Origin of the sequence: Ideonella sp. BN130291 (assembly GCF_036231905.1) — a bacterium.
Classification (GTDB): domain Bacteria; phylum Pseudomonadota; class Gammaproteobacteria; order Burkholderiales; family Burkholderiaceae_C; genus CAMLIZ01.
Map to the genome: position 1 here is coordinate 1 of NZ_JAZARE010000010.1, position 115,343 is coordinate 115,343.

Annotated in this window: 86 protein-coding genes and 3 tRNA genes (1 of these 89 running past the window's edge); 45 read left to right on the forward strand and 44 right to left on the reverse strand. The window is 68.4% G+C overall.

Translation table 11 applies throughout. From position 1 onward, the window contains the following. Positions 1–468: 468 nt before the first annotated feature. The 9 genes from VPH43_RS20375 to rimP form a co-directional block, all read right to left on the reverse strand. Positions 469–1,575, reverse strand: coding sequence for an enoyl-CoA hydratase/isomerase family protein (locus tag VPH43_RS20375; RefSeq protein ID WP_328579592.1), 1,107 nt, complete (start codon positions 1,573–1,575; stop codon positions 469–471). Further along, complete coding sequence (locus tag VPH43_RS20380; protein ID WP_328579593.1) at positions 1,572–2,483, reverse strand: DMT family transporter; 912 nt, start codon at positions 2,481–2,483, stop codon at positions 1,572–1,574. The genes VPH43_RS20375 and VPH43_RS20380 overlap by 4 nt, the downstream gene beginning before the upstream one ends. After that, a complete protein-coding gene (locus VPH43_RS20385) occupies positions 2,480–3,565 on the reverse strand; it encodes a glycosyltransferase family 9 protein (protein WP_328579594.1) in 1,086 nt (361 codons plus the stop codon). Before VPH43_RS20385 ends, VPH43_RS20380 begins: the two co-directional genes overlap by 4 nt. A gap of 6 nt (positions 3,566–3,571) precedes the next feature. Further along, positions 3,572–5,389, reverse strand: a complete 1,818-nt coding sequence (typA, locus tag VPH43_RS20390; RefSeq protein ID WP_328579595.1) for a translational GTPase TypA — start codon at positions 5,387–5,389, stop codon at positions 3,572–3,574. Next, positions 5,386–6,330 (reverse strand): tRNA pseudouridine(55) synthase TruB, encoded by a 945-nt coding sequence (gene truB / locus VPH43_RS20395; protein ID WP_328579596.1) that lies wholly within the window; start codon positions 6,328–6,330, stop codon positions 5,386–5,388. Before truB ends, typA begins: the two co-directional genes overlap by 4 nt. 3 nt (positions 6,331–6,333) lie before the next feature. After that, a complete protein-coding gene (gene rbfA, locus VPH43_RS20400; RefSeq protein WP_328579597.1) occupies positions 6,334–6,708 on the reverse strand; it encodes a 30S ribosome-binding factor RbfA in 375 nt (124 codons plus the stop codon). A gap of 76 nt (positions 6,709–6,784) precedes the next feature. Next, complete coding sequence (infB, locus tag VPH43_RS20405) at positions 6,785–9,652, reverse strand: translation initiation factor IF-2 (RefSeq protein WP_328579598.1); 2,868 nt, start codon at positions 9,650–9,652, stop codon at positions 6,785–6,787. Between the two features lie 58 nt (positions 9,653–9,710). Then, the gene (gene nusA / locus VPH43_RS20410; RefSeq protein ID WP_328579599.1) at positions 9,711–11,189 is read right to left on the reverse strand and encodes a transcription termination factor NusA; all 1,479 of its coding nucleotides are present in this window, start codon (positions 11,187–11,189) and stop codon (positions 9,711–9,713) included. Then, a complete protein-coding gene (gene rimP / locus VPH43_RS20415) occupies positions 11,186–11,743 on the reverse strand; it encodes a ribosome maturation factor RimP (RefSeq protein ID WP_328579600.1) in 558 nt (185 codons plus the stop codon). Before rimP ends, nusA begins: the two co-directional genes overlap by 4 nt. A gap of 185 nt (positions 11,744–11,928) precedes the next feature. Between rimP and fabI the strand changes: the two genes are divergently transcribed. Continuing rightward, positions 11,929–12,723, forward strand: coding sequence for an enoyl-ACP reductase FabI (fabI, locus tag VPH43_RS20420; protein WP_328579601.1), 795 nt, complete (start codon positions 11,929–11,931; stop codon positions 12,721–12,723). An 85-nt stretch (positions 12,724–12,808) separates the two neighbouring features. Here fabI and VPH43_RS20425 read toward each other — a convergent pair whose 3' ends face one another. Further along, positions 12,809–15,901, reverse strand: a complete 3,093-nt coding sequence (locus VPH43_RS20425; RefSeq protein WP_328579602.1) for an alpha-1,6-glucosidase domain-containing protein — start codon at positions 15,899–15,901, stop codon at positions 12,809–12,811. Between the two features lie 30 nt (positions 15,902–15,931). After that, on the reverse strand, positions 15,932–18,586 hold the full coding sequence (locus VPH43_RS20430) for an alpha-1,6-glucosidase domain-containing protein (protein ID WP_328579603.1): 2,655 nt from the start codon (positions 18,584–18,586) through the stop codon (positions 15,932–15,934). A gap of 278 nt (positions 18,587–18,864) precedes the next feature. On the opposite strand from VPH43_RS20430, the gene VPH43_RS20435 reads away from it, so the two are divergent. From VPH43_RS20435 to VPH43_RS20445, 3 genes are read left to right on the forward strand one after another with little or no spacing between them, the layout of a single operon-like run. Beyond that, complete coding sequence (locus VPH43_RS20435; RefSeq protein ID WP_328579604.1) at positions 18,865–20,451, forward strand: alpha-amylase family glycosyl hydrolase; 1,587 nt, start codon at positions 18,865–18,867, stop codon at positions 20,449–20,451. Then, positions 20,448–21,575, forward strand: a complete 1,128-nt coding sequence (locus tag VPH43_RS20440) for a hypothetical protein (RefSeq protein ID WP_328579605.1) — start codon at positions 20,448–20,450, stop codon at positions 21,573–21,575. The genes VPH43_RS20435 and VPH43_RS20440 overlap by 4 nt, the downstream gene beginning before the upstream one ends. Beyond that, a complete protein-coding gene (locus VPH43_RS20445; RefSeq protein WP_328579606.1) occupies positions 21,572–23,425 on the forward strand; it encodes a glycoside hydrolase family 13 protein in 1,854 nt (617 codons plus the stop codon). Before VPH43_RS20440 ends, VPH43_RS20445 begins: the two co-directional genes overlap by 4 nt. A 15-nt stretch (positions 23,426–23,440) precedes the next feature. Here the strand turns inward: VPH43_RS20445 and malQ are convergent, their stop codons facing one another. After that, a complete protein-coding gene (gene malQ, locus VPH43_RS20450) occupies positions 23,441–24,958 on the reverse strand; it encodes a 4-alpha-glucanotransferase (RefSeq protein WP_328579607.1) in 1,518 nt (505 codons plus the stop codon). Positions 24,959–25,186: 228 nt separating this feature from the next. Between malQ and VPH43_RS20455 the strand changes: the two genes are divergently transcribed. The 5 genes from VPH43_RS20455 to VPH43_RS20475 are packed head-to-tail and all read left to right on the forward strand — an operon-like array spanning position 25,187 to position 32,383. Beyond that, on the forward strand, positions 25,187–26,302 hold the full coding sequence (locus tag VPH43_RS20455; protein ID WP_328579608.1) for an ABC transporter ATP-binding protein: 1,116 nt from the start codon (positions 25,187–25,189) through the stop codon (positions 26,300–26,302). Then, entirely contained in the window at positions 26,302–27,480 is a 1,179-nt protein-coding gene (gene malE, locus VPH43_RS20460; RefSeq protein ID WP_328579609.1) for a maltose/maltodextrin ABC transporter substrate-binding protein MalE, read from the forward strand. Before VPH43_RS20455 ends, malE begins: the two co-directional genes overlap by 1 nt. After that, positions 27,477–29,048, forward strand: a complete 1,572-nt coding sequence (malF, locus tag VPH43_RS20465) for a maltose ABC transporter permease MalF (RefSeq protein WP_328579610.1) — start codon at positions 27,477–27,479, stop codon at positions 29,046–29,048. Before malE ends, malF begins: the two co-directional genes overlap by 4 nt. 12 nt (positions 29,049–29,060) lie before the next feature. After that, the gene (gene malG / locus VPH43_RS20470) at positions 29,061–29,951 is read left to right on the forward strand and encodes a maltose ABC transporter permease MalG (RefSeq protein WP_328579611.1); all 891 of its coding nucleotides are present in this window, start codon (positions 29,061–29,063) and stop codon (positions 29,949–29,951) included. Between the two features lie 5 nt (positions 29,952–29,956). After that, on the forward strand, positions 29,957–32,383 hold the full coding sequence (locus tag VPH43_RS20475; protein WP_328579612.1) for an alpha-amylase family glycosyl hydrolase: 2,427 nt from the start codon (positions 29,957–29,959) through the stop codon (positions 32,381–32,383). Between the two features lie 43 nt (positions 32,384–32,426). Here VPH43_RS20475 and VPH43_RS20480 read toward each other — a convergent pair whose 3' ends face one another. The 3 genes from VPH43_RS20480 to glk all read right to left on the reverse strand — a co-directional run bounded on the left by VPH43_RS20480 (position 32,427) and on the right by glk (position 38,156). Further along, entirely contained in the window at positions 32,427–33,935 is a 1,509-nt protein-coding gene (locus VPH43_RS20480) for a tryptophan halogenase family protein (RefSeq protein ID WP_328579613.1), read from the reverse strand. Between the two features lie 125 nt (positions 33,936–34,060). Beyond that, positions 34,061–36,931, reverse strand: a complete 2,871-nt coding sequence (locus VPH43_RS20485) for a TonB-dependent receptor (RefSeq protein ID WP_328579614.1) — start codon at positions 36,929–36,931, stop codon at positions 34,061–34,063. Positions 36,932–37,187: 256 nt separating this feature from the next. After that, positions 37,188–38,156 (reverse strand): glucokinase, encoded by a 969-nt coding sequence (gene glk / locus VPH43_RS20490; RefSeq protein WP_328579615.1) that lies wholly within the window; start codon positions 38,154–38,156, stop codon positions 37,188–37,190. A gap of 253 nt (positions 38,157–38,409) precedes the next feature. Between glk and VPH43_RS20495 the strand changes: the two genes are divergently transcribed. After that, positions 38,410–40,293, forward strand: a complete 1,884-nt coding sequence (locus VPH43_RS20495) for a glucokinase (RefSeq protein ID WP_328579616.1) — start codon at positions 38,410–38,412, stop codon at positions 40,291–40,293. A gap of 18 nt (positions 40,294–40,311) precedes the next feature. Here the strand turns inward: VPH43_RS20495 and VPH43_RS20500 are convergent, their stop codons facing one another. Continuing rightward, on the reverse strand, positions 40,312–42,573 hold the full coding sequence (locus VPH43_RS20500) for an arginine/lysine/ornithine decarboxylase (protein ID WP_328579617.1): 2,262 nt from the start codon (positions 42,571–42,573) through the stop codon (positions 40,312–40,314). A gap of 124 nt (positions 42,574–42,697) precedes the next feature. Between VPH43_RS20500 and VPH43_RS20505 the strand changes: the two genes are divergently transcribed. The 4 genes from VPH43_RS20505 (at position 42,698) to VPH43_RS20520 (ending at position 45,405) form a co-directional block, all read left to right on the forward strand. Then, the gene (locus tag VPH43_RS20505) at positions 42,698–43,138 is read left to right on the forward strand and encodes an NfeD family protein (RefSeq protein ID WP_328579618.1); all 441 of its coding nucleotides are present in this window, start codon (positions 42,698–42,700) and stop codon (positions 43,136–43,138) included. Between the two features lie 8 nt (positions 43,139–43,146). Further along, positions 43,147–44,079 carry an SPFH domain-containing protein gene (locus VPH43_RS20510; RefSeq protein ID WP_328579619.1) on the forward strand — a complete coding sequence of 311 codons (933 nt, stop codon included), beginning with the start codon at positions 43,147–43,149 and terminating at the stop codon, positions 44,077–44,079. Between the two features lie 38 nt (positions 44,080–44,117). Beyond that, positions 44,118–44,208: transfer RNA gene (locus tag VPH43_RS20515), tRNA-Ser, on the forward strand. Between the two features lie 675 nt (positions 44,209–44,883). Further along, the gene (locus VPH43_RS20520; RefSeq protein ID WP_328579620.1) at positions 44,884–45,405 is read left to right on the forward strand and encodes a DUF3606 domain-containing protein; all 522 of its coding nucleotides are present in this window, start codon (positions 44,884–44,886) and stop codon (positions 45,403–45,405) included. 53 nt (positions 45,406–45,458) lie between these two features. On the opposite strand, the gene VPH43_RS20525 is transcribed toward VPH43_RS20520, so the two are convergent. Continuing rightward, a complete protein-coding gene (locus VPH43_RS20525; protein ID WP_328579621.1) occupies positions 45,459–47,390 on the reverse strand; it encodes an ATP-dependent metallopeptidase FtsH/Yme1/Tma family protein in 1,932 nt (643 codons plus the stop codon). 226 nt (positions 47,391–47,616) lie between these two features. On the opposite strand from VPH43_RS20525, the gene VPH43_RS20530 reads away from it, so the two are divergent. Both VPH43_RS20530 and malZ read left to right on the forward strand, forming a co-directional pair. Then, the gene (locus VPH43_RS20530) at positions 47,617–48,228 is read left to right on the forward strand and encodes a TetR/AcrR family transcriptional regulator (protein ID WP_328579622.1); all 612 of its coding nucleotides are present in this window, start codon (positions 47,617–47,619) and stop codon (positions 48,226–48,228) included. 42 nt (positions 48,229–48,270) lie between these two features. Continuing rightward, the gene (gene malZ / locus VPH43_RS20535; protein ID WP_328579623.1) at positions 48,271–50,055 is read left to right on the forward strand and encodes a maltodextrin glucosidase; all 1,785 of its coding nucleotides are present in this window, start codon (positions 48,271–48,273) and stop codon (positions 50,053–50,055) included. Between the two features lie 49 nt (positions 50,056–50,104). On the opposite strand, the gene VPH43_RS20540 is transcribed toward malZ, so the two are convergent. The 4 genes from VPH43_RS20540 to VPH43_RS20555 form a co-directional block, all read right to left on the reverse strand. Then, on the reverse strand, positions 50,105–51,235 hold the full coding sequence (locus VPH43_RS20540; protein ID WP_328579624.1) for a branched-chain amino acid ABC transporter substrate-binding protein: 1,131 nt from the start codon (positions 51,233–51,235) through the stop codon (positions 50,105–50,107). Between the two features lie 191 nt (positions 51,236–51,426). After that, the gene (locus VPH43_RS20545; RefSeq protein WP_328579625.1) at positions 51,427–51,777 is read right to left on the reverse strand and encodes a hypothetical protein; all 351 of its coding nucleotides are present in this window, start codon (positions 51,775–51,777) and stop codon (positions 51,427–51,429) included. Continuing rightward, a complete protein-coding gene (locus VPH43_RS20550) occupies positions 51,774–52,214 on the reverse strand; it encodes a DNA polymerase III subunit chi (protein WP_328579626.1) in 441 nt (146 codons plus the stop codon). The genes VPH43_RS20545 and VPH43_RS20550 overlap by 4 nt, the downstream gene beginning before the upstream one ends. Before the next feature lie 36 nt (positions 52,215–52,250). Beyond that, entirely contained in the window at positions 52,251–53,708 is a 1,458-nt protein-coding gene (locus tag VPH43_RS20555) for a leucyl aminopeptidase (RefSeq protein WP_328579627.1), read from the reverse strand. A gap of 73 nt (positions 53,709–53,781) precedes the next feature. On the opposite strand from VPH43_RS20555, the gene lptF reads away from it, so the two are divergent. Genes lptF through VPH43_RS20580 form a run of 5 tightly spaced genes read left to right on the forward strand, consistent with a single transcriptional unit; the run spans position 53,782 to position 58,541 of the window. Continuing rightward, positions 53,782–54,882 (forward strand): LPS export ABC transporter permease LptF, encoded by a 1,101-nt coding sequence (gene lptF / locus VPH43_RS20560; RefSeq protein WP_328579628.1) that lies wholly within the window; start codon positions 53,782–53,784, stop codon positions 54,880–54,882. Continuing rightward, the gene (gene lptG / locus VPH43_RS20565; protein ID WP_328579629.1) at positions 54,879–55,988 is read left to right on the forward strand and encodes an LPS export ABC transporter permease LptG; all 1,110 of its coding nucleotides are present in this window, start codon (positions 54,879–54,881) and stop codon (positions 55,986–55,988) included. The genes lptF and lptG overlap by 4 nt, the downstream gene beginning before the upstream one ends. Continuing rightward, positions 55,985–56,362, forward strand: coding sequence for a sirohydrochlorin chelatase (locus VPH43_RS20570; RefSeq protein WP_328579630.1), 378 nt, complete (start codon positions 55,985–55,987; stop codon positions 56,360–56,362). The genes lptG and VPH43_RS20570 overlap by 4 nt, the downstream gene beginning before the upstream one ends. Continuing rightward, the gene (locus tag VPH43_RS20575) at positions 56,359–57,306 is read left to right on the forward strand and encodes a CysB family HTH-type transcriptional regulator (RefSeq protein ID WP_328579631.1); all 948 of its coding nucleotides are present in this window, start codon (positions 56,359–56,361) and stop codon (positions 57,304–57,306) included. Before VPH43_RS20570 ends, VPH43_RS20575 begins: the two co-directional genes overlap by 4 nt. After that, complete coding sequence (locus tag VPH43_RS20580) at positions 57,306–58,541, forward strand: pyridoxal phosphate-dependent aminotransferase (protein ID WP_328579632.1); 1,236 nt, start codon at positions 57,306–57,308, stop codon at positions 58,539–58,541. The genes VPH43_RS20575 and VPH43_RS20580 overlap by 1 nt, the downstream gene beginning before the upstream one ends. A gap of 2 nt (positions 58,542–58,543) precedes the next feature. On the opposite strand, the gene VPH43_RS20585 is transcribed toward VPH43_RS20580, so the two are convergent. Next, positions 58,544–59,572 carry a hypothetical protein gene (locus tag VPH43_RS20585; protein ID WP_328579633.1) on the reverse strand — a complete coding sequence of 343 codons (1,029 nt, stop codon included), beginning with the start codon at positions 59,570–59,572 and terminating at the stop codon, positions 58,544–58,546. A 175-nt stretch (positions 59,573–59,747) separates the two neighbouring features. Between VPH43_RS20585 and VPH43_RS20590 the strand changes: the two genes are divergently transcribed. Both VPH43_RS20590 and VPH43_RS20595 read left to right on the forward strand, forming a co-directional pair. Continuing rightward, positions 59,748–60,512, forward strand: coding sequence for an oxepin-CoA hydrolase, alternative type (locus VPH43_RS20590; protein ID WP_328579634.1), 765 nt, complete (start codon positions 59,748–59,750; stop codon positions 60,510–60,512). A 50-nt stretch (positions 60,513–60,562) separates the two neighbouring features. After that, positions 60,563–61,234, forward strand: a complete 672-nt coding sequence (locus VPH43_RS20595) for a histidine phosphatase family protein (protein WP_328579804.1) — start codon at positions 60,563–60,565, stop codon at positions 61,232–61,234. On the opposite strand, the gene VPH43_RS20600 is transcribed toward VPH43_RS20595, so the two are convergent. Continuing rightward, entirely contained in the window at positions 61,222–61,980 is a 759-nt protein-coding gene (locus VPH43_RS20600) for a class II aldolase/adducin family protein (protein ID WP_328579635.1), read from the reverse strand. The two genes, VPH43_RS20595 and VPH43_RS20600, sit on opposite strands and share 13 nt — an antisense overlap. A gap of 86 nt (positions 61,981–62,066) precedes the next feature. Between VPH43_RS20600 and VPH43_RS20605 the strand changes: the two genes are divergently transcribed. From VPH43_RS20605 to VPH43_RS20615, 3 genes are read left to right on the forward strand one after another with little or no spacing between them, the layout of a single operon-like run. Further along, positions 62,067–62,771: a Crp/Fnr family transcriptional regulator gene (locus VPH43_RS20605; protein ID WP_328579636.1), complete on the forward strand. Its 705-nt coding sequence runs from the start codon at positions 62,067–62,069 to the stop codon at positions 62,769–62,771. A gap of 44 nt (positions 62,772–62,815) precedes the next feature. Next, positions 62,816–63,901, forward strand: a complete 1,086-nt coding sequence (locus VPH43_RS20610; protein ID WP_328579637.1) for a phosphotransferase — start codon at positions 62,816–62,818, stop codon at positions 63,899–63,901. A 19-nt stretch (positions 63,902–63,920) separates the two neighbouring features. Further along, positions 63,921–65,135 carry an acyl-CoA dehydrogenase family protein gene (locus tag VPH43_RS20615; protein ID WP_328579638.1) on the forward strand — a complete coding sequence of 405 codons (1,215 nt, stop codon included), beginning with the start codon at positions 63,921–63,923 and terminating at the stop codon, positions 65,133–65,135. A 29-nt stretch (positions 65,136–65,164) separates the two neighbouring features. Here VPH43_RS20615 and VPH43_RS20620 read toward each other — a convergent pair whose 3' ends face one another. Then, positions 65,165–65,890 (reverse strand): hypothetical protein, encoded by a 726-nt coding sequence (locus tag VPH43_RS20620; RefSeq protein ID WP_328579639.1) that lies wholly within the window; start codon positions 65,888–65,890, stop codon positions 65,165–65,167. Positions 65,891–65,952: 62 nt separating this feature from the next. Here VPH43_RS20620 and VPH43_RS20625 point away from each other — a divergent pair, with 62 nt between their 5' ends. From VPH43_RS20625 to VPH43_RS20640, 4 genes are all read left to right on the forward strand, one after another. Continuing rightward, positions 65,953–66,645 (forward strand): glutathione S-transferase N-terminal domain-containing protein, encoded by a 693-nt coding sequence (locus VPH43_RS20625; RefSeq protein WP_328579640.1) that lies wholly within the window; start codon positions 65,953–65,955, stop codon positions 66,643–66,645. Positions 66,646–66,659: 14 nt separating this feature from the next. Continuing rightward, positions 66,660–66,736, forward strand: a tRNA-Arg gene (locus VPH43_RS20630). Positions 66,737–66,796: 60 nt separating this feature from the next. After that, positions 66,797–68,716: a PAS domain-containing hybrid sensor histidine kinase/response regulator gene (locus VPH43_RS20635; protein WP_328579641.1), complete on the forward strand. Its 1,920-nt coding sequence runs from the start codon at positions 66,797–66,799 to the stop codon at positions 68,714–68,716. Between the two features lie 138 nt (positions 68,717–68,854). After that, positions 68,855–69,898 (forward strand): FkbM family methyltransferase, encoded by a 1,044-nt coding sequence (locus VPH43_RS20640; protein WP_328579642.1) that lies wholly within the window; start codon positions 68,855–68,857, stop codon positions 69,896–69,898. 249 nt (positions 69,899–70,147) lie between these two features. Here VPH43_RS20640 and VPH43_RS20645 read toward each other — a convergent pair. The 4 genes from VPH43_RS20645 to VPH43_RS20660 form a co-directional block, all read right to left on the reverse strand. After that, a tRNA-Pro gene (locus tag VPH43_RS20645) sits at positions 70,148–70,224 on the reverse strand. Between the two features lie 22 nt (positions 70,225–70,246). Then, positions 70,247–70,774 carry a hypothetical protein gene (locus tag VPH43_RS20650; RefSeq protein WP_328579643.1) on the reverse strand — a complete coding sequence of 176 codons (528 nt, stop codon included), beginning with the start codon at positions 70,772–70,774 and terminating at the stop codon, positions 70,247–70,249. An 11-nt stretch (positions 70,775–70,785) separates the two neighbouring features. Next, positions 70,786–71,280, reverse strand: coding sequence for a ribonuclease E activity regulator RraA (gene rraA, locus VPH43_RS20655; RefSeq protein WP_328579644.1), 495 nt, complete (start codon positions 71,278–71,280; stop codon positions 70,786–70,788). Continuing rightward, positions 71,281–71,766 (reverse strand): Lrp/AsnC family transcriptional regulator, encoded by a 486-nt coding sequence (locus VPH43_RS20660; RefSeq protein ID WP_328579645.1) that lies wholly within the window; start codon positions 71,764–71,766, stop codon positions 71,281–71,283. A 107-nt stretch (positions 71,767–71,873) separates the two neighbouring features. Between VPH43_RS20660 and yedA the strand changes: the two genes are divergently transcribed. Together yedA and VPH43_RS20670 are read left to right on the forward strand one after the other, a co-directional pair. Continuing rightward, the gene (gene yedA / locus VPH43_RS20665) at positions 71,874–72,779 is read left to right on the forward strand and encodes a drug/metabolite exporter YedA (protein WP_328579646.1); all 906 of its coding nucleotides are present in this window, start codon (positions 71,874–71,876) and stop codon (positions 72,777–72,779) included. Positions 72,780–72,820: 41 nt separating this feature from the next. Next, positions 72,821–73,813, forward strand: a complete 993-nt coding sequence (locus VPH43_RS20670; RefSeq protein ID WP_328579647.1) for an MBL fold metallo-hydrolase — start codon at positions 72,821–72,823, stop codon at positions 73,811–73,813. A gap of 7 nt (positions 73,814–73,820) precedes the next feature. On the opposite strand, the gene VPH43_RS20675 is transcribed toward VPH43_RS20670, so the two are convergent. Further along, a complete protein-coding gene (locus tag VPH43_RS20675; protein ID WP_328579648.1) occupies positions 73,821–75,545 on the reverse strand; it encodes a thiamine pyrophosphate-binding protein in 1,725 nt (574 codons plus the stop codon). Further along, positions 75,542–76,795: an MFS transporter gene (locus tag VPH43_RS20680; RefSeq protein ID WP_328579649.1), complete on the reverse strand. Its 1,254-nt coding sequence runs from the start codon at positions 76,793–76,795 to the stop codon at positions 75,542–75,544. Before VPH43_RS20680 ends, VPH43_RS20675 begins: the two co-directional genes overlap by 4 nt. A gap of 92 nt (positions 76,796–76,887) precedes the next feature. Between VPH43_RS20680 and VPH43_RS20685 the strand changes: the two genes are divergently transcribed. From VPH43_RS20685 to nadC, 4 genes are all read left to right on the forward strand, one after another. After that, entirely contained in the window at positions 76,888–77,748 is an 861-nt protein-coding gene (locus VPH43_RS20685; RefSeq protein ID WP_328579650.1) for an AraC family transcriptional regulator, read from the forward strand. A gap of 96 nt (positions 77,749–77,844) precedes the next feature. Continuing rightward, positions 77,845–79,038, forward strand: coding sequence for a hypothetical protein (locus VPH43_RS20690; RefSeq protein ID WP_328579651.1), 1,194 nt, complete (start codon positions 77,845–77,847; stop codon positions 79,036–79,038). A 115-nt stretch (positions 79,039–79,153) separates the two neighbouring features. Further along, a complete protein-coding gene (nadA, locus tag VPH43_RS20695; RefSeq protein WP_328579652.1) occupies positions 79,154–80,266 on the forward strand; it encodes a quinolinate synthase NadA in 1,113 nt (370 codons plus the stop codon). Positions 80,267–80,276: 10 nt separating this feature from the next. After that, positions 80,277–81,143 (forward strand): carboxylating nicotinate-nucleotide diphosphorylase, encoded by an 867-nt coding sequence (gene nadC / locus VPH43_RS20700; RefSeq protein ID WP_328579653.1) that lies wholly within the window; start codon positions 80,277–80,279, stop codon positions 81,141–81,143. On the opposite strand, the gene VPH43_RS20705 is transcribed toward nadC, so the two are convergent. Beyond that, positions 81,113–81,622: a GNAT family N-acetyltransferase gene (locus VPH43_RS20705; protein ID WP_328579654.1), complete on the reverse strand. Its 510-nt coding sequence runs from the start codon at positions 81,620–81,622 to the stop codon at positions 81,113–81,115. The two genes, nadC and VPH43_RS20705, sit on opposite strands and share 31 nt — an antisense overlap. 66 nt (positions 81,623–81,688) lie before the next feature. Here VPH43_RS20705 and VPH43_RS20710 point away from each other — a divergent pair, with 66 nt between their 5' ends. Further along, positions 81,689–81,979, forward strand: a complete 291-nt coding sequence (locus tag VPH43_RS20710; protein ID WP_328579655.1) for a late competence development ComFB family protein — start codon at positions 81,689–81,691, stop codon at positions 81,977–81,979. Between the two features lie 16 nt (positions 81,980–81,995). On the opposite strand, the gene nadB is transcribed toward VPH43_RS20710, so the two are convergent. The 5 genes from nadB to moaE form a co-directional block, all read right to left on the reverse strand. Then, positions 81,996–83,621, reverse strand: coding sequence for an L-aspartate oxidase (gene nadB / locus VPH43_RS20715; RefSeq protein WP_328579656.1), 1,626 nt, complete (start codon positions 83,619–83,621; stop codon positions 81,996–81,998). 49 nt (positions 83,622–83,670) lie between these two features. Then, positions 83,671–86,259: an ATP-dependent chaperone ClpB gene (gene clpB / locus VPH43_RS20720; RefSeq protein WP_328579657.1), complete on the reverse strand. Its 2,589-nt coding sequence runs from the start codon at positions 86,257–86,259 to the stop codon at positions 83,671–83,673. Between the two features lie 99 nt (positions 86,260–86,358). Then, the gene (locus VPH43_RS20725; protein ID WP_328579805.1) at positions 86,359–86,829 is read right to left on the reverse strand and encodes a flavin reductase family protein; all 471 of its coding nucleotides are present in this window, start codon (positions 86,827–86,829) and stop codon (positions 86,359–86,361) included. Between the two features lie 20 nt (positions 86,830–86,849). After that, a complete protein-coding gene (locus VPH43_RS20730; protein WP_328579658.1) occupies positions 86,850–87,248 on the reverse strand; it encodes a CrcB family protein in 399 nt (132 codons plus the stop codon). Continuing rightward, complete coding sequence (gene moaE / locus VPH43_RS20735; protein WP_442909319.1) at positions 87,248–87,742, reverse strand: molybdopterin synthase catalytic subunit MoaE; 495 nt, start codon at positions 87,740–87,742, stop codon at positions 87,248–87,250. Before moaE ends, VPH43_RS20730 begins: the two co-directional genes overlap by 1 nt. A 226-nt stretch (positions 87,743–87,968) precedes the next feature. Here moaE and VPH43_RS20740 point away from each other — a divergent pair, with 226 nt between their 5' ends. From VPH43_RS20740 to VPH43_RS20750, 3 genes are read left to right on the forward strand one after another with little or no spacing between them, the layout of a single operon-like run. After that, a complete protein-coding gene (locus tag VPH43_RS20740) occupies positions 87,969–100,520 on the forward strand; it encodes a non-ribosomal peptide synthetase/type I polyketide synthase (protein WP_328579659.1) in 12,552 nt (4,183 codons plus the stop codon). Positions 100,521–100,530: 10 nt separating this feature from the next. After that, positions 100,531–101,337, forward strand: a complete 807-nt coding sequence (locus VPH43_RS20745) for a serine aminopeptidase domain-containing protein (protein ID WP_328579660.1) — start codon at positions 100,531–100,533, stop codon at positions 101,335–101,337. Beyond that, positions 101,334–102,185 (forward strand): serine aminopeptidase domain-containing protein, encoded by an 852-nt coding sequence (locus tag VPH43_RS20750; protein WP_328579661.1) that lies wholly within the window; start codon positions 101,334–101,336, stop codon positions 102,183–102,185. Before VPH43_RS20745 ends, VPH43_RS20750 begins: the two co-directional genes overlap by 4 nt. A 3-nt stretch (positions 102,186–102,188) precedes the next feature. Here VPH43_RS20750 and VPH43_RS20755 read toward each other — a convergent pair whose 3' ends face one another. Further along, entirely contained in the window at positions 102,189–104,012 is a 1,824-nt protein-coding gene (locus tag VPH43_RS20755) for a CocE/NonD family hydrolase (RefSeq protein ID WP_328579662.1), read from the reverse strand. A gap of 187 nt (positions 104,013–104,199) precedes the next feature. On the opposite strand from VPH43_RS20755, the gene VPH43_RS20760 reads away from it, so the two are divergent. Both VPH43_RS20760 and dapA read left to right on the forward strand, forming a co-directional pair. Further along, entirely contained in the window at positions 104,200–104,946 is a 747-nt protein-coding gene (locus tag VPH43_RS20760; RefSeq protein ID WP_328579663.1) for a 4'-phosphopantetheinyl transferase family protein, read from the forward strand. Between the two features lie 245 nt (positions 104,947–105,191). Next, complete coding sequence (gene dapA / locus VPH43_RS20765; protein WP_328579664.1) at positions 105,192–106,067, forward strand: 4-hydroxy-tetrahydrodipicolinate synthase; 876 nt, start codon at positions 105,192–105,194, stop codon at positions 106,065–106,067. Between the two features lie 10 nt (positions 106,068–106,077). On the opposite strand, the gene VPH43_RS20770 is transcribed toward dapA, so the two are convergent. The 6 genes from VPH43_RS20770 to VPH43_RS20795 form a co-directional block, all read right to left on the reverse strand. After that, positions 106,078–106,329, reverse strand: a complete 252-nt coding sequence (locus VPH43_RS20770; RefSeq protein WP_328579665.1) for a MoaD/ThiS family protein — start codon at positions 106,327–106,329, stop codon at positions 106,078–106,080. Then, on the reverse strand, positions 106,326–107,585 hold the full coding sequence (locus tag VPH43_RS20775; protein ID WP_328579666.1) for a molybdopterin molybdotransferase MoeA: 1,260 nt from the start codon (positions 107,583–107,585) through the stop codon (positions 106,326–106,328). Before VPH43_RS20775 ends, VPH43_RS20770 begins: the two co-directional genes overlap by 4 nt. Further along, positions 107,566–108,090, reverse strand: coding sequence for a molybdopterin-guanine dinucleotide biosynthesis protein B (gene mobB, locus VPH43_RS20780; protein ID WP_328579667.1), 525 nt, complete (start codon positions 108,088–108,090; stop codon positions 107,566–107,568). Before mobB ends, VPH43_RS20775 begins: the two co-directional genes overlap by 20 nt. Before the next feature lie 10 nt (positions 108,091–108,100). After that, positions 108,101–109,507 carry a threonine synthase gene (gene thrC / locus VPH43_RS20785; RefSeq protein WP_328579668.1) on the reverse strand — a complete coding sequence of 469 codons (1,407 nt, stop codon included), beginning with the start codon at positions 109,505–109,507 and terminating at the stop codon, positions 108,101–108,103. A gap of 88 nt (positions 109,508–109,595) precedes the next feature. Then, positions 109,596–110,912 carry a homoserine dehydrogenase gene (locus VPH43_RS20790; protein WP_328579669.1) on the reverse strand — a complete coding sequence of 439 codons (1,317 nt, stop codon included), beginning with the start codon at positions 110,910–110,912 and terminating at the stop codon, positions 109,596–109,598. A gap of 13 nt (positions 110,913–110,925) precedes the next feature. Next, complete coding sequence (locus VPH43_RS20795) at positions 110,926–112,152, reverse strand: pyridoxal phosphate-dependent aminotransferase (RefSeq protein ID WP_328579670.1); 1,227 nt, start codon at positions 112,150–112,152, stop codon at positions 110,926–110,928. A 36-nt stretch (positions 112,153–112,188) separates the two neighbouring features. On the opposite strand from VPH43_RS20795, the gene VPH43_RS20800 reads away from it, so the two are divergent. From VPH43_RS20800 to VPH43_RS20810, 3 genes are all read left to right on the forward strand, one after another. Next, positions 112,189–112,626: an Mth938-like domain-containing protein gene (locus tag VPH43_RS20800; RefSeq protein ID WP_328579671.1), complete on the forward strand. Its 438-nt coding sequence runs from the start codon at positions 112,189–112,191 to the stop codon at positions 112,624–112,626. Between the two features lie 98 nt (positions 112,627–112,724). After that, on the forward strand, positions 112,725–113,201 hold the full coding sequence (locus tag VPH43_RS20805) for a peroxiredoxin (protein WP_328579672.1): 477 nt from the start codon (positions 112,725–112,727) through the stop codon (positions 113,199–113,201). Positions 113,202–113,449: 248 nt separating this feature from the next. Next, positions 113,450–115,108, forward strand: a complete 1,659-nt coding sequence (locus VPH43_RS20810) for a PhoH family protein (protein WP_328579673.1) — start codon at positions 113,450–113,452, stop codon at positions 115,106–115,108. Between the two features lie 70 nt (positions 115,109–115,178). Here VPH43_RS20810 and VPH43_RS20815 read toward each other — a convergent pair whose 3' ends face one another. Continuing rightward, positions 115,179–115,343 carry the 3' end of a M3 family metallopeptidase gene (locus tag VPH43_RS20815; RefSeq protein ID WP_328579674.1) on the reverse strand. It continues 1,863 nt past the right edge of the window, so 165 of the gene's 2,028 nt are visible here — the last part of the coding sequence; its start codon lies off the right edge, out of view; its stop codon occupies positions 115,179–115,181.

Below are 115,343 nucleotides of genomic sequence, written 5' to 3' on the forward strand. Positions count from 1 at the left end.
CCAGCGTTCAATCTGAGCCAGGATCAAACTCTTCAGTTCGATCTTGATAAATTACTCAAAGAATTGAAGTGAACTTCACTTCTATGAGCGTTTAAGGTCCATCAGACCTCGAGAAACCTTTCGGTTCCTCTTGGCCTCTCGCCCTCAAACGCCCACGCTTATCGGCTGTATGTTTTTAAAGAACGTTTGCTTTTTCAAGCGTTTCGCTGATTTCGTATTTCGTTATCAGCGAAGCCCTCGATTATGGCTGAATTCGAAGCATGTTGTCAAAACCCCTTCGAATTACTCGGCTTCTTTGCTTTGCAGTTGCTTGGCATCGATTCCGGCCGTTGCCTTGCGGCTCGAGCGCCCTGCTCGTCGAGCAAGATCTAGGACTATAGCAGAGCGCCATCGCGCTTTGCAAGCGCCGCAGCGCAGATGAAGCAGTGCGGCACATCAGCCCGCACCGGGTGACCCGCCGCCTCGCAGTCAGAGGTGACGCAATGGATGCGCGTGCACTGGCCACGGGCTTTCAAAGAAAGCGGCCACTTGCACCTCGGTCACATCCTCGATGCGCGCCGGATTCCAGCGAGGCTGGTGGTCTTTGTCGATGGCCAGCGCGCGTATGCCCTCCACGGTCTCGCTGGCAGTGCCGGGACGCAGATGGAAGCAGCGGCGCACGAGGCCGCGTTCCAGCCGCAACGCATTGCCCAGGTCCATCTGCCGCGCCCGGCGCAGTTGCTCCAGCGTCACCGCCATCATCAAGGGTGACCGCCGGGCCAGGGTGTCCAGCGTCTCGCGGGCAAACTCGCCCGTGTCACTGCGCAAGGAGTCGGCAATCGCCTGCAGGCTCGCCGCGCCGAAGTGCCGATCGATCGAGGCCCGCTGCACGCTCAGGCTGGGTGCCGGAACTGGCTCGGTGCGGGCGCGGACCGCCGCCATCGCTTGTTCACCGCTTTCCACTGGCTGATCCAGCAGCGACTCCACCAGCGCGGGCAACCGATCCGCAGGCACGAATTCGTCGGCCAAGCCAAACGCGATGGCATCTGCGGCGCCGATCGCATGGCCGGTCAGCGCCAGGTATTCGCCCACATGGCCCGGGCAGCGGGAGAGGAACCAGCCCCCTCCCACGTCAGGAAACAGGCCAATGTTGGTTTCCGGCATGGCCAGGCGCGAGTGCTCGGTGACCACACGCACCGCCGCGCCCTGGCTGATGCCCATGCCGCCGCCCATCACCACGCCGTCCATCAGGGCGATGTAGGGCTTGGGGTAATGGTGGATCAGGTGGTTGAGCGCGTATTCCTCGGTGAAGAAGTCCTCGAGCGTCGGGTCGCCGGCCAGTGCCGCCTGGTGGAAAAAGCGAATGTCACCGCCGGCGCAGAAAGCCGCCGGTTTGCCCTGCCGGCCCGCACCGCGCACCAGCACGGCCACGACCTGCGGGTCGTCGGCCCAGGCCAGCAGCACCGCGGTGAGATCGCGGATCATCGCCAGCGAGAGCGCGTTCAGCGCGGGCGCGCGGTTGAGCGTGAGCACGCCCAGGCCGCTGTGCAGTTCGGCCAGTACCTGGCCCTCGGAAACCAGAGAAGGAATGCTCACGTGGGGTCCTTCGCGAGAAGATCAGGAGCGGCCCGGCGCTGGAGCCCGAGCATCTCGTTGGCGACCAGCGCGCCCAGCACCAGTGTGCCGCCACCGAGCACCGCGGCCGAGGGCCGCTCGCCAGCGCCCAGCCAGGCCCACAGCACGCCGAACAGCACCTCCAGCAGCGCCAGCAACGCGACTTCCGGCGCGCTCAGCACACGCGCTACGGTCACCACGATCAGGCAGGGGATGGCCAGTTGCACCACGCCCAGCAAGGCGAGCAGGCTCAGATCGTGCACCGAGGCAGCAAACGGCAGCGCCAAGGGCAAGGTGACCGCCGCCGAAATGACAGCCCCGATGAGCACCGCCGGCATCAGGTCCTGCGGGGGTGCGCCCGCCCGGTTGCTGTGCTGGATCATGGTCCAGTTGATGGCCGAGGCCAGCGGCACGCCGAAGGCCACCGCGGTGCCGAGCAAGTGGCGGGGATCGGCGCCACTCACTTCCTGGGCGTACATCCATCCAATGCCCGCAGCGGCCACCACGATGGCCCACCAGGTGCGCGGTGCGAGCCGGTGGCCCAGCGCCACGCGGGCCATCAGTGCCGTGAGCAGGGGCGCGAGCGCCATGGTGACCAGCACGTTGGCCACGGTCGTGAGCGTGATCGCCACCATGAAGGCCGTGTACATCACACTCCAGCACACACCGGACACCCACAAGGTACGCCCGCCTCGACGCACCGACCGCCACAGCGCTGCAGGCCCGCGCAGCACTGCCAGCAGCACCAGCAGAGCGAGCGCGTTGAAGGCACTGCGCCAGAAGGTCACCTCGAAGCTGCGCGCGGCCTCCAGTTGACGGGTGACCACGCCGGCGATGCTCCACATGAGCGTCACCGCGATCATCGTGAAGACCGCACGGCGATGCGTCATGGCTGCTCCGTGCTGTGGCCGCGCGGCGGCAAAGACCGCCAGGCCGCGAGCACGTCCTCGGCTTCGATATCCAGTACCTTGCGGCCCGGCGTGGGGGCCTGCGGGCCCAGGGCAATGACGGTCGAACCGGGTGCGCGCGGCTTCCAGCGGCCCCAGCCGAACTGGCCGAACATCACCACGCAGGGGCAGTCCATGGCCGCGGCCACGTGGGCCGGGCCGGTGTCCACCGACACCATGCTGTGCGCCCGCGCCGCCACGGCCACCAGCCGCTCCAGCGGCAGATCGCGTGCGCCGTTCAGGACACGCGGGCCTGCACCGGCCGCCTCGATGATCTCCTGCACCAAGCCATGTTCACGCGCCGTCCCACAGACCAGCACGCTCGCCTCCGGCCGGTGCGCCAGGATGCCGCGGATCACCGCCGCCCAGCGTTCTGCCGGCCAGTGCTTTTGATGCTGGTTGGTCGCGATGCGGCCGCGTTTGTAGGTCTTCTTGTGGCCCGGCTGCACCAGCACCAGCGGCCGATCGGCCAGCCCGCGTGCCTGCAGCCAGCGCTCGGCATCCGCCGCCCAGGCATCGGGCAACGGCAAGGTGGGCTGGGCCGCCACGCTCGAGATGTCGGCTTGCGGACCGGGCATGGCAGGCGCATCGAGCTGGGCCACTTGCAGCCACCAGTCGACCCAATGGATGCCATCGCCCGGCCAGTGCGCCCAGGCGCGCACCAGCTGGCCTTCCGGCACTCCAGCGCGGGCCACCAGGCGAGCCGCATGTTGATCGCGCTCGCACAGGTACACCGGCCCGCGGTGGCCGCGCAAGGTCCGGACGGCCTGCCACTGGGACGGCGTCAGCCAGTACGGCGCCCGGCGGCTGCTCACCAAGTGGATGCGGTCCACCGCAGGGTGGCTCCCCAGCAGCACCGGCGTCCAGGGGCCTGAGGTCAGCAACTGCACCGGCCGGCCATAGCGCTGCTTCAGCGCATTGAGCAAGGGCGTGAGCAGCACCGCGTCACCCAGCGCCGGGAACCGCACCACCATCGGTGCGGTGTCGTCGCGATCGTCAGGGACTGGTGGCTGCCCGTCGACCATGCTGCGTCAGGCGGCTTCGCGCTGGGCCCGCTTGCGGTCGTGTTCCTTCAGGAAGCGCTTGCGGATGCGGATCGACTTGGGCGTGATCTCCACCAGCTCATCGTCCGCAATGAACTCCACCGCGTATTCGAGGCTGAGGATGATGGGCGGCGTGATCTTGATCGCGTCTTCCTTGCCGGACACGCGGAAGTTGGTCAGCTGCTTGCCGCGCACCGCGTTGACGACCAGGTCGTTGTCACGGCTGTGGATGCCGATGATCATGCCTTCGTACAAGGGGTCGCCCGCCTTCACGAACATGCGGCCGCGATCGTCCAGCTTGCCGAGCGAATAGGTCACCGCCTCGCCGTCGTCCTGGCTGATCAGCACACCGTTCTTGCGGCCCTCGATCTCGCCCTTGTAGGGCTCGTAGCCGTCGAAGATGTTGCTGATGAGGCCGGTGCCGCGGGTCAGGTTGAGGAATTCGTTCTGGAAGCCGATCAGGCCGCGCGCCGGGATGCGGTATTCCAGGCGTACGCGGCCCATACCGTCCGGCTCCATGTTCACCAGCTCGGCCTTGCGCTCGCCCAGCGCCTGCATCACGGCGCCCTGGTGCTGGTCTTCCACGTCAGCGGTCACCAGCTCGATAGGCTCATGGCGTTCGCCATTGACCTCGCGGAACACCACGCGCGGCTTGGACACGGCCAGCTCATAACCTTCGCGGCGCATGTTCTCCAGCAGGATGGTGAGGTGGAGTTCGCCCCGGCCCGACACTTCGAACACGCCGTCCTCGTCGGTCTCCTTGACCTTCAGCGCCACGTTGCTCTGCAGCTCGCGGTCCAGCCGGTCGCGGATCTGGCGGCTGGTGACGAACTTGCCTTCGCGGCCGGCCAGCGGCGAGTTGTTGACGCAGAAGTTCATGGTCAGCGTCGGCTCGTCCACCTTCAGCATCGGCAGAGGCACCGGGTTCTCCAGGTCGGTCAGCGTCACGCCGATGCCGATGTCCTCGATACCGTTGATCAGCACGATGTCGCCGGGGCCGGCCAGCTCCGACTGCTTGCGCTCCAGGCCCTCGAACGTGAGCACCTGGTTCACGCGCGCCTTGAAGGGCGTGCTGTCGGGGCCGGAGTACACCAGCACGTCCTGCATCGGCTTCAAGGTGCCCTGGTTCACCCGGCCGATGCCGATGCGGCCGACGTAGGTGGAATAGTCCAGCGAGCAGATCTGCAGCTGCAGCGGGTCGGTGGGGCTGCCTTCGTGAGCGGGCACATGCTGCAGCACCGCGTCGAACAGCGGTGCCAGGTCGGTGCCGGTTTCGCCCTTGGTGAGCGTGGCCCAGCCGTTCAGGCCGGAGGCGAAGATCACCGGGAAATCGAGCTGCTCTTCGGTGGCGCCCAGCTTGTCGAACAGGTCGAAGGTGGCGTTGATCACGTAGTCCGGGCGCGCGCCCGGGCGGTCCACCTTGTTCACCACCACGATCGGCTTCAGGCCCAGGGCCAGCGCCTTCTTGGTGACGAAGCGGGTCTGCGGCATCGGGCCTTCCACCGCGTCCACCAGCAGCAGCACGCTGTCGACCATGGACAACACGCGCTCCACTTCGCCGCCGAAGTCGGCGTGTCCGGGGGTGTCGACGATGTTGACGTGCGTGCCCTTCCACTCCACCGCGCAGTTCTTGGCCAGGATGGTGATGCCGCGCTCGCGCTCGAGGTCGTTGCTGTCCATCACGCGCTCGGCCACCTTCTCGTTCTGGCGGAAGGTGCCGCTCTGGCGCAGCAGCTGGTCCACCAGCGTGGTCTTGCCATGGTCCACGTGGGCAATGATGGCGATGTTGCGGATCTGCTTGTTCATGGTTGCGTACTCAAAAGGCCTTGTACTTCGACAGGGCTCAACAGGCGGTCGGCGATGAGCTCGCCGGCCGTGACATGGGCGCTGCCGAGGAAGGCTCGCGGCTCGGGGCCGTACACACGCACGGCCGGTTGGTCGGTGAGCGCAACGCGGCGGCGCAGACCGGAGAGGAAACGACCCGCGTCGTCGTCGTTCAATCGCACCTGCGGCCAGTCGGCCAGCAGGGCGTCGGCAGGTTGCAGCAGCGCATCGCGCGCGGCTTCGTCCATGAGTTGCAAGGCGTCCAGGGTCACCGCATCGGCCACGCTGAGGCCACCGCTTGCCGTGCGGCGCAGGGCGCTCAAGTGCGCACCGCAGCCGAGCGCTTCGCCGATGTCCTCGGCCAGCGTGCGGATGTAGGTGCCCTTGCTGCAGCGCACGTCGATCGTGAGCTGATCAGCCTGCCAGTCCACGACGGCCAGCGAATGGATCGTCACGCGGCGCGCCTGACGCTCGACCTCGATGCCGGCCCGGGCGTATTCATACAGCGCCTTGCCGTCTTTCTTGAGCGCCGAGTGCATCGGCGGCACCTGGTCGACGGTGCCGGTGAAGCGCAGGCAGGCCGCGTCGATCTGCGCGCGCGTCAGGCCGACGACCGACCGCTCCCGTAGCAGTTCACCCTCGGCGTCTGCGGTGGTGGTCGTCTGGCCCAACTTGAGCGTGGCGAGATAGCGTTTGTCGGCGTCCAGGCTCACCTGGGAGAACTTGGTCGCCGCGCCAAAACACAGCGGCAGCAGGCCGGAGGCCAGTGGATCCAGCGTGCCCGTGTGGCCCGCCTTTTCCGCCCGGAACAGGCGCTTGGCCTTCTGCAATGCGTCATTGCTCGACAGGCCGAGCGGCTTGTCGAGCAACAGCACGCCGTGGACGGCACGGCGGGGCACGCGAGGGCGCTGCGCGAAGTTCACCGCTCAGGCCTCGCCTTCGTCCTTGGCGCGCGTGGCATTGGCGCGCTGGATCAGCGCGTTCATGTCCGCGGCGCGCTCGGTGGTGCGGTCGAACTGGAAATGCAAGGTGGGCACGGTGTGGATCTGCAGCCGCTTGAACAGGCCGTTGCGCAGGAAGCCGGCCGCCTCGTTCAGGCCTTCTTCACACTCAGCCGCGTCGCCCACCAGCACCGAGAAGAACACCTTGGCATGTGCATAGTCGGGCGTCACCTCCACCGCACTGATCGTCACCATGCCGATGCGCGGGTCCTTCAGTTCGCGGATCAGCATGGCGAGGTCGCGCTGGATCTGGTCCGCGACGCGGAAGCTTCGGTTGGGGATGGCTCGTTTGTGTTTCATCGTGGGTGCCTCACAAGCCAAGAAGCCCCGCCGTTTCCGGCGGGGCTTCTTGAGCAGAGTTGCAACAAGTCCCGCCTTACAGCGTTCGTGCCACTTCCTTCACCTCGAAGAACTCGAGCTGGTCGCCCTGGGCGATGTCGTTGTAGTTCTTCAGCTTGATACCGCACTCGAAGCCTTCCTTGACTTCGCGCACGTCGTCCTTCATCCGCTTGAGCGAATCGAGCTCGCCGGTGTAGATCACCACGTTCTCGCGCAGCAGGCGGAAGCGCGCATTGCGGCGCACCACACCCGCGGTGACCATGCAGCCCGCGACCGTGCCGATCTTGGAGGCCACGAACACGGTGCGGATCTCGGCCGAGCCGATGACTTCCTCGCGCTGCTCCGGTGCCAGCATGCCCGACATGGCCGACTTGATCTCGTCCACCGCGTCGTAAATGATGTTGTAGTAGCGCAGGTCGACGCCGTTGTTCTCCGCCAGCTTGCGCGCGCCCGCATCGGCACGCACGTTGAAGCCCACGATCACCGCCTTGGAGGCGATGGCGAGGTTGACGTCGGACTCGCTGATGCCGCCCACCGCCGCGTGCACGATCTGCACCCGCACTTCCTCGGTGGAGAGCTTGAGCAGCGACTGCGCCAGCGCTTCCTGCGAACCCTGCACGTCGGCCTTGATGATCAAGGCCAGCGTCTGCGCCTCGCCCTGGCCCATGTTCTCGAACATGTTCTCCAGCTTGGCGGCCTGGCGCTTGTTGAGCGTGACCTCGCGGTACTTGCCCTGGCGGAAGGTGGCGATCTCGCGCGCACGGCGCTCGTCGGACAGCACCATGAACTCGTCGCCGGCGGCGGGCACTTCGGTCAGGCCCTGGATCTCCACCGGGATGGACGGGCCGGCTTCCTGGATCGGCTTGCCGTTCTCGTCCAGCATGGCGCGCACGCGGCCATAGCTCGAACCCGCCAGCACGACGTCGCCGCGCTTCAAGGTACCCGACTGCACCAGCACGGTGGCCACCGGGCCGCGGCCCTTGTCCAGCTGCGCTTCGATCACCAGGCCCTTGGCCGGCGCATCGATCTGCGACTTCAACTCCAGCACTTCCGCCTGCAGCAGCACCTGCTCCAGCAGGTCATCCACGCCCTGGCCGGTCTTGGCCGACACGTTGACGAACGGCGACTCGCCGCCGAAGTCTTCCGGCACCACCTGCTCGGAGATCAGCTCGCTGCGCACACGCTCCAGGTTGGCATCCGGCTTGTCGATCTTGTTGATCGCCACGACGATGGGCACACCGGCCGCCTTCGCGTGGTGGATCGCTTCCTTGGTCTGCGGCATCACGCCGTCGTCCGCCGCCACCACCAGGATGACGATGTCCGTGGCCTTGGCGCCGCGAGCACGCATGGCGGTGAACGCCTCGTGGCCCGGGGTGTCCAGGAAGGTGATCATGCCGCGCGGCGTGTCCACGTGGTACGCGCCGATGTGCTGCGTGATGCCGCCGGCTTCGCCCGCGGCCACGCGGGCACGGCGGATGTAGTCCAGCAGCGAGGTCTTGCCGTGGTCCACGTGGCCCATGACGGTGACCACAGGCGCCCGCGGCATCGACTCGGACGTGCTTTCGGTCGTGTCCGATTCCTCGAGGAAGGCTTCCGGATCGTCCAGCTTGGCGGCAAACGCCTTGTGGCCCATTTCTTCGACCACGATCATCGCGGTCTCTTGATCGAGCTGCTGGTTGATGGTGACCATCTGGCCCAGCTTCATCAGCTGCTTGATCACCTCGCCGGCCTTCACCGACATCTTGTGCGCCAGGTCGGCCACGCTGATGGTTTCCGGCACGTGCACTTCCTGCACCTGCGGCTCGTTTGGCGCCACGAAACTGGACGGGCCACGATCGTCGCGCTCGCCTCGGCGGCCGCCACGCGGGGCGCGCCAGCCGGCACGGGCACCGCCCGCGGAATCGGTGCGGCCCTTGACCGCGGCGCGCTTTTTGGCGGCGTCGTCGGCCCAGCTGGAGGACAGCTTCTCGGACTTGACCGACTTCTTGTCGCCCGGCTTGGCGGCGCCCGGCGCGGTGGCGCCCGGTGCACCCGGCTTGGCCGTGGGCTTGTGGATCGTGCCCTTGATGGCTTCCTTGCTTGCTTCCGGCTTCACCTCTTCCGGCTTCTTCGCGACCATCACCTTCTTGGGCGCGTTCATCATCGCGCGGATGGCGGCAGCTTCGGCTTCGGCAGCCAGGCGGCGCTTGGACAGGTCGGCCAGGCGTTGCTTCTCGGCGGCTTCGGTGTCGGCGGCCTTCACCACGCGCAATGCGGGCTTGGGCGGCTCCACCGGCGCGGCGGGCGCAGGCGCGGGGGCAGCGGCTTCGACCGGAGCGCTCTTTTCGCTCTTCTTGGAAGCGGGGGGCGGCGCAGCGGCGGCCGCAGCCAGGCGCGCGGCTTCCGCAGCGGCGGCCTTTTCGGCCTCCTCGCGGCGGCGCGCTTCCTCGGCTTCGCGGGCGCGCTTTTCTTCTTCCTCGCGCAGGCGGCGCTTTTCCGCCAGTTCTTCTTCCTGGCGGCGCAGGGCCTCGGCCTGGGCCTTGGCTTCTTCCTCGCGGCGCTCGAGTTCGGCCGCTTCGGCGGCGTGATCGACCTGCGGCGCGGTTTCTTCCGCGGCCGGGGCGTCGTCACGCTTGACGAAGGTGCGCTTCTTGCGCACTTCCACCTGGATGGTGCGTGCCTTGCCGCTGGCGTCCGCCTGCTTGATCTCGCTGGTCGACTTGCGGGTCAGCGTGATCTTCTTGCGGTCGCCACCACCCGTGCCGTGTGCGGAGCGCAGGTAGTCGAGCAGGCGTTCCTTGTCCGACTCCGTCAAGGCGTCGTCGGTGGAACGCTTGCTGACGCCCGCGGACTGCAGTTGCTCGAGCAGGGTCGCCGCAGGGCGATTGAGCTCGGCGGCGAACTGGGCGACGGTGGTCACTGCCATTGTTGAGATCCTTGCTTCCTGGCTTTCTGTGCTGCTACGCGGTGATGTGCGCGGCAGCTCAGGCGGTGAACCAATGTTCACGCGCCTTCATGATCAATGTCTTGGCCTGCGCGTCGTCCACGCCGGTCATCTCGGTGAGCTCGTCGACCGCGAGGTCGGCCAGATCGTCCCGGGTGTGGATGCCACCGTCGGACAGCTTGGCGATCAGCTCCGGCGTCAGGCCGTCGAGATCACGCAGGTCCTGCGAGGTTTCGTCCACACGCTCTTCACGCGCGATTTCCATCGTGAGCAGCGCATCCTTGGCGCGGGTGCGCAGCTCGTTGACGGTGTCCTCGTCGAAGGCTTCGATCTCGAGCATTTCCTGCATCGGGACGTAGGCCACCTCTTCCAGGCTGGTGAAGCCCTCGGCGATGAGGATGTCGGCCACTTCCTGGTCGACGTCCAGCTTCTCCACGAAGAGCTTGCGCACCGAATCGGACTCCTGCGCCTGCTTCTGCGCGGATTCCTCGGCGGTCATGATGTTGATGCGCCAGCCGGTGAGCTCCGAGGCCAGGCGCACGTTCTGGCCGCCGCGGCCGATGGCGATGGCGAGGTTTTCCTCGTCCACCACCACGTCCATCGCATGGCGCTCTTCGTCCACCACGATGGATTGCACGTTGGCCGGGGCCAGCGCGCCGATCACAAATTGGGCCGGATCTTCCGACCACAAGACGATGTCGACACGCTCGCCGGCCAGTTCGTTGGTGACCGCGTTGACACGCGAGCCGCGCACGCCGACGCAGGTGCCGATCGGGTCCACGCGCTTGTCGTGCGACACCACGGCGATCTTGGCGCGGCTGCCCGGATCACGGGCGCAGCTCTTGATCTCCAGCAGGCCCTGCTCGATCTCGGGCACTTCCTGGGCGAACAGCTCGATCATGAACCCGGGCGCCGAGCGGCTGAGCATGATCTGCGGGCCGCGCTGGGTGGGGTCAATGCCGGTGATGAAGGCACGCACCCGGTCGCTGGTGCGCAGGTTTTCCTTCGGGATCATCTCGCTGCGCTTCAGGCGCCCTTCGACGCGGCCCGATTCCACGATCAGGTCACCCTTGTCCAGGCGCTTGACGCTGCCGACGAAGATCTTCTCGCCGCGGGCGAGGAAGTCGTTGAGCAGCTGCTCGCGCTCGGCGTCGCGGATCTTCTGCAGGATGACCTGCTTGGCGGCCTGGGCGCCGATGCGACCGATGGGCACCGACTCGATCGGCTCTTCGATGTAGTCGTCCACCTCGATGTCCGGGATCTGCTCCAGTGCTTCGAAGTGCAGGATCTCCGCATCAGGGATTTGCAGGCCGGCCTCGTTGGGCACCACGTGCCAGCGGCGGAAGGTTTCGTAGTCGCCGGTGTCGCGGTCGACCGTCACGCGGATGTCGACCTCACCGCCATGCAGCTTCTTGGTGGCCGATGCCAGGGCCGCTTCCACGGCGCCGAACACGACGTCGCGCTCGACGCTCTTCTCGCGCGAGATGGCGTCCACCAGCATCAACATTTCGCGGTTCATTCTTTGTGACCTCCGTCAACAGTCTCGTCCGCGGTCGATGCCGCGGTTCCAACCTCGGCCGCCTGGCGGCCGCGGCGCCCCTTGAAATCCACGACCGGCACCAGCCGGGCTTCGCGAACTTCTTCGAGCGTGAAATCGAGGGCTTGATCCGCCTTGCCGTCGTTGAACTCCAGCCGCCAGCCGGATTCCGGCTGTGCCACCAGCAGGCCGCGAAACTTCTTGCGGCCCTGCAGCGGCATCTTCAGCGTCAGCTCCACCTCCGAGCCGGCAAAGCGCTCGTAGTCGCCCGCTTTCTTCAGCGGGCGGTCCAGCCCGGGAGACGACACTTCCAGGCGCTCGTAGGCGGCGTTTTCCACTTCGAGCACATACTGCAGCTGCCGAGTGACGGCTTCGCAGTCGTCCACCGTCACGAACTCGCTTTCCCCCGTGGGGTAGACGTGGCCCGGAACGCGATCAATGAACACCCGCAGCAGGCCACGCGCGCTGCGCTCCACCTCCACCAGCTCGTAACCGAGCCCGGAGACGGTGCGTTCAACTGCGGTCTGCCAAGTCATTGAAGAAAGATTGCGGCTCGAAAAAAGGCGATCAAGCAAAAAAAATGGGCTGGATGAATCCGCCCATTCAGCTCTCTAGCGAAAAAAGGATTGTACTCTGCAAGACCTATACCCGCAAGTAGTTGGCAGTTCCGGCGCAGTACCGTGTGAAAATCGCGGGCTTCGCTAAATCACCCGGAGACACCATGGGTTTTCTCGCCGGCAAGCGGCTGCTGATCACGGGCCTGCTGAACAACCGCTCCATCGCCTACGGCATCGCCCGGGCCTGCCGCCGCGAAGGCGCCGAGCTGGCCTTCAGCTACATGGGCGAGCGCTTCAAGGACCGGATTGCCGAATTCGCCGCCGAGTTCGACTCCACCCTCACCTTCGATTGCGACGTGGGCGACGACGCCCAGATCGAGCGCCTGTTCGCGCAGCTGGGCGAACACTGGCCGCAGTTCGACGGTTTCGTGCACTCGATCGGTTTCGCCCCGCGCGAGGCGATCGCCGGCGACTTCCTGGACGGGTTGTCGCGCGAAGGGTTCCGCATCGCGCACGACATCTCCGCCTACAGCTTCCCGGCGATGGCTAAGGCGGCCGCCGGGCGGCTGACGCCCAACGCCGCGCTGCTGACGCTGAGCTACCTGGGCGCGGAGCGTTTTGTTCCCGGCTACAACACCATGGGGCTGGCCAAGGCCTCGCTGGAGGCCAGCGTGCGCTACCTGGCCGCCAGCCTGGGCGCCAAGGGCGTGCGGGTCAACGGCATCTCCGCCGGCCCGATCAAGACGCTGGCCGCCTCCGGCATCAAGGGCTTCGGCAAGATCCTGGACGTGGTGGCCTCCAACGCACCGCTGAAACGCAACGTCACGATCGAGGACGTGGGCAATGTCGCCGCCTTCCTGCTGTCCGACCTGGCCGCCGGCGTCACCGCCGAGATCACGCATGTGGACTGCGGTTTCAGCCATGTGATGGGCGGCGTGACCGCAGCCGATACGCTCTAAGCTCCGCCGCTTAGGCGCGACAAAGGCGCCCCGCAAGGGGCGCCTTTTTGCTTTCCGACGCGGCGCGCCTGTCGCGCCGCCGGGATCACGGTTGCACGAACACCGCCGCGCTGCGGCCGGGCACTCTGAAGGCACCGGTGGCCGCGTTGTAACCGGCCGCCTTCACCACGGCATCGGCGCCCGCCGCCTGCACCGGGTGCAATTGCAGGCCCTGGCCCGCCAGCCCGGCCACGGTGTAGCTTTGCGCCACCGGCGCGGCGTTGATCACCACCACCGCGCGCCGGAACACCCCGTCGCCGCAGCTGCGGTCGCCCAGGCCCAGCTGCATCACGATCAGGCCGTCGGCCTGGTTCAGCGCGTCGGGGAAGCTGACGCAGCGCGCCACCTCGGCGGCGCTGCGCAGCCGGAACATGGCGCTGCTCTTGCGGATGCGCAGCAGGTCCTGCACTTGCGCAGCGGTGAGTGCGATGTCGGCCGCCGTGGGTACAACCGCCGGGTTGGACAGCACCGGCGCGATCAACCCCCAGTTGCCCTGGTTCTTTTCCGCCGACGGCAGGCCCATGGTGGAGATGAAGTTGCTGCTGCCGGTCCAGTCGATGCGGTTGAACCAGTCGCCGGCGTTGTAGCTGTCGCGGTCCAGGGCCTTGGAGCGCAGCAGTTCGTCGCCCGCGTGCAGGAAGGGCATGCCCTGCCCCAGCAGCACCGGCGCCAGCGCCACCACCTGGGCGCGGGCGCGCTCGGAGGACGTCGTCGCGCTCGGCAGCTTGTACTGCGCGATGTCGTACAGCGTCTCGCCGTCGTGCACGCCCACGTAGTTGATCACCTCCTGCGGATCGGCCGTGTAGCCCAGCGGCTGGCCGTTCCACATGAGCGCGCCGCTGGTGCTGCCGGCCAGCGGAAAGTCCTTCAGGCCACCGGCCATGGCGGCGCGGATCGCCTGCTGTCGGTTGCGCAGGTCCTCGCGCTGCGCGTCAGTGCACACGGCGCCTGCCAACGCATTGCCATCAGTGCACAGGCCGCTGGCGAAGCCCTGGTTGCGCACCATCGCGTCGCCACTGTCGAACGGCCCGCCACCGCGCACCGCGTCGCGGATGCGGTCGTTGAAGCTGCCGATGCCGGTGCCGGCCAGGTTCGCCTGGGTCGCCTGCACGAAGAGCCGGTTGTCCTGCACCTCGCCGAAGTTCCAGCCCTCGCCATAGAAATAGACGCCGCGCTGCGCGCCGACGGCCGCATCCACCGCCGCCTTGGCGCGCTGCAGCGCCGCCTTGGGGATGTGGCCCATGATGTCGAAGCGGAAGCCATCCACGTGGTGGTCGCCCGCCCAGCGCACCAGTGTGTCGGTCATCAGTTTTTCCATCATCGCGAACTCGGTGGCCGTGTTGTCGCAGCAGGTGGAATGCTCGATGTCGCCGTCGCCATTGAGCCGGTAGTAGTAGCCGGGCACCACCTTGTCGAGGAAGTTGCCCGCCGTGTGGTTGTAGACCACGTCCATCACCACACGCAGGCCAGCACCGTGCAGGCCCTGCACCATCTGGCGGAACTGCAGCACGCGCTGGGCGGGGTCTGACGGATCGGTGGCATAGCTGCCCTCGGGCGCGCCGTAGTGCTTGGGGTCATAACCCCAGTTGAAACAATCGCTGTCCTTCGCGGCTGCGGCCGTGGCCTGCGGCACGGTGGAGGTGGGGTCGCTGTTGCTGATGGCCGGCGTGGTGCAGCCGCCTTCGTTCACGCTGGCGATGTCGAATACCGGCAGCAGGTGCACGTGCGTCAGGCCGGCCTGCGCCATGGCGGCCAGGTGCTGCATGCCAGCACTGCCGGCGTGGGAGAAGGCGGTGTACTTGCCACGGTCGACCGTGGGCACGGAGGCGTCGTTGGCCGAGAAGTCGCGCAGGTGCAGCTCATAGAACACCGCATCCTCGGGCGCTGGGAGGGCCGGCGCTGTGTCGCGATGCCAACCCGCGGGCTGCAGTGCGCGCGCGGACAGATCGGCGAGCACCGCCTGCTGGGCCGGCCCGCCCCACACATCCGCCGTCAAGGTGACGGCATAGGGATCGGTGACGCGGTTGGTGCGCAGCTGGCCACCGTCCTGTCGCGACCACACGGTGACGTCGAAGGCATAGGGCGCATTCACCAGGGATTTCGGCAGCTGCGTGCGCCACACGCCACTGGAGGGCTCGAACACCATGGGCACCGTGTAGCCGGCGATCACCACGCTCACCTGGCGTGCCGTCGGCGCCCAGAGCTTGAGCGTCGGCACGCCGCCATGGTTGAAGCTGGGGCCCAGCGTCTCCCGGCTGGCCGCCGCCGCGTACAGGTCGTCCAGCACGCCCTGCAACTGCACCTGGGTGGCGCGCACCGGTTGGGCGCCTTGCGTTTCCACCACCACAAGCTGGCCGCGCAGCAGCGCCTGCAGCGTGCCCCGGCCGATCGATGGCAGCGTGAGCGCAGTGGCTTGCGCCAGCTGCGGGAACTTCTCCGCCAGCCCGCCGATGCCACTGCTGGCTGCGAGCGGCAGGGAACCGTCGGCACCGGTCACGCCGTCCACTGCGCTGACCGCGATGCCGCCCTGCTGCGCGAAGTACAGCCGGTACTCGCTGGACGTGGCGGCGCCGGGCCACGCCAGCGTGCTGCGGTCCAGCCACAGCGCGCGCGCCTTGGCAATGGAGATGGCCGATGCGGCGGCCGCCGAGGGGTACACCGCGCACTCGTCCGCCTTGACGAACACCTCCTGCCCAGCCGTGAGGATGTCGGCGCTGAAGTCGAAGCCCAGGTCGCAGTCCGGCGCCTTCACGGTGTTGCTGCCGTCGGTGCCCTTGTTGACCAGGAAGCGCATCTGCGTCTGCGCGGTGTCGATCGCGATGTCGACATAGGCGCCCCAGCTGTCGCGTTCGGTGAAGCGGTATTTGTCGCCGCTGGGCCAGTCGGTGTAGAGCACTGCTGGGCCTTGCCAGGAATAGACGCCCCAACCGTCGTACAGCGCATCAGCGCGCTGGTAGTGCACGCGCACGGTGGCCGGCGCGATGGCAGCCGCCTTCACGGCCAGCGCATGCGCCGTGCCCTGCTGGGCCGTGGCGGTGGCCGTGGTGCCACCGTCACCCCCGCCGCCGCAGGCGGCGAGCAAGGCGGCGATCCAGGGCACCGAGGCGCGCAGCGCACGCCCCAGGTAAAAGCTGATCATGGTGGTCTCCGTTGGGTTGTCGTCGTCGATTCACCGCACCACGAACACCACCGCCGTGCGCGGCGGCACGGTGAAGCGTCCGCGCTCGGCATCGAACCGCGCAGTCGCGGCCCGGGTGTCGGTCGCGCCCGCGTGGGTGTGCACGGGATGCAGCGTGAAGTGGTGGCCGCGCAGCGCGGGTGCGTCGATCTCGTGCGCCTGCAGGTCCACGTTGATCAGGTAGGCCAGCTCGGCAAAACCGGCGTCGGCCAGGCCGCGACCGTCGAGCACTGCGGCCACGACCGTGGGCTCCTGTTGCGGCCCGGTGTTGAAGAAGCTCAGCCGGCGCTGCACCTCGTCGGCGCTGCGCAGCCGGAACAGCGATGAGCTCGCGCGGATACGCAGCAGGTCGCGGAAGGCATCGCGCGTCCAGGCGATGTCGGCCGGCGTGGGCTTGAGCTGCGGGTCTGCCAGCAGCGGCCGGAACACCGGCCAGGACGTGCCGTTGTCCTGCTCGGGCGGCAGGCCGGCGCCGAAGCCGTTGTCGGTGTACGTCCAGTCCAGGCGGTTGAAGTGATCGCCGGAGTCGTAGCTGTTGCGGTCCAGCGACTTGCTGCGCAGCACGTCCTGCCCGGCATGGAAATACGCGACGCCCTGGCTGAAGGCGACGACTGCCGCGCCCAGCAGCTGCACGCGGGCGCGGTCCTCGCGCGAGGTGTGGCGGGGAAGCTTCAGCGCGTTGTTGTCGTACAGGGTCTGGTTGTCGTGGTTCTCGACGTAGTTCACCACCTCGGCCGGCTGGCTGGCGTAGCCGGCCGGTTGGCCGGCGTAGTCCATGGCCTCCAGCGGCTGCAGCTCCCCGCCGGCCGTGTTCATGCGGTAGCTGCGCAAGGTGCCCGCCAGGCCCACGCGCACCAGGTCCGCCGCCTTCAGCAGCGCCGCACGGTCGGCGGGCGGCGCGAGCAGATTGCGGTCATACCCCAGGCCGTTGATCCAGCCCTGGCGCTGCACCAGCTGCTCGCCGGCGTCGCCCGCAGAGCCGCCACGCACCGCGTCGCGCCCACGGTCGCTGAAGGTGCCGATGCCGCTGCCGTTGAGCGAGTGCTGGGAGGCCTGCACGAAGCGGGCGCCGTCGGCCACCTCGCCGAAGTTCCATCCCTCGCCGAGCAACGGCACATCACGGCCGAGTTCGGCCTTCAGGCGCTGCTGCAGCCGCTCCATCAGCGCGCGCGGCTGGTGCGCCATCAGGTCGAAGCGGAAGGAGTCGATGCCATAGGCGCGCGCCCAGGTGAGCACCGAATCGATGAGCAGCTTGCCCATCATGCGGTGCTCGGTGGCGGTGTTGTCGCAGCAGGTGGAGCGCTCCACCTGGCCGCGCGCATCCAGCCGGTGGTAGTAGCCCGGCACGACGCGGTCCAGCACCGAGTGGGCTCGCTGTCCCGAGGCGGCGGTGTGGTTGTAGACCACGTCCATGCCCACCCGCAGGCCGGCGGCATGCAGGGCCATCACCATGTGGCGGAACTCGCGCACACGCACCGCGCCATTGGCCGCGTCGGTGGCATAGCTGCCCTCGGGTGCGGTGTAGTGCAAGGGGTCGTAGCCCCAGTTGAAGCAGTCCCTGTCCTTCACCGCCACCACGGCGGCCTGCTGCGTGGTGCCATCGGGCGCGCCGCCGACAGAGGGCGTGACGCAGCCGGCCTCCGGCACCGTGGCCATGTCGAACACCGGCAGCAGGTGCACGTCGGTCAGGCCCGCATCGGCCAGGCCTTTCAGGTGCTTCATGCCGTTGGACCCTGTGTCGGTGAACGCGAGGTACTTGCCGCGGTGGGCGGGTGGCACGGTGGCGTCGGAGATGGAGAAGTCGCGCAGGTGCAGTTCGTAGATCACGAGGTCGGTGAGCGCCTTTGCTGCGTCCGGCCTCGTATGCGCGTCCCACTGCGGTGGCTTGAACGCCGGATCGTCGAGTTGCACCACCTGGCTGCGGCGCGAATCGGTATTCAGGCTCAGCGAATAGGGATCGGTCACGCGGTTGCGCACCAGGCCGACGCCGGGCACGAACACGTCCACGAGGTAGGTGTAGCTGCGGCCGGTGAGCATGCGTTTGTGCTGCCCGGCCCACACACCGGTGGCTGGGTCGAACCTCAGGGGCCGCAGCGATCGCGCCGGCTTGTCGCCGTCCGGATAGAGGCACACCGACACCTGTTGCGCGGTGGGCGCCCAGAGCTTGAAGCTTGTGCGGCCGCCCGTCGCCGAGGCGCCCAGGTCGTTCGCCTGCTCGGCCGCGGCATACAGCGCGTCCAGCGCCGCCGCGTGCTGCACGCGGGTGGCCTGCAGCACGCGGCCCTGCGCGTCCTCCCTCACCAGCAGCAACTGGCCCTTCAGCCACTGCGGCAGCCGGCGCGATGCTGCGGCATCCAGCGTGAGCACCACGCCGGGTTGCAGGTACTTGAAGCGCTTCGCCAAGGCGTCGGGCAGCGCAGCCGCGCGCGGCCGGAGCACGGCCGCCGCGTCTGCGCCCTGCACCGGCTGACCCGGCACGGCAACGAGGCAGCCTGCTTGGGAATACAGCAGGCGAAAGCGCTCTTCTCCGCCAGCGACCTGCGGCCACTGGATCAGCGTTGGGTCGAGCCAGACCGCGGCCGCCTCGTGGGCGGGAGGGGTTGCCGGTGCTGTGGCGCCGGGTGATGCGGGCAGCGAGTGCAACACGGACTGCGCGTCCGGCGAATTGCAGGCGCTCAGGGTGGCAGGTGGGTACGTGAACCCTGCGGCATGCGCCGCCATGGCGAGGCACTGCAGTCCCAACCATGCGACGAGGTGGCGAAGGCGCGGCGCGCAGTTCAATGGAGGCCTCCCTGGAGTTGCGCATCGTAAAGAAGTAAAACTACATACTCTCTTAGGACGAACCCTCGGAGCTTCAACGGCTGCCGCCCACATCGGAACAACCCGAATACAAGCTGCTATGTACCTAGACTACATTTGCGCGCATGCTGAATCGCCTTTTCCTGTGCGCCGCTGCCTGCGTCCTTGGCGCCTGCGCCACGCCGCCGGAACCCGCCACCGAGCTCGCTCCCGTGCCCTTCGCCGGCCAGCCCAGCGTCCTGCCGGACGGCTGGGAACACGGTGCCTTCATGGAGGTGTTCGTGCGCGGCTACAAGGACAGCAACGCCGACGGCATCGGTGATCTGCGCGGGCTGACGCAGAGCCTCGACTACCTGAAGGCGCTGGGCGTCAAGGGCCTGTGGCTGATGCCGATCACCCGCAGCGCCGACCACGACCACGGCTACGCGGTCACCGACTACCGGGGCATCGAGGCCGACTACGGCACGCTCGCGGACCTGGACGAGCTGCTGCGCCAGGCCCACGCCCGCGGCATCGGCGTGATCATGGATTACGTGATCAACCACAGCGCCGCCAGCCATCCGCTGTTCGTGCAGGCCAAGGGCTCACGCAGCAGCCCGATGCGCGACTGGTTCGTGTGGCAGGACACCGCCCCCGCCGGCTGGGACGTGTGGGGCCACAACCCCTGGTACGCGGAGAGCGGCAGCAGCTACTACGCCACCTTCGGCCCGCACATGCCGGACTTCAACCTCCGCAATCCGGCGGCGGTGAACTACCACTTCGACAGCCTGCGCTTCTGGCTCAACCGCGGGCTGGACGGCTTTCGGTTCGACGCCGTGCCGCACCTGATCGAGAACAACGCCAGGGACTGGAACGACCAGCCCGAGAGCTACGCCCTCATGGGCCAGGTGCAGGCGCTGGTCAAGCGCTACGACAAGCGCCACCTGGTGTGCGAGGCCACCGCCCACCCCACCGCCTGGGCCGCGCCCGAGGCCTGCGGCAGCGCCTTCGCCTTCGGCCTGGAGCACCACATCGCCGCCGCAGCGCGCGGCGACACCCAGGCGATCCAGGCCGTGGCCGACTGGTTCAAGACCGCGCCGCTGGGCATGGCCACCATGGTGTCCAACCACGACATCTTTGCCGGCGAGCGCCTGTGGGACCAGGTGAAAGGCGACACGGCGCAGTACCGCCTGGCTGCCGCCACCTACCTGCTGCTGCCCGGCACGCCGTTCATCTACTACGGCGAGGAAGTGGGCATGGCAGGCGGCGCCGGCCTGAGCGGCGACCCGAAGCTGCGCACGCCGATGAGCTGGACCGGCGACACCACCACCGCCGGCTTCACCAGCGGCCGGCCGTTCCGCGCCCTGTCGGCCAACGTGGCCACGAACAACGCGGCCGCGCAGCAGACCGATGCCAACTCCATCCTTTCCTTCTACAAGGCCATGCTGCGCCTGCGCAACACGCTGCCGTCCATTGCACGCGGCAGCTACGAGCACGCGTTCGTGGCCGGGCAGGCCATGGGCTACCAGCGCGCGCTGGGCACCGAGCGCACGCTGGTGCTGCTGAACTACGCCACCGCACCCGCCACCGTTCGGGTGGGCCAACTGCCCGCGGGGGCCGCCCTCGTGCCCGCTTATCCCAAAGGCGGCCAGGCCGGCAAGGCGGACATAGGCGGCACTGCGGCGCTGGCGCTGCCCGCGCAGTCGGTGCAGGTCTACTTGGTGCGGCAGTGACCGGCAGCCTGGACGCCGAACGCCACGCGGCGCAGTTCGCGTTCGCCGCCAGTGGGGCCGACCTGGTGGTGGGCAGCACGGACCGCCTGCCATGGAGCGCTGCCGAACTCGCCACGCTGGACCTGGGCGACGCAGCAGTGCTGCAGCGGCTGGACTCCGGCCTCACCGCCCGGGTGTACCGCCTCACCGATGGCACGCGCCACTGGACCCTCAAGCGCGCGCGCCCGCAGGCGCTGGTGCACAACAACGACGGCCAGACCTCGTTCCTCAACGAGGTGCAGCGACGTGCGGACCTGCAGGCGCTGAAGCGGCAGCCGGGCGGCGAGCAACGCTGGGCCGCCATCGTGGACACCGAGTTCGCGGCGTATCGCCAGGGCGTCATCCTGTCGCCCTGGATCGAGGGCCAACCGGTGCAGCATTGGGACGAGCGCCGGCTGGTGCAGTTGTTCGAGGTGGTGTGCGCGCTGTGGACCGAGGGCCTGTTCGAGTGGGACCTGTGCAGCGGCAACATCCTGGACGACGGCCGGCAGCTGCGCCTGTTCGACTTCGGCTACATGTACCGCTTCGACCCGCTGCGCCAGTTCAACTCCGCGGGCAACGGCAGCGACCAGCCGATGTTCCACCCGGCCGAACGCTTCGAGACCCGGCACCACGCCGCCCACCTGCTGACGCTGGCCGAAGAAGCCGGCGAGGCGGCGGCGCTGCAGGCCTTCCGGCTGGAGAAGGCTGTGGCGACTGAAGCCTATCGGCAGATGCGCAGCACCATCGCGCCCCGGGGCGCAGCGCAGCACGTGATCGACTGGCTGGACTCGCTGGTCCGGCGCTGGCACACGGCCCTGCAAGGCAGCGCCGAAGCGCTATACCGCAGCGAGCTGTGGCGCTCGCATGTGCTGGACCTGCATGACGACCTGAGCGGGCGCAGCTGCACGCCGATGACCTTGCGCCGGGTGGACTGGCTGCTCGACAGCCTGGTGCACCATCACGACGCGCTCCGGGCCGGCGGCGCTTTTTTCGGCGGCGACGATTGGCGCGGCCGCGACCAACTCCTCAGCCACTACCGCGCGCAACGCCAACTGGCCGCCACATTGCAGACCGTTCGCGAGACCACCGACACCACCGCATGATCCATCGCCTTCTTGCCACCCTGTTCTGCGCCCTGCTGCTGCAGCCTGCCGGTGCAGCCGGCGCCTCGCTGGTCGACCGTGTGGAGCCGCCCCATTGGTGGGTGGGCATGGCGAGCCCGCAGCTGCAGCTGATGGTGCACGGCCCGGGCATTGCGGCCTTCACCCCCACCCTGCGCCACCCCGGCGTGCGCATCGCGGGCGTGACGCGCACACCCAACCCCAACTACCTGTTCATCGACCTGCACATCGCCCCCGGCACCCGGCCCGGCACGCTGGACCTGCGCCTGCAGCATGGCCCCCAGGTGCTGCACCAACCGTATGCACTGCTCGCGCGCGAGCCGGGGTCCGCACAGCGGCGCGGCTTCAGCGCGGCCGATGTCTTCCTCAACCTGGTGCCCGACCGCTTCGCCAACGGCAACCCGGCCAACGACAACCTGCCGGGCTTTGCCGACACCGCCGACCGCAGCAACGATGCGGCCGGCCGCCATGGCGGCGACATCCAGGGCATGGTGGACCACCTGGGCGACATTGCCGCCATGGGCTACACCATGCTGTGGCCCACGCCGCTCATCGAGAACAACCAGCCGAAGTACTCGTACCACGGCTATGCGGCCACCGACCTCTACAGGATCGACGCCCGTTTTGGCAGCAACGAGGATTACCGCCGCCTGGTGGCGCTGGCGCGGCAACAGGGCATCGGCGTCATCCAGGACATCGTGCTCAACCACATCGGCTCCGGCCACTGGTGGATGAAGGACCTGCCCGCGCCCGACTGGCTCACCCACGGCGGCCAATTTGTCCCCACGCAGCACTTCCGCACCGCGATCAGCGATCCCTACGCCTCACAGGCCGACAAGCGCAACTTCACCGAAGGCTGGTTCACCGACACCATGCCGGACATGAACCAGCGCAATCCGCTGGTGGCCACCTACCAGATCCAGAACACGATCTGGTGGATCGAATACGCGGGGCTGGCCGGCGTGCGCACCGACACCTACGGTTATTCCGACACCGCCTTCCTGGCCGAATGGTCACGCCGCGTGATGCAGGAGTACCCCCGGCTCAACATCGTGGGCGAGGAGTGGAGCGGCAACCCGGTGGTGGTGTCGTACTGGCTGCGCGGCCGCCGCAACCCTGACGGTTATGTCTCGCACACGCCAGGCATGATGGACTTCCCGCTGCACGAGACACTGCGGCGCGCGCTGGTGGCCGACGACGGCATGTTCACCGGGCTGAGCGAGCTGTATGCGGCGCTGGCCAACGACCAGCTCTATCCCGAGCCGATGAACATGGTGCTGTTCGAGGGCAACCATGACGTGCCGCGCCTGTTCAGCGTGCTGCACGAGGACCCGGCGCTGGTGAAGATGGCCCTGGCCTATGTGCTGACCATGCCGCGCATTCCACAGCTGTACTACGGCACCGACCTGCTGATGGCCAGCCCCACGCAGCGCGACGACGGGGCCACGCGGCGCGACTACCCCGGCGGCTGGCCGGGCGACACGGTGAACGGATTCACCGGCGCCGGCCTGTCGGCCCCACAGAAGGACATGCAGGCCTTCCTGCGCCGGCTGTTGAACTGGCGCAAGGGCCAGCCCGCCGTGCACCACGGCAAGCTGATGCACTACACGCCCGACCGGGGCACCTATGCCTGGTTCCGCTACGACGATCGCCAGCGCGTGATGGTGGTGCTGAACAAGTCGCGCGAGGCGGTGCCGCTGGACACGGCGCGATTTGCCGAAGCAATGGCCGGCCGGCGCCTGGGCACCGACGTGTTCACCGGCCAGGTGCACGACCTGGCGAGCACGCTCACCGTGCCCGCACGCTCCGTGCTGATCCTCGAGCTGAAGTAGCGCGTGCGCCGCGCGTCAGCCCGGCAGGGCCAGCATGTGGAACGGCGCACGGCGGCTGCCGGCCGTGACGTGAGCCAGCTGCTCCCGCGCGGCGTCGGTCACCATCGGCCAGTCGAAGCGCCACACCCAGTTGTTGAAGGTGGTGCCCGGCAGGTTCATGCGGTGCTTGCCGTCCAGGCCCAGCACGTCCTGGAACTGCGCGATGGCCAGGTTCGCCACCGAGTTCCAGGCCGCGCGGATCATGGCCCAGTGGATGTCCGCCCGCGTGGCGCCCAGGTAGCGCGCAGCGTACTGGCGCTCGCGCGGCGCGGTGGTGTCCCACCAGCCCACCACCGTGTGGTTGTCGTGCGTGCCGGTGTAGGCCACCGTCTCGCGCACGTAGTTGTGCGGCAGGAAGGGGTCATTGGCATCGCTGCTGAAGGCGAACTGCACGATGCGCATGCCGGGGAAGCCGAAGGCATCGCGCAGCTCGATCACGTCGGGCGTGATCAGGCCCAGGTCCTCCGCCACGATGGGCAGCTTGCCGAGTGCGCGCTCGATGGCCTCGAACAGTGCCTTGCCCGGGCCCGGCACCCACTGCCCTTCCATCGCCGTGGGGCAGGTGGCCGGCACTTCCCAGTAGCCCGCAAACCCGCGGAAGTGGTCGATGCGGAACACGTCGGCCAGCTCCAGCATGCGGCGGATGCGCGCCGTCCACCAGGCAAAGTCTTCCGCGGCCATGCGGTCCCAGCGGTACAGCGGGTTGCCCCAGCGCTGACCGGTGGCGGCAAAGCCGTCGGGCGGCACGCCGGCCACCACCGTCGGCTGGAACTGCTCGTCCAGGAAGTACAGGTCCGGTCGCTCCCAGCAGTCCGCGCTGTCGTGCGCCACGAAGATCGGCAGGTCGCCCATGATGGAGACGCCGCGTTCGTTGGCGTAGGCCTTGAGCGCCGTGCACTGACCGCCGAAGTTCCATTGCACGAAGCGCCAGAAGCCGATCGCCTCCGCATGCGTCTTCAGCGCCTGCGCCAGGGCCTGGGGGTCCCGCCGCTTCAGCGGTTCGGCCCATTCCCACCAGGGCCGCTCGCCGTGTGCCGACTTCAGCGCCATGAACAGCGCATAGGTGTCCAGCCAGTTCGACTGGGCGGTGCACCAGCTGTCGAAGTCGCGCTTGTCTTCCGCACTGCCGCGCTCGAAGAAGCCCTGGGCGGCCGCCTTCAGCTGCGCGACGCGCCAGGGCACCACACGCGCATAGTCCACGCGCCGCACGTCGAAGCCTTCGGCCGGCAGCTCGGGCGCCGGCAGCCAGCCGCGCTCCACCAGGGGCTCGAGCGCCACCATCAACGGGCTGCCTGCAAAAGCCGACACGCTCTGGTAGGGCGACTCGCAGGGGCCGATCGGGTTGCTGGGCAGGATCTGCCACACGCGCTGGCCAGCGGACCGCAGCCAGTCGACGAAGCGGTAGGCGCCGGGACCGAAATCTCCCACGCCATGCGGCCCGGGCAGGGAGGTGATGTGCAGCAGCACGCCGGCGGCGCGTTCTTGAAGATTCATGGTGTGGCTGATCAGAAAAGAGCAGAGTCAAAAGTGTAGTTGCACTACAGCGCCGAGAACCTATCGGATTCACCAACAGAGGGAGAACCGGCGTTCACCCAGTGCCAACCCGCATTGCTCATGCGCTACTGGAAATGTATATTGGCTACATCCTGCCGGTGAGCAGGGCAAAACCCGACATGAGCGAGACTGAGCCGCCCTCCCCGGCGCGGCCGCCGGAGGCACGAAGTGGCAGACGTTCGACTGGTGAATGTTCAAAAGGCGTTTGCCGACGTGCAGGTGCTGCGCGACATCAATCTGGAAGTGCGCGACGGCGAGTTCATGGTGTTCGTGGGGCCGTCGGGCTGTGGCAAGTCCACCCTGCTGCGCACCATCGCCGGCCTGGAGGACATCACCGGCGGCGAATTGTCCATCGGCGGCCGCGTGGTCAATGAAGTACCGCCGGCCGATCGCGGCATCGCGATGGTGTTCCAGTCGTACGCGCTCTACCCGCACATGAACCTGTACGACAACATGGCGTTCGGCCTGAAGCTGGCCAAGGTGCCCAAGGCCGAAATCGACCGCTCGGTGACCCAGGCCGCCAAGATCCTGCACATCGACCACCTGCTGCACCGCAAACCGAAAGACCTGTCCGGCGGCCAGCGCCAGCGGGTGGCCATCGGCCGCGCCATCGTGCGCAAGCCAGAGGTCTTTCTCTTCGACGAGCCCCTGTCCAACCTGGACGCTGCCCTGCGCGTGCGCATGCGCTATGAATTCGCGAAGCTGCACGAGGACCTGAAGAGCACCATGATCTACGTGACGCATGACCAGGTGGAGGCCATGACGCTGGCCGACCGCATCGTCGTGTTGTCGGCCGGCCGCATCGAACAGGTGGGCACACCGCTGGAGCTGTACGAGCACCCCGACAACCTGTTCGTGGCCGGCTTCATCGGCTCGCCGCGCATGAACTTCATTGCCGTGGAGCTGGTGCAGGGCAGCGGCGCCGAGGCGGTGGTCAAGCTGGCCAATGGCGCGCAGGTGCGCTGCGCGGTGGACGCCTCCACCGCCCAGCCCGGCGCCAAGCTCACGCTGGGCGTGCGGCCCGAACACTTCCAGCTCGGCAGTGGTGACAACACGCTCAGCACCAGCGTCACCTTCGTCGAATCGCTGGGCGGGTTGACGCAGGCTTACTGCAACTTCCCCGGCATGGACGAGGCGCTCACCTGCCAGCTGGACGGCCGCACCCGGGTGCGCCAGGGCGACACGCTCGCCCTGGGCATCGCGGCCGACAGCTGCTACCTCTTTGACGCCGACGGCCGCGCGTTCCGGCGCCACGCCAGGCCGGCCAGCGGCGCGCTGCAGTGATGAAGCGCCCTGCCTTGGCGGCCTTGCTGGCCGCGCTGTGCTGCGCCCATGGCGCGCACGCTCAAGCCCCCTTGAAGCTGCTGGTCTGGATCAACGGCGACAAGGGCTACACCGGGCTGCAGAAGGTGGGCGACGCCTTCACCCGCGTGTCCGGCGTGCAGGTGGTGGTGGAACACCCGGAGGATGCGCCGCCGAAGTTCCAGGCCGCGGTGGGCGCCGGCAAGGGGCCGGACATCTTCTGCTGGGCACACGATCGTGCGGGTGAATGGGCCAAGGCGGGCCTCATCGTGCCCATCCGGCCGGCCAAGGCGGTGCGCGAGGACGTGGAGCCCACCGCCTGGGACGCCTTCCGCTACCAGGGCAAACTCTGGGGCTACCCGATCGGCATCGAAGCCATCGGCCTGATCTACAACAAGGCGCTGGTGAAGACGCCGCCCACCAGCTGGGACGAGGTGGTGGCGCTGGACAGCACGCTGAAAGCCAAGGGCAAGAAGGCGGTGCTCTGGGAATACAACAAGGCCTTCTTCAGCTGGCCGATCTTTGCCGGCGCGGGCGGCTATGTGTTCCAGCGCGACGCCAAGGGCGACTTCGACCCGGCCAAGGTGGGCGTGAACACCCCTGGCGCGGTGCGCGCCGGTGAGCTGCTGCGCGGCCTGGTGAACGGCGGCGTGATGCCGAAGAGCGCGGTGTACGCCGACATGGAAGCGGGCTTCAACCGCGGTGACATCGCGATGATGATCTCCGGCCCCTGGGCCTGGGACAACGCGCGCAAGAGCGGCATCAGCTTCGGGGTGGCGCCGATTCCCGGCGTGGATGGCAAGCCCGCCAAGCCCTTCATCGGCGTGCTCGGCTGCATGATCTCCGCGCCCAGCAAGGTGAAGGACATCGCACGCGAGTTCATCGAGAACCACCTCATGCGCCCCGAAGGCCTGCGGGTGGTGAATGCCGATGTGCCGCTGGGCGTGCCGGCCAGCAGGGCCTTCTACGCCGAGCTGTCAGCCGACCCGAACATCCGCGCCACGGCGCTGAGCGCGCGCCATGGCGAGCCGATTCCCAACATCCCTGAGACCGGCCGCTTCTGGACCGCCGTGGACGCGGCGCTGGAGGCCATCACCAACGGCCAGCAGTCGCCCCAGGACGCACTCGACGGCGCGGCCGCGCGCATCCTCGTGAAATGAGCGCCACCCTCCTCGCCCCTGCGCCCCTGGCGGCGCCCCGCCATGCCACCGGCTGGCTCAAGTGGCCGGTGGCCGCCGCGCTCGGGCTGGTGCTGCTGTACCTGGTGTTCAACATCTATGCCGCCGGCCAAGTGCTGTGGGCGGTGGGCCTGCTGGCGCTGGTGTCGCTGGGGTTCTATGTCTACCTGTCCAACGTGGCGTTCGCCTACCGCTACCTCTTCCCGGGGCTGGCCGGCATGGCGGTGTTCGTCGCGTTCCCCATGCTCTACACCGCGCAGATCGGGTTCACGAACTACTCGTCCACCCACCTGCTGAGCTTCGAGCGCGCCACGCAGTACCTGCTGGACCAGAGCACGCCGGACGAATCGCGGCTGATGAGCTACAGCCTGCATGCGCAAGGTGGCGACTACCGCCTGGTGCTCAACCCCGCGGGCGAGCAGGCCGGCACGCAGCGGTACGCGACCGAGCCGCTCGGCCTACGCCTGCCGCCGCTGGGCAAGACCGCCCTGCAGCCACTGGCCGGCGACGCTGCCGCCCTCGGCCCGGCCTTGCCGCTGGCCCAGGTGCTCAAGCATCGCGACGTGCTGATGCAGCTGGAGCTGGCGCTGCCCGACAACACCACGCTCAAGTACGTGGGCGTGCGGGAGTTCGCGCCCTTGAAGCCGGTGTGGAAGGCGAATGCCGACGGCTCCATCACCTCGGTGGAAGACGGCCGCAGCTACCGGCCCAACCATGGCAGCGGCTTTTATGAAAACGCGGCTGGAGAGCGCCTGCAGCCAGGCTTCAAGGTGGGTGTAGGCCTGGCGAACTACGCCCGCATGGTGACCGATGCGGACTTCCGCAGCCCCTTCCTCGCCATCTTCCTGTGGACGGTGGCGTTCTCGGCGCTCACCGTGCTGTTCACGCTGGTGATCGGCATGTCGCTGGCGGTGCTGCTGAACTGGGAGGCGCTGCGTTTCAAGGCGGTGTACCGCACCCTGCTGTTCCTGCCGTATGCGGTGCCCAGCTTCATCTCCATCCTGGTGTTCAAGGGCCTGTTCAATCAGAACTTCGGCGAGATCAACGCCATCCTGGAAGCGCTGTTCGGCGTGCGGCCCGCCTGGTTCGCGGACCCGACGCTGGCCAAGGCGATGATCCTCATCGTCAACACCTGGCTGGGCTATCCGTACATCATGGTGCTGTGCAGCGGCCTGCTGAAAGCCGTGCCCGCGGACTTGTACGAGGCCTCGGCCATCGCCGGCGCGTCGCCCTGGGTGAACTTCACCCGCATCACCGCGCCCTTGATCATCAAGCCGCTGACGCCGCTGCTGATCTCGGTGTTCGCCTTCAACTTCAACAACCTCACGGTCATCACGCTGCTCACCAAGGGGCGGCCGGACTTCCTGAACACCAAGGTGCCGGCGGGCACCACCGACATCCTGGTGTCCTACACCTACCGCATCGCGTTCCAGGATTCGGGGCAGAACTTCGGCCTCGCGGCCGCCATCTCCACGCTCATCTTCTTCATGGTGGCCGCGCTCTCGCTGGCCAACCTGCGGCTCGCGCGCGTGAACGCCGCACCACGCTAAGGAGCACCCGACATGGCCCTCGTCACCGGCAAGCGCCAGCGCTGGCGCCTCTATGCGGCGCACGCCTTCCTGTGCGCGCTGATCGCGCTGATGCTGTTTCCGCTGTTGGCCATCATCTCCATCTCGCTGCGGCCTGGCAACTTCGCCACCGGCTCGCTGATCCCCTCGCAGATCAGCCTGGAGCACTGGCAGCTCGCGCTCGGCATCCCCTACCACGCACCCGATGGCACGGTGGTGCAGCCGCCCTTCCCGGTACTGCGCTGGCTGTGGAACTCGATCAAGGTCGCCACCATCTCCGCCGCGCTCATCGTGGCCATCTCCACCACCGCGGCCTATGCCTTCGCGCGGCTGAAGTTCCGCTTCAAGAACGCCATCCTCAACAGCATGCTGCTGCTGCAGATGTTCCCCGCGGTGCTGGCGCTGGTGGCCATCTACGCCATCTTCGAGACCATCGGCAACTACGTGCCCTGGCTGGGCGTGGAAACGCACGGCGGGCTGGTGCTGGCCTACCTGGGTGGCGTGGCCATGCACATCTGGACCATCCGCGGCTACTTCGAGACCATTCCGGTGGAGATCGAGGAATGCGCCAAGGTCGACGGCGCCACCCACTGGCAGGCCTTCCGCCACGTGCTGCTGCCGATGGCCGTGCCCATCCTGATGGTGGTGTTCGTGCTGGCCTTCGTGGGCACCATCATCGAATACCCGGTGGCCTCGGTGCTGCTTCGCGAGGAGCCCAACCTCACGCTGGCCGTGGGCTCCAAGTACTACCTCAACGACCAGAAGTTCCTGTGGGGTGACTTTGCCGCCGCGGCCGTGCTGTCCGGCCTGCCGATCACCGCCGTGTTCCTGGCCGCCCAGCGCTGGATCGTCTCGGGCCTCACTGCCGGCGGCGTGAAGGGTTGAGGCCCATGCGTTCCTTTCTTGCCGGGCTGCTGCTCACAGCAGCCTTCGCGGCTTCGGCCGCCACCGCCTCCACCAAGCCGATGAGCAGCGACTGCACTCCCGCCCCGCTGGGCGACACCGCCCTGTACCTGCGTGGCGGCATGAACAACTGGACCGCTTCGGACGATCATGAGTTCCAGTGGTCCTGCGACGCCTACTACCTGAACGTGAACCTGCAGCAGCGGCTGGAGTTCAAGATCGGCGACGCGGCGTGGCGCGATGCCAGCACCTTCGGCGCAGCGGCCGGTGGCGGCACGATCGAAGCCGCCGCGCCTTTTGCGCTGGCACGGGCCGACAGCCGCGGTGGCGCGGGCAACCTCGTGTTCACCTTCAGCGGCGAACATACCTTGCGCCTCGCGCTGGACGGCGGCGCGGCGCGGCTCACCATCGGCCCCAAGAGCTTCATCGACCGCACGCGCGAGCCGATCACCGACCCGGTGGCGCTCAGCCTGCACCACGACTCGCGCGACCTGCGCGACAAGTCACCCTTCGGCGCAGTGACGGCCGGCACCACGGTGAGCTTCGGCGTTGCCGCCCGGCCCGGTGTGCGGGCCATCACCCTGGTGATCGAGAAGCGCCGCCTCGAAGGCAACCAGGAACTGCTGGAGTACAGCCCGGTGGCCCGCGTGCCCATGCAGCTGGACGGCCACGGCCGCTGGACCGCGCGCCACGCGTTCGACGCACCCAGCGTCTACGGCTACTACTTCGAAGCGCAGATCGGCGACAAGACCTACGTGCTGCACAACAACCGCGATTCGGTGCCGTGGACGCGCGAGAAAGGCAGCAACGGCACGGCGGCGGTGGAGTTGATGCCAAGTGCACCGCACCGCATCCGCCGCCTGCGCCACACCGTGTACGCCGCCGACTTCGAGGTGCCCGCCTGGGCGCAGGACGCGGTGTACTACTACATCTTTCCCGAGCGCTTTCGCAACGGCGACCGCCGCAACGACCCCAAGCCCGGCACCGACCGCTACCAGGACAAGGGCGTGGAGTTCCACACCGAATGGTTGGACAAACCGCACCGCCCAGGCTCGGGCGACGGCTCCGACGATGTCTACAACAACGACTTCTTCGGCGGCGACCTGGCCGGCATCATCGACAAGCTGGACTACATCGCCGGGCTGGGCGTCAACACGATCTACATGACGCCGGTGTTCACCGCGGCCAGCAACCACAAGTACGACACCGCCGACTACCGCAACATCGATCCGCACTTCGGCAGCAACGCCGAATTCACGCGGCTGTGCGACGAGGCCGCCAAGCGCGGCATCCGCGTGGTGCCCGATGCATCACTCAACCACACCGGCGCCGACTCGATCTACTTCAACCGCTTCGGCAACCACGGGCAGCAAGGCGCCTTCCAGGGCGGCAAGATCCGGCCCGATTCGCCCTATGCCGACTGGTACAGCTTCGACACCACGCAGGCCGAAGCGGACAAGCAGTTCAAGGGCTGGGTGGGCGTGACCGACCTGCCGGAGCTGAACAAGCAGTCGGCCGGCTTCCGCCGTTTTGCCTATGGCGAAGGCGGCGTGATGCAGCTGTGGCTGGACCGCGGCGCCGCCGGCTGGCGCATGGACGTGGCGCCCTGGGTGCCGGACGACTTCTGGCGCGAATGGCGCCGCGCGATCAAGGCGCACAAGCCCGACGCGATCACCATCGCCGAAACCTGGTTCGAAGCCAGCAAGTTCTTCCTCGGCGACAGCTTCGACTCGACGATGAACTACGTCTTCCGCAACGCGTTGCTCGACTACGCGGCCGGCGGCAAGGCGGGCGTGCTGGCAGCCAACCTCGAGCTGATGCGCGAGCTGTACCCACCGCAAGCGTTCCATGCGGTGATGAACCTGCTGTCCACCCACGACGCGGCGCGCAGCCTCCACGTGCTGGGCTGGACCCCTGAGGTCATCGACCCGGCCAAGATTGCCGAAGCGAAGCAGCGCATGAAGCTGGCGGTGTTCTTCCAGATGACCTACCCCGGCGCGCCGGCGGTGTACTACGGCGACGAAGTGGGTGTGACGGGCGGTGACGACCCCTACAACCGTGCCACCTACCCGTGGGCGGACCTGGGCGGCAAGCCGGACACAGGGATGCTGGAGGAGTTCAAGCGGCTCATCGGCTTGCGCAAGGAGCATGCGGTGCTGCGCCGCGGCCAGCTGCAGGCGCCACTGCATGTGGACGACCACGTGCTGGTGCTGGCGCGCCGGCTCGGCGACACCTGGGCGGTGACGGCGACGAACAACGACACGGTGGCGCACAGCGTGCAGGTGAAGCTGCCGGACGGCGCACCAGGCGTGTGGCGCGAACTGCTCACTGGTCAGGCGCATCGCAGCGATGGCGGCACGCTGAGCATCCAACTGCCGCCGCTGGCGGGCAGCGCCCTCCTCCGGCAGCCGTGAGCCAGCGAAGGCCGCAGGCGGATCGGTTCGTGCGGCGGCTGGCTTACGCGTTGGCCGCGCAATGCTGCGCGATGTACTGGGCGTGATCCGGCATCAGCTCCACGCACTTGACAATGACGGCGCGCACGCTCTCGAGGTATTCCGCGATGTCGTCTTCGCGCTGGACGTCGACCAACGGGTGGTAGCTCTGCGGGACCAGGTTCTGGCCTTGCATCACCTGCAGCCAGGCCTCCTCGGAGAACAGCTCGTTGTCGATGCGAAGCAGGCGGCCCCGCGACGCGTACAGCGCTATCTTGTGCGTGAGCGTCTCCGGCACCGCCATCGCCGCGCATTCCTTCCAGAACGCTGAATCGTCACGCTGGTTGAGCTTGTAGTGCAGGATGATGAAGTCGCGGATGCGCTCGTATTCCTGCTGCGACTGGCGGTTGTACTCGTCCACGTCCGCCTGGCTGAAGGCCTCGTCCGGAAAGTAGTCGATCAGCCGCTGGATCGCCGACTGGATCATGTGGATGCTGGTCGATTCCAGCGGCTCCAGAAACCCGCTGGACAGGCCCACGGCCACCACATTGCGGTTCCAGGCCTTCTTGCGCCGCCCGGTGGTGAACTTCAAGGGCCGCGGCTCTCCCAGCGGCTTGCCGTCGAGGTTGGCCATCAGCGTGGCGGCCGCTTCATCGTCACTCACATGCGCGCTGCAGTACACGTGCCCGTTGCCGATGCGATGCTGCAGCGGTATGCGCCACTGCCAACCGGCGCGCCGCGCGGTGGACCGGGTGTACGGCAGCAGCTTGGGCGCCGATTCGCAGGGCACAGCGAGGGCCCGGTCGCAGGGCAACCAGTGGGTCCAGTCGTCATAGCCGGTGTGCAGCGTCTGCTCGATGAGCAGGCCGCGAAAACCCGAGCAGTCGATGAAGAGATCGCCTTCCACGCGGGCCCCTGATTCGAGCACCACCGCATCGACATGGCCGTCCGCCTCGCGCTGCGACACCCGCACGATCTTGCCTTCGATGCGCTGCACGCCACGCGTCTGTGCCAGCTTGCTGAGGTAGCGCGAATAGAGGCTGGCATCGAAGTGATACGCATGCGCGATGTCGCGCAACGGGGAGTTGGGCAGATCGTGCCGTGCCGGCATGAACTTGTTGGCCAGCGCAGCGGTGCGAGTGATGGAGTAGTCCTGCAGTTCCTTCGCCTTGCCGAGCCGGTGCATCTTCTGCCAGTACTGGTCGAAGCGCACGGTCCACAGGTCCTGTCCGATCTTGCCGAAGCCATGCATGTAGCGGTCGCCCATCCGCCCCCAGTTGACGAACTCGATGCCCAGCTTGAACGTGCCCTGCGTTTGCCGCAGGAACTCGTTTTCGTCGATGCCCGCCACCTTGTTGAACAGCTGGATCATCGGAATGGTGGCTTCGCCCACGCCCACGATGCCGATCTCGTCGGACTCCACCAACCGGATGGTGTAGCGGCCCTTCAGGGCCACGGCCAGCGCGGTGGCGGACATCCAGCCCGCGGTACCCCCACCGACGATCACGACGGTCTTCAAAGGAAAGGACTGCATCACCGATTGCGCCCGTTGAGTGAGATGAAAAATGAAAACACAGCGGCTGGAAGCTGAACACCCCTGCCGACCCGAAGGCCGACAGGGGTGTCCCGTCAGAACGCCACGCGTTCAGACACTCCGGCCTAGAACTTGTAGTTCAAGCCCGCGAGATAGCTCTTGCCGAACTTCTTGGTTTCGGTGATCTGGCCAGTGGCAGGATCGAACTGGTCGAACTTCTCGTTGGTCAGGTTGCTGCCTTGAAGCAGCAGCGACAAGCCCTTCATCGGTCCACTGCTGAACTCGTACGAGACCTGCATGTCCACCGTGGTTTCCGGCCTGATGAACACCAGCTGCGTCTTGTCCTGGTAGTCCGACACGGAGCCGAGGTACTGCGAGCGCTTGCGCACCGCTGCCGCGATCTGGAAACCGTAGTTCTCGTAGTAGAAGCGCAGGTTGGTCACATCCTTGGACAGGCCGGGCAGCGGGATCTCGGTGACGCCGATGTTCTGCACGTCCACGCCCGCGGTGGCCAGCTTGATGGAGCTGGTGGTGTGGCTGTGGTTGAGCACGATGCCGAAGCCGTCCAGGTAGGACGTCATCATGTTCAACGGCAGGTTGATGGCCAGCTCGATGCCCTTGACGTTGCCGCCGGTGCCATTGCGCGGCTGCGTCAGGTCGCCGACCGTGCTGCCGCTGGGCGGCAGCGAGGTGGACGGCGTCACGAAGGGCGCCAACTCCACACCGGGGGTGGTGACTCGCAGGATGTAGGTGCTGATCTTCTTGTAGAAGCCCGCCACGCTCACGTAGCCCTTGCGGCCGAAGTACTTCTCGTAGGAGAGGTCCAGTGCATTGGCCCGGAACGGCTCCAGCTTCGGGTTGCCCCCGCTGGCCGTCAGACGCACGCCGTTGCCGTCGGTGTTGTTGTTCAGCGTGACATTGATCGAGCCGCGCATGTCTTCCATGTCGGCCCGAGCCAGCACGCGCCCGGCACCCAGGCGCACGACCTGGTCACCGCCCAGGTCAAAGATCAGGTTCGCACTCGGCAGGAGGTCGGTGTAGTTGTGGCCGGCGCTGTACGGCGTGTACGGGCAGGTGTGGGTGCCACCGTCGCAACCGCCTGCGACGGAATAACCCGTGGCCGTTTGCTTGGTGTTCTGGACCTGCAGGCCCACATTGCCGCGCAGGGGCAGGCCAAAGACGTCGCCGTCCAGGCTGCCTTTGACGAAGCCCGTGGTGACCTTCTCTTCGACACCCCAGCTCTTGGCCACGATGTCCGCATCGGACCAGGGATTCAGCTGGTACACCGAGCCCAGCGACCCCGCCGGGTTCCAGGTCAGGACAGGAATGCCGGTGGTGCCGCCGACGCCTGCGGAGGCTCCCGGCATGTCGGCAGCCGCAAAGCGGTTGATGACATTGCCGTTGGCATCCAGGGCCCCGGGGACGATCAACGCACCTTCGCGCGTGACGCGTTCCTTCTCGCGCTTGGAGAAGTTGGCGCCGAAATCGAATCCCTTCACCGGCCCGAGATCCATGTCGCGCCCGGCGCCCAGCCGCAGGGCGGTGATCTTGTCGGTGGTGACCGGGTTGGCGTAGTAGCCATCTTGCACGCCGGTGGCGCCCGCCCAGCCCTGCACGTCCGTCAGCTTGATCAGCGACGGATCGGCGTAGTTGAGGCCGGTGGTGTAGTGCACCTGATCGAGGTTGCTGCCGTTGAAGCCGCTGAACGTGATGGTGTCGTTCGGGTTGTTCACGTCACCGGGCAGGCCGGCGGTGGTTTCGAAGCGCGTGGCGTCCTTCTTGACCTTGGAGTACGACAGGTCGGTGTTCAGGCGCCAGTCGCCCACGGTGAGCTTGTTGGCCCAACCCACCGACTCCAGCTTGTCGGTGTAGTCCTCGTTGTGGTTGCGGATGACACCACGCCAGTTGGTGAAGGTGCCCGACGTCGCGACGTCACCCTCGATGGTGGCGTTGGTCAGCGTTCCGCCGCTGTCATTGGCGCCCGCGGACAGCCCACCGACCGGGCCTTCAAGGCCGCGCTTGCGGTTGGAGAACTCGCCCTTCGAGTAGAAGACGTCCAGGACCGACTCGAAGTTCTTGTTCGGCTTGAACTGCAGCACCGCCATCGCGGCTTCGCGCTTGAAGTTCGTCGACTCCAGGTCGGTGGTGAAGCCACCGGGTGTCTTGACCTTGATGGGGGCCGTGGTGGCATTGTTGTCGTGGTCGTAATCGACCTCGGGCACCCAGCCACCCCAGGTGCGGAAGAAGGGGCGCGTGCCACCTTCGGACTTCGACTTCGTCAGCCCGAGCGCCACGCCCAGCGTGCGGTCGGCGAACTGGTCGACGTACGACAGCGAGACACGATCGCCATCGCCTTCGCTGTAGCCGGGCGCGTTTTCGGCCTTGGTGGTCTTCTCCTTGCGATAGTTGACCGCCACTGCGCGCTTGGCGAAGCTCAGCGGCCGCACCGTCTGCATGTCGATCGTCGAGGACAGGCCCTGGCCGATGACCGCCGCATCCGGCGTCTTGTAGATCACGATGTTGGCCAGCAGCTCAGCCGGGTACTGGTCGAACTCAACCGCGCGGCTGGAGCCGGTGGAAGCCTGTTCACGCCCGTTCAACAGGCCGCCATTGAAGTCCGGGCCGAAGCCCCGCACGCTGACGTTCTGGGACCGGCCGGTGACGAAGCTGCGTTGCGACGTCACGCCTGGCAGGCGGGAGATCGACTCGGCCACGCTCGCATCCGGCAGCTTGCCGATGTCCTCGGCAGAGATCGCCTCGACGATGGACTCGGAGTTCTTCTTGACCGAAATCGCGTCCTCAATGCCTTTGCGGATGCCGGTGACCACCACCGTCTGCGCACCCGCTGCCGTATCGGCCTGCGCCTGCTGCGCCTGGGCCGCCCCAGCGGCCAGCAGCAAGGTCACCGCCCCCGCGGTGGCTGTCAACGCCCACAGGTCCAACGACGAACGCTCTCCAGCCCGCTGCCCGCGACGCTGGTGCATGGAATTCTTCATCAGGCTCTCCTCAGCTCTCTTTCAGACCACTCATGTCCCTGTGATACAGGGCCAACCCACTCTTCACCGCCCGTATTTGTACCAAAACTAGCTACTTTGTTAGGTGTGTATTTACCCTAACTACATCGTGCGGCAGCAACAGCCATCGAGTTCCACCTATGAAAAAAAGGCGTCACCTCGCTCTCGCGGGGTGGCGCCTCCGGGGCCGAAGTAGTCAAACTACCGCGTTTTTAGGAAAACCTACAAAAAATGAAGTTCACCTTCCATGCTGCTCGATGGCGAGCGTGGCTCCGGTGAGCGCGGCCAGGGTGTCGATGATGACGAGCGTCGGGATTTGCGCCAGGTAAGGCCGGAACCGGCCCTTCGCCTCGAAGCGCTCCCGGAAACCAGACTCGAAGAACCGATCGCCCAGGCGGGGCACGATCCCGCCGCCGATGTACACCCCGCCGCGGGCGCCCAAGGTGAGCGCCACATTGCCGGCAAAGCCGCCCAGCAACGCACAGAACACGTCCAGCGTGCGGCCGCAGACGCTGGCGCGGTCCGCCAGGCCACGCTCCACCACGGCTTCGGCCGGCAAGGGATCGGCCGCCACGTCGAGCACACCGGCCACGGCCCGGTGCAGCACCGGCAGGCCAATGCCCGACAGCAGGCGCTCGGCCGACACGTGGGGGAACTCCTGGCGCACCCAGCGCAGCAGCTGGCTTTCGAAATCGTCGGCAGCCGCCAGCGTCGCGTGGCCACCCTCCCCCGACACGGCCACCCAGCCGTGCGGCGTCTGCACCACGCCACCAACCCCCAGGCCTGTGCCCGGGCCGATGACCGCCAAGGTGCCACGCGGTTGGGGCAACTCACCCTGGATGCGCAGTTGAGAGGCGTCCAGCTTCGGCAAGGACAAGGCTAGTGCCTCGAAGTCATTCAGCACCAACAGCGTCTGCAAGCCCAGGTCGGCCTGCAAGGCACGGCGGGAAAAGCGCCAATGGCTGTTGGTGAAGCGCACCAGGTCATCCGCCACCGCAGTGGCCACCGCGATGGCCGCCATGCGGGGCGGCTGAACCGGCCCGCCCAGCAGCGGCGCCAGTTGCGTGAGGTAGGCCCGCGCGGCTTCAGCGGGGCCGGCGTACTGCGCCACCGGCAAGGTGACCACATGCCGCACCTTCAGGTCCGGGCCGTCGACCCAGCCAAAGCGGGCGTTGGTGCCGCCCACATCCGCTACCAGCCATGGCAACGACAGTTCTGCTGCCGGCGGACGGATGTCTCCCTCGTTGATCTTGACCACACTGACCTTGTTTGTTGAATGCCCAAAAAGGCGAAGGTAGCAAAACTACATTGCCGACGCAAGACACCGGTGCCACGCTGCCGACCAGGGCGAACGCCGAAGCGGTATCGGCGAAGTAGCCGAACTACCGTACCAGCTGGCAAAGGGGGAGAAAGGGGCAAACCATTGGACAATACCGCACCCTCGAACCCACGCACCGTCAATGAGCCCTTTCGACAGCCCGCGTCTGATCGCCGACATCGGCGGCACCTATGCGCGGTTCGCGCTGGAAACAGCACCTGGGCGGTTCGAACAGACGGCATCGCTGCGCAGCGCGGACCATGCCGACTTCCATGCGGCCGTGAGCGCCTACCTGGCCACCGTGCCCTCCGCAGGCATTGAGCATGCCGCGGTGGCCATCGCCAACCCGGTGGAAGGTGACGAAGTGCGCATGGTCAACTACCACTGGCACTTCTCGATCGAGCAGATGCGGGAGCGGCTGGGCCTCGAAACGCTGGTGGTGGTGAACGACTTTACTGCCCTGGCCATGGCCGTGCCCCGGCTGGCGTCGCACGAAAGGCGCCAGGTGGGCGGAGGCACCGCGCGCGAGCCCAGCGTGGTGGGCGTCATCGGCGCCGGCACCGGGCTCGGCGTGTCGGGCCTGATCCCGTCCAACGATGGCGGCTGGGTGGCGCTGGGCGCCGAGGGCGGCCATGCCAGCGTGGCGCCGCGCGACGAGCGCGAGCTGATGATCCTGCGCTTCGCCTGGCGCGAGATGCAGCACGGCCACGTGTCCTTCGAGCGGCTGCTGTCAGGGCCGGGGTTGGAGCTGATCTACCGCGCGCTGGTGGACCATGCCGGCCGCAAGGCGGAGCCGCTGCGCGCACCGGAAATCACCCGCCGCTGCCTGGACGGCAGCGACCCGCTGTGCACCGAAGCGATCGATGTGTTCTGTGGCGTGCTGGGCACCGCGGCCGGTGACCTGGCCATGACGCTGGGTGCGCGCGGCGGCGTGTACATCGGCGGCGGCATCGTGCCGCGCCTGGGCGCCTACTTCGAGCGTTCGTCCTTCCGCGGCCGCTTCGAGGACAAGGGCCGGCTGTCGCACTACGTGAGCGCCATCCCCACCTACGTGATCACCGCCGAGGACGCCACCTTCATCGGCGCGTCGGCCATCCTGGAAGCGCAGCTGCGCCGGCTGGAAACCCACGCCGGCTCACCCATCCTCGGGCAGATCCGGCGCGGCCTGGACCGGCTGTCGCCGGCGGAGAAGCGGGTGGCCGAGCATGTGCTGGCGCAGCCGCGCACGGCACTGAACGAGCCGATTGCCGAGATCGCCAAGGCAGCGCAGGTGAGCCAGCCCACCGTGATCCGCTTCTGCCGCTCGCTGGGCTGCGAAGGCCTGTCGGACTTCAAGCTGCGGCTGGCCTCCGGCCTCACCGGCACCATGCCGGTCACGCATGCGCAGGTGACGGGGGAGGATTCCATCGCCGAGCTGGGATCCAAGGTGCTGGGCAATACGGCGTCGGCCATCCTGCAGGTGCGCGACCAGCTCAACCGCGAAACCATCGCGCAGGCGATCGAGCTGCTCAACGAGGCCGACCGCATCGAGTTCCATGCGGTGGGCCAGTACGGCGTGGTGGCGCAGGACGCGCAGTTCAAGTTCCTGCGCTTCGGCATCGCCAGCGGCGCCTACAGCGAGCCGCGCTTGCAAGCGCTGGCCGCCAGCACGCTGAAGGCGCGCGATGTGGTGGTGATCATCAGCAGCAGCGGCCGCATCGCCGAGCTGCTGGAGGTGGCGGACATGGCCCGCTCGCGCGGCGCGAAGGTGATCGCCATCACGGCCAGCCAGTCACCGCTGGTGCGCAAGGCGGACATCGCGCTCATCGTCGACCATGAGGAGGACGTGGACACGCAGCTGCCGATGGTGAGCCGCATCCTGCACCTGCTGGTGATCGACATCCTGGCCGTGGGCCTGGCGCAAAGGCGCAGCAAGGGGCCCGCGGCCGTGGCGGACGGTGAACGGGCCGGCAAGCGCGCCGGCCGCGCAACGCCGGGCGTGAGCGCGTCGCTGCCCCTGGCACGCCTCACTTCACACAGCCGCTAGCCAGCAGCGCGTGAAGGCTTATGCCTTCACACAGTCCACGTAGTAGGTGCGCTCACCGGGTGCGACGTCGTCTTCTTCCACCAGGCCGTGCACATCCGTGTCGAAGCCGGGGAACTGGTGGTTGAAGCTGCGTGCGAACTTCAGGTAGTCCACGATCTTCTTGTTGAAGCGCTCGCCCGGGATCAGCAGCGGAATGCCCGGCGGGTAAGGCGTGACCAGCGAGGTGGCGATACGGCCTTCGAGCTCGTCGATGCCCACGCGCTCGGTCTTGCGGTGCGCGATGTGCGAGAACGCTTCCGTCGGGTTCATCGCCGGCTGCAGGTCCGACAGGTACATCTCGGTGGTGAGCCGCGCGATGTCGAACTTGGCGTACGCCTCGTGGATGGACTGCGACAGGTCGCGCAGGCCCATGCGCTCGTACTTGGGGAACAGCGCGCAGAACTCCGGCAGGATCTTCCACATCGGCTGGTTGCGGTCGTAGTCGTCCTTGAACTGCTGCAGCGCGGTGAGCAGCGTGTTCCAGCGGCCCTTGGTGATGCCGATGGTGAACATGATGAAGAACGAGTACAGGCCGGTCTTCTCCACCACCACGCCGTGTTCGGCCAGGAACTTGGTGACGATGCTCGCCGGGATGCCGGTCTTGGCAAACTTGCCGCTCATGTCCATGCCCGGCGTGATGATCGTGGACTTGATCGGGTCCAGCATGTTGAAGCCCGCGGCCAGGTTGCCGAAGCCATGCCACTTGTCGTTGGCCTTGAGGATCCAGTCCTCCGGCTTGCCGATGTCGGCCGGCGCCAGGCGGTCGGGGCCCCACACCTTGAACCACCAGTCCTTGCCGTAGTCCTTGGCCACCTTGCGCATCGCGCGCCGGAAGTCCAGTGCCTCGCGGATGCTCTCTTCCACCAGCGCGGTGCCACCGGGCGGCTCCATCATGGCGGCGGCCACGTCGCAGCTGGCGATGATGCTGTACTGCGGGCTGGTGGACGTGTGCATCAGGTACGCCTCGTTGAACAAGTGGCGGTCCAGCTTGTTCTTCTGCGAATCCTGCACCAGCACCTGCGAGGCCTGGCTCAGGCCGGCCAGCGACTTGTGGGTGGACTGGGTGGCGTACACCATCGCTTCCTTCGGGCGCGGGCGGTGCTTGCCCATCGAGTGGTAGCCGGCGTAGAAGGGATGGAAGGCCGCGTGCGGCAGCCAGGCTTCGTCAAAATGCAAGGTGCCCACGTAGCCGTCGAGCATGCCCTTGATCGTCTCGGTGTTGTAGAGCACGCCGTCGTAGGTGCTCTGCGTGAGCGTCAGGATGCGCGGCTTCACCTTCTTGGGGTCCACGCCGGCCAGCAGCGGGTTGGCCGCGATCTTCTTCTGGATCGATTCCTTGCTGAACTCGCTCTGCGGGATGGGGCCGATGATGCCGTGGTTGTTGCGCGTGGGCGTGAGGAACACGGGGATCGCACCCGTCATGATGATCGAGTGCAGGATGGACTTGTGGCAGTTGCGGTCCACCACCACCACGTCGCCGGGCGCCACGTTGTGGTGCCACACCATCTTGTTGCTGGTGCTGGTGCCGTTGGTCACGAAGTAGCAGTGGTCAGCGTTGAAGATGCGCGCCGCATTGCGCTCGCTGGCCGCCACCGGGCCGGTGTGGTCCAGCAGCTGGCCCAGTTCTTCCACCGCGTTGCACACGTCGGCGCGCAGCATGTTCTCGCCGAAGAACTGGTGGAACATCTGGCCGATCGGGCTCTTGAGGAACGCCACGCCGCCGGAATGGCCCGGGCAGTGCCATGAGTACGAGCCGTCCTCGGCGTATTCCATCAGCGCCTTGAAGAACGGCGGCGCCAGCGAATCAAGGTAGCTCTTGGCCTCGCGGATGATGTGGCGCGCCACGAACTCCGGCGTGTCCTCGAACATGTGGATGAAGCCGTGCAACTCGCGCAGGATGTCGTTCGGAATGTGCTCCGAGGTGCGCGTCTCGCCGTACAGGTAGATCGGAATCTCCGCGTTGCGGAAGCGGATCTCCTCGATGAACTTGCGCAGGTTCAGCACCGCCGGGTCCAGCTCGGGGCCGGGGGTGAACTCCTCGTCGTCGATCGACAGGATGAAGGCACTGGCGCGGCTTTGCTGCTGCGCGAAGGACGACAGGTCGCCGTAGCTGGTGACACCCAGCACCTCCCGGCCCTCCTTCTGTATGGCGTCGGCGAGCGCGCGGATGCCAAGGCCCGAGGTGTTCTCGGAGCGGAAGTCCTCGTCGATGATGACGATCGGAAAGTGAAAACGGAGCATCGCGGCGGTCCTGGTGGAGGCGGCTGGGGGGAGGCGGAAAAGCGCGAAGTGTAGGGCCTGCGAAAGTCAGGCGCCGCACTGGGAAACTGTGGCACGCTGCAAGCCTGCAACAGGAGGAACGCCGATGGACTCGAACGCCGCCACGCTGTGGTGGGTGGTTGCGGGGGTGCTGGTGGCCGCGGAGCTGGCCACAGGCACCTTCTACCTGCTGATGCTGGCGCTGGGCGCTGCCGCCGGGGCGTTGGCCGCGCATGCCGGCGCGGGGCTGCCCAGCCAGATCCTCACCGCCGCCGTGCTGGGCGGGGCCGCCACGTCCTTGTGGCACTGGCGCCGGCGCCAGCAGCCGGGCACGGCGCCGGCCAGCGCCAACCGTGACGTCAACCTGGACATCGGCGAACGTGTGCACGTGGCCGCCTGGAACCCCGACGGCTCGGCGCACGTGCAGTACCGCGGCGCACGCTGGACCGTGGCCTACGGCGGCCAGGACACGCCCCAACCGGGCGACCATTTCATCGTTGCGATGGACGGCAACCGCCTCGTCGTCGCGCCCACCCGCCCTGCTTGAGGAAAGCCATGGAAGTCGCACTCATCGTCGCGATCATCGTCGTCATCTTCGTTGCCCGCACCTTCCGCATCGTTCCGCAGCAGCACGCGTGGGTGGTGGAGCGCCTGGGCAAGTACGACCGTACGCTCACGCCGGGCCTGAACTTCGTGGTGCCCTTCATCGAGCGCGTGGCCTACAAGCATTCGCTGAAGGAAATTCCACTGGACGTCCCAAGCCAGGTCTGCATCACGCGGGACAACACCCAGCTGCAGGTCGACGGGATCCTGTACTTCCAGATCACCGACGCCATGCGGGCCAGCTACGGCTCCAGCAACTACGTGATCGCGATCACCCAGCTGGCGCAGACCACGCTGCGCAGCGTGATCGGCAAGATGGAGCTCGACAAGACCTTCGAGGAGCGCGACCAGATCAACGCCTCGGTGGTCAACTCGCTGGACGAGGCGGCGCTCAACTGGGGCGTGAAGGTGCTGCGCTACGAGATCAAGGATCTGACGCCGCCGGCGGAGATCCTGCGCTCCATGCAGGCGCAGATCACTGCCGAGCGCGAGAAGCGCGCGCTGATCGCGGCCTCCGAAGGCCGGCGCCAGGAGCAGATCAATATCGCCACCGGCGAACGCGAGGCGTTCATCGCGCGAAGCGAAGGCGCCAAGCAGGCGGAGATCAACAAGGCGCAAGGCGAAGCAGCCGCCATCGTGGCGGTGGCCGAAGCCACGGCATCGGCCATCCGCCAGGTGGCCGCCGCCATCGGCGAGCCGGGCGGCGAACAGGCCGTGCAGCTGAAGGTGGCCGAACGTGCAGTGGACGCCTTCGCGCAGCTCGCGCAGAAGAACAACACCCTCATCGTGCCCAGCAGCCTGAGCGAGGTGTCGGCCCTGATCGGCAGCGCGATGGCCCTCATCAAGACCCCCGCCACACGGCCCGGCACACCGCCGGTTCGATGAGGCCCGCGGCTTGCACTAGAATCCGCGTTTCCATTCCGGGAGGGGTGGATGAGCGGTTTAAGTCGCACGCCTGGAAAGCGTGTGTGGGTTAATAGCCCACCGCGGGTTCGAATCCCGCCCCCTCCGCCAGATGGCCTCGAGACTGTGCAGTCAATCCTGCCAGTCGGCGAGCCCGGCTCGCGTGGCTGACTCTCCATCTTTCAAAGTCATTCACTTAGGGCGACCCCGCAATAGGCGGGTGGCGGGTGGCGGGTTAAACCGAGACGTCCGCCACTGACAAATGGCAGTCGGCGTATGGCTCTAGTTACCATTGCTCGATGACGATGGTCGGCCGCACGAGATGAACCGATGGGACTTCCAGGCGTGCTCTCGCATGCGCCAAGCTGAGGCTCTCGCGCTATATCGAGCGCGTCAATTCACCGGTTCGTATTACCTATTGGGTTATGCGGTGGAGTGCGCACTGAAGGCCCGAATTGCACGGAACATCGGACGATTTGAGTGGCCGCCTCGCAGGTCTGAAGACCACTATTCGCATGACCTTGAACGGCTCCGGAAGCTTGCCGACCTCGGAATGGATGGGGCCTCCGATCAACGGAAGATTAATTGGGCAACCGTCAAGGATTGGAACGAACAGGTTCGCTATCACTCCACGCCGAAGACACAGACTGAAGCGAGCGACTTCCGCCAGGCTTGCCTGTCTCGCCGCACCGGCGTGCTTCATTGGATCCGGGAGGAATGGTGATCGATAGATCTGCGCAACTCGACGCTGAAGCTTTAGTCGAGCGTCTGCGGAACGCAGGCCTCATGCCGGACGCTGTCTTCTTTGCCCGTCCATCCGGAAGCGATGAACCATACCAACTGGTGCTCTTCTTTAAGGCGCCTTTCGGAGCCCGAACCGTCTACGCAAGTGTACTTAAGGCAATTGAGCGCGCGCCAAGACTGGATCATTTGCGGCTGGAGAACATTCGAGCGACGAGTGATGTGCTCGATCTTCCGCTCAACATGGCACTCGACGGCGGGCCTCAAAGCGGAGCCTGGGTGTGGACTAATTCAGCCAGTATCCCGAACGCCCAGGGATATCAATCGGAGGTCGCGATATGGACCCTTCCCAGCCGCGTCGCCGAACTCGCAAAATCGCGTCACCTGGAGAGCGCGAGGATCAACGTCAATCAGGAGCACGAGCTGCGCTATTGGGCAGAGCGGCTTGGAGTCTCGAGAGAAGAATTGCTAGATGCTGTACGCAAGGCCGGCAGCAACACCGAGTTCGTTCAAAAGTCTCTGAAACGCCCGCGCGGGGCGATTCGTCGAAAGCCGCCCCAGGAGTAGCTCCATAGCAAACGCCCCTCTCGAGGGGCGTTTTTCATTGGGGTGTCGACGGATCAGGCCGGCAGCGTGTCCGTCACGCTGGTGGCCGCCTTCAGCATCGGCAGGTTCGCCGCCACATGGCGCCCTTCGTCCAGCGGCAGCAGCTCCCGCAGCAGCGCTCCGGACACCGTCTCGTCCTTCAGCAACGCCGCGGTCACGGCCTCCAGCACGTCCTTGTGTGCTTCCAGGATCTGGCGGCACTGGCGCTGCGCACGGTCCAGCATCGTGCGGGCTTCGGCCAGCACACGCTCCTGGATGTGCGGGCCGACCAGGTTGTCGGGCACGCCGTGCAGGCTCAACAGCCCGAATTCGCTGGAGAAGCCCATGGCGCTCACCATCTCGATCGCCAGCTCCGAAGCGCGCTTCAGGTCGTCCGACGCACCCGAGGTGGTGTTGCCAAAGGTCATCAGCTCGGCTTCGCGGCCGGACAGCAGCATGCCGATGCGGGCGTTGAGCTCCTGCTCGCCGAACAGCGGCACCTCGTTGGCCCGCGTCACGAAGGTCACACCCAGCGCCTGGCCGCGGGGTTCGATGCTGATGCGCTCCACCGTGCCCGCGCCCATCACATGCGCCACGATGGCATGGCCGCCTTCGTGGATGGCAATGCGGTGGCGGTGCTCCGGCGACAGCATGCCCTTGAGGCTGGACACCTCGCCGCCCAGCTGGTGGGTTTCCAGCGCGCGGTGCACGAAGTCCTGCGTGACCCAGTCGCTGCCCGCTTCGGCCGCCATCACGGTGGCGCGGTTCACGATGTTGGTGATGTCGGCATGCGACAGGCCGCTGCTGGCGCGGCCCAGCGCCTCCACGTCGATGCCGGTGGGCGCGGACTTCACCCGCTCCAGGCACAGCTTGAACAGGTCGCGCCGGTCGTGCACCGTGGGCAGTGTCACGCGGGCCACCAGGTCGAAGCGGCCGGGGCGCTTGAGGGCGTCGTCCACGTTCCCCACGTGGTTGGTGGCGCCGATGACGACGATGTTGTCCGACTCCGAAAAGCCGTCCATCTCCACCAGCAGCTTGTTGATGATGCGGTTTTCTTCCGACTGGCCGCCCTGCACCTTGTTGCCGCTGGCGCGCTTGCCGATGCCGTCGAACTCGTCGATGAACACGATGCAGGGTGCGTTCTTGCGGGCGGTGGCAAAGAGCTCCTTCACCTTGCCGATGCCGGCGCCATAGAACATGCTGGAGAAGTGCGAGCCGTCCACTGCGATGAAGTTGGCCTTGCATTCACCGGCCAGCGCGCGCGCCAGCAAGGTCTTGCCGGTACCCGGCGGGCCTTCCAGCAGCACGCCGCGCGGCGGCTTGGCGCCCAGCGCCAGGTACTTCTCCGGGCTGCGCATGAAGGCGGTCACCTGCTGCAGCGCGGCCTTGGCCTCCGAGGCGCCGATCACGGCGTCGAAATCGGTTTCCGGCTTCTCGGCCAGTTCGGTCTTGTTGCCGTTCATCGCGCCGGTCTGGCGGATCAGGTAGAAGCCCAGCAGCAGCATGGCCACCACGGTCAACACGCCGATCGAGCGCTCGAACACGCTGCTGGCGGCGGCGCTGAGCTTCTCGCGCACGGTGCGCGGGTCGATGGTGATGCGGGTCAGCGCAAAACCTTGTTCGCGGCTGAGCGCTTCCAGCCGGGTCTGCAGGCCATCGCGGCCGGACAGCAGCTCGGTGCTGTAGCGCTCGCCCGAGCGGGTGGTGACGAACACGCGGTGCTGGTCGACGCCGATGGCAGCCGCCTCGCCGCGCGTGATGGTGCGCTCCAGGTCCGACACGTCCTTCGGATGATCCAGCCACTCGCGCGGCGCGGCCTCGAACTGCTGCGCCAGCGTGGTCTTGCCGCTCAGGTGCGGCGTGAGCGACTGGTATTCGAACGCCACCCCGGCGGCCAGCAGCATCACGACGATGGTGGCACCAAAAACGGCTTGAGCCCAACGGGGCCAGGAGGAGACGGACTTCATTGCGATCCCTGGAGGAAACCCCCGATATCAGACCGCAAATCGATCCCGGGGTACGGGTGTAACAAGGGCGGCAAAGCGGGGTAGTTTGGCAGTTCGCCTACCAGCAGTTACAGCCGCTGGCAGCGAAGGAGATGGGGTGGCCGGGCAACAGCCAATCCGGGATTGTACCGATCGTTCGGTATAGTGGGGAGTGATCCACCAATGACAAGAGGGATGAGGACACTCGATGACAAAGGCTCAGCACAGTAAAGACGCGCTGATCGACAAGCTGGTTGACGTTGTTTACGACTACGGTTACGACGGCGCCACCCTGAGCGTGATTTCCGAGGTCACAGGGCTGGGCAAGGCGAGCCTGTACCACCACTTCCCGGGCGGGAAGGAGCAGATGGCGGCCGAGGTGTTGGCCCATTCCGACCGCTGGGGCGCGCAGCGCATCGGCACGCTGCTGGGCAGCGCCGAGTCCGCCGAAAGCAAGGTCCGCGGGCTGTTCCAGGCGCTGGACGAGGTGCACACCCGGCCGCACCAGCTGACCTTGATGAACGTGTTCACCTACGGCGCTGCGCGCCTGGTGTTCGGCCGCCAGGTGGGCGAGCGGGTGCAGGCGGGCTTGCAGGTACTGTCCGAGCTGCTGGTGCAGTGCGGCGTACCGCTGCCGCTGGCCCAGGCGCGGGCGCTGGACGCCTACATCCAGATCGAAGGCGCGATGGTGCTCGCCCGCACGCTGGAAGACCTGGAGGTGTTCCGGCGCGTGGTGCGCCGCCTGCCGGACGAACTGCTGGCGCCCGCCGGCGCCGAGCGCCTGACCTTTGCGGCGATGACCGCCGCGCCTGCGCACTGAGCACTGCCACAACGACAACCACAAACAACCACAGCGTCACCCATGCAACTGCTGCATCCTCCCATCGCCCCCTGGCTGGTCCGCACGCCCGACGGGTGCGAGGTCACCCTGCTGCTGCGCAGCGACTCCCCGGTGCAGGCCTTCCTGCGCCACCTGCCGGACAACGAAGAAGAGCTCCTGCCGCTCACGCCGGACGGCGAACAGGCCGGCTGGCAGCGCCATCGCGCCCTGCTGCCCTGGGATGGCGGCAATGCGGTCACCCGCTATGCCTTCAAGCTGCTCAGCGGCGCTACCCAGCGCTGGCTGGCTGCGGATGGTCAACATGCTCAGGTGCCGCCCGAGGCACAGCACTTCCGGGTGAACCGGCTGGACAGCCCGCCGGCGTGGGTCAAGGACCAGGTCTTCTACCAGGTGTTCCCCGACCGCTTTGCGCGCGGCAGCGCCGGCCCGGTGACCCTGCCGCCCAGCGTGCCGGGACAGCCGGCCAACGAAGCGCTGGCCTGGGGCGAGCCGGTGCCGCTGGACAAGCCCACCACCGTGTTCTACGGCGGCGACCTGCCCGGCATCGTGGAGCGCCTGCCCTATCTGCGCCAGGAGCTCGGCGTGACGGCGCTGTACGTGAATCCGATCTTCGCCTCGCGCAGCAACCACAAGTACGACACCGAGGACTACACCCAGGTGGACGCGGGTTTTGGCGGCAACGCCGCACTGGCCGCGCTGCGCCAGGCCACCCGTGAGCACGGCGTGCGCCTGGTGCTGGACGCGGTGGTCAACCACACCGGCGCACAACATCCCTGGTTCAACCGCGATGGCGGCCACGCCACCCGGGGCGCCGCACACTCGGCCGAATCGCCCTGGCGCAGCTGGTACGCCTTTGACGGCCAGGGCCGGCCGCGCGGCTGGAAGGGCTATGACTCCCTGCCGGTGCTGGACTACGCCAACCCGTCGGTCAAGCAAGCCATGTTCGAAGCGCCCGACTCGGTGATGCGGCGCTGGATGCAGCCGCCCTACGCCATCGACGGCTGGCGCCTGGATGCGGTGCACATGCTGGGCGAAGGCCTGGGGGCGTGGAACAACGCCGGCGTCATGCAGGCCATGCGGCGGGCGGTGAAGGGCCAGGACCCGCAGGCCTACCTGGTGGGCGAGCACTTCAACGAAGCCACGTCCTGGCTGCAGGGTGACCAGGAAGACGGCGCGATGAACTACTACGGCTTCGCCCACCCGGTGCGGGCCTGGCTGGCGGGCGTGGACCTGAACCATGACCCGATCCAGCTGTCCACCGCCGACTTCGCGGCCTGGCTGCGCCGCGCGATGGCCCTGGTGCCCTTCGAGAACCAGCTGGCGCAACTGAACCTGCTGGACAGCCATGACACCCGCCGCTTCCTCACGCTGCTTCGAGGTGACATCCCGGCCATGCAGATCGCGGTCACGCTGCTGATGACCTATCCGGGTACCCCTTGCGTGTACTACGGGGACGAGATCGGCCTGGCGGGCGGCCAGGATCCGGACTGCCGCCGCTGCTTCGACTGGGACCGCGGCCACTGGAACCAGGCGCTGTTCCAGCACTACCGCGAGGCGATCGCCCGCCGCCATGCACGGCCGGAGCTGCGCGCAGGCGCCTTCATGGAACTGCAGGCGCAGGGCGAGGTGTATGCCTATGCACGGTATACCGACACTTGCGTGAGCGTCGTGGCAGTGAACCGGGGCCACCAGGCGAGCGAACTGCGCCTGGACCTGGCGCAGTTGCCATTGGCCCTGCCCTCGCCGCTGCATTTGGCGGTGCCGGCGCGCGGCTCGGTGGTCTGGAGTTCTTCCGAGCCGGCATGAAAAAAGGGCGCTTCTCGAAGCGCCCTTTTTGTTTTGTGACTGCCGGATATCAGTTCAGCGGAACCTTCTTGCCGTCCTTGTACGAGTACAGGGTCATGGCGGGGTTCTTGAGTTCGCCATTCGGCTCGAAAGCCACCTTGGCGGTCACGCCCTGGAAGTCGCTCTTGGCCAGGAACGGCAGGTACACCTTCGGGTCGGCGGAGCCGGCCTTTTGCATGGCGTCAGCCAGCACCATGGTGGCGTCGTAGGTGTAGGGCGAGTACACCTGGAACTGGCCCGGGTACTTGGCGTCGTAGCGGGTCTTCCAGGTCTTGCCGCCGGGCATCTTCTCCAGCGAGGAGCCGCCTTCGGCGCACACCACGTTGCCCAGGGTCTTGGCGCCACCGCTCAGTTCAGCCAGCTTGGCCGTGCAGATGCCGTCGCCGCCGAAGAACTTGACGTTGGCCAGGCCCAGTTGCTCCATCTGGCGCAGCATCGGGCCGGCTTGCGGGTCCATGCCGCCGTAGAAGATGCCGTCCGGCGCCTTGCTCTTGATGGCCGTCAGGATGGCCATGAAGTCGGTGGCCTTGTCGGTGGTGAACTGCTCGTCCACGATCTGGATGCCCTTGCTGGCAGCCGTCTTCTTGAACACCTCGGCCACACCCTGGCCGTAGGCGGTGCGGTCGTCGATGACGGCGATCTTCTTGAGCTTCAGGTTGTTGGCCGCGTGCAGCGCCAGGCCAGCGCCCAAGGCGTTGTCATTGGCCAGCAGGCGGAAGGTGGTCTTGTAGCCCGGCTCGGTGAGCTTGGGGTTGGTGGCCGACGGCGTGATCATCGGGATGCCGCAGTCGTTGTAGATCTTCGAGGCGGGGATGGTGGTGCCGGAGTTCAGGTGGCCCACCACGCCGTTGACCTTGGCGTCGCACAGCTTCTGCGCGGCGGCGGTGCCTTGCTTCGGGTCGGCCGCGTCGTCTTCGGCGACCAGCTCGAACTTCACCTTCTTGCCGCCGATGGTCACGCCCTTGGCGTTGAGGTCCTCGATCGCCATGCGGGCGCCGTTTTCGTTGTCCTTGCCGTAGTGGGCCTGGGCGCCGGAGACCGGACCGACGTGGCCGATCTTGACGACCATTTCCTGGGCGCCAGCCGCACCAGCGGCCACGATAGCGGCCGCAGCGACGATCACATTGAGTTTGACTTGCATGCAAAACCTCCGAAGGGGAATCTGTCGAGAGCGTATTAAAGGGATACCAGCCAGGAAAGGCTGGTTTTCTCAACGGCCGGAACCATACCCGAAAACAAAGCCGTGGCTTCCCCGGGTAACTGCTTAAGCCGTGCGCCGTGGCGCGGCTTCCCGGCTCAACGCGGCAACTTCAAATCCGGAATACCGGGAATCTACCGTCCACGGTGGCGCTCGATTTCCTGCGCCACCGCCCGTGCCACCACATCACGCAAGGTCGATGCCAATTCGTCGCGCAGTTCGTGGATCAGCGCATCGCTCAAGCGCGCCAGCAGCGGGTTCAAGGCATCGCGCAGGCGGTACTCGAGCATCAGGTCCACCTGGCGCTGCACGTCCACCAGCACACGGCGGGTCACCTCGCCTTCGTCAATGAGTGGCGGCTGCTCCGCGAAGGGCAGTGCTTCGGCGCGCACCTGCACCGACGAAGCCGGCACTTCCGTGGGGGCCGGCTGCACCACTTCGGTCAGCGTGGGCACCCTCTGGGGCGACTGGCGCTGCGCCATCATGCGCTGGCCGCCTGGGCATGGTGGGTGATCGGCCAGCCCTGCGCTTCGTACTGCTTCCAGCGCCGCCGCGCTGCGGCCACGTCGTCGGGGTCGCGCGAGACCACTTCGATGATGCGCTTGAAGCCGGCGTCGTCCGGCCGGCGCTCCGCCCCCAGGTTCACCAGCACCTCCTGGTGGGGCGGCCGCGCACCGGCCTCCACCAGCCAGATGGGCGTGCGGCCCTGCGCTTCGGACGGTGCCTTGTTCTGGCCCAGGCGCACATGCGGCACGAACTCCTGCGGCTCGAAGGTCCACAGCGCCTGGTCCAGTTGCTGCAGCAGCGGCGACGGGCCGGTCACCACCACCCGGGCGCCTTGCCGGTAGGCCTTGCGCAGCAGCCGGCAGGCGTGGCTCAGCTTGTCCGCGACGCCGGTGTGGAATGCCACTTCAGTGCTCATGGGGCTGCACCGGGCGCCGGCGCCTTCAGGCCGGCCTCAAGCCTGCGACAGCACGAAGTGCGTGAGCAGCGGCACCGGCCGGCCGGTGCTGCCCTTGGCGGCGCCGGACTTCCAGGCGGTGCCGGCCACGTCGAGGTGGGCCCAGCGGTACTTGGCGGTGAAGCGCTTGAGGAACATCGCGGCGGTGATGGAGCCGCCGGCGCGCGGGCCGACATTGGCGATGTCGGCGTAGTGCGTCTTCAGCGCTTCGTCGTATTCCTCGTCCAGCGGCATGCGCCAGCAGGTGTCCAGCGCCTGGCGGCCCGCAGCCTGCAACTCACCCGCCAGTTCATCGTCCGCGGTGAACAGGCCGGAGTGGTGATGACCGAGGGCGATCACGCAGGCACCGGTGAGGGTGGCGATGTCCACCACCGCGGCCGGCTTGAAGCGCTCGGCATAGGTGAGCGCGTCGCACAGCACCAGGCGCCCTTCGGCGTCGGTGTTCAGGATCTCGATGGTCTGGCCTGACATGCTCTTGACGACGTCGCCCGGCTTGGTGGCCGTGCCGCTGGGCATGTTCTCGCAGGCCGGGATCAGGCCCACCAGGTTGAGCTTGGGCTTGAGTTCGCCCACCGCACGGAAGGTGCCCAGCACGCTGGCCGCACCGCCCATGTCGTACTTCATCTCGTCCATCTCGGGAGACGGCTTGATCGAGATACCGCCGGTGTCGAAGGTGATGCCCTTGCCCACCAGCACCACCGGCGCCTGCGTCTTGGCTCCGCCGTTGTAGCGCAGCACGATGAACTTGAGCGGCTCCTCCGAGCCCTTGGCCACCGCCACGAACGAGCCCATGCCGAGCTTCTCGACGTCCTTGCGCTCCAGCACCTCGATCTTGAAGCCGAACTCCTTGCCCAAGGCCTTGGCCTGCTCGGCCAGGTAGGTGGGCGTGCACACGTTGCCCGGGCGGTTGGCGCATTCCCGCGCCAGGGTCACGCCGTTGGCGATCGCCTCGCCGCGCGCCAGGCCACGTTGCAGCACGGTGGCCTCGGGCTTGGCGCACAGCAGGCTCACACGTTCCAGCTTGGGCGCCTCGCTGGCGCTGGGCTTGGTGGCCCGGTACACATACACCGCATCGCTGACCGCGGCCACCAGGGCCTCGGCATGGGCCTCGCCCAGCGCCTCGCTGCCCGCGCAGGCCACGGCCAGGTGCCGCACCCCCAGGCCCTTGACCGCCGTCACACCGGCCGCCACCGCCGCCTTGAAGGCCTTGGCCGACCCATCGCCCGCCACAGCCAGCACCGTGCGCGCGGCCTTCAGTCCGGCCACCCGGTGCAGATAGAGGCTGCGGCCGGCCTTGAGCACCAGGTCGCCCTGGGCCACGGCCTCCTTGGCGGCCGCGGCCAAAGGCGCGTCCAGCGAGGCGGGAATGCCGTCGCCGACCATCACGACCAGCAGCGCATCAGCAGCCACGGCGGGCAGTCCGCCAGCGGCAAGGGTCTGGGTACGGAAGTCCATAATGCGTTTCAAACAAAGCCCGTGCCGCGCCCTCGTGGGGCGCCGTGGTGCTTCATGAATTGAGAAGGGGCCGATGTTATTCGATTCAACCTTGCGCAAAGAGCTCGCACGCAGCTTCGGCGCGACGCTGATCGTGATCCTCACCATCGTGCTCACGATGATGCTGATCCGCACCCTGGGCCAGGCCGCCGGCGGCCAGGTCGCACCGCAGGACGTGGTGCTTGCGCTCGGGTATGTCGGCCTCGGCCACCTGCCCACCATGCTGGCGCTGTCGCTGTTCATCGCCGTGGTGGCCACGCTGGGCCGCATGTACAAGGACAGCGAGATGGCGATCTGGTTCGCCAGCGGCGTGGGCCTGTCGCGCTTCGTCAAGCCGGTGCTGCAAACCAGCTGGCCGGTGCTGCTGGTGATCGGCGTGCTGCTGGTCTTCGTGTGGCCCTGGGGCAACCAGAACAGCACCGAGCTGCGTGCGCGCTACGAGCAGCGCTCCGACCTGTCACGCGTGTCGCCGGGTGTGTTCCAGACCTCGCGTGACGGCAGCCGGGTGTTCTTCATCGAGCGCGACGCCGACGCGGGCGTGAACGCACGCAACGTGTTCATCCTGGCCAACGGCGCGGACAAGGAGTCGGTCACCTCGGCGCGCAGCGGCCGGCTGGAAACCGTGGGCGAGGACCGCATGCTGGTGCTGGACCGCGGCCAGCGCAACGAGATGGACCGCAAGAGCGGCGAGAAGACGATCGCCAGCTTCGACACCTACAGCGTGCTCGCCTGGGAGCGCGCGGTGCGGCGCGCGGAGGAGCGCCCACCCAAGGCCCGCCCCACGCTGGACCTGCTGCGCGAGCCCACCTTGAAGAACCAGGCCGAGCTCAGCTGGCGCTTCGGCCTGCTGCTGGGCGCGGGCAACCTGCTGCTGCTGGGCGTCGGCCTGGCCGCCACCAACCCGCGCCGCGCCAGCAACTGGAACCTGCTGTTCGCGCTGCTCGGCTTCGTCGTGTACTACAACCTGGTCAACCTGAGCCAGGCCTGGGTGGGCTCCGGCCGCATGAGCCTCGCCGGCGCGCTGTTCGGGCTGCATGGCAGCGCCTTCGTGCTGGCAATCGCCCTGATGTGGTGGCGCGATCATGCCGCGATGACGCCGCGGCGCTGGCGGCGCGGGGCGCGGGCGGCGGCATGAAGACCGTCCGCCGCCTGCTCTACCGGGACATCGCCTCGGCCGTGGCCTTCGTGGCCGTGGCCTTCCTGTCGCTGTTCTTCTTCATCGACTTCGTCGACGAGCTGGGAAGCATCGGCAAGCAGGGCTACACCGCCGTGCATGCGGTCGTGTCCTGCCTGCTCGAGGTGCCCGCTCATTTCTATGAGCTGTTTCCGATCGCGGTACTGATCGGCTGCATCTTCTCGCTGGCGCGCATGGCGCAGTCGTCGGAGTACACCATCCTGCGCACCGGCGGGCTGGGGCCGGGCCGGGCGTTGCAGCTGCTCACCGCACTGGGCCTGGTGTTCGCGGTGTGCACCTTCGTGGTGGGCGACTACGTGGCCCCGGCCAGCGAGCGCGAGGCGGTGCTGCTGAAGGCCCGCTTCAACGGCGGGCTCAAGCTCGGCCGGGCCGGCGCCTGGCTCAAGGACAGCCGGCAGACGCCGGACGGGGAACGCAGCTACTCGGTGAACGTGGGCCAGACCGCGCCGGACGGCAACCTGCAAGCCATCCGGATCTACGAGTTCGATGACCAGGGCCGGCTGCTGTCGCGGCTGCAGGCCGACCAGGGCCGGGTGGCGCAGGACGGCATCTGGCATCTGGCCAAGGTGCAGCTCACGCGCTGGCCCAGCGAGCAGACCCCCGATGCGGGCGTGAAGGACCAGCAGCTGCCGACCTACGAATGGGCCAGCAGCCTGCGCGCCAGCGTGGTGGCCGCCGCCGTGCTGCCGGCCAGCACCATGTCCACCATCGACCTGTGGCGCTACGCCTCCCACCTCAACGAACACGAACAGGCAGCCGGGCGCTATGCGATCCAGTTCTGGAAGAAGGCGCTCTACCCCTTTGCCTGCCTGGTGATGATGGCGCTGGCCCTGCCCTTCGCCTACCTGCACGCCCGCGCGGGCGGCATCAGCCTCAAGGTGTTCGGCGGCATCCTGCTGGGCATCAGCTTCGTGCTGCTGAACAACGTGGCCGGCCACCTGGGGCTGCTGCATGGCTGGACACCCTGGGCGGTGGCCGCCGCACCCAGCCTGCTGTACCTGCTGCTGTCACTGGCCGCGTTTGCCTGGCTGGTGCGCTACCGATGAAAGCCGGCCTGCTGCTCTTTGCGCATGGCGCGCGTGACCCGAACTGGGCGGCCCCTTTCGAAGCGGTCGCCCAGCAACTGCTCAGCCTGAGGCCGGACGCTGCGGTGGCCCTCGCCTTCCTCGAGTTCATGAGCCCCGGCATGCTGGAGGCAGGTGCCGAGTTGGCCGCCGCAGGCTGCGAACACATCGAAGTGATTCCGCTGTTCCTGGGAGCCGGCGGCCATGTGCGCAAGGACGTGCCGGCGCTGCTGGGTGAACTCCGGGCCGCGCATCCGGCCGTGCGCATCACGCTGCATCCGGCCATCGGCGAGCATCCCGCGGTGATTGCCGCCATGGCCGCGGCCGCCGCTTCCATCGACACTCCGGCCTCATGAACCTGCACCAGTTCCGCTTCGTCCAGGAAGCCGTTCGCCGCAACCTCAACCTCACCGAGACGGCGAAGGCGCTCTACACCTCGCAGCCGGGCATCTCCAAGGCCATCCTGGAGCTGGAGGAGGAGCTGGGCGTGGACATCTTCGCCCGCCACGGCAAGCGCCTGCGCCGCGTGACCGAGCCGGGCCAGGAGGTTCTGAAGTCCATCGAGATCATCCTGCGAGAGGTGGGCAACCTCAAGCGCATCGGCGAGGAGTTCTCCAAGCAGGACGCCGGCCGGCTGTCCATCGCCACCACCCACACCCAGGCGCGCTACATCCTGCCGGAGCCGGTGGCGCTGCTGCGGCGGCGCTTCCCCAAGGTGAGCGTGAGCCTGCACCAGGGCACGCCCGAGCAGGTGGCCCAGATGCTGATCGAGGAAAGCGCGGACATCGGCCTGGCCACCGAATCGCTGAGCGAGTTCGACGAGCTGGTGACCCTGCCCTGCTATGAATGGCAGCACATGATCGTGGTGCCCGCTTCGCACCCGCTGGCCACGGTGGAGCGGCCCACGCTGGAGCAGCTGGCCGGCGAGCCGCTGGTGTCCTATCACCCCTCCTTCACCGGCCGCACCCGCATCGACGCCGCCTTTGCGCATCGGCGCCTCAAGCCCAACGTGGTGCTGGAAGCCATCGACTCCGACGTGATCAAGACCTACGTCCGGCTGGGCCTGGGCGTGGGCATCGTGGCCGAGATGGCGGTGCGCGAGGACGGCCTGGGCGGCGACCTGGTGGCCAAGCCCGCCGGCCACCTGTTCGGCCTGAATGTGTCACGCGTGGCCTTCAAGCGTGGCGCCTACCTGCGCAACTTCGTCTACACCTTCGCCGAACTGCTGTCCGACCGCCTCACCCGCGCACTCATCATCCGCGCCATGAGCGGCGAACAGCCCACCGACTACGAGCTCTGATGACCGCTGCCCGCACCCCGCCCGTCACCAGCCGCCTGCCCAAGGTGGGCACCACCATCTTCAGCGTGATGTCGGCCCTGGCGGCCGAACATGGCGCCATCAACCTGGGCCAGGGTTTCCCGGATTTCGACTGCGACCCGCAGCTGCCGGATGCGGTGAACGCCGCCATGCGCGAGGGGCTGAACCAGTACCCGCCGATGCCGGGCGTGCCGCAGCTGCGCGAGGCGGTGAGCGCCAAGATGGAGTCGCTGTACGGCCGGCGCTACGACCCGGGCAGCGAGATCACCATCACCGCCGGCGCCACCCAGGCCATCATCACGGCGGTGCTGGCCATCGTGCACCCTGGTGCATCCGGGCCCCCACGCGAGCCTGGCTCGCTGCCCCCCGAGGGGGCGTCGCCGCCTTCGGGCGGCCGTGCGGCGGACGAAGTCATCGTGCTGGAACCCTGCTACGACAGCTACGGACCCAACATCGAGCTCGCAGGCGGGCGGGTGGTGCGCGTGCCGCTCACGCCGGGCAGCTTCCGTCCTGATTTCGACCGCATCGCCGCAGCGCTCGGCCCGAAGACGCGCGCCATCATCATCAACACGCCGCACAACCCGAGCGCCACCTGCTGGACCGCCGCCGAGATGGCGCGGCTGGCGGAACTGCTGGCGCCCACCGACGTCTTCGTGATCAGCGACGAGGTGTACGAACACATGGTGTTCGATGGCGTGGCGCATGCCAGCGTGGCCAGCCATCCGGTGCTGGCGGCCCGCAGCTTCGTGGTGTCCAGCTTCGGCAAGACCTATCACGTCACCGGCTGGAAGGTGGGCTACGTGGCCGCACCGGCCGCCCTGACGGCCGAATTCCGCAAGGTGCACCAGTTCAACGTGTTTACGGTGAACACGCCGGTGCAGCACGGCCTGGCGCGCTACATGGCCGACCCGGCCCCCTACCTGCAGCTGCCGGCCTTCTACCAGCGCAAGCGCGACCTGTTTCGCGCCGGCCTGCAGGCCACCCGCCTGCGCCCGCTCACCACGGCGGGCAGCTACTTCCAGTGCGTGGACTATTCGCAGTTGAGCGACATGCCGGAGGCCGACTTCTGCCGCTGGCTCACCACCGAGGTCGGTGTGGCGGCCATTCCGCTGTCCGCCTTCTATGAAAACGGCTTCGAGCAGCGCATCGTGCGCTTCTGCTTCGCCAAGAAGGACGACACGCTGAACGCCGCGCTCGCGCGCCTGGCGAAGATCTGAACCTAGCGGTCGCTGCCGTCGTCCGGCTCGGCCGGCACGGTGGACAGGTCCAGGTCCACCCGTCCCGGCCCGCGCGTCACGCTCACCTGCGTGAACACACCGGTGGTGTCAAACGACGCCGGCGTGCGCTGGATCACCGACACCTCGGTCTGCGTGTCCTCGATGGGCAGCAGCACGTCCACCTCGCTGGCCGGTGCATCGGCGCGGTACTGCAGCTCGCGCGTGAGCCAGTAGAGGAACAGCAGCTCCTCGTAGGCCGGCAGGTCGAAGCGCTCTTCCTCGGTGCCGCGGCGAAACAGCAGTGATTCGATGACCGCCATCGCGTCCAGCGGCGCGCTCCAGGCGCGCTGCACGGCGGTGATGGCCTCCGGGTAGTCGGCCAGCGAGCGCTCGCGGCCGGTTTCGGTCTGCCACTGCGGCGCCAGCGCATTGAAGCGCTGGTTGAAGCGCTCGCGCGTGCGTTCGTAGGCCGCCTGGTCCTCCCGGCGGCGGTAGATCTGCATCAGGCGCAGGTAAGGCAGCGGGCTGGTACCCCCCGTGCCGCGCAGGTGCTCCAGCAGCAGGTCGATGGCCGCATCGTCCTGACCCAGCACGACGAGGAACTCCGCCTGCTGGTCGATGTCGATGTGCTCCTCGATCGACAAACCGTGCGGCGTGGGCGAGGCGCTGGGGAAGTAGGCAGCGGTGACAGGCACCGGCGTGGCCTCGGCGGCAGCTGCCTGGGGCAGCTTCAGGGTGTCAGGCTCTGGCGACGGCGTGTCGGCCAGCGGTGCCGGGGGCACGGGCTTGCGCCGCAGCAGGCACCAGCCCAGCACCGCGACACCGGCGCCCAGCACCACCACCAGCCCGCCCAGCACCGGCACCCACTGGGCCGACTGCTCCGCCGCCGCCAGCCGTGCGCGCAAAGCCTCGGCATCGGCGGCCTGGACTTGACGGGCGGGCGCAGGATCGGCGCCGGTGGCCGCGCCGGCGGATGTGCTGCCCGCCAGAAGCGACAGTCCGACGACGAGCGACAGTACGGCGGGATGCATGCCTGGGACGTTGAACTGTAAGCGGGCGAAACGCCGGGCGACTCTAGCACGCACGCCCCCGGCGCACGGGCCCGCGGCAGCCCCTCGCGGGCTCGCGGAACGGGCCTGCGTGACACAATCCGCGCCGTCTTCACTGCGCCTGTCCGCGGGCCCACCGGCAATGCCCTCCGAGCTGTTGACCGAACGCCACGACGCCACGCTGGTGCTCACGCTGAGCGACCCCGCCACCCGCAACACCCTGTCGCCGCAGGCCAGCGCGGCCGGCATCGAGGCGCTGAGCGTGGCGGAATCCGCCGCTGACGTGCGCTGCGTGGTGCTGCGCGGCGACGGCGCGCACTTCTGCTCCGGCGGCAACCTGCAACGCCTGGCCCACACCCGCACCATCGGGCCGGACGAACAACGCCAGTCGATCGAACGCTTCCATGGCTTCATCGAGGCGCTGCGCACCTTCCCCAAGCCGGTGATCGCCGCGGTGGAGGGCTATGCGGCCGGCGGTGGCTTTTCGCTCGCGCTGGCCTGCGACCTGATCGTGGCGGCCGAGGACGCGAAGTTCGTGATGTCCTATGCCAAGGTCGGCCTGTCGCCCGACGGCGGCAGCAGCTGGCACCTGGCGCAGCAGCTGCCGCGCGCGCTGGTGCTGCAGATGCTGTGGCTGGCCGACCCGCTGAGCCCGCGCCAGCTGCTGCAGTTCGGGCTTGTCAACACCGTGACAGACAGCGGGCAGGCGCTGGTCGAAGCTTTGCGCATCGCCGGGCGCCTGGCCGCGATGGCGCCGAACGCACTGGCCAGCGCGAAGGAGCTGGTCAATGGCGCGAGCACCCGCCGCCTGCGCGAGCAGCTGGACTGCGAACGCGAGCATTTCGTGGGCAACCTCTTCGACGCCAACGGCGCCGAGGGCCTGCAAGCCTTCTTCGACAAACGCAAACCCGACTTCCGTTGAACGACCTCCCCCGACAGCGCCTGCAAACGCCTCGCCGCCGCATCTACCTGATGCGCCATGGCGCGGTGGACTACTTCCGCGCCGATGGCACAGCCGTGCCGCCGGACGACGTGCCGCTCAACGAAACCGGGCGCGGGCAGGCGGATGCCGCCGGGCGCTTGTTCGGCGCCACCGGCGTGCAGTTCGATCGCGTGCTGGTGAGCGGCCTGCCGCGCACCCGCGAAACCGCCGAGCGTGTGCTGGCAGCCGCCGGCCACGCAGCGCTGCCGCAGGAAGTGGACGAGCGTCTGCAGGAGATCCATCCCGGCCGCCTGTCGGACATTCCGCCGGACCAGGTGGAGCAAGCGTTCCTGGGTGCGTTTGCGGGCGGCCCGGACGCGCAGGCGCAGCGCTTCCTCGGCGGCGAGACGGTGGGCGAGCTGCTGGATCGTGTGCTGCCGGCCTTCGACGAGGTGCTCGCCGCACCCGGCTGGCGCAGCCTGCTGCTGGTGCTGCACGGCGGCGTGAACCGCGCCCTGCTCTCACGCGCGCTGGCCGGTGAACGGGCCTTCCTCGGCCGCATGGAGCAGACGCCGGCGTGCATCAACATCATCGACGCCGGCGTGGACGACCTGGTGGTGCGCGCGGTGAACCTCGCGCCCACCCAGTGGCTGCATGAGAACGAGCAGCTCACCACGATGGAAAAGCTGCTCGTGCAATACCTGCGCCTTCAGGCGTCGTAGCCCGGATACACCCGGTTCAGCCGGCGCAGCAGCCCGGGCCAGATCAGCGCACCGCCCAGCCCCTTGGTCACCTGCGCCGCCTGCTGGCGCGCGGTGCTGATGATCTGCGGGTTCACGTGCGTCAGCGGCACGCCACCCGCCATGGCGCGGACCTGGATGGTGCACACGGCCTCGAAGAGGTACATGGACTGGAAGGCATCCGCGATCGTCTTGCCCACGGTCAGCAGGCCGTGGTTGCGCAGCATCAGGAAGTTCTTGTCGCCCAAGTCGTTCACCAGGCGCGGCTTCTCGTCGTCGCGCAGCGCCACGCCTTCGTAGTCGTGATAGCCCAGGCTGGAGAGCACGAAGATCGACTGCTGCGACAAAGGCAGCACGCCCTCCTTCTGCGCGGACACCGCGATGCCGTTGAGCGTGTGCGTGTGCAGCACGCACTCCACGTCATGGCGTGCCGAGTGGATCGCGCTGTGGATGGTGAAGCCGGCCGGGTTCACTGGGTACGGCGTGTCCTCCAGCTTGTTGCCCTGCATGTCCACCTTCACCAGGCTGGACGCGGTGATCTCCTCGAACATGAAGCCATAGGGGTTGATGAGGAACTGGTCCTCGGTGCCGGGCACGCGCGCACTGATGTGCGTGAACACCAGGTCGTCCCACTTGAACAGCGCCACCAACCGGTAGGCAGCAGCCAGGTCCACGCGCGTCTGCCATTCCTCGGCACTCACCTCGCCCTTGCGGCTCTTGATCTCCATCGTTGTCTCCTTGGGTTGTGACACATCAAAGCTGTCGTACACAATAGGCTCGCCCATGGTGCCGTGCTGTCGCCTCTGAGACTGACATGAATATCCCCGTTCTTACAATGGCCGAGCGGTCCAACATCGACTCCGGCTCGTGGTTCTCCAAGCTCTCCCAACCTCTGCGCAACGCCATCCTCTCCCGAGCGGTTGTGCGGCGCTTGCAGGACGGAGCCTTGCTCACCACGCGCGGCTCGGAACCCGAGGAGTGGTGTGCGGTGGCCAAGGGCGCGGTGCGTGTGAGCACCGTGTCGCTGTCGGGCAAGCAGATCACGCTGACGTATGTGGAGCCGGGCACCTGGTTCGGCGACATCTCGCTGTTCGATGGCCTGCCGCGAACGCACGATGCCAACGCGCATGGCGAGACCACGCTGCTGGTGGTGCGGCGGGCCGACTTCCGCGAGCTGCTGTCGCAGCACACCGAGTTGTACGAGGCGCTGCTGCGGCTGAACTGCAGGCGCCTGCGCATGATGTACAACGTGTTCGAGGACCTGAACACACGGCCGCTGGCAGCGCGGCTGGCCAAGCAGCTGCTGCTGCTGGCGCGCAGCTACGGCGTGGAACAGGGCGACGAGATCCGCATCGGCCTGCACCTCGCCCAGGAAGACCTGGCGCAGCTGCTGGGCGCATCGCGCCAGCGCGTGAACCAGGAACTCAAGGGCTTCGAACGCGAAGGCGCGGTGCGCGTGGAACCCACGCGGCTGGTGGTGCTGTCGCGCGAGAAGCTGATGCAGATCTCCGACCGGTAGGGCTGCGGGGCTCCTGCCCGCGGCTGCGCCGAGGATAAGGACCCATGGACGCTTTCACCGGAACCAAACCCGTCGCCGAGTCGCACGCCTTCGACCTTGCCGCGCTCGAACGCCACCTTGCGCAGCACCTGCCAGGCTTCGCCGGCCCGCTGACTGTCGAGCAGTTCAAGGGCGGCCAGTCCAATCCCACCTATAAGCTCATCACGCCGGGCGCCGCCTACGTGATGCGCAGCAAGCCCGGCCCGGTCGCCAAGCTGCTGCCTTCGGCCCACGCCATCGAACGCGAGTTCCGGGTGATGAGCGCGCTGAAGGATACCGACGTGCCGGTGCCGGCGATGCACCTGCTCTGCGAGGACGAGTCGGTGATCGGCCGCGCGTTCTACGTGATGGAGTGCGTACAGGGCCGCGTGCTGTGGGACCAGTCCCTGCCCGGCATGACAAACGGGCAGCGCGCCGCCATCTACGACGAGATGAACCGCGTGATCGCGGCCCTGCACAAGGTGGACGTGCAGGCCGTGGGCCTGGCGGACTATGGCAAGCCAGGCAACTACTTCGAGCGCCAGATCGGGCGCTGGAGCAAGCAGTACGTGGCCTCCATCACCGAGCCCATCGAGGCGATGGATCGGCTGATGGAATGGCTGCCGGCGCACATCCCCGCAGAGGCGCGGGACGAGCGCCAGGTGTCGGTGGTGCATGGCGACTTCCGGCTCGACAACCTCATGTTCCATCCCACCGAGGCGCGCGTGCTCGCGGTGCTGGACTGGGAACTGTCCACGCTGGGCCATCCACTGGCCGACTTCAGCTACCACTGCATGGCCTGGCACATTCCGCCGGGTGCGTTCCGCGGCATCGGCGGGCTGGACATCGCGTCACTGGGCATCCCCGGCGAGCAGGACTACGTGCGCCGCTACTGCGAGCGCACCGGCCGCTCCAGCCCCGAGGCGCTGGCGGCCGACTGGAACTTCTACATGGCCTACAACCTGTTCCGCCTGGCGGCCATCCTGCAAGGCATTGCCAAGCGCGTGGTGGACGGCACGGCGTCGAGTGCGCAGGCCCGGAATACCGGCGCCGGCGCGCGCCCGCTCGCCGAGATGGGCTGGCAGTTCGCCCGAATGTCAGCCCCTCGCTGACACAACCCAAGGATTCAGCATGGACTTCAACTATTCCCCCCGCACGCAAGAGCTGCAGGCCCGGGTCAAGGCCTTCATGGACCAGCACGTCTATCCGAACGAGGCGCGCTACTGGGCCGAGCTGAGGGAGAACACCGAAGCGGGCAAGCGCTGGACGCCGCTCAAGCTCATCGAGGAGCTCAAGCCCAAGGCCCGCGCCGAAAACCTGTGGAACCTGTTCCTGCCGGAAAGCAGCCACGGCGCAGGCCTGACCAACCAGGAGTACGCGCCGTTGGCCGAGATCATGGGCCGGGTGCCCTGGGCCAGCGAAGTGTTCAACTGCTCCGCGCCGGACACCGGCAACATGGAGACCATCGAGCGCTATGGCACGCCCGAGCAGAAGCAGCGCTGGCTGGCGCCGCTGCTCGAAGGCAAGATCCGCAGCGCCTTCGCGATGACGGAGCCGGCGGTCGCCTCGTCGGACGCCACGAACATCGAGTCCCGCATCGAGCGCCAGGGCGATCACTACCTGATCAACGGCCGCAAGTGGTGGACCTCAGGTGCCGGCGATCCCCGTTGCGCCGTTTACATCTTCATGGGCAAGACCGACCCGGACGCGCCGCGCCACTCGCAGCAGTCGATGATCCTGGTGCCGGCCGACACCCCGGGCATCACCATCGTGCGCCCGCTGCAGGTGTTTGGCTACGACGACGCGCCCCATGGCCACATGGAAGTCGTGTTCAAGGACGTGAAGGTGCCGGCCACCAACATGCTGCTGGGCGAAGGCCGCGGCTTCGAGATCGCGCAAGGCCGCCTCGGGCCGGGCCGCATCCACCACTGCATGCGGCTCATCGGGCTGGCCGAACGGTCGCTGGAACTGATGTGCCGGCGTGCGTCCTCGCGCGTGGCCTTCGGCAAGCCGGTGGCGTCGCAGACGGTGACGCAGGAGCGCATTGCCGAAGCCCGCTGCATGATCGACCAGGCGCGCCTGCTCACGCTCAAGGCCGCGTGGATGATGGACGTGGCCGGGAACAAGACCGCCAAGGCCGAGATCGCGATGATCAAGGTGGTGGCCCCCAACATGGCCTGCCAAGTGATCGACTGGGCCATGCAGGTGCACGGCGGGGCGGGCATGTGCGAGGACTTCCCGCTCGCCTACTTCTACACCATCGCCCGGACGCTCCGCTTCGCGGACGGCCCTGACGAGGTGCACCGCAACGCGATCGCGAAGATCGAGCTCGGCAAGTACGCCTGAGCGACCTGGTCCGGTTCGGTGCGCCTGCTTCAGCGCGCGGCCGGGCCGTCGTCGCCGGAGCCCGACCACATGCTGGGCTGGGTGCTCGCCACGCCGTTGTCGTTGCAGGCCTGCGCCACCCGGCGCGCTTCACGCAGCGCCACATCGAAAAGCACCGCTGCGGCCGTGAGCCGGGCGGCGTCGGGCTGCTGCACCGCCAGCCGGAGGGTGAGGCGGCCTCGCTGAAGGATCAGCGCCAGCGGGTCCTCCGGCGCCAGCCAGCTGGAGCGTGCCTGCTGCAGCTGCTGGCTGAGCGGGCCGGCCAGCCACTGCGCCAGCCAGCGCGGCGCGGAGCCGGCAGCGCCGAAGCTGTCGCGCAGCATCTTCAGCTCGTTGGCCGGCATCTTGGGAAACAGCACCAGCCAGCGCATCTCTTCCGGCGTGGCGGTGTCGATGCGCGTCTGCAGGTCTTCGGTGAATTGCTCGAAGACCGCCTTCTCCATGCTGTCCATCAGGCTGCGCGACAGCACCATCATCTGCAGGTCGATTTCGCCGATGTCCCCGCGCAGGCGCAGTTCGCTGCCCTGGATGTAGGGCCGCTGCGACGGGCCCCACTCCAGGCGCCAGCCGGAGCCCGGGGCACCCGCATCGACGACGAAGCCGTCGCCATCGCGGGTGCGCTTGAAGCTGTAGCGCCGGGCCTCCGCCCATTCCGCCGCGCCGGCCCATCCCGAGCCCGCCACACCGGAAAACCAGCGCTTGATCGTCTGCAGCATGGTTGTCTTGATCGCCCTATAGTCGGCAGAACGCGCAACGAGGGCGCGAGAAAGAGACACCGATGATCGAAGTGTATTCGTGGGCCACGCCCAACGGGCACAAGGTTCACATCATGCTGGAGGAATGCGGCCTGCCGTACCGGGTGCATGGCGTGGACATCGGCGCAGGCGACCAGTTCGCGCCGGAGTTCCTGAAGATCAGCCCGAACAACAAGATCCCGGCGATCGTCGATCCCGACGGGCCGGGCGGCAAGCCGATCTCGCTGTTCGAATCGGGTGCGATCCTGCTGTACCTGGCGGGCAAGACGGGGCGCTTCCTGCCGGAGGACGTGCATGCCAAGTACCAGACGCTGCAGTGGCTGATGTTCCAGATGGGCGGCGTGGGCCCCATGCTGGGCCAGGCCCACCACTTCCGCATCTACGCACCCGACAAGATCGGCTACGCCATCGACCGCTACACCAACGAGGCCAAGCGCCTGTACGGCGTGATGGACCGGCAGCTCGCGCGCAGCAAATACATCGCCGGCCCGGAATACACCATCGCCGACATGGCGATCTTCCCCTGGCTGCGCTCCTGGAAGAACCAGGGCATCGACTGGAACGACTATCCACACCTCAAGGGCTGGTTCGACGAGATCGCCGCCCGCCCGGCAGTGGAGCGCGCCGTGCAGGTGCTGTCGGACCGGCGCAAGCCGCTCATGGACGACAAGGCCCGCACCATGCTCTTCGGTTCCGAGCAGTACAAGCGGCATTGAGATAATGCGCCGGTCTGCCCGTAGCTCAACTGGATAGAGCAGCTGCCTTCTAAGCAGCAGGTCGGGGGTTCGAGTCCCTCCGGGCAGGCCAGGGAGACCCACGTCAACCTGCCGGCATGCAAAGTGCTGCAGCGGCCAGGAAAGGATCTTCATGCCCTCTGACGGCAACGTCCGCCTCGCCAGCCCGGCCACCACACTGCAGCACAGCGAAGAGCGTTTCCGTCTCCTGGTGGAGGCGGTGGAAGACTACGCCATCTTCCTGCTCGACCCCAACGGCATCGTCACCAGCTGGAACCCGGGCGCCCAGAAGCTCAAGGGCTACCTGCCGCACGAGATCATCGGCAAGTCCTTCACCGAGTTTTATCCGAAGGAAGTGCTGGCCGCCGGCTGGCCCCAGGAAGAACTGCGCCGCGCCACCCGCGAAGGGCGCTTCGAAGACGAAGGCTGGCGCATCCGCAAGGACGGCTCGCGCTTCTGGGCCAACGTGGTCATCACGGCCCTGCGCGACGACAACGGCGGGCTGTACGGCTTCGCCAAGGTCACCCGCGACCTGACGGAGCGGCGCCGGCACGAGGAAAACCTGCGCGAGAGCGAGGAACGCTTCCGCCTGCTGGTGAACTCGGTGCGCGACTATGCGATCTTCATGCTGGACCCCGAGGGCCACATCGAAAGCTGGAACGCCGGTGCCACCGCCCTGAAAGGTTATGCGGCCTCCGAGGTGCTGGGGCGCCACTTCTCCATCTTCTACACCGCGGCCGACCTGGCCGCCGGGAAACCGGCACGCGAACTGGAGCAGGCGGTGCGCGAGGGCGGCGTGCATGACGAGGGCTGGCGTGTGCGCAAGGACGGCAGCCTGTTCTGGGCCGGCGTGACCATCACGCCGGTGTACAACGCCGCCGGTTCCTTGCGCGGCTACGCCAAGGTCACGCGCGACATGAGCGAGCGCCGCCGCCTCGCCGACCTGGAGGATTCCTCCCGCCGCATGAGCGAATTCCTCGCGATGCTGGCGCATGAGCTGCGCAATCCGCTGGCACCCATCCGCAACGCGGTGAGCATCATGCAGCTGGAGAAGGCGGTTCCTCCCCGGGTGAGCGCCTGCCGCGACATCATCGACCGCCAGCTGAGCCATCTCACCCGGCTGGTGGACGACCTGCTGGACGTGGGCCGCATCACCACCGGCAAGATCAGCCTGCGGCGCGAGCCGCTGAACTTCAACGAGGTGGTGCTGCGCAGCGTGGAAGCCTGCCGCCCGCTGATCGAGGCGCGCCAACACGAGTTCACGCTGGAACTGCCGCCCGAGCCGATCGAGATGCTGGGCGACGACACCCGGCTGGTCCAGGTGCTGCAGAACCTGTTGACCAACGCTGCCAAATACACCAGTCCCGGCGGACAGATTTCACTGGCCGTGCAGGTGGAAGGCGGCACAGTCGTCACCACCGTGTCGGACAACGGCCGCGGCATCGCGCCCGAGGCGCTGCGCCGGGTGTTCGACCTGTTCGTGCAGGAAGGCGCCAACAACGACCCCGGCGAAAGCGGACTCGGCATCGGCCTCACCTTGGCACGCACGCTGGTGGAGATGCACGGCGGGTCCATCCGCGCCGACAGCGAAGGCCGCGACAAGGGCAGCCGCTTCACCGTGCGGCTGCCCCTGGCCAGCGTGCCGGGTGCCGATTCGTCGCAGCAAGACCGCCCTTCGGCTTCTGCGCTGGGCCAGCGCCTGCGCGTGCTGGTGGTGGACGACAACCGGGACTCGGCCGACACCATGGGCGGGCTGCTGCGCGTGCTGGGGCAGGACGCGCAGGTGGTCTATGACGGCGAGGCGGCCATGGCGGCGGCCGAGCGGTTCCGGCCGGAGCTGGTGCTGCTGGACCTGAACATGCCCGGCACCAACGGCTTCGGCGTGATGCAGCGCCTGCGCAACCTGCCGCAGGCGCCCGCCATGCGGGTGGTCGCCATGACCGGCTACGGCCAGGAAGCCGACAAGGCCCGCACCCTGGAAGCCGGCTTCGAGGCGCATCTGACCAAGCCGGTGGGCGTGGAGCAGCTGCGCGGCCTGCTGGAGCCGGGCTGATTGCGGCCTGTGAAGCGCAGTATTGAAGGGCGCGCCCCGCACCGCGGCCCGTTTGTTATTTTTTCTCCGGGAGCACGGCTCCTACGGCGCAGTGGTCATGCCCTACTATGGCGCACTTCATAGATTTTGCGGATTCGTATGGAAACAGATCAGGTCACCTGTGCGCTCTTCCGCGCGTTGCTTGGACGCGACGCCGAGCCAGCGGCGGTGGCCAATTTTCGAGGTATGGGCATTGAGGCCGTCGCGAGGGCCATCGTGGAGTCGCCTGAGTTCCGGCAGCGCCAGGGCGCTGCCACGGGCGAGCGCAGCCCCTTCTGGCATTACGCCGCGCGCTTCGACGCACCGGGACTGATGTGGAAATATGCCGTGTCCGGTCTCCAGCCCCGTCCCGGACTCATCGTGAACTTCCTCGGAGTGGTAATCGACCCGAAGTTCCTGCCCCTGATCCTGCGAGGTATGGCGGGCGAAGTTCAGCCAGTGCCAATGCCATCAAATTGGCACGCCGACATCGCAGAATGGGGTGCCGTCCTCCGTGCCGTCGACTTGGCCGGAGACACGTTTGTCGTAGCCGAGCTTGGATGTGGTTGGGGGTGCTGGCTGAACAATGCCTGCGTGCCTGCCAAGCGTGCGGGCAAGCAAGTTTTTGGCATTGGCGTTGAGGGTGACCCTGGCCACGTCGAATTCGCCAAGGAAGCGTGCGCACTGAATGGCCTGCTGCCCAGCGAGATTGCGGTGCACCACGCGATTGCTGGCAAAGATGGCTGGGCCTTGTTCCCGCGGCAGGAGCATGCCGGGCATTCCTGGGGGCTGCAAGCCGTCTTTGATGCAACGCCGGAGCAGCGCGCAGAAGCGCTGCGCAGGAAAACGCACCAAGAACTGCCGATGTTGTCGCTTGCCACCATTTCCGGAGGCAAGCGCCTAGACCTGCTACATATCGACATCCAAGGCGCTGAGGTTGACGTCATTCGCAACAGCCTCGACTTTCTAGACAGCAATGTCGCCTACATCATGGTGGGAACGCACTCGAAGCAGATCGAAGGCCAACTGATGGACCTTTTGCTACCGCGCGGGTGGGTGCTGGAGATCGAACGACCTGCCATCTTGTCTCTGGCAGAGGAAACGCCGCTGGTCACCGTCGACGGAGTGCAGGGCTGGCGCAACCGCGTGCTACGGCCTCTGTAGTCCATCGAAACGGTGCGGCAGCCTCGCAAGGGCGCAAAGCGCCGCATGTCTTCGCACAAAATCCATCTTTCTGCGCGTGGCTATTGAGCGTTGACGGCTGTACGCGTCACCGCGCCTATCGGCTAAGAGCACGGCTGCAATCAGCCCATCGCCCTTCATGACGTCCTGGGTGCGGCAGCGAACCCTTCCCAGGGCACACGGCAACGCAGACCCCATCTGACTCGGCTGGGAGCCCGGCCAGAGCAGAAATGGTCGGGGTGAAAGGATTCGAACCTTCGACCCACTGGTCCCAAACCAGTTGCGCTACCAGGCTGCGCTACACCCCGACGTGAAGGGCTGGATTGTAGGTCAGTGCACCGGCGCCGGTTGCGGCATCGGCAACTGCAGCTGCCGCGCGACCGCCATGCACTGCTGGATGTGCTGCTCCGCCACGAACTTCAGCGCTGAAAACGTGAGCGCGGCCGACACCGCCTGGCCAGCCACCGGCACGTACTTGGTCACCTGCTGGGTGGTCAGCCGCACGCCCACCGTCTTGAGCAGCTTGAGCACCAGCTCACGTGTGACCAGCCGGCCCACCACCAGGCCACCGGCGGCCGACAGCGCCTTGTAGACCACCAGCCGGCGCTCCGGCGACAGGCGCTCCACCTGCTCCGGCGTGAGCCCGAAGGCGTGGTTGATCTCGGGCAGCAGCTTCACCAGCATGCCGATGTCGGTGACCAGGTCGAGGCCAGGCAGCGGCACAGCCGCCACACCGGCGGCAACCAGCGCGCGCCGGGTCACCAGCCGGCGGCAATGGCGCGCCACCTGGTCGATCTGCTCCGGGGTGGACGGCACCACCACCCAGGCGGTCTCATCTCTATCTCTGTTTGCCCGCATGTTGTGGCCTTTCAGGCCGCCGGCATCACCACGATGCCATCGGCATCCGCAAAGAGGCAATCACCAGGCCGCACCCACACACCCTGCACCTGCACCGGCACGTCCCGCTGCCCTTGGCCCCGACGGTCGGTGGGCAGCGGCATCAGCGCCAGCGCACGGACGCCCACCCGCGCCGCGGCCAGCTCCGCCGCGTCGCGCACGCAGCCGTCGATCACCACACCAGCCCAGCCGTTGTGGGCAGCCGCCGCAGCCAGGTTGCCGCCCAGCAGGGCCCGGCGCAGCGAGCCAGCGCCATCGACCACCAGCACCCGCCCCTCGCCCGGCGACTCCACGGCCGCCTTCACCACCGTGTTGTCCTCAAAGCACTTGACGGTCACCACCGGGCCGGCGAACCGGCTGACGCCACCGAAATCACGAAACACCGGTGGCAGCGCGCGAAACGCACCGTCGCTCGCGGTCTTGTGCGCGTCACCCAGGTCACAGGTCGAGAAATTCGAAAAGTCCATTCAGGCGTTCTCCACTTTCTTGATCGGCGGCTTCACGTCCTCGCGGCGCGGCGGCAGCATGATCTGGTGCTCCCGGGCCGGGTTGAGGATGATCGAGGTCGAGGTTTCGGTGAGTATGCAGAAGCGGGTGACGACCGCGTCCAGATGGGCCACATCGATCACCGCGATCTCGAAGATCCAGCTGTCTTCGCCGGTCACGTTGTAGGCGTTCACCACCTCGGGCGTGGCCTGCAGCACCTTGATGACGCGGTTGTACTCGGCCCGGCCCACCCGCATGATGGCGCGGATGCCGTAGCCCAGCGCCCCCAGGTTCACCGTGGCGCGGTAGCCGGTGATCACGCCGGCGGCCTCCAGTTTGCGCACCCGCTCGGTCACGGCCGGCTGCGACAGGTGCACCCGGCGCCCGAGTTCGGCCATGGACAGGCGGGCGTCGGCCTGCAGCTCGGCCAGGATGCGGGTGTCGTAGTGGTCGAGGTCGATAGGCATGTTCAAAGCGTAGCAGCGCCAGAAGCTGCAAACAATGCGGGCAGCGCACTGATGTGCCTTGAAATTCGCATCGATCCGGAGAAGATTCTTTCTTAGGATGATGCTCCATGAGCACGACCCTCACCGCCTCCCCTTCCGCCGCCTCTGCCCCCATGTCGCCCCTGGTCCTGGCCTGCCTGGCCGCCACCTGGGTGGTGTGGGGCTCCACCTACCTGGCCATCAAGTACGCGCTGCTGAGCCTGCCGCCTTTCTTCCAGATGGGTAGCCGCTTCCTGGTCGCCGGGCTGCTCCTGCTGGGCTGGATGCGCTGGCGCGGCGCCGCCCTGCCCTCGGCACGCGAGTGGCGCAATGCGTTGCTGGTGGGCACCTTGATGCTGGCCGGCGGCATGGGCGGCACCGCCTATGCCGAGCAGACAGTGGGATCCGGGCTGGTGGTGGCTTTCATCGCGGTGGTGCCGCTGATGATCGCGCTGGTGAACCTGTGCTTCGGCATCCGGCCCCAGCGCCTGGAAACCGCCGGCATCGCGGTGGGCCTGGGCGGCGTGCTGATGCTCACCCAGGGCGCCGGTTTCCAGGCCTCGCCCGCCGGGCTGGCCGCCATCGCGATCGCGTGCATCACCTGGTCCATCGGCAGCGTGCTCAGCCAGCGCAGCCTGCCGCTGGCCCCGGGCCCCATGGGCTTTGCGAGCGAGATGATCTGCGGGGGCCTGGTGCTGCTGGCGCTGTCCGGCTTGAGCGGTGAAACGCCCCAGTGGCCGCCGCGTACCGAATCGGTGCTGGCCTGGGTGTACCTGGTCGTATTCGGCTCGCTGATCGCATTCAACGCCTACATGGTGTTGCTGCAGAAGGCGTCGGCGGGGTTGGCGTCCAGCTACACCTTCGTCAACCCGGTGATCGCGATGCTGCTCGGCGTGGCCATCGCCGGTGAGCAGGTCACCGCGTTCGAATGGGGCGCGGTGGCCGTGGTGCTGGCCGGTGTGGTGCTGCTGATGTGGAAGCCCGCGCGCGGCTGAGCCGCTTGCCGCATGCCCGGCACGCCGCTAGGCTGCCGGCCATGCAAACGTCTGTCCGTCGACTGTCGGCCGCAGCGTCCTTGGTGCTCACGCTGTGCGCCTGCGCGCATGCGCCGGTGCCCCTGCCCGCCGTGGCGCCCGGTGTCAGCTGGCTGGCGGGCCGTTTCGAGCCCGGCGAGCAGCCGGATGGCAACAGCGTGGTCTTCGAAGCGCCCGATGGACTGATCATCTTCGACACGGGCCGCAGCGCCGCCCATGCCGAGCGCCTGGTGGCCGCGGTGAAGGCCGATGGCCGGCCGCTCAAGGCCATCGTCAACAGCCACTGGCACCTCGACCACATCGGTGGCAATGCGAGCTTGAAAGCAGCTTTCGGTTCCCCCCCGGTTCTGGCCAGCGGCGCGATCGAAGCGGCCCGCACCGGCTTTCTGGCCAACTACCGCCGGCAGATCGACGAGCGCCTCGCCACCCTGCCCTCGGAAGCTGTGGAACGGCATGCGCTGGGCCATGAGCTGGAGATCATGGATGCGCGCGCCGCCAGCACGCCGGACGTCACCGTGGACGCCACGCAGACACGCGGCATCGCGGGTGGCCCGTTCGTGGTCGGCCTGGCCCGACAGGCCGTGACTGCGGGCGATGTGTGGCTCTACCAGCCGCACGCCAGGGTGCTGGCGTCCGGCGACCTGGTCACCCTGCCCGCCCCCTTGTTCGACACCGCCTGCCCCGCGCAATGGCAACAGGTGCTGGACCGCCTGGCCGAACTCGATTTCGAGTGGCTGGTACCCGGCCACGGCGCGCCCATGCGCCGCGCGGGCTTCGACACCTACAGGCAGGCGTATGGCCGGCTGCTGCAATGCGCCGCGTCCGACGCGACACCGCAGCACTGCGTGGACGGATGGATCGCGGATGCGCGCACCCTCTTCCCGCCGCAGGACGACAAGCTCGCGCGCGGGCTGCTGGGCTACTACCTGGAGAACCACCTGCGCGGGCCGAAGGCACAACAGGCGTTCCAACGCCTGGGCTGCCCCGCTGCCTGAGCGCTGCTCAACGCGGCTGGCGCTTCAGCGACGCCTCGCGGATCGCGCTCAGCGTGGTGCGGCTGGTGCTGACATCGGCATCCAGCTTCAGGTGCAGCAAGGTGGGCTGGCCGCTTTCCAGCGCCGCAGCAAAGGCGGGCTCAAACTGCGCCGTGGCCTCCAGCCGCTCGGCGCGCCAGCCGTAGGCGCGTGCCAGCGCGGCAAAGTCGGGGTTGAACAGGTCGCTGCCGCTCACGCGGCCCGGGTACTCGCGCTCCTGGTGCATGCGGATGGTGCCGTAGGTGCCGTTGTCCACCACGATGCTGATGAGCCGCTTGGCGCCGTAGCCGGTGGCCGTGGCCAGTTCCTGCCCCGTCATCAGGAAGTCGCCATCGCCCGCGATGTTGACCACCGTGCGATGCGGGTACAGCAGGCTGGCGGCCACCGCGGCCGGCACGCCATAACCCATGGCGCCGGAGGTGGGCGCCAGCTGGGTGCGGCCATGGTGCTGCAGGCCGGGATAGCGGTGGAAACGATGGAGCCAGCCGCTGTAGTTGCCGGCGCCATTGGTGTAGACCGCGTCGGGCGCGAGGCGATCGACAACACGGATCACTTCGGCCATGTCCAGCGGCTGCACCGGCGTGGGCTGCAGGTTGGCTTCGTAGTCGGCATGCGCGGCGTCGGTCCAGGCGCGCCACGGCACGTCAGTGGGCGCTGCCAGGGTCTCCAGCGCCTTGGCAGCGCACACCATGGACGCCTGCAGCAGCACATCCGCCGCGTACACGCGGCCCAGTTCCTCCGCACCGGCGTGCACATGCACCAGCTTCTGACGCGGGCGCGGCACATCGAGCAGCGTGTAGCCGCTGGTCGTCATCTCGCCCAGGCGCGGGCCGATGGCCAGCACCAGGTCAGCTTCTTTGACGCGCGCCGCCAGCTTGGGATTGATGCCGATGCCGACATCGCCCGCGTACAGCGGATGGCGGTTGTCAAAGGTGTCCTGGAAGCGGAACGCGTTGCCCACCGGCAGGTGCCAGTTCTCGGCAAAGCGCTGCAGGGCATTGCAGGCCTCCGCGTCCCAGCCGCTGCCGCCCGCAATGACGATGGGCCGCTGCGCCGCCATCAGCAGGCTGCGCACGTCGCGCAATGCGCCGGGCGCCGGCCAGGCCAGCGCCGGCTCCACCCGCGGCAGCACCGGTGCGCTGGTGGGCTGGGTGAGCATGTCCTCCGGCAGCACCAGCACCACCGGGCCCGGGCGGCCCTGCAGCGCGGTGTGGAAGGCGCGGCCGATGTATTCCGGCAGGCGATGCGGGTCCTGCACCTCGGCCACCCACTTGGCAAAGCCCAAGGTGCCGGGGCCGAACATCTGCCGGTAGTCGACTTCCTGGAAGGCCTCGCGGTCGCGCTGGTCGGACGCCACCTGGCCGATGAACAGCACCATCGGCGTGGAGTCCTGGAAGGCGGTGTGCAGGCCGATGCTCGCGTTGGTGGCGCCGGGCCCGCGGGTCACGAAGCAGATGCCGGGCCGGCCGGTGAGCTTGCCCTGCGCCTCGGCCATGAAGGCGGCGCCCCCCTCCTGCCGGCAGGCGATGAACCGAATGCGGTCGCGGTGCTCGTGAAAACCGTCCAGCACCGCCAGGAAACTCTCGCCCGGCACCCCGAACGCCGTGTCCACGCCTTGCGCGATCAGTGCCTCGACGAGCAGGTGGCCGGCAAGCCGGGCGGGCGGGGTGGTGGGCGGTGGTGCAGCGGTCATGCGGGCACTTTAGCCGCACTCCTTGCTGTCCTGGCCACGCGCAAACCCACGAACGACGCCGACACCACGCCCATCAACAAGGCCAGCGCCGCACCGTGGAAAACCCAGGCTGCCGAGCCGCGGTCCATCAGTGCACCGAACACCGGTGCGGCGATCGCGAAGCCCAGGTCCAGGCCGGAGTAGACCGTGCCATAGACCCGGCCGGTGGCTCCGGGAGGCGCAGCGCGTTTGATCAGCATGTCGCGTGAAGGGCCGGCCAGCCCGGTGCCAAAACCGGCCAGTGCGGCAACGGCAGCCGCGGCCAGGCCCGGCAGCACGCCGGCGCCCACCAGCGCCAGCAGCAAGGCGGCCCCGGTGAGGCAGGCGCCGATCAGGCGCTCCAGGCGCTGCGTGCGGCCGACCAGGAAGCCACCCGCCACCATGCCGGCGGCACCGCACAACATGAAGCCGGTGATCACGAAGGCTGTCACGGTGAGCGGCAGGCCATACAGCTGCTGCAGCGCCGGGCTGGAGAAGCTCTGCATCGCGCTCAGGGCGCAGGTGGACCAGAAGAAGAAAGAGAAACACAGCCACACCGAGGGCAGCTTCAGGAACGCCAGCGGATGGTCGTCCACCGCCGGCGCGCCCGGCGCCTTGGCTTCGTGCACCCACGCGCCCTGGCGGTCGTCGATCGCATCGCGCCGCAGCCACAGCACCAGCAGCACGAACAGGGCCCAGCCCGAGGCGGCAGCTGTCGCCACCCGCCATGAGCCCGCGAGCGCCGTCATGCCGGTGAGGAACACCGGCGCGGCGGCCCAGCCCAGGTTGCCGGTGATGCCATGCACCGAAAACGCGTGGCCCAGGCGCGGCTGCGACACCCGCTTGTTGAGAATGGTGAAGTCCACCGGATGGAAGGGTGAATTGCCCAGGCCGGCCAGCAATGCGGCCAACACCAGCCCCGCATAACCATCGGCCGTGGACGCCGCCAGGCCAGCGCCCACGAAACACCCGAGCGCAGCAAACAGCACCGGCCGCGCACCCACCCGGTCCACCAGGAAGCCGGCCAGCGCCTGGCCGATGCCGGACACCACGAAGAAGGCGGTCACCAGCAGGCCGAGCTGCGAATAGCTCAGGCCAAACTCGCGGATGAACAGCGGGAACAGCGGCGGCAGCAGCATGTGAAAGAAGTGCGACGTGCCGTGCGCCAGGCCGATGAGGCCGATGGTGCGGGCATCCTGCCGCAAGGGCACGGAAACGGTGGAACTGCTCATGAGGCGCAGACGTGACGACGAAAGGAGATGTCCGATCCTAGGCGCCGGAGCAGCGGCGGGTTTACGATAGCCGGCCAACTTCTATCGAGATCGTGCCAACCGGACGCAAACAGGCCATCGGGCCGCTCACGCCTCACCTCTTCGTGCCCACGGCCGAGCGCCCGGTGCGCGCCAAGGTGCACCGGCTGCGCACCGACGTGGGGGTGATGCCGCATCGCCACGCCTGGGCACAGGTGGCGTTCTCGTTCACCGGCGTCACCCGGCTGACCGTGGCCGACGGCACCTTCATCGTGCCGCCCTCGCGCGCGCTGTGGATTCCGCCCGAGGTGGAGCATGCGGTCACGGTGCTGGCCGACACCGACATCCACACGCTGTATCTCCATCAGCCGCGCGGCCGCTGCGGCCCCGGCGCCCTGCCCAAGGCCGAGCAGGTGGCGTGGCGCCAGTGCCGTGTGCTGGAGGTGTCCGACCTGCTGCGCGCACTGGTGCTGCAGATGGACATGCGGCCCGATGGCACGGCCGCGCTCGATGCCGCCGCGCTGCAGCGCGAAGCCCGCCTGAATGCCCTGGCGCTGGACGAACTGCGCCGCGCCGCGCCCGTGCCGCTGGGGGTGGACCTGCCGGCGGACAAGCGCCTGCGCGTCCTGTGCCAGGCGGTGCTGGACGAGCCCACCCGCCATGCCACGCTCGCCGGCTGGGCCAGTGATGCCGGCGCCAGCCCCCGCACCGTGGCGCGCCTGTTCCGCCAGGAGCTGGGCACCAGCTTCGGCCAGTGGCGCCAGCAGGTGCTGCTGGCGCAGGCGGTGTCCCTGGCCGCGGGCAAGCGGCCGATGAGCCACATCGCGGCCGAGCTGGGTTATGCCAGCGCCAGCGCGTTCAGCGCGATGGTGCGGCGCTCGGTGGGCAGCCCGCCGAGCCGCTTTCTCGGCAAAGTCGGCACCAGCGTGAAGTAAGCACGCGGCCCAGGCGCGGGGGCAACAAACGGCAACACCTGGGCCGAGCCGGCATCGGTACGGTCACAGGATTCCTTTTCTCTGCCGGAGCCTCCGATGCTGGCGTCCCTGTTTGGCGACATCGCCACCTTGCGGCAACAGGCCGCGCGCAGCACCGCCGCGGCCGATGGCGCCGACGCGGACGGCGAGCACGGCTTCGCGCAAACCGCCGTGCTGGAAGAGGCCGCGGACGGTGCCCCGTTCAACGTGCATGCCAAGGTGGGCGACCCGCACGCGGAAAACCTGTTTGTCACCGGATCGCCGGCGCAGGCCATCCGTGACCACTTCCGCCGCACCCGCGCCGACCTGGACAGCGCCAGCCACATGCTGAGCCTGCTGGACCTGTCGCGCCAGCGTGCCGCCGCCCTGCTCAACGCGCTGTCGGACACCACCGGCGCGCCGGTGGAGCGCCTGCACCTGCGCGAGCAGGCCACCCTGCTCACCCTGGCCACCATCGAGCGCACCACCGTGCCCTGTGGCGGGCGCAACCTGCTGAAGGTCTATCACGCCGACACCCGCGCCGCCGGTGCCGAGGAGGCCGAGATCGCCTGCGCGCTGATGGAGCGCAGCCAGCTCACCGCCGTGCTGCTCGAAGGCGTGCCGGTGGACATCGCCGTGCTGCTGCTGGAGCGCCTGGAGGCCGCGGTGCGCCTGAGCACCTGGCGCTGCCCGCTGCTCGTGTTTCTGCTGGCCGAGCGCGAGCAGGGCCTGGCCGCCCGCATCCGGTCCATGGCCTGGCCGGCGAGCGTGCATGTCAAGGTGGTGGGCGAGCCCGGCCGCGGCCCGTCCGGCCTGTGGAACACCTTGCGCGACCTGTGGGACACGCGCCTGCAGGCCAGCCCCGCCGTGCCGGCGGTGGCGCGCGCGGTGGAGCTCCCCGACCCGGCGATCGCGGCAGGGCTGCTGGCGGTGCTGGCGCAGGACGAAGGTGTGCATGGCGCGGCGCTGGTCGACGGCGCGGCCGGCGTGCTGCTCGCCGGCGAAACCGCCCTGCCGAAAGGCCTGGCGCCCGACCTCGCCCGTGCGGCACTCGCCTGTTCGCTCGCCCTGCGCGGGCAGCAACACGCCGCACGCACCATGGGCCTGCCGCCGGTGGACGAACTCAGCGTGACCGCAGGCGAGCACCAGCACATCGTGCGCGCCGTCGCTGGGCGGCCCGGCCTGTTCCTGCTGGCGCTGCTGGACCGCAAGCGGGCCAACGTGGCCACGGTGCGCCTGAAACTGCGCGAGGCCGAGCGCCGCCTGGCCTGAAGCGCGTGTCGCCAGGCGCTGCTCCCGCCTGGCGCTGGGGAGAAGGCCGCTCCGTTACCATCCTTCACCCCCTGCTCCACTTGCCGCGCCGCCTCGGCGCCCGCATGTCCCACCCATGAGCCAAGTGCTTTTCGACTACACGCGCCAGGACGCCTCCGGCGCGAGCTGCACCGCCCACGCCTGGGCCAAGGTGCCCGCCCCGCTGTCGCCGGCGCAACGCCAGGAATGGAAGGCCCGCGCGGCCGCCCTGCTGAAGCAGCACGACGCGGTGCTGGTGGCCCACTACTACGTGGACGGCGACCTGCAGGACCTGGCGCTGGAAACCGGTGGCTGCGTGGCCGATTCGCTGGAGATGGCGCGTTTTGGCCGCGACCACCCGAGCAAGACGCTCGTCGTGGCCGGCGTGCGCTTCATGGGCGAAAGCGCCAAGATCCTGTCGCCCGACAAGCGGGTGCTGATGCCCGACCTGGACGCCACCTGCTCGCTGGACCTGGGCTGCCCGCCGGAGGACTTTGCGCGCTTCTGCGATGCCCACCCCGACCGCAAGGTCGTCGTGTATGCCAACACCAGCGCCGCCGTGAAGGCGCGTGCCGACTGGATGGTCACCAGCTCCTGCGCGCTGGCCATCGTGCAGCACCTGAAGGACCAGGGCGAAAAGATCCTCTGGGCGCCCGACCGCCACCTGGGCCGCTACATCCAGGAGCAGACCGGTGCCGACATGCTGATGTGGAACGGCGCCTGCATCGTGCATGACGAGTTCAAGGGCCTGGAGCTGGAGCTGTTGAAACAGCAGCATCCGGGCGCCATGGTGCTGGTGCACCCGGAGTCGCCGCAAAGCGTGGTCGCCATGGCCGACGTGGTGGGCTCCACCTCCCAGCTGCTGAACGCGGTGGTCAAGGGCACTGCCCAGGAATACATCGTCGCCACCGACAACGGCATCCTGCACCGCATGCGCCAGCTGGCGCCGGACAAGACGCTGATCGAAGCGCCCACCGCCGGCAACAGCGCCACCTGCAAGAGCTGCGCACACTGCCCCTGGATGGCGATGAACGCGCTGCAAGGCGTGGTGGAGTGCCTGCAGCGGGGCCAGGGCGAAGTGCTGGTGCCGGAACCGGTGCGCAGCCAGGCCTTGGGCTGCATCGACCGCATGCTGGACTTCGTGGCCCGCAACCCGGCGGCGATCACCCAGCCCGCGCAAGGCTTCGTGCCCAACCTGGGCGCGGCCTGAGGAGCGGGCCATGTTCGACCACGACGAAACGCTGGAAGAAGCGCGTGCGCGGAATGTGCGCGACGCCCTGTTCGAAGACATCGGCCGCGCCGACTGGACCGGCCAGCTGGTGCCCGCAGGCCAGCGTGTGCGTGCCCGGGTGCGAGTGCGCGAGGAGGCGGTGCTGTGCGGACGCGACTGGTTCGAGGCCTGCATCAAGGCGCTGGATGGCGGCGCCCGCATCGAGTGGCACTATGCCGAAGGCGAGCTGCAGCACGCCGACACCGACACCTGCCACATCGACGGCGATGCGCGCGCCCTGCTGTCCGCCGAACGACCGGCGCTGAACTTCCTGCAGCTGCTGTCGGCCACCGCCACCGTGACGCGCCGGCACGTGCAGGCGATCGAAGGTGCCTCGCCCAACCCCAGGGGCTGCGCGATCCTGGACACCCGCAAGACGATTCCCGGCCTGCGCCAGGCGCAGAAATACGCCGTGCGTGTGGGCGGTGGGCAGAACCAGCGCCTGGCCTTGTGGCACGGCATCCTGATCAAGGAAAACCACATCGCCGCGGCCGGCGGCGTGGCGGCTGCGCTGCGCAATGCATTTGCGCTGAACGCTGGTGTGGACATCCAGATCGAGGTGGAAACGCTGGAGCAGCTGCGCGAGGCGCTCGATGCAGGCGCCACCAGTGTGCTGCTGGACAACTTCAGCCTCACGCGCATGCGCGAGGCGGTGGCGATCACGCAGGGCCGGGCCCTGCTGGAGGCCTCTGGCGGCGTGACGCTGGAACAGCTGCGCGACATCGCCGCCACCGGCGTGGACCGCATCTCCATCGGCAAGCTCACCAAGGACGTGATCGCGACCGACTATTCGATGCGGGTGCTCGACAGGCTGTAGGCCACGTCCCCGGTGGCCTCCGGCTGGCGCTCAGCCAGCTCGAAACCCAGCGATTGCAGCAGGCGCACCGACCGCGTGTTGCGCCGGTCGGCCACGGCGCGGAACTGCTCGACGCCGAACTCGTCGGCCAGCAGGCGCAACATCCTGCCCATGGCCGCCTTCGCCAGCCCGCGGCCCCAATGGGCGCTTGCGAACACATAGGCCACGAAGGCGGTGTGTGGCGCCAGCACGGTGGCCTGCACGTAGCCGGTGGCCTGGCCGGCGGCATCGCGCACCACCCAGTTCAGCCACAACTCGGCGCCATCAGGCGAGCGCCGCGCCTCCAGCTTGGTGAACCAGGCCTGAACATGGTCCACCGACGTGGGCGGCGTGTCCTCGATGTAGAGGTAGATCGCCGGGTCGGACAACACGGCGTACATCTCTTCGGCGTGCGCGCTGGTCAGTGGCTCGAGGGTGAACTGCGGCTGCGGGAGTGCCATCGCTTCAGTTTGCGCCAAAGCAGCCGATGAGGCGATATCGCGCCCATCCGGGAGCCGGACACCACCATGAGCGACACCGCCGACTTCGAATCGATCCAGAACCACTACGAGCAGCCGGTGCTGGCCGCCGTGCGGGACCGCGCTGCCGGCTACCCCGGCCTGCGCCGCGAGATGCTGGCCGACGTGGCGTGCGTGGCATTGAACCGGCTGCCCCCGCGCTACATCCGCCACCCGGTGGACCTGGCGTTTTACATGACCGACAAGGAACGGGTGGACAACGAGCGCGCCATCGACGAGGCGGTGACCCACGCGTTCGAGTTCGTGCAGGCGCGCGCGGCCATGCGGGCGCGGCGCTGACGCCGGCTCAGGCGCGTCAGCGCTTGTGATCGGGCCTGCGTGCCGGCCCGATCAGCACGGTGGGAAAGCTCACCGGCAGGCTGTTCGGGAAATCGCGGCTGTAGTGCAGGCCGCGGCTCTCATGGCGCAGCAGGGCGGAGCGCACGATCAGCTCGGCGCAGTCCACCAGGTTGCGCAGCTCCAGCAGGTCGCGGTTGACGCGGAAGTTGGCGTAGTACTCGTCGATCTCGCTGCGCAGCAGCTCGATGCGGTGCAGCGCGCGCTCCAGCCGCTTGGTGGTGCGCACGATGCCGACGTAGTTCCACATCATCAGGCGCAGTTCGTCCCAGTTGTGGGCGATGACCACCTGCTCGTCGGCGTTTTCCACCTGGCTCTCGTCCCAGGCCGGCAGGTTCGGCTCGGAGGCACCGGGCCCTTGCAGGATCGCCCCGGCGCAGGTGCGGCCCAGCACCACGCATTCGAGCAGCGAATTGCTCGCCAGCCGGTTGGCACCATGCAGCCCGGTGTAGGTGGTTTCGCCCACGGCATACAGGCCCGGCAGGTCGGCCCGGCCTTCCAGGTCGGTGACCACGCCGCCGCAGGTGTAGTGCGCCGCCGGCACCACGGGAATCGGCTGCTTGGTGATATCGATGCCCAGCTTCAGGCAGCGGGCATAAATGGTGGGGAAGTGTTCCTTCAGAAAGGCCTCGCCCAGGTGGGTGGCGTCCAGCCACACATGGTCGATGCCGTGCTTCTTCATCTCGAAGTCGATCGCGCGCGCCACGATGTCGCGCGGCGCCAGCTCGGCACGCTCGTCGTGCGCGAACATGAAGCGGGTGCCGTCCGGCAACTTGAGGTGGCCCCCCTCGCCGCGCAGTGCTTCGGTGATGAGGAAGCTGCGCTCCTGCGGGTGGTAGAGGCAGGTCGGGTGGAACTGGATGAACTCCATGTTGCCCACCCGGCAGCCCGCCCGCCAGGCCATGGCGATGCCGTCGCCGGTGGAGGTGTCGGGGTTGCTGGTGTAGCGGTAGACCTTGCCCACCCCACCGGTGGCCAGCACCACGGCCGAGGCCGGCAAGGTCTCCACGCGCTGGCAGTCGATGTCCAGCGCATACACGCCGTAGCAGCGTGAAGGCTCCTCGCGCTTCAAGTGACGCGAGGTGATCAGGTCCACCGCCATCCAGCGCTCGCGCAAGGTGATGTTGGGGTGCTTCTTCACCAGCACGAGCAGCGCGTCGTGGATCGCCTTGCCGGTGGCGTCGGCGGCGTGGGCAATGCGGCGCACGGCATGGCCGCCTTCGCGTGTGAGGTGCAGGCCGAGCGGCCCGCTCGGATCGGCCGAGAACGGCACGCCCTGCTCCACCAGCCATTCGATCGCCGCCGCGCTGTGCTCGGCGATGAAGCGCGCGGTGTCCTCGTCCACCAGGCCGGCACCCGCGTCCTGCGTGTCGCGCACATGGGAGTCGATGCTGTCGTCCTCGCCCAGCACACCGACGATGCCGCCCTGCGCCCAGGCTGTGGCGCCTTCGTCGAGGTTGCGTTTGGCGAGCACCACCACTTGCCGCGTGGCGGCCAGGTGCAGGGCCACGGTGAGGCCTGCCAGGCCGGCCCCCACGATGACAACAGGTGCAGCGGGCGGGCGGACGGCGGGCGTGGAGGTCATGGCCGGGATTCTAGGAGTGCCGGCCACTCCGCGCGCCCGTCAGGTCACATCAATGCACCACGCGGTCGAACGAGAACTCGCCGTTGGCCACGTCCACCGGGATCACGTCCTTGGGACCGAAGCGGCCTTGCAGGATCAGCTTGGCCACCGGGTTCTCGATGCGCTGCTGGATCGCGCGCTTGAGCGGCCGGGCACCGAACACCGGATCGAAGCCCACCTTGGCGAGCTCCACCAGCGCCGCCTGCGACACGTCCAGCTTCATGTCCATCTTGGCGACGCGCTGCTCCAGGTTCCTGAGCTGGATCCTGGCGATCGACTCGATGTGCTTCTGGTCCAGCGCATGGAACACCACCGTCTCGTCGATGCGGTTCAGGAACTCCGGTCGGAAATGGTTCTTCACCTCCGCCCACACCGACTCGCGGATCAGCTCATGGTCCTGGCCGGCCATCTGCATGATGATGTGCGAGCCGAGGTTGCTGGTCATCACGATCACGGTGTTCTTGAAGTCCACGGTGCGGCCCTGGCCATCGGTGAGGCGGCCATCGTCCAGCACCTGCAGCAGCACGTTGAACACGTCCGCGTGGGCCTTTTCCACCTCGTCGAGCAGCAGCACGCTGTAGGGCTTGCGCCGCACCGCCTCGGTGAGAAAACCGCCTTCGTCGTAGCCCACGTAGCCCGGCGGCGCGCCGATCAGCCGGCTCACCGAATGCTTCTCCATGAACTCGCTCATATCCACGCGGATCAGGTGATCCTCGCTGTCGAACAGGAACCCGGCCAGCGCCTTGCACAGCTCGGTCTTGCCCACGCCGGTGGGGCCGAGGAAGAGGAAGGAGCCGTACGGCCGATTGGGGTCGGACAGGCCCGCGCGCGAGCGGCGGATCGCATCGCTCACCGCGACGATCGCCTCTTCCTGGCCCACCACGCGCTCGTGCAGCCTGGTTTCCATCTGCAGCAGCTTGTCGCGCTCGCCCTGCATCAGCTTGCTCACCGGGATGCCGGTGGCGCGCGACACCACTTCGGCGATCTCTTCCGCGCCCACCATGGTGCGCAGCAGCTGCGGCGTGGCACCCGCCTTGGCCTTGCCCGATTCCTTGGCCTGAGCGTCCTTGAGCTTCTTCTCCAGCTCGGGCAGCTTGCCGTACTGCAGCTCGGCCACCTTGTTGAAGTCGCCCTTGCGCTTCCACTCCTCGATCTGGAAGCGGATGCGATCGATCTCTTCCTTCACATGGGCGGAGCCTTGCGCGGCGGCCTTCTCGGTCTGCCAGATCTCCTCGAGGTCGGCGTACTCGCGCTCCAGCTTGGTGATCTCGTCCTCGATCAGGCCCATGCGGCGCTGTGAGGCTTCGTCCTTCTCCTTGCGCACGGCCTCGCGCTCGATCTTCAGCTGGATCAGCCGGCGGTCCAGCCGGTCCATGGCCTCTGGCTTGGAATCGATCTCGATCTTGATCTTGGCCGCTGCCTCGTCGATCAGGTCGATGGCCTTGTCGGGCAGGAAGCGGTCGGTGATGTAGCGGTGGCTGAGCTCCGCCGCGGCCACGATGGCCGGGTCGGTGATCTCCACACCGTGGTGCACCTCGTACTTCTCTTGCAGGCCACGCAGGATGGCGATGGTGGCCTCCACGGTGGGCTCGTCCACCAGCACCTTCTGAAAGCGGCGCTCCAGCGCGGCGTCCTTCTCGACGTACTTGCGGTACTCGTCCAAGGTGGTGGCGCCGATGCAGTGCAGCTCGCCGCGCGCCAGCGCGGGCTTGAGCATGTTGCCGGCGTCGATGGCGCCTTCGGCCTTGCCGGCGCCCACCATGGTGTGCAGCTCGTCGATGAACAGGATGATGCGGCCCTCGTCCTGGCTCACTTCCTTGAGCACCGCCTTCAGCCGCTCCTCGAACTCGCCGCGGTACTTGGCGCCGGCCAGCAGGCCGGCCATGTCCAGCACCAGCACGCGCTTGTTCTTCAGCGTCTCGGGCACCTCGCCGTTGACGATGCGCTGCGCCAGGCCTTCGACGATCGCGGTCTTGCCCACGCCGGGCTCGCCGATCAGCACCGGGTTGTTCTTGCTGCGGCGCTGCAGCACCTGGATGGCGCGGCGGATCTCGTCGTCGCGGCCGATCACCGGATCGAGCTTGCCCAGGCGGGCGCGCTCGGTGAGGTCGAGCGTGTACTTCTTCAGCGCCTCACGCTGGCCCTCGGCCTCCGCGCTGTCCACGTTCTGGCCGCCGCGCACCGCGTCGATCGCCGCTTCCAGCGCCTTGCGGGTGAGCCCGTGGCCGCGCACGATGCCGCCGATGTCGCTCTTGGCATCGGCCAGGGCCAGCAGGAACATCTCGCTCGCGATGAACTGGTCGCCGCGCCTGGACGCCTCCTTCTCGGTGGCCTGCAGCAGGCTCTGCAGTTCGCGGCCGATCTGCGTCTGGCCGCCTTGCACCTGGGGCAAGGCGTTGATCGCCGTCTCCATCGCTTGACGCAGCCCGGCGGTGTTGGCGCCGGCGCGGTCCAGCAGCGCCTTCGGGCCCTCGGCCTGCGCCAGCATGGCGGCCAGCACGTGGGCCGGCTCGATATAGGGGTTGTCGCGGGTGACGGCCAGGCTCTGAGCGTCAGACAGCGCTTCCTGGAACCGGGTGGTGAGTTTGTCGAGTCGCATGGCTTTTTCTCGCTTCCTTGCCGTTCGACGTATGGGACATGGGCGCAGTTTCAAGGGCAGGCTGCGTGCCCATCGTGCGCGAGCGCCAGGCCAGCGGCGCTACAGCACCGGCCCGAGCCGGTGATAGCGGCCGCCATGGAACACCAGCGGGGCCAAGCTGCCGTCGGCAAAGTGCAGCACCCGGCCGATGAACAGCACGTGGTCGCCCGCCTCCTGCTGCGACACCAGTTCGCACTCGAACACCGCGGCCGCCTCGTTGAGCACCGGCACGCCGCCCAGGCCGGCATGCCACACGCCCTCGGCGAACTTGTCGGCCACCGGGCTGGCAAAACGGCGCGACAGCGCCACCTGGCCCTCGCCGAGCACGTTGATCGCGAAGTGGGCGCCGCTGGCAAAGGCGTTCAGGCTGGGGCTGGCACTGCGCAGCGACCACAGCACCAGCGGCGGCTCCAGCGACAAGGCGGTGAAGGAGTTGGCTGTCAGCCCCACCCGGTGGCCGGCGCCGTCGACGCAGGTGACGATGGTCACGCCGGTGGCAAAGCCGCCCAGCGCGCTGCGCAGCACCCGCATCGCATGCACCTGCCCCTCGCTCACGCGCCCCAGCCTTTCAGCAGCAGGCGCCCGAGCGAGAAACCGGCGCTGGCACACAGCAAGGCGCCTGCGACATGGGCCAGCGTGTGCCCCAGCGCCATGGCCACCTGGCCGCGTTGCAGCAGCGCAAGCGACTCACCCGAGTAGGCGGAAAACGTGGTCAGGCCGCCCAGGAAACCGGTGACCAGCAGCAGGCGCAGCGTTTCCGCGGGAAAGCGGCTGAACACCACCATGGCCAGGCCCATCAGCAGGCCGCCGGCGCAGTTGACCAGCAGGGTGCCCAGCGGAAACCCCAGCCAAGCGCTGTTGAGCCACAGGCCGGCCGCCCAGCGCAGCAAGCCGCCAGCGGCCGCGCCCACGGCCACGGCCAGCATCTGCGGCCAGGGCAGCGCCCCCATCACCGCAGCGGGGCCGCGTTGCCGGCGGCAATGCCCCAGCGCTGCAGCGCCTGATCGTCGCTCACCCGGGCGTCCACCCAGCGGGCGCCCTCCGGGGTGTGTTCCTTCTTCCAGAACGGCGCCTGGGTCTTCAGGTAGTCCATCAAAAATTCGCAAGCCTGGAACGCCTGGCCGCGGTGCGCCGAGCTCACCGCCACCAGCACGATCTGGTCGCCCGGCTGCAAGGCGCCGATGCGATGGATCACGCGGGCGGCGCGGATGTCGAAGCGCTGGAAGGCGTCATCGACCATGGTTTCGATGGCCCGCTCCGTCATGCCGGGGTAGTGCTCGAGCTCCATCGTGCTCACGCCCTGGCCATCGCTGCGGTCGCGCACGGTCCCCACGAAGCTGGCGACGGCGCCCACGCCGGCATCACCCTGGCGAAGCTGCTGCACCTCTTGGCCGAGGTCGAAGTCCTCGGCTTGAATGGACACACGGGGAACCGGCAGTGGCATCCGGCAATTGTGTCATCGGCCGGACGGCCGCATGCCGCAGGCGCGCCGGTGCACCGGCGCCGGAAGGAGCGGGCCTGCCCCCTTGTTTGGAGGGGCCCCCATTTGCGGGTCCGTGTGTCCAATGTCACTGTTGGGCCGGCCTGCCGGCAAAGAGCGCCGCCGATAATGATTTCCAAACGTATCCCGGCCTCATCGGGGGAGGTGGCACAACGAAGGAGGAGATGCCATGTCGAACGCGACGGCGTTGCCCGAGCCGGGCAGCCAGGCATCCACCCCACCGCCGCTTCGGCACTGGCTGCGCCAAGCGGCCGCCGCCTTTGCACACCAGCCGGCGATCGAGGCGCCCGACGCGCGCCTGGACCATGCCCAGTTGGAGCAGCAGGTGCTGGCCCTGTCACGGGCCTTGCGCGAGGCCGGCATCGGCGCCGGTGACCGCGTGGCCATCGCGGCCGCCCGCAGCGCTTCCACCATCATCGCCATCCTGGCGGCCGTGGACGCCGGCGTCGCGTACGTGCCGCTGGACCTGGCTTACCCGGCCGAGCGCCTGGCCGCGATGCTGGACGACGCGAAGCCCCGCGCGGTGCTCGGAGATGCCGATGCGCTGGCCACCCTGACCGGCCTGGTGGGCCCGGTGGCCACGCTGCAGGCGCCGGGGCCGCGCGGCGACAGGCTGCACGGCGCCGAGGACGACCTCACCTACGTGCTGTTCACTTCCGGCTCCACCGGCCGGCCCAAGGGCGTGGCGATGGGTGCCATGCCGCTGCGCCACCTGATCGCCTGGCATGCGGCGCATCCCCGCCTGGGGCAGGCGGCCCGCACGCTGCAGTTCGCCCCGCTCTCCTTCGACGTTCATGCGCAGGAAATCTTTTCCACGCTGGCCTGTGGCGGCACCCTAGTGCTGCTGCCGGAGGCGCAACGGCGTGACCCCGCGCAGCTGCATGCCGCGCTGGTGGCGCACCGCATCGAGCGCATCTTCGTGCCCTACGTCGCACTGCAGATGGTGGCTGACGCATCGCGCGAAGCGGTGCCTGCGTCCTTGCGCGACGTGGTGAGCGCCGGGGAGCAGCTGCAGATCACGCCGGCGATCCGCTCGATGTTCCTGCGGCTGCCCGGCGCCGAACTGCACAACCACTACGGCCCGACCGAGTCGCATGTGGTCACCGCCCACGAACTGCGCGGCGATGCGTCCCACTGGCCCGAGATCCCGCCGATTGGCGCGCCGTTGCCGCATGTGCGGCTGGCCATCCGGGACGCGGACAGCGGGCAGTTGCTGCCCCGCGCCGCGGCCGACACCACCGGCGAACTGCTGCTCGGCGGTGACACGCTCGCGCACGGCTACCTGGGCCGGCCCGAGTTGACGGCCGAGCGCTTCCGCGACGATTTGCCCGGCCTGCCCGGCCGCTGGTACGTGAGCGGCGACCTGGTGCGCCGCGCGGCCGACGGCGTGTGCAGCTACCTGGGCCGCGCGGACCAGCAGCTGAAAGTCGATGGCTTTCGTATCGAGCCGGGCGAGATCGAACTTGCGCTCATGGCGCACGAGGCGGTCAAGGAGGCGGTGGTCACCGCGCCCGAGCTGCCCGGCATCGGCCGGCAGCTGGTGGCCCACCTGGTGTTGCGCTCGCCGGCCGCGCCCGCCCTGCCCGCGCTGCTGCGCAGCCACTTGCGCGAGCGCATGCCGGAGTACATGGTTCCGGTGCGCTACGTGGTGCTGGACCGCCTGCCCACCACGCCCAGCGGCAAGATCGACCGGCGCGGCCTGCCGCTGCCGCAGGTGGAGGCGGTCCAGGCAGGCGCCGACCCGCTTCTGCTGGTGCGCTCGCTGTGGCAGGACCTGCTCGGCCAAAACGACTTCACCGACGAGCACAACCTGTTCGACCTGGGTGCCCGCTCCTTGCTGGTGCTGCGCTTCGTCGCCCGGCTCAAGGAGCAGGGCATCACGTCGGTCGGCGTGGCGGACGTGTACGACCGCCCCACCGTGGCGGGCATCGCGGGTGTGCTGACGGGCGCCTCTGCGCGGCGCGGCCCGCAGCCGCGGCAGGCAGGTCCGGCGGGCAGCACCACCGCCGGCATCGCGATCGTGGGCATGGCCACGCGCACGGCGGATGCGCCGGACGTCGCCGCCTTCTGGAACGACCTGCTGGCCGGCCGCGAAGGCATTCGGCACTTCGCACCGCATGAGCTCGATCCCGACGTGCCCCAGGAGGTGCGCAGCCGCCCCAACTTCGTGCCGGCGCGTGGCGTGTTGCAGGGGGCGGCCGATTTCGACGCTTCGTTTTTCGGCCTGTCCGCCCGCGACGCCACCCTGATCGATCCGCAGCAGCGCCTGCTGCTGGAGCTGAGCTGGACGGCGCTGGAGCATGCCGGCATCGACCCCACGCGGGGTGCGCAGCGCATCGGCGTCTATGCCGGCACGGCGAACAACAGCTACGTGGCCGCCCTGCGCCGGGAGCAGCCCGAGCTGGTGCAGCAGGCGGGCGAGTTCGCCACCATGCTGGCCAGTGAGAAGGACTATGCCGCCACCCGGGTGGCCCACCGCCTCAACCTGAACGGCCCAGCCGTCAGCGTGCACACCGCCTGCTCCACCGGCCTGGTGGCCGTGGCGCAGGCCTGGCATGCCCTGGCCAGCGGGCAGTGCGACGTGGCCCTGGCCGGCGGCACCACCGTGCTGGTGCCGCAGGAAGGCGGCTACCTGCATGTCGAGGGCGGCATGGAATCGGCCGACGGCCACTGCCGGCCCTTCGATGCCGACGCCAGCGGCACCGTGTTCGGCAGCGGTGGCGCGGTGGTGGTGCTCAAGCGCCTGGAAGACGCGCAAGCCGACGGCGACACCATCTATGCGGTGATCCGCGGCGTCGGCGTCAACAACGACGGCGCCGACAAGGCCAGCTTCACCGCGCCCAGCGTGAGCGGCCAGGCCGGGGCCATCCGCATGGCGCTGGACCATGCGGGGGTCACCGCCCGACAGATCGGTTATGTGGAGGCGCACGGCACCGGCACCGCGCTGGGCGACCCGATCGAAGTGGCGGCCCTTACCCGGGCCTGGCGTGAAGACACTGCCGACACGCAGTTCTGCCGCCTCGGGTCACTGAAGGGCAACCTCGGCCACACGGTGGCCGCAGCCGGCGTGCTGGGGCTCATCAAGGCGGCGCTGTCGCTGCACCGCGGCGTCATCCCGGCCACGCTGCACTACCGCAGGCCCAACCCGCAGATCGACTTCACGGCCACGCCGTTCCAGGTGCTGGGCAGCAACACCGCCTGGCCGCGCACGGCGGTGCCACGCCTGGCCGCCGTCAGCTCCTTCGGTGTGGGTGGCACCAACGCGCATGCGGTGCTGGAGGAAGCGCCGGTACCGGCCACGCAGCCGGCGCAGGACGGCCAGCACCCGTGGCTGCTGCCGCTGTCCGCCAAGTCGGCGCCCGCAGCGCTGCAGCGGGCCCGCGAACTGGCCGAGCACCTGGAGTCCCATCCGCATCTGGCACTGGCCGACGTGGCCGCCACCCTGATGCGCGGGCGCACGCCCATGGCGCACCGGCTGGCCGTCGCGGCGCGCGATGTTGCCGGCGCGGTGAAAGCGCTGCGCGGGGCCAGGACGGCCACGGCGGCAGCGAGCCAGCCGCGGCTGGTGTTCCTGTTCCCCGGCCAGGGGTCGCAGCATCCCGGCATGGCGCGTGGCCTGTACGAGCAGGCACCTGCCTTCCGTGAGGCGCTGGATCGCTGCCTGGCCATCGCGCAGCCCCTGCTGCCGGCCGACCTGCACGGCTGGCTGGTGACCGCCGACCCTGGCGATGCGGAAGCGGCCGCCCTGCTCGCCCAGACGCGGCATGCACAACCAGCGCTGTTCAGCATGTCGTATGCACTGGCCGCCTGGCTCGACAGCCTGGGGGTGCGGCCGGACGCCTTCATCGGCCACAGCATCGGCGAGCTCGCCGCCGCTTGCCGCGCCGACGTGATGTCGCTGGAAGACGCCATGGTGATGGTGGTGGCGCGCGGCCAGGCCATGTTCGAGCAAGCACCGGGCGCCATGCTGGCTGTGCGCGCCGGCGCGGACGTGGTGGCGAAGCGGTTGCCGCCCGGCGTGGAGATCGCCAGCCTCAACGCGCCGCAGCTCACCGTGGTGGCCGGCCCGCAAGCGGCCATCGACGCCTTCGCCCAGGCGTTGGAAGCCGACGAGCTGGGCACCACCCGGCTGAAGGTGTCGCACGCCTTCCACAGCGCCGCCATGGACGCCGCCCTGCCGCGCATCCAGGCGGCCGTGGCACGCGCGCGCCTGCAACCGCCGCGGCTGCCGGTGTACTCCTGCGTGTCGGGTGCGCCCTTGCAGCCGCACGAGGCCACCGACCCGGCCTACTGGGCGCGCCAGGTGCGTGCGCCGGTCCGGTTCAGCGCTGCCGTGCAGGCCGAGCTGGCCGGCTCGCGTGACACCGTGTTCGTCGAAGTCGGTCCCGGCCAGGCGCTGACCGCGCTGCTGCGCCAGCACCGCACGGCGCGCAACACGGTGCCCACCATCGTGCCGCTGCTGGGCGCTGCCAACACCCCGGGCGACGCCGCCCTGCACGCCGTGGACGCGGTGGGCGCGCTGTGGTGTGCCGGCGTGTCGCTGGCCTGGCCGGTGGCCGCCAGCGCCCGCCGCGTGCCGCTGCCGACCTACCCCTTCCAGCGCGAACGCCACTGGTTCGCGCGCCGCATTTCCACCACCGCCGCGGCCCATGTCGCGGCCGCGCCGCACGCGTCCCTGCCTGCGGCTGCACGAGCACCCGAGGTTGCACCCGCCATGAGCCGACTTCCCCGCCTGGCCCAGGAACTCCAGCGCCTGCTGGGCGACGTGTCCGGCGTCGCCCCGGAAGATATCCAAGGCGACGCGACCTTCGTCGACCAGGGCCTGGACTCGCTGTCGATGACGCAGGCGGCGCTGGAGCTGGACCGGGTGTTCGGCATCAAGCTGCGCTTTCGCCGGCTGATGGAAGACCTGGACACCATCGACCGGCTGGCCGCCTTCCTGGATGCGGAACTGCCGGTGGACCGGTTCGCACCGGCGGCACCGGCACCGGCATCGGCACCCGAGCCGGCTCCAGCCGCCGTCGCAACGGCCGCCGGCACGCTGTCGCCAAGTGGCCTGCCAGCCGTGGCCCCGGCGCTTCAAGCCCCGGCGCTGCACAGCGGCGACCCGCTGCACCAGCTGGTGCAGCAGCAACTGAGCGTCATGTCCCAGCAGCTGGCCCTGTTGTCAGGCCGTCCGGCCGTCGCCGCTTTGCCGGTCCCGGCCACGGTCGCTGGTGCGGCGGCCACGCCGGCCGTGGCGGCTGCCGCGCCCACACCAGCCGCTGCAACGCCGGCGGACCCCGCACAGCCGGGCATCAAGGCGCTGGTGGACAAGCCATTCGGCGCCTCCGCCCGCATCACGCTGGACACGCAGCAGGACTTCACGCCCGAGCAGCGCCGCTGGCTCGACGACTTCGTCGCCCGCTACAACGCCCGTTCCGGCCAGTCCAAGCGCTTCAGCCAGCAGCACCGCAAGGTGATGGCCGACCCGCGCGTGGTCACCGGCTTCAACCCGCTGTGGAAGGACCTGGTCTACCCGATCGTGGCCGACCGCTCCAAGGGCGCGCGGCTGTGGGACCTGGACGGCAACGAATACATCGACCTGCTGTCCTGTTTCGGCGCCAACCTGCTGGGCTACCAGCCCGACGAGCTGGTCAACGCGATGGTGGAGCAGTTGCAGCGCGGCATCGAGGTGGGGCCCCAGCACCCGATGGCTGCCGAGGTGGCGCAGCTGATTTCCGAGTTCACCGGCATGGAGCGGGTGGCGTTCTGCAACACCGGCTCGGAGGCGGTGATGGGTGCGATGCGCATCGCCCGCACCGTCACCGGCCGCAAGACGATCGCCATCTTCACCAACTCGTACCACGGCATCTTCGACGAAGTGATCGTGCGCGGCACCAAGCAGCTGCGCTCGCTCTCGGCCGCACCGGGCATCCTGGCCAACGCGGTGGAGAACGTGCTGGTGCTCGACTGGAACAGCGAGGACTCCTTGCGTGTGCTGCGCGAGCGCGGCCACGAGCTGGCGGCGATCATGACCGAGCCGATCCAGAACAAGTACCCCACGGTGCAGCCGCGCGAGTTCGTGCAGTCGCTGCGCCGCATTGCCGACGAGGCCGGCTGCGCGCTGATCTTCGACGAGGTGGTCACCGGTTTCCGCGTCGCACCCGGCGGTGCACAGGAGTTCTACGGCGTGCGCGCCGACCTGGCCACCTACGGCAAGATCATCGGCGGCGGCCTGCCCTTCGCCGCCATCGGCGGCAGCTCGCGCTGGCTGGATGCACTGGACGGCGGACATTGGCAGTACGGCGACGACTCGTACCCCGAAGCCGGCGTCACCTACTTCGCCGGCACCTTCGTGCGCCATCCGTTGGCGCTGGTTGCCGCACGGGCATCGCTGCTGCACCTGAAGCGCGGCGGGCGCGAGCTGTACCGCGTGCTCAATGCCCGCACGCAGAGTCTGATCGACCGGCTGAACACCGCGTTCGCAGTGCGTGGCGCGCCGGTGAAGGCGGTGCACTGCAGCTCGCTGTGGCGCCTGTCCTGGGACGACGGCCAGAAGTACGTCAGCCTCTTCTACTACCTGTGCCGCTTCCACGGGCTGCACCTGTACGAGCAGTTCGGCCACTTCGTGACCGAGGCGATGGGCGAGGCCGAGCTCGACCGCATCTTCCAGGTCTTCACCGAGGCGCTCGACGAGCTGATGGCGCTGGGTTTCATCGCCGCCCGCGAGGGCACACCGCCGCCGTCGGGCGGCCGCCAGCGGCCGGGGCTGTCGGAGGCGCCGCTCACGCCAGGGCAGACCGAGCGCTGGCTGGCCGCGAGCTTCGATGCCAACGCACGCCGGGCGCTGAACGAGTCGCTGTGCCTGTCGTTGAGCGGGCCGGTCGACACTGCGGCGTTGACGCAGGCCTTGGCCGACGTGCTGGCGCGCCATGAGGCCTTCCGGGTGTGCTTCGACAGTGACGAACCGCGCCAGCGGCTGGCCGAACGCACGCCGCTGCGGGTGCATCCGGTGGACCTGCGCCACGAGGCGGACGCCGACGCCGCACTGGCGCGCTTCTGCGACGACGCCAGCCTCACCGACTTCCCGCTTGACCAGGCGCCACTGGCCCGCGCCAGCCTGCTGCAGCTGTCCGACGGCCGCTGCGTGGTGCACCTGGTGACCAGCCACCTCATCTTCGACGGCTGGGCCACACCGGTCTTCCTGGCCGACCTGGCCGAGGCGTATCGCGCCCGCAGCATCGGCCTGGCGCCCCACTGGCCGCCGGCAGAGTCGCCGCTGCAGTTCGGCGCCGACGAGTGGGCCCGCGCCGAAGGGCCGCAGGGCCAGGCCGCACTGGCGCACTGGACACGCGTGCTGGCCAACCCGCCCGCCCCCCTGGCGCTGGGCGACCGCCAGCCGCCGGCGGTGCGGCGCTATGCCGGCGACACGGTGCGCGCACGCTTCGACGCCCACGTGCTGGCCGGCCTGCAGCGCACTGCACGGCAGCACAAGTCCACCTTGTTCCAGGTGCTGCTGGCCGCCGTGTCGCAGATGGTGCAGCGGCTGACGCAGCGCGAGGACTTCGTCATCAGCATCCCCTACGCCAGCCAGAGCCTGCAGCGTCATGGCCCTCTCGTGGCCGACGGCGTGCTGGACCTTCCGCTGCGCCTGCGCGCCCGGGCGGGAGAAGCGTTCCCCTCGGTGCTGGCCTTTGCCCGCGAACAGCTGATGGACGCGCTGGAGCAGCCGCTGGCCACGCAAGGCAGCGTGGCGCGCGCGCTCGGCCTGCCCAGCGCGGGCAACCGCCCGCCGCTGACCGGCGTGTTCTTCAACCTGAACCCGCGCCTGGACGTGCGCGGCTTCGAACCGCTTCACGCCCGAGTGCACGAGGGCCGCAAGCTCGGGCTGCTGAGCGAGGTGATCTTCAACTTCTACGAGCTGCCCGACGGCTTGAGCCTGGACCTGCACCACAGCACGGAGTTCTTCAGCGCCGAACGCGCCGGCGAGCTGGTGCGGCAGCTGCAGGCAGTGCTGGATGAGGTGGTTGCACAAGTCCCGGCCGTTGCTGCCGCCGCGCCCGCACTTCCCATACCTGTGCCCGTGCCCGCACCTGCGCCGGCTCCTGCACCGGCCGCCCAAGCCGGTCCCCTGCCGGCCCACGACCTGGAACGCCTGGCGCGCTGGAACGCCACCGAAACGCCCTACGAAACGGGGCTGAGGCTGGGTGACCTCATCGCACGCACGGTGCAGCGCCAACCTGACGCCATCGCGGTGCGCTTCGAGGGCCGCGCCGTCACCTATGCCGAGCTCGACCGCATGGCATGGGCGTTGGCCCACCGGCTGCGGGGTCTCGGCGTGAAGCCGGGCGACCTGGTCGGCGTGTGCCTGGACCGCAGCGTGGAGCTCGTGGCGGCGCTGGTCGGCGTGGTCTACAGCGGCGGCGCCTATGTGCCGGTGGACCCGGCCTACCCGCGCGAGCGCGTGGCCCACATGTGCGAAGACGCACGGCTGCAGGTGGTGGTCACACGCGAAGCCGAATGTGCACGCGCCGGCACGGCGTTCCCGGCCACCGCCCATCGGGTGATGATGGACGCAGCGCTGCTGTCCGGCCCCACGACGTCGGGCCTGGTCGGTTCGCCCGAGGACCCGGCCTACGTGATCTTCACCTCCGGCTCCACCGGGCGGCCCAAGGGCGCGATGAACGCGCACAAGGGCATCGTGAACCGGCTGCAGTGGATGCAGCAGGAATACCGCCTCACGCCCGAGGACCGCGTGATCCAGAAGACGCCCTACAGCTTCGACGTGTCGGTGTGGGAGTTCTTCTGGCCGCTGATGACCGGCGCCACCATCGTGGTGGCGCGCCCCGATGGCCACAAGGACGCCGGCTACCTGGCGCAGCTGATCGCCGACGAAGCGGTGACCGTGCTGCACTTCGTGCCGTCGATGCTGCGGCTGTTCCTGGAAGAGCCGCGCGGCGAACAATGCCGCTCGGTGCGGCAGGTGCTGTGCTCCGGCGAGGCGCTGCCGCTGGATGCGGTGGACCGCTTCTTCGAGGTGCTGCCGCATGCGCGCCTGGGCAACCTCTACGGCCCCACCGAAGCCGCGGTGGACGTCACCTGCTGGAACTGCGTGCCGGGCGACCCGCGCCGCATCGTGCCCATCGGCCGCCCCATCGCCAACACGCGCATGTACGTGCTCGGCGAGCAGCTGGAGCTGCTGCCGGTGGGCCAGGAGGGTGAGCTCTACATCGGCGGCGTGCAGGTGGGCATGGGCTACGTGTCCCGGCCGGACCTGACGCGCGAGCGCTTCCTGCCCGACCCGTTCAACCCGGGCGGGCGCATGTACAAGACGGGCGACGTGGGGCGTTGGCTGGACGACGGCGCGATCGAATACCTGGGGCGCGCCGACGACCAGGTGAAGATCCGCGGCAACCGCATCGAGCTGGGCGAGATCGAAGCCACCTTGCTCAAGCATCCGCAGGTCGCGCACTGCGTGGTGGTGGCGCGCGACTTCGGCGGTGGCGACGTGCGCCTGGTGGCCTATGGCGTCGCCCGAGGCGGCTGGCCGGACGCCGTTTCGCTGAAGGCGCACCTGGCCGCCAGCCTGCCGGAATACATGCTGCCGCAGCACTATGTGCAGTTGGCGGAAATGCCGCTGCTGCCCAACGGCAAGATCAACCGCAAGGCCCTGCCCGCGCCCAACGACCCCGCACCGACCACTGGCGCCGCCGCGCCGCGCAACGAGCTCGAAGCCACGCTGGCGGAGGTGATGCGCGGCATGCTGAAGGTGAAGGCGCTGGGCATCGACGACGATTTCTTCGCGATGGGCGGCCATTCGCTGCTGGCGGCGCGCGTGATCGCGCAGTTGAACAAGCAGCTGGGCACCACGCTCACGCTGCGGTCGCTGTTCGAGGCGCCCACCGTGGCCCGGCTGGCGGCCGCCATCGAGGCGCAGCGTGGCGGCGGCCGCGGCGCACCGGTGCGTGCGCCCATCGTCCACCGCGCCGACCAGCGCGTCGCGCCACTCACCTTGATGCAGGAGCGTGTGCGCTTCATCGAGGAAATGCAGCCGGGCCGCGTGGTCTACAACGCGCCGTCGGCCCACCGCCTGAAGGGCACCATGGATGTGGTGGCCTTCGACAAGGCCTTCACCGAAATGGTCCGCCGCCAGCCCGCATTGCGCACTTCCATCGTTCGCGAAGGCGGCGGCTGGGTGCAGCGTGTGGACGACGACGTCAGCACGAGCCTGCTGCCGCTGGAAGACCTGGGCGCGCTGCCGCCAGCCGAGCGCGAGGCGGTGCTGATGCAGCGCCTGGAGTCGCTGACGGCCCAGACCTTCACCCTCTCCGAAGGGCCGCTGTTCCGCGCACGCCTGTTCCGGCTGGCCGACGATGAACACGCGCTGTTCTTCATGACGCACCACGTCATCTGGGATGGCTGGTCGTTCGACGTGCTGTACCAGGAGATCTCCGCGCTGTACGACAGCTACCTCGCCGGACGCGCGCCCGGCCTGCCGCCGCTGCCCGTGACCTATGGCGACTTCGCCGCCTGGCACAACGAGTGGCTGCAAAGCGACGAGCTGAAGGACCAGGTGGCGTACTGGAAGTCGCAGTACGCCAAGGGCGCGATGCCGCGTCCGCTGGCCGGCGACTTCCCGCGCGAGCTGGCAGGCCAGGGACGCGGTGCCACCGAATGGATGCACCTGCGCACCGAGCAGGTGGAGCAGGTGCGCGAGATCGCCATGCAGACCGGCAGCACCCTGAGCATCGTGGTGCTGTCGGTCTATGCCGCCTTGATGTCCCAGTGGCTGCGCGACCCCTGCCCCGCCATCGGCATGCCGGTGCGCGGGCGCAGCGCGGCCGAGCTCGAGGGCGTGATGGGCTTCTTCAACAACATGCTGCCCATCCGGCTGGCGGTGGACACCGAGGCTAGTTGCCTCGACTGGATTCGCTCCGTGCGCAAGACCATGGTGGATGGCTTCGCCAGCCAGGACGCGCCCTTCGAGCTGCTGGCCCAGGAGCTGGACAGCGGCCAGCCCGGCCGTTCCACGCTCTACCAGGTGATGTACTCGTTCCAGGACGCACGCGCCCGCCCCACCGGCTGGGGCCCACTTGCCCACGAACGCATTCCGCTGCTGCAAAAGGGCGCCACCGAGGATGTGAACCTGTGGATGGTGGAGGTGCCCGGCGGCATCGAAGGCGGCGTGCAGTACAACGCCGACCTGCTGCTGCCGGCCACCGCCGCGGCCCTGCGCGACCGCCTGCTGGCGATGCTGGCCGACCTGGTGCGCGACCCCACGCAGCCGGTGCGCCGGCTGCTCGCCATCCGTCCGGAAGAACAGGTCCTGGTGGACGGCTGGTCCCGTGGCGATGCGCTGGCCGTGGTGGCTGCCGTGGACCCGCTGGACACGATCGCAACCCGCATCGAGGCCGAGCCGGACCATGTGGCGCTGCAGGCTGGAGGCGCGAGCCTGAGCTATCGGGAGCTCGGTGTCCGCCTGGCCCGGGCGCAGGCGCAGCTGGGCCCGGCGGTGCCGGCCGGTACCCTGGCCGCCGTGGCGATGGCGGATCCCATCGCCCGCATCGTGGCCGCGCTGGCGCTGCTGCGCGCTGGCGCAAAGTGCGTCTTCATCGACGCCGGGACACCGGCAGCCGCGTTGCACAAGCGCGGCGTCGAGGTGGTGGTGGGCGCGGACCCGGCGGGTTCGCTCACCGTCGCGGCGCCGTCCGCCGGGCCGTCGACCGACACCACGTCGGACCCGGCCTTGCCCGCGCTGCCGGTGGACCGGCGCGCGCTGGCCGCACTGTGCGGCGCGCTGTCGCGCGACGTGCGGCTGCTGGCCGGCGACCGGGTGCTGTGCATCGACGACGGTGCCCACGGCATGGCGCTGGTGCAGGCGGTGATGGCGCTGGCCGCCGGCGCACAGCTGCAGTTCGCACCCGCCGCGCTGGCACAACAGCCCGAAGCGCTCGCCCGGCGCGTGCGCGACGAGCCGATCGCCATGCTGCGCCTGGACGCCTCCGCCTGGACCGGGCTGCTGGATGCGGCGGGCAACGCATCGCTGCCACTGGTGGCGTGGCTGGAGGCCACCGAATCGACCCCCCAGCTGGTGCAGGCGCTGCTGCAGGCGGATGCTACGGTGATCGGCCATTGCCGGCCGACCCTGGTCGACGTGCCCGTGGCAGCCGGCGTGCTGTCATCGGCGCGCGACAGCGGGCTGGCGGGCCGGCCGCTGCTGCCCGGCGTTCTGCGGGTGGTGGACGATTCGGGCGCATTGATGCCGCCCGGTGTGCCTGGCGCCTTGCAGTGCGTGTCGGACGGTGCGGCCGCGTCACTGCCCCTGGTGGCCCGCTGGCGCACCGACGGACTGTTGCAGATGCTGGTCGACGGTGAGCCCGCCCTCAGGCGGCCGCGCCAGCGCCCGGCCGGCGCAAGCGCGCCGCAAGCCCCGGCGCTCACGCCCACCGAACAGGCGCTGGCCGAGGTGTGGCGCGAGCTGCTGGGCCTGCAGGAGGTGCATGCCGGCGACAACTTCTTCGAGCTGGGCGGCACCTCGCTGCTGGCGATGCAGGCCGTCGCCCGGCTGGAGCAGCGCATCGGCAAGCAGGTGAGCCCGCGCCGCTACGTCATCGAGACGCTGTCGCAGCTGGCCGCGGCCTACGACGCGCCCGCGACCCCGGCCGCCGCTGCCACGACCGAGCCGCCGAAGCGGTCCGGCGTGATGCGGCGCTTGGCCCGGCTGGTGCAAGGCGGCTGACCCACGCGCCATGGACCTCTCCATCCGACGTTTCGGCGCCCCGGCCCGCGGCGTGGTGGGCGTGCACCAGGCCGCCGCCGGCGCCCGCCGTGCCCGCGTGCTGCTGTGCCGCCCGCTCGGCCAGGAGGCCACCCGCACGGCGACCATCTTTCGCGTGGTGTCCGACCGGCTGTCGCGCGAAGGTTGCGACGTGCTGCGGTTTGATCACCACGGCACCGGCGATTCGCCCGGCGAAGAAGCCGACCAGCATCTCGACGGCTGGGTGGACGACACCCTGGCCGCACACGCCGAGCTGGCGCCGGAGCCCGGCATGCCGGCGTTCTGGTTCGGCATGGGACTGGGGGCCACGCTGGCCTTGAAGGCGGCCCTTCGCACCCGCCATCCGCCGCAGCACCTGCTGCTCTGGGAGCCGGTGCTGGACGGCCGCGCCTATGTGCAGGCGCTGCTGGCATCGCACCGCGCCGAGCTGGCGCGCGAATTCGGCCTGCCCTGGGGCCGGCTGCTGCGGCTGGGCAAGGTGAGCGAGCCCGCCGTGCCGGGCGACGTGCTCGGCTTCCATATGGGTGGGCGCTTGGCGCAGGACCTCAACGGCCTGAAGCTGTCGGCCGCGCCGGCCTTGCGCCGCGGCATGCGCGTCACCTGCGCCATCCATGCCGACCAGCGGCCGCTGCTGGCCGACTGCCCGAACGACGACCCTCACTTCATGCAGCACATCGTTGAACACCGCATCGACTGGCATTCCAGCCAGGCGCAGGGCACGGCGATCGTGCCGCCCGACCTGTTGAACCTGCTGCTGGCCGCCCTGCCCCGTCGATGATCGAGCACACCATCGTCCTGGGTGCCGACCGGCATCTGGTGGCCACCCTCACCACACCGGCCGGCTCGCAGCCGCCACCCATGGTGGCGGTGCTCACCAATTCCGGCGTCATTCCGCGCAGCGGCCCGCATCGCATGAACGTGCACCTGGCACGCCGCTTTGCCGCGCTGGGCATCCCCTCGATTCGCTTTGACATGAGCGGCCTGGGCGACAGCCGGCGCGCCAGCGGATCGCTTCCGGCGGTGCAGCAGTGGGTGGCCGATACGCGCGCGGCGATGGACACGGCACAGGCCCAGTTCGGCTGCGACCGCTTCCTGATGGTCGGCTTCTGCTCCGGTGCCGAGGTGGCGCACCTGGTGGGCCTGGAAGACACCCGGCTGCGCGCGGCGCTGTTGTGGGACCTGTACGCCTACCCCACGCTGCAGTCGCGCCTGCGCAGCCTGCTCTATCGCGTGCGCCGGGCAGGGCCGCGCGCGATGCTGCAGAAGCTGGGGCAGCGCCTGGCTGGCCTGCTGCAGCGCGGCTCGGCGGCAGCAGGCGAAACAACCGAGGCCGTCGTGGTGTCCACCGCACCGGCCAAGCCGGAGTTCGCCGGCCGCGTGCGCCGCCTGGTGGACCGCGGCATGGAGCTGATGTTCATGTACTCCGGTGGCGAGCCGGTGTGGTTCAACTACCGCGGGCAGTTCCGCGACAGCTTCGGCCGCTGCGGCTTCGTCGACCGGGTCGCCTTCGACATGCTGGAAGACGCCGACCACCTGCTCACCCGCGCGCCGGCACAGCAGGCCTTCATCGACTCCACGCTCCAGTGGCTGCACGCGCGGGTGCTGCCGCGCCACGGCACCGCATAGGCGCTAGCGGGCGGGCACCGGGTCGTCGAGCACCGGCAGCTCCACATAGGCCACATCATTCGGCCCGTGGTGCACCGTGTTGCGCGCCACCACGCCGGTGGACTCGTTGTGGTTGCGACCCCCAGTGTTGAGGTTGCGCTCCAGCCGCGGGAAGCTGCTGCTGGCCACGTGCAGCCGCAGCCGATGGCCGGCCGGCAGGCGGTAGGCCATGGAGCGCATCAGCACCGTCACCGCATACGGCTGGCCGGGCTGCATGAGCTGCGGCCGGTCGATGCCGTCGCGGTAGCGCGCCCTCAGCGCACCCTCCTGGATATTGGTGGCCCGGCCATCGGGCCACACATGCACCAGCCGCACCACGAAATCGGTGTCGGGCGCGGTGGACGACACCGTGAGCCTTGCCTTCAGCGGGCCGGCCAGGCGCAGCGGCCGATCCAGCGGCGCCGAGGTATAGACCAGCACATCGTCGCGTTTTTCCACCTCGGCCTGGTCCACCGGGCCGGCCAGGTCATGTGGGTTGCCGGTGCAGCACACCGGCCCGCCGCGCGAGGGCACGGGCGAGGCCGGGTCGTGGCGGTAGCTGTCGGAGGCCGCTGCGGCCGGGCCCTGCGCCGGCCGCAGCAGCGACAGCACGCCGTCCCCACCACGCCCGTTGGCCCGCCCGCCGCTGGACAGATGCCAGCGTTCCAGGCGCGTACCTTCCGGCGGCCAGGTGCCCGAGGACAGCCAGCGGTCCTCGCCCACCACATAGAACTGGTAGGCCGGCAGGCCGGCCAGCCCCTGGCCGCGTCCGCGCAGCTTCTGGTCGAACCATTGCAGATACCAGTCCTGGTAGGGCCGGTCGCTGTGGGGCACCTCCAGCTCGCCGAAGCGCCGTTCTTCCATCACGTCGACATGCTTGCAGTGGTTGCCCGCGGCGATCACCACATGCTGTTCCGGCGCCGCGCCCGGTGGCGCCTGCCGGCGCGCGAACTCGGCCAGCTGCAGCGTGGCATCGACCGTCTGGTCGCCCCAGGTATTGATCACCAGCGCGGGTGTGTCGATGCGGTCGCCCTGCGCGACATAGTTCAGGCGGTCCCATCCAGCGGCGCCCAGCGGCAGGCCGAGGAAGTCGTCCATCGCATTGCGACCCGGCTGCACCCGGGAGATCGCCTGGCTCACCGGCAGGGTGCGCAGCGCGGCGGCGATGTCCACGCCGTTCGCGCGCGCCTGGCCGCGATCGCGTGCGCCGTTCTCCAGGAACCAGCCGAAGCCGGTGGCCAGCTGGAACACCCCGCCTTCGAAGACACCGAAGTACTCGTGCCGTCCCATCGCCGAACCCAGGGCACCCCCGGCGCCCAGAGGGATCATCGCCGCATGCGCCGGGTGCCTTGCCCGCGCCAGCGCGTACTGCAGCTCGCCCAGCGCCGAGCAACCGAAGGTCCCCACCTTGCCGTTGGACCAGGGCTGCCGCGTGATCCAGTCCAGCGTGGCGGCGCCATCGGCGGTGGCCTGCTCCCACGGCGCGAACTCGCCACCGGAGCCGTACTTGCCGCGCACGTCCTGCACGAGGACGGCATAGCCGTGGGTGGCGAAGAAATCGCCCGCATAGAGCGCCTCGTGCTGGGCCAGCCGGTTGTAGGGCGTGCGCACCAGCACGGTGGCCAGCGGCTTCGTCGCATGGCGCGGCCGGTACAGGCTGGCGGCCAGCACGGTGCCGTCCGGCATGGGGATGCGCACCGCGTGGTCGATCTCGAAGCCGTGGATGAGTGCGCGCAAAGGCATCTGCCAGGCCATCGGCACACGGTCGCGCTGCGACCACACGGCACCCAGCGCGGCCGCGCCCAGCACCAACACTCCTGCGAGGGCGCGAACCCAACGTCCACCCTTGCCACCTTGCCGTCCGCTCACCGCTGCCCCTCGCTCGCTTTTTTGTGCGGCGCGAGCTTAGCAGTGCACACCCGGCCTGCACACCGCCCGGTCCGGTGGGACGGACAATCGGCGCTGGCGCGGTGGCGAACGCCATCGTGCCCTCCCGATGGACCACAGCCGCCTCCACCGCCCCTTCGATGACCCTGCCGCGCTGGCGCGGCGCTGCACACTGCCGGCTCCGGGCGACGTGCAGCTGTGGCTGGTGCACCTGCCCTCCCAGGCGGGCTGCGAGCCGCTTCACACGGCCTTGCTGATGAACGCAGAGATGCAGAAGGTGAACGCCAAGGCCACGGCCGCCTTGCGCCAGGCGGCGCTCGCTTCGCGCGCCACCCTGCGCATGGTCCTGGGCGGGCTGCTGGGCATTCCAGCGAGCGAAGTCGCCTTCACCAGCGGCCACCATGGCAAGCCGGCGCTGGCCGCCTGTCACCGCAGCCGGATCGAGTTCAACCTGTCGCACAGTGGCGACTACAGCGTGATCGCGGTAACAGACGGGCAAGCGGTCGGCGTGGACATCGAACAGGTGCGCCCGGTGCCCGAATGGCGGGAGATCGCCGCGTCGCACTTTTCGCCGCGCGAACGGCGGGTGCTGGAAGCTGGCGGGCCGGACGCCTTCTTTGCGTTGTGGACGGGCAAGGAGGCGCTGATCAAGGCCACGGGCGATGGGCTGGTGGATGACCTGCCGTCCTTCGACTCCGCCGCGGAGCCTGGCGCTTCGCGCTGGGAGGCCTGCACCACCGACGCAACCGGTATACGGCGCTGGAGCTTGTGCACGCTGGACGTACCCCCGGGATATGCCGGCTGCCTGGCCATCGAAGGCGCGCTCGGGCAGCTGCAATTCGCGCCGGGCCCCTAGAATGGCCGGCATGCCCTGCTCCGCCCCCACCGACCGCCTTGCGCCGCGCTGGCTTGCGCGCCCGGTGGCCGCCGGTGCATGCGCAGGCGCTTCGAAATCCAAAAAACAGCCGCTCGACTGACGGGAGCGCTGCTGCTGCCGTCGTCGACAGGGCGACGCGGCGGCCAGCCTCACAGGTCCATCCTTGGCGCGTTTCGCTCTCCGGCACGGCCCCACGCCGTCAACACTCTTGGAGAGATCGACCGATGACTTCCCCCCTCCTGCGCGGCATCTGGGTGCCGCTGGTGACACCCTTCACCGGCACGTCGGCCCAGGCTGTCGACCATGCCGGGCTGGCCCGCCTGGTCGCCTCCTTGCGTGAGACCGGCATCGCCGGCCTGGTGGTCTGCGGCAGCACCGGCGAGGCGGCGATGCTGTCGGACCAGGAACGCCGTGCGGTGCTGGACACCACGCTGGCAGCCGGCGCCGGACTGCCGGTGCTGATGGGCCTGAGCGGTGTCGCGACGCCGCAGGTGCGCGAGGACCTGCTGCGCTGGGCCGAGCAACCGGTGGCGGGTTTCCTGGTGTCGCCGCCCTACTACGTGAAGCCGTCGCAGGCCGGCATCGCGGATCACTACGCAGCGCTGGCCGACGCCTCGCCGCTGCCGATCGTGCTGTACGACATCCCCGGGCGCACCGGCGTGCGCATTGCCACCGACACCATGCTGGCGCTGGCCGCGCACGAGCGGATCGTGGGCGTGAAGGACTGCAGCGGCGACCTCGACCACCTGCAGGCGGTGTTGAGCGATGGCCGTCTCGCAGTGCTGTGCGGCGACGACCACCGCATCTTTGCGTCGCTGTGCCTGGGTGGCGCCGGCGCCATCGCCGCATCGGCGCACCTGCATCCGCAGCGTTTCGTCGAGTTGCAGCAGCTGGTGGACGAAGGCCGGCTCGCCGAGGCTCGTGCGCTGTGGCGCCGGCTCTGGCCGCTGACCACCGCCTTGTTCGAAGAGCCCAGCCCGGGCCCGCTGAAGGCTGCGCTGGCACCACTGCATGGGCTGCGCAACCAGCTGCGCCCGCCGATGACGCTGGCGAGCGCAGCGACCGAAGCGCTGGTGGCCAGGGCGCTGGAAGGCCTCTGAGTGCGGTGTCCTAACCGCCGGTGACCGGCGGGAAGAACGCCACCTCGGCGCCGTCGCGCAGCACGGCGTCCTCGCCGCACATGTCCTGGTCGAGCGCGCAGCGCACAGCGCGGCCGCGTGCCAGGGCTTGTGCATGTGCGGCGTCGGTGGCGATCAGCCGGTCGCGCAAGGCGCCGACCGTCAGCGCCTCGTCCAGCTCCACCGTCTCACGCGGGCCCAGCGCCTCGCGCAGCGCGGCGAAATAACGCACGGTGATCTTCATGCCAGCAGCTGCGCCAGGGGCAGGAAGGGCAGCACGTCGCCCACGCTCACGGTGTGGCCGGCCGCTAGATCCACCAGGCCATCGGCCCACACCGCCGAGGTGAGCACGCCCGAGCTCTGGTTCGGGAAGAGCTCCAGCGCGCCTTCCTCGTTGAGTCGCACGCGGAGGAACTCACGCCGGCGCGGGTCCGCCTTCTTCAGCTCGAAGGCCGCGCGCAAGGGCAGCGCCTTGGGCAGCGCGGTGTCCATGCCCTGCAGGGCCCGCAGCACCGTGCGGCCGGCGAGCAGGAAGGTCACGAAGCTGGACACCGGGTTGCCCGGCAGCCCGAGAAAGAGCGCCTGGCTGCCATCGCCCCGCCGGACGCTGCCGAATGCGAGCGGCTTGCCCGGCTTGATGGCGATCTGCCACAGGTCGAGCTGGCCTTCGGCCTGCACCGCCGGCTTGAGGTGGTCCTCCTCGCCGACGGACACACCGCCGGAGGTGACGATCAGGTCGTTGCCCTCAGCTGCCTGCCGCAGCGCCTGGCGCGTGGCCTCCAGCTGGTCGGGCACGATGCCGAGGTCGGTGACCTCGCAGCCGGCGGCCTGCAGCAGACCGCGCAGCATGAAGCGGTTGGAGTTGTAGATCGCGCCGGGCTTCATTGCATCGGGCGGCGTGTCCCCCGGCATCGCGAGTTCATCTCCGGTGGAAAACAGCGCCACGCGCGGCCGGCGCAGCACCGACAGCCGGCCGGCGCCGACCGAGGCGGCCAGGCCCAGGCCCTGGGGCGTGAGCCGCGTGCCACGGGTGAGCACCACCGCGCCCCGCGACACGTCCTCGCCGCGGCGGCGGATGGACTGGCCAGGCTCGGGCACCACCTTGATGCGCACACCACCCTCGACCGCTTCGCACTGCTCCTGCATCACCACCGCGTCGGCGCCCGCGGGCACCTGGGCCCCGGTGAAGATGCGCGCCGCGGTACCGGGCTGCAAGGGCGCGCCCACCGAGCCGGCCGGGATGCGCTGGCTCACCGGCAGCACCGTGCCGGCCGCCGGCACGTCCGCCACCCGCACGGCATACCCATCCATCGCGCTGTTGTCGCCGGGTGGCACGTTCACCAGGGAACGCACCTCCTCGGCCAGCACGCGGCCGAGCGCCTCCAGCGTGGGCACGGTTTCCGAACCGGACAGGGCGGCGGCGCGTGCCCCAGCGGCCAGGCGGCTGAGCGCTTCGTCCAGGCTCAGCATGGCGGGACGATCAGGAGCGGGGGTAGTCATGGCGGGAGCCCGATTGCATCAACCACTGCGCCACTGCGGCCGGCTGGTCCAGCGGCAGCACCGGCAAGCCCGTGGACGACGGCAGCCGAGCCGCATCGTCGGTGGCCACGGCAACGACATAAGGGTCTGCAGGATACAGCGGGGCTTCGCCCACGCCCTGCCGCCAGACCTCGATCTTCAACAGGTCTGCATGCCTGAAGCCTTCGACCAGCACCCAGTCCGCCACCGGGGCGAGCTCGGCGATGAGCCGGTGCACGTCGTGCTCCACTTCGTCCTCGTACTCGCGCATCAGCGCCAGCCGTTTGCTGGAGGCCACCAGCACCTCGAACGCGCCGGCCTTGCGATGGCGCCAGCTGTCCTTGCCTTCATGGTCGATGTCGAACCGGTGGTGCGCATGCTTGACCACCGACACCCGCAGCCCGGCGGCTTTCAGCGCCGCGATCACGCCTTCGATCAGCGTGGTCTTGCCGGAACCCGACCAGCCACAGAAGCCGATGACCTTCATGGCGGGCGCTTTAGCAGTGCTCGCCGATGTAGCCCTTGACCCGGTCCACGCTGGGCGGCACCACGGTGAAACGCTTGGGCAGCGCCTCGATGCCGGCCAAGGCCGCCGGGCGCTCGGGCTCATGCCCCAGCGCTTCTCGGATGGTGTCGGCGAACTTGATCGGCAATGCGGTCTCCAGCACCAGCGTGGTGATGCCGGGCAGCGGATGTTCGCGCGCCACCTTCAGGCCGTCCGCGGTGTGCGGATCGATCGTGACGCCGAAGCGCTCGAAGGTGTCGCGGATGGTCGCCACCCGGTCTGCATGGGTGCTGCGGCCCGATACGAAGCCGAAGCTCGCGATGCGCGCGGCTTCGGTGGGCATCAGGCTGAAACGGCCTTGCAGCTCCACTTCGTCCTTGAAGAGATGGCGCGTGCGCTCGCCGTCGCGGCCCAGCAGGTCGAACACGAAACGCTCGAAATTCGACGCCTTGGAGATGTCCATCGACGGGCTCGAAGTCTCGTGCGTCTCGTGGCTCTTGCGCACGCGGTAGCTGCCGCTGCGGAAGAACTCGTCGAGCACGTCGTTCTCGTTGGTGGCCAGGATCAGCTGCGCGATCGGCAGGCCCATCATGCGGGCCACATGGCCGGCGCAGATGTTGCCGAAGTTGCCCGAGGGCACCGCGAAATTCACCTGCTCGTCGTTGTTCTGCGTGGCCTGGAAATAGCCGGCGAAGTAGTACACCACCTGGGCCAGCAGGCGCGCCCAGTTGATGGAGTTGACGGTGCCGATGCGGTATTGGCGCTTGAACGCCAGGTCGTTGGACACGGCCTTGACGATGTCCTGGCAGTCGTCGAACACGCCCTGCACCGCCAGGTTGTGGATGTTGGCATCCTGCAGGCTGAACATCTGCGCCTGCTGGAACGGGCTCATGCGCCCGTGCGGGCTCAGCATGAACACGCGCACGCCCTGCTTGCCGCGCATGGCGTATTCGGCCGCGCTGCCGGTGTCGCCCGAAGTGGCGCCCAGGATGTTCAGCGTTTCGCCGCGGCGCTTCAGTTCGTATTCGAACAGGTTGCCCAGCAGCTGCATCGCCATGTCCTTGAAGGCCAGCGTGGGGCCGTTGGACAGGGCTTCCAGGTACAGGCCGGGCTCCAGTGGCTTCAGTGGCACGATGGCCTTGGAGCCGAACGCCGCCTCGGTGTAGGTCTTGTGCGTGAGCGTGCGCAGGTCCTCGCCGGGAATGTCGTCGATGAAGAGCGATAGGATCTCGTAGGCGAGTTCCGCATACGGCAGCACACGCCAGCGGGCCAATGTGGCTTCGTCCACCTTGGGATAGTGGGTCGGCAGGTACAGGCCGCCATCCGGCGCCAGGCCTTCGAGCAGGATCTCGGAGAAGCCGCGCTCGGTGGCGTCGCCGCGGGTGCTGAGGTACTTCATCGGGCCTCCTGCCGGGCCGTCCCAAGGGAGGCACGCACTCCCTCGGGGGGCAGTGCAGCGGCAAAGCCGCAAACGTGGGGGCTCATGTTCACGCCAGGTCTTCCTTGCGGATGCTGACGATGGGGCCGAGCACGGTGGGCAGCGCCTGCAGCTGCGCCATGGCCTGCCGCATCTTGCCTTCCACAGTGTCGTGCGTGAGGATGATCACTTCGGTCTGCTTCTCGCCTTCGTTGGACTCGCGCTGCAGCACCGCGTCGATCGAGATGCCGTGCTCGGCCAGGATGCCGGTCACCCGCGCCAGCACGCCCGCCTCGTCGGCCACCTTGATGCGCAGGTAGAAGGACGTGATCACCTGCTCGATCGGCAGGATCGGCGTATTGGCCATGCGGTCCGGCTGGAAGGCCAGGTGCGGCACGCGGTGGTCCGGGTCTGCGGTGTGCAGGCGGGTGATGTCCACCAGGTCGGCCACCACCGCCGAAGCGGTGGGTTCGGAGCCGGCGCCCTTGCCGTAGTAGAGCGTGGTGCCCACGGCATCGCCCTGCACCACCACCGCGTTCATTGCGCCTTCGACGTTGGCGATCAGGCGCTTGGCCGGTACCAGCGTGGGGTGCACACGCAGCTCGATGCCGCCGATGTCGTCGCGCCGCTTGGTGATACCCAGCAGCTTGATGCGGTAGCCCAGCTGCTCGGCATAACGGATGTCCTGCGCCTGGAGTTTCGTGATGCCCTCGACATGGGCCTTGTCGAACTGCACCGGCACGCCGAATGCGATGGCGCTCATGATGGTGGCCTTGTGCGCGGCGTCCACCCCTTCGATGTCAAAGGTCGGGTCGGCTTCGGCGTAACCCAGGCGCTGGGCTTCCTTCAGCACGGTGGCGAAGTCCAGGCCCTTGTCCCGCATCTCGGACAGGATGAAGTTGGTGGTGCCGTTGATGATCCCGGCGATCCATTCGATGCGGTTGGCGGTGAGCCCTTCGCGCAGCGCCTTGATGATGGGCACGCCCCCCGCCACCGCGGCTTCGAAGGCGACCATCACGCCCTTTTCGCGCGCGGCCGCGAAGATCTCCGTGCCGTGCACCGCGAGCAGCGCCTTGTTGGCCGTGACCACGTGCTTGCCGGCGGCGATGGCCTCCATCACCAGCGTCTTGGCGATGCCGTAGCCGCCGATCAGCTCCACCACGATCGCGATGTCCGGGTTGCGGATCACCTCGCGGGCGTCGCCCACCACCTTGGCGCGGTCGCCCACCAGCTTGGCGGCGCGCGCGGTGTCCAGGTCGGCCACCATGGTGATGTGGATGTCGCGGCCGGCGCGGCGGCGAATCTCTTCCTGGTTGCGCTCCAGCACGTTGAAGGTGCCGCTGCCGACGGTACCGATGCCCAGCAGGCCGACTTGGATGGGTTTCATAAGCGCGTTCTCTTCAGACGGAATGGCGTTTGCGGTAGTGCTCCAGGAACCGGGCGATCCGGCCCACCGCATCGGTGAGGTCGTCCGAGTTCGGCAGGAACACCAGGCGGAAGTGGTCGGGCGCGAGCCAGTTGAAGCCGGTGCCCTGCACGATCAGCACCTTCTCGTCGGCCAGCAGCTCGTAGGCGAACTGCTGGTCGTCAGCGATGGGATACATCGTGGGGTCCAGCTTGGGGAACATGTAGAGCGCGGCCTTGGGCTTGACCACCGTGACGCCCGGGATCTGCGTCAGCAGCTCGTAGGCCAGGTCGCGCTGGCGCCGCAGGCGGCCGCCCGGTGCCACCAGGTCCTTGATGCTCTGGTATCCGCCCAGCGCCGTCTGGATGGCCAGTTGCCCCGGCGTGTTGGCGCACAGGCGCATCGAGGCCAGCATGTTCAGGCCCTCGATGTAGTCCTTGGCGTGGCGCTTCTCGCCGGACACCACCATCCAGCCCGCACGGTAGCCGCAGCTGCGGTAGTTCTTCGACAGCCCGTTGAAGGTGAGGCACAACACATCGTCGGCCAGCGAGGCGATGCTGGTGTGCGTGCAGTCGTCGTACAGCGTCTTGTCGTAGATCTCGTCGGCGAAGATGATCAGCTGGTGCTGGCGGGCGACCTCCACCAGGTCGCGCAGCACGCTTTCGGGGTACAGCGCGCCGGTGGGATTGTTGGGGTTGATGATCACCAGCGCCTTGGTGCTGGGGGTGATCTTCTTTCGGATGTCCGCGATGTCGGGCATCCAGTCGCTGCCCTCGTCGCACACATAGTGCACCGGCGTGCCGCCGGACAACGCCACCACCGCGGTGTACAGCGGGTAGTCGGGCGCCGGGATCAGCACTTCGTCGCCGTTGTCCAGCAACGCGTTCATGCTCATCGCGATCAGCTCGGAGGCGCCGTTGCCCAAGTACACGTCGTCCACCGTGACGCCGGCGATGCCTTTTTCCTGCGTGTAGTGCACCACCGACTTGCGCGGCGCAAACAGGCCCTTGCTGTCGGTGTAGGCCGCCGCATGCGGCAGGTTGCGGATCATGTCCTGCACGATCTCGTCGGGCGGCTCCAGGCCGAACGCGGCCACGTTGCCGATGTTCAGCTTGATGATCTTGTGGCCCTCTTCCTCCATCTGCCGGGCCTTTTCCAGCACGGGGCCGCGAATGTCATAACAGACGCTGGCGAGCTTGCTGGACTTGGCGATCGGCTTCAACGGGGTCTCCTGGGCCGGGCAGCACCCTCCAGGAGATTGCTGCACCGCAAAACCTATAATTTAACCATAGGGGTTATCTTGAAAATTCAGCCGGATCGTCTCGATGGCGGCGTCAATGCCATCAGCCGCCATGAAACTGGGTGTGTGTGGGTGAACGCCACCGCGCACGAACACAGCCTGCTGGTGCCTTGGCGCGGCGAGGTGGCTGCCTGGCCCGCCCGCCAGCTGCAGGAGCTGACGGCGGCTCATTTCGAGCAGGTGCTGGCACTGCGGCCGGAGCTGGTCATCTTTGGCAGCGGCAGCCGCCTGCGCTTCGTGGCGCCGGCGTTGTACCGCTCGCTGATCGCTCGCGGCATCGGCATGGAAACCATGGACACCGCGGCCGCCTGCCGCACCTACAACGTGCTCGCCGCGGAGGGCCGCCCGGTGGTGGCGGCGCTGCTGATCGAAAGCGGCCCTGATGCGGGCAGCTGAGGGCAATCCCTCTTCGTGGGGAACCTGTATGGACAAGCGGCAGCCTTTATAATCTCGGGCTAGCCCGCAACGGGGCACTCGTCTCAAGACAATCCCACATGACGCCAGCCCTCAACAAAACCCTTCCGGACTTTGAAGCGCTTGCCACCAGCGGCGTGAAGTTCACCCCGCACGCTTTCGCGGGCCAGGCGGTCGTGCTGTATTTCTACCCGAAGGACAATACACCGGGCTGCACCACCGAGGCGATGCAATTTCGTGATCGGCACAAGGATTTCGTGAAAGCCGGCGCAGTGGTATTCGGCGTGTCGCGCGACAACATGGCCTCGCACGACAAGTTCAAGCAGAACCTCGAATTGCCGTTCGACCTGATCGCCGACACGGAAGAAAAGCTCTGCCACATGTTCGGCGTGGTCAAGAACAAGATCATGTACGGCAAGAAGGTCAAGGGCATCGAGCGCAGCACCTTCCTGATCGACGGCGACGGCGTGTTGCGTGAAGAATGGCGCGGCATCAAGGTGGCCGGCCATGTCGACGAAGTGCTCAAGGCCGTGAAGAACCTCAAGAAGGCGGCTTGAGCGCACGCCCGCCCAAGAAGCCGGCCGCGAGCCGGCTTTTTCGTGCCTGGGCGCGGCGATTGCCCGGTGTTTGCACCGGCCTTCCGGGGCCCATGTTTCTGATCCGGTTGCCGTTTTGCTCCTGTCGTTGAGCCCGACGGTGCTTTGTGCATAATGGGTCATGCCCGTGAGTTGTGAAACGCGCATCCCCAACAGAAGCCGCCCCGGTATGGAGCGGCTTTTTTGTTTTCCGAACCCACCACCCCTCCATGCCACTGCCCAAGCCGCCTGCCCAACGCGCTGCCCTTCTCTCTGCTGAGGATTTCGAAGCCCAGGCCGCTCCACGCGCCCTGAAGAAAACCCTGAAAACGCCGCCTGCCGCCGAGCCGGCGGTGCCGCCGGTGGCGGAGTTCTATGACGCGCCCTCGCCCGGCGCGGCAGTGCAAGCGCGGCCCGTTGCCGCCCCACAGCCCGCGGTGGTGGCGCCGCCGCCGGAACCCCGCCCACGCCGGGCCCGCAAACCGGCCCACGAAGGCCCGCCCAAACTCTTCGTGCTGGACACCAACGTGCTGATGCACGACCCGACCTCGTTGTTCCGTTTCGACGAACACGACGTCTACCTCCCGATGATCACGCTGGAGGAACTGGACAACCACAAGAAGGGCATGAGCGAAGTGGCGCGCAACGCGCGCCAAGTGAGCCGGGACCTGGATGCGCTGGCCACCGACACCTCGTCGCTGGAGCCCACCGCCGGCATCCCGCTGGCAAAGACCGGCCACCGTGAAGCCGGCGGCAAGCTCTTCTTCCAGACCCAGCTGCGCAACATCCAGCTGCCGGCCGGCCTGCCGGAGGGCAAGGCGGACAACCAGATCCTGGGCGTGGTGCAGTCCCTGCGCGACGAGCACAAGGGCCAGCGCAACGTGGTCCTGGTGTCCAAGGACATCAACATGCGCATCAAGGCGCGTGCGCTGGGCCTGGACGCGGAGGACTATCGCAACGACAAGACGCTGGACGACGTCGACCTGCTCTACACCGGCGTGCTGCCGCTGCCATCCGATTTCTGGGACCGGCACGGCAAGACGATGGAAAGCTGGCAGCAAGGCGGCCACACCTTCTACCGCATCGCCGGCCCGCTGGTGCCGGCCCTCCTGATCAACCAGTTCGTCTACCTCGAGATCCCGGGCGCCGCGCCGCTGTATGCGCGGGTGACCGAGATCACCGGCAAGACCGCGGTGCTGAAGACGCTGCGCGAATACACCCACCAGAAGAACGCGGTGTGGGGCGTGACGGCGCGCAACCGGGAGCAGAACTTCGCGCTCAACCTGCTGATGGACCCGGAGTGCGACTTCCTCACCCTCACCGGCACCGCGGGCACCGGCAAGACGCTGATGACGCTGGCCGCTGGCCTGGCGCAGGTGATGGACGAGCGCCGCTACACCGAGATCATCGTCACCCGGGTCACGGTGCCGGTGGGTGAGGACATCGGCTTCCTGCCCGGCACCGAGGAAGAGAAGATGAGCCCGTGGATGGGTGCGCTGGACGACAACCTGGAGGTGCTGGCGCGCAGCGACAACTCCGCCGGCGAATGGGGCCGTGCCGCCACCAACGACCTGGTGCGCAGCAAGATCAAGATCAAGAGCATGAACTTCATGCGCGGCCGCACCTTCCTGAACAAGTTCGTGATCATCGACGAGGCACAGAACCTCACGCCCAAGCAGATGAAGACCCTGATCACGCGCGCGGGCCCGGGCACCAAGATCGTCTGCCTGGGCAACCTGGCCCAGATCGACACGCCCTACCTCACCGAGGGCAGCTCGGGCCTCACCTATGCGGTGGACCGCTTCAAGGGCTGGCCGCATTCCGGCCACGTGATGCTGGCCCGTGGCGAGCGCTCGCGGCTGGCCGACTTTGCGTCCGAAGTGCTGTAGCAGCGTCTCGGCGCGACCACGAAAAAGGGGCCTCGCGGCCCCTTTTTGTCTTGTGCAGCGCTGGTGCGCCCTACTTCGTCAGGTACTCGAAAAACGCCTTGGAGTTGGTCTCCCGGCCGAGGAACTCGCGCACCAGCTCCTGCGGCGGACGCTGCCCGCCGTTGCCCAGCACGATGTCGCGATAACGCCGGCCCACGGCGGGGTCGAGCTTGTGGCCTTCGAACGCGGTCCGCAG

What these genes read in the sequence shown, in the direction of transcription:
- VPH43_RS20380 (WP_328579593.1), bottom strand. Translation starts at nt 2,483, where the DNA reads ATGACGCATCGCCGTGCGGTCTTCACGATGATCGCGGTGACGCTCATG.
- VPH43_RS20385 (WP_328579594.1), bottom strand. Translation starts at nt 3,565, where the DNA reads ATGGTCGACGGGCAGCCACCAGTCCCTGACGATCGCGACGACACCGCA.
- typA (WP_328579595.1), bottom strand. Translation starts at nt 5,389, where the DNA reads ATGAACAAGCAGATCCGCAACATCGCCATCATTGCCCACGTGGACCAT.
- rbfA (WP_328579597.1), bottom strand. Translation starts at nt 6,708, where the DNA reads ATGAAACACAAACGAGCCATCCCCAACCGAAGCTTCCGCGTCGCGGAC.
- infB (WP_328579598.1), bottom strand. Translation starts at nt 9,652, where the DNA reads ATGGCAGTGACCACCGTCGCCCAGTTCGCCGCCGAGCTCAATCGCCCT.
- nusA (WP_328579599.1), bottom strand. Translation starts at nt 11,189, where the DNA reads ATGAACCGCGAAATGTTGATGCTGGTGGACGCCATCTCGCGCGAGAAG.
- rimP (WP_328579600.1), bottom strand. Translation starts at nt 11,743, where the DNA reads ATGACTTGGCAGACCGCAGTTGAACGCACCGTCTCCGGGCTCGGTTAC.
- fabI (WP_328579601.1), top strand. Translation starts at nt 11,929, where the DNA reads ATGGGTTTTCTCGCCGGCAAGCGGCTGCTGATCACGGGCCTGCTGAAC.
- VPH43_RS20425 (WP_328579602.1), bottom strand. Translation starts at nt 15,901, where the DNA reads ATGATCAGCTTTTACCTGGGGCGTGCGCTGCGCGCCTCGGTGCCCTGG.
- VPH43_RS20435 (WP_328579604.1), top strand. Translation starts at nt 18,865, where the DNA reads ATGCTGAATCGCCTTTTCCTGTGCGCCGCTGCCTGCGTCCTTGGCGCC.
- VPH43_RS20445 (WP_328579606.1), top strand. Translation starts at nt 21,572, where the DNA reads ATGATCCATCGCCTTCTTGCCACCCTGTTCTGCGCCCTGCTGCTGCAG.
- malQ (WP_328579607.1), bottom strand. Translation starts at nt 24,958, where the DNA reads ATGAATCTTCAAGAACGCGCCGCCGGCGTGCTGCTGCACATCACCTCC.
- malE (WP_328579609.1), top strand. Translation starts at nt 26,302, where the DNA reads ATGAAGCGCCCTGCCTTGGCGGCCTTGCTGGCCGCGCTGTGCTGCGCC.
- malF (WP_328579610.1), top strand. Translation starts at nt 27,477, where the DNA reads ATGAGCGCCACCCTCCTCGCCCCTGCGCCCCTGGCGGCGCCCCGCCAT.
- malG (WP_328579611.1), top strand. Translation starts at nt 29,061, where the DNA reads ATGGCCCTCGTCACCGGCAAGCGCCAGCGCTGGCGCCTCTATGCGGCG.
- VPH43_RS20475 (WP_328579612.1), top strand. Translation starts at nt 29,957, where the DNA reads ATGCGTTCCTTTCTTGCCGGGCTGCTGCTCACAGCAGCCTTCGCGGCT.
- VPH43_RS20480 (WP_328579613.1), bottom strand. Translation starts at nt 33,935, where the DNA reads ATGCAGTCCTTTCCTTTGAAGACCGTCGTGATCGTCGGTGGGGGTACC.
- VPH43_RS20485 (WP_328579614.1), bottom strand. Translation starts at nt 36,931, where the DNA reads ATGAAGAATTCCATGCACCAGCGTCGCGGGCAGCGGGCTGGAGAGCGT.
- VPH43_RS20495 (WP_328579616.1), top strand. Translation starts at nt 38,410, where the DNA reads ATGAGCCCTTTCGACAGCCCGCGTCTGATCGCCGACATCGGCGGCACC.
- VPH43_RS20500 (WP_328579617.1), bottom strand. Translation starts at nt 42,573, where the DNA reads ATGCTCCGTTTTCACTTTCCGATCGTCATCATCGACGAGGACTTCCGC.
- VPH43_RS20505 (WP_328579618.1), top strand. Translation starts at nt 42,698, where the DNA reads ATGGACTCGAACGCCGCCACGCTGTGGTGGGTGGTTGCGGGGGTGCTG.
- VPH43_RS20510 (WP_328579619.1), top strand. Translation starts at nt 43,147, where the DNA reads ATGGAAGTCGCACTCATCGTCGCGATCATCGTCGTCATCTTCGTTGCC.
- VPH43_RS20520 (WP_328579620.1), top strand. Translation starts at nt 44,884, where the DNA reads ATGCCGGACGCTGTCTTCTTTGCCCGTCCATCCGGAAGCGATGAACCA.
- VPH43_RS20525 (WP_328579621.1), bottom strand. Translation starts at nt 47,390, where the DNA reads ATGAAGTCCGTCTCCTCCTGGCCCCGTTGGGCTCAAGCCGTTTTTGGT.
- VPH43_RS20530 (WP_328579622.1), top strand. Translation starts at nt 47,617, where the DNA reads ATGACAAAGGCTCAGCACAGTAAAGACGCGCTGATCGACAAGCTGGTT.
- malZ (WP_328579623.1), top strand. Translation starts at nt 48,271, where the DNA reads ATGCAACTGCTGCATCCTCCCATCGCCCCCTGGCTGGTCCGCACGCCC.
- VPH43_RS20540 (WP_328579624.1), bottom strand. Translation starts at nt 51,235, where the DNA reads ATGCAAGTCAAACTCAATGTGATCGTCGCTGCGGCCGCTATCGTGGCC.
- VPH43_RS20545 (WP_328579625.1), bottom strand. Translation starts at nt 51,777, where the DNA reads ATGATGGCGCAGCGCCAGTCGCCCCAGAGGGTGCCCACGCTGACCGAA.
- VPH43_RS20550 (WP_328579626.1), bottom strand. Translation starts at nt 52,214, where the DNA reads ATGAGCACTGAAGTGGCATTCCACACCGGCGTCGCGGACAAGCTGAGC.
- VPH43_RS20555 (WP_328579627.1), bottom strand. Translation starts at nt 53,708, where the DNA reads ATGGACTTCCGTACCCAGACCCTTGCCGCTGGCGGACTGCCCGCCGTG.
- lptF (WP_328579628.1), top strand. Translation starts at nt 53,782, where the DNA reads ATGTTATTCGATTCAACCTTGCGCAAAGAGCTCGCACGCAGCTTCGGC.
- lptG (WP_328579629.1), top strand. Translation starts at nt 54,879, where the DNA reads ATGAAGACCGTCCGCCGCCTGCTCTACCGGGACATCGCCTCGGCCGTG.
- VPH43_RS20570 (WP_328579630.1), top strand. Translation starts at nt 55,985, where the DNA reads ATGAAAGCCGGCCTGCTGCTCTTTGCGCATGGCGCGCGTGACCCGAAC.
- VPH43_RS20575 (WP_328579631.1), top strand. Translation starts at nt 56,359, where the DNA reads ATGAACCTGCACCAGTTCCGCTTCGTCCAGGAAGCCGTTCGCCGCAAC.
- VPH43_RS20580 (WP_328579632.1), top strand. Translation starts at nt 57,306, where the DNA reads ATGACCGCTGCCCGCACCCCGCCCGTCACCAGCCGCCTGCCCAAGGTG.
- VPH43_RS20585 (WP_328579633.1), bottom strand. Translation starts at nt 59,572, where the DNA reads ATGCATCCCGCCGTACTGTCGCTCGTCGTCGGACTGTCGCTTCTGGCG.
- VPH43_RS20595 (WP_328579804.1), top strand. Translation starts at nt 60,563, where the DNA reads ATGCGCCATGGCGCGGTGGACTACTTCCGCGCCGATGGCACAGCCGTG.
- VPH43_RS20600 (WP_328579635.1), bottom strand. Translation starts at nt 61,980, where the DNA reads ATGGAGATCAAGAGCCGCAAGGGCGAGGTGAGTGCCGAGGAATGGCAG.
- VPH43_RS20605 (WP_328579636.1), top strand. Translation starts at nt 62,067, where the DNA reads ATGAATATCCCCGTTCTTACAATGGCCGAGCGGTCCAACATCGACTCC.
- VPH43_RS20610 (WP_328579637.1), top strand. Translation starts at nt 62,816, where the DNA reads ATGGACGCTTTCACCGGAACCAAACCCGTCGCCGAGTCGCACGCCTTC.
- VPH43_RS20615 (WP_328579638.1), top strand. Translation starts at nt 63,921, where the DNA reads ATGGACTTCAACTATTCCCCCCGCACGCAAGAGCTGCAGGCCCGGGTC.
- VPH43_RS20620 (WP_328579639.1), bottom strand. Translation starts at nt 65,890, where the DNA reads ATGCTGCAGACGATCAAGCGCTGGTTTTCCGGTGTGGCGGGCTCGGGA.
- VPH43_RS20625 (WP_328579640.1), top strand. Translation starts at nt 65,953, where the DNA reads ATGATCGAAGTGTATTCGTGGGCCACGCCCAACGGGCACAAGGTTCAC.
- VPH43_RS20635 (WP_328579641.1), top strand. Translation starts at nt 66,797, where the DNA reads ATGCCCTCTGACGGCAACGTCCGCCTCGCCAGCCCGGCCACCACACTG.
- VPH43_RS20640 (WP_328579642.1), top strand. Translation starts at nt 68,855, where the DNA reads ATGGAAACAGATCAGGTCACCTGTGCGCTCTTCCGCGCGTTGCTTGGA.
- VPH43_RS20650 (WP_328579643.1), bottom strand. Translation starts at nt 70,774, where the DNA reads ATGCGGGCAAACAGAGATAGAGATGAGACCGCCTGGGTGGTGGTGCCG.
- rraA (WP_328579644.1), bottom strand. Translation starts at nt 71,280, where the DNA reads ATGGACTTTTCGAATTTCTCGACCTGTGACCTGGGTGACGCGCACAAG.
- VPH43_RS20660 (WP_328579645.1), bottom strand. Translation starts at nt 71,766, where the DNA reads ATGCCTATCGACCTCGACCACTACGACACCCGCATCCTGGCCGAGCTG.
- yedA (WP_328579646.1), top strand. Translation starts at nt 71,874, where the DNA reads ATGAGCACGACCCTCACCGCCTCCCCTTCCGCCGCCTCTGCCCCCATG.
- VPH43_RS20670 (WP_328579647.1), top strand. Translation starts at nt 72,821, where the DNA reads ATGCAAACGTCTGTCCGTCGACTGTCGGCCGCAGCGTCCTTGGTGCTC.
- VPH43_RS20675 (WP_328579648.1), bottom strand. Translation starts at nt 75,545, where the DNA reads ATGACCGCTGCACCACCGCCCACCACCCCGCCCGCCCGGCTTGCCGGC.
- VPH43_RS20680 (WP_328579649.1), bottom strand. Translation starts at nt 76,795, where the DNA reads ATGAGCAGTTCCACCGTTTCCGTGCCCTTGCGGCAGGATGCCCGCACC.
- VPH43_RS20690 (WP_328579651.1), top strand. Translation starts at nt 77,845, where the DNA reads ATGCTGGCGTCCCTGTTTGGCGACATCGCCACCTTGCGGCAACAGGCC.
- nadA (WP_328579652.1), top strand. Translation starts at nt 79,154, where the DNA reads ATGAGCCAAGTGCTTTTCGACTACACGCGCCAGGACGCCTCCGGCGCG.
- nadC (WP_328579653.1), top strand. Translation starts at nt 80,277, where the DNA reads ATGTTCGACCACGACGAAACGCTGGAAGAAGCGCGTGCGCGGAATGTG.
- VPH43_RS20705 (WP_328579654.1), bottom strand. Translation starts at nt 81,622, where the DNA reads ATGGCACTCCCGCAGCCGCAGTTCACCCTCGAGCCACTGACCAGCGCG.
- VPH43_RS20710 (WP_328579655.1), top strand. Translation starts at nt 81,689, where the DNA reads ATGAGCGACACCGCCGACTTCGAATCGATCCAGAACCACTACGAGCAG.
- nadB (WP_328579656.1), bottom strand. Translation starts at nt 83,621, where the DNA reads ATGACCTCCACGCCCGCCGTCCGCCCGCCCGCTGCACCTGTTGTCATC.
- clpB (WP_328579657.1), bottom strand. Translation starts at nt 86,259, where the DNA reads ATGCGACTCGACAAACTCACCACCCGGTTCCAGGAAGCGCTGTCTGAC.
- VPH43_RS20725 (WP_328579805.1), bottom strand. Translation starts at nt 86,829, where the DNA reads ATGCGGGTGCTGCGCAGCGCGCTGGGCGGCTTTGCCACCGGCGTGACC.
- VPH43_RS20730 (WP_328579658.1), bottom strand. Translation starts at nt 87,248, where the DNA reads ATGGGGGCGCTGCCCTGGCCGCAGATGCTGGCCGTGGCCGTGGGCGCG.
- moaE (WP_442909319.1), bottom strand. Translation starts at nt 87,742, where the DNA reads ATGCCACTGCCGGTTCCCCGTGTGTCCATTCAAGCCGAGGACTTCGAC.
- VPH43_RS20740 (WP_328579659.1), top strand. Translation starts at nt 87,969, where the DNA reads ATGTCGAACGCGACGGCGTTGCCCGAGCCGGGCAGCCAGGCATCCACC.
- VPH43_RS20745 (WP_328579660.1), top strand. Translation starts at nt 100,531, where the DNA reads ATGGACCTCTCCATCCGACGTTTCGGCGCCCCGGCCCGCGGCGTGGTG.
- VPH43_RS20750 (WP_328579661.1), top strand. Translation starts at nt 101,334, where the DNA reads ATGATCGAGCACACCATCGTCCTGGGTGCCGACCGGCATCTGGTGGCC.
- VPH43_RS20760 (WP_328579663.1), top strand. Translation starts at nt 104,200, where the DNA reads ATGGACCACAGCCGCCTCCACCGCCCCTTCGATGACCCTGCCGCGCTG.
- dapA (WP_328579664.1), top strand. Translation starts at nt 105,192, where the DNA reads ATGACTTCCCCCCTCCTGCGCGGCATCTGGGTGCCGCTGGTGACACCC.
- VPH43_RS20770 (WP_328579665.1), bottom strand. Translation starts at nt 106,329, where the DNA reads ATGAAGATCACCGTGCGTTATTTCGCCGCGCTGCGCGAGGCGCTGGGC.
- VPH43_RS20775 (WP_328579666.1), bottom strand. Translation starts at nt 107,585, where the DNA reads ATGACTACCCCCGCTCCTGATCGTCCCGCCATGCTGAGCCTGGACGAA.
- mobB (WP_328579667.1), bottom strand. Translation starts at nt 108,090, where the DNA reads ATGAAGGTCATCGGCTTCTGTGGCTGGTCGGGTTCCGGCAAGACCACG.
- thrC (WP_328579668.1), bottom strand. Translation starts at nt 109,507, where the DNA reads ATGAAGTACCTCAGCACCCGCGGCGACGCCACCGAGCGCGGCTTCTCC.
- VPH43_RS20790 (WP_328579669.1), bottom strand. Translation starts at nt 110,912, where the DNA reads ATGAAACCCATCCAAGTCGGCCTGCTGGGCATCGGTACCGTCGGCAGC.
- VPH43_RS20805 (WP_328579672.1), top strand. Translation starts at nt 112,725, where the DNA reads ATGACGCCAGCCCTCAACAAAACCCTTCCGGACTTTGAAGCGCTTGCC.
- VPH43_RS20810 (WP_328579673.1), top strand. Translation starts at nt 113,450, where the DNA reads ATGCCACTGCCCAAGCCGCCTGCCCAACGCGCTGCCCTTCTCTCTGCT.